At 38.8% G+C, this 100,404-nt stretch carries 93 protein-coding genes, 1 tRNA gene and 2 pseudogenes; 43 read left to right on the top strand and 53 right to left on the bottom strand.

Features of this window, described 5'->3' with window-relative positions:
• Positions 1 to 232 (top strand): annotated as a pseudogene (locus tag FBD94_RS26180) (hypothetical protein); the annotation flags it as partial.
• A 136-nt stretch (positions 233 to 368) separates the two neighbouring features.
• Here FBD94_RS26180 and FBD94_RS24660 read toward each other — a convergent pair.
• The gene (locus tag FBD94_RS24660; protein WP_136882189.1) at positions 369 to 2,669 is read right to left on the bottom strand and encodes a TonB-dependent receptor; all 2,301 of its coding nucleotides are present in this window, start codon (positions 2,667 to 2,669) and stop codon (positions 369 to 371) included.
• Positions 2,670 to 3,428: 759 nt separating this feature from the next.
• Here FBD94_RS24660 and FBD94_RS24655 point away from each other — a divergent pair.
• Together FBD94_RS24655 and FBD94_RS24650 are read left to right on the top strand one after the other, a co-directional pair.
• Entirely contained in the window at positions 3,429 to 3,821 is a 393-nt protein-coding gene (locus tag FBD94_RS24655; RefSeq protein WP_131607950.1) for a response regulator transcription factor, read from the top strand.
• Between the two features lie 42 nt (positions 3,822 to 3,863).
• Positions 3,864 to 4,334, top strand: a complete 471-nt coding sequence (locus tag FBD94_RS24650; protein WP_136882188.1) for a nuclear transport factor 2 family protein — start codon at positions 3,864 to 3,866, stop codon at positions 4,332 to 4,334.
• Here the strand turns inward: FBD94_RS24650 and hisS are convergent.
• The 3 genes from hisS to pdhA form a co-directional block, all read right to left on the bottom strand.
• The gene (hisS, locus tag FBD94_RS24645) at positions 4,331 to 5,719 is read right to left on the bottom strand and encodes a histidine--tRNA ligase (protein ID WP_136882187.1); all 1,389 of its coding nucleotides are present in this window, start codon (positions 5,717 to 5,719) and stop codon (positions 4,331 to 4,333) included. The genes FBD94_RS24650 and hisS overlap by 4 nt on opposite strands.
• A gap of 86 nt (positions 5,720 to 5,805) precedes the next feature.
• Positions 5,806 to 7,446 (bottom strand): pyruvate dehydrogenase complex dihydrolipoamide acetyltransferase, encoded by a 1,641-nt coding sequence (locus tag FBD94_RS24640; RefSeq protein ID WP_131607947.1) that lies wholly within the window; start codon positions 7,444 to 7,446, stop codon positions 5,806 to 5,808.
• Positions 7,447 to 7,476: 30 nt separating this feature from the next.
• On the bottom strand, positions 7,477 to 8,472 hold the full coding sequence (gene pdhA / locus FBD94_RS24635; protein WP_131607946.1) for a pyruvate dehydrogenase (acetyl-transferring) E1 component subunit alpha: 996 nt from the start codon (positions 8,470 to 8,472) through the stop codon (positions 7,477 to 7,479).
• A gap of 396 nt (positions 8,473 to 8,868) precedes the next feature.
• Here pdhA and FBD94_RS24630 point away from each other — a divergent pair, with 396 nt between their 5' ends.
• Both FBD94_RS24630 and FBD94_RS24625 read left to right on the top strand, forming a co-directional pair.
• Positions 8,869 to 9,423: a C40 family peptidase gene (locus FBD94_RS24630; protein ID WP_131607945.1), complete on the top strand. Its 555-nt coding sequence runs from the start codon at positions 8,869 to 8,871 to the stop codon at positions 9,421 to 9,423.
• 13 nt (positions 9,424 to 9,436) lie between these two features.
• The gene (locus FBD94_RS24625; protein ID WP_136882186.1) at positions 9,437 to 10,537 is read left to right on the top strand and encodes a CapA family protein; all 1,101 of its coding nucleotides are present in this window, start codon (positions 9,437 to 9,439) and stop codon (positions 10,535 to 10,537) included.
• On the opposite strand, the gene FBD94_RS24620 is transcribed toward FBD94_RS24625, so the two are convergent.
• Complete coding sequence (locus tag FBD94_RS24620) at positions 10,534 to 10,719, bottom strand: hypothetical protein (protein ID WP_131607943.1); 186 nt, start codon at positions 10,717 to 10,719, stop codon at positions 10,534 to 10,536. The genes FBD94_RS24625 and FBD94_RS24620 overlap by 4 nt on opposite strands.
• Before the next feature lie 139 nt (positions 10,720 to 10,858).
• On the opposite strand from FBD94_RS24620, the gene FBD94_RS24615 reads away from it, so the two are divergent.
• Positions 10,859 to 11,788 carry an SPFH domain-containing protein gene (locus tag FBD94_RS24615; protein WP_136882185.1) on the top strand — a complete coding sequence of 310 codons (930 nt, stop codon included), beginning with the start codon at positions 10,859 to 10,861 and terminating at the stop codon, positions 11,786 to 11,788.
• Positions 11,789 to 11,858: 70 nt separating this feature from the next.
• Here the strand turns inward: FBD94_RS24615 and FBD94_RS24610 are convergent, their stop codons facing one another.
• From FBD94_RS24610 to fumC, 7 genes are all read right to left on the bottom strand, one after another.
• Positions 11,859 to 14,039, bottom strand: coding sequence for a carboxy terminal-processing peptidase (locus FBD94_RS24610; RefSeq protein WP_136882184.1), 2,181 nt, complete (start codon positions 14,037 to 14,039; stop codon positions 11,859 to 11,861).
• Between the two features lie 146 nt (positions 14,040 to 14,185).
• Positions 14,186 to 14,881, bottom strand: coding sequence for a tetratricopeptide repeat protein (locus FBD94_RS24605; RefSeq protein ID WP_136882183.1), 696 nt, complete (start codon positions 14,879 to 14,881; stop codon positions 14,186 to 14,188).
• Between the two features lie 60 nt (positions 14,882 to 14,941).
• Positions 14,942 to 15,511, bottom strand: a complete 570-nt coding sequence (locus FBD94_RS24600; RefSeq protein ID WP_136882182.1) for a DUF1543 domain-containing protein — start codon at positions 15,509 to 15,511, stop codon at positions 14,942 to 14,944.
• A gap of 12 nt (positions 15,512 to 15,523) precedes the next feature.
• A complete protein-coding gene (locus FBD94_RS24595; protein ID WP_131607939.1) occupies positions 15,524 to 15,961 on the bottom strand; it encodes a low molecular weight protein-tyrosine-phosphatase in 438 nt (145 codons plus the stop codon).
• A gap of 4 nt (positions 15,962 to 15,965) precedes the next feature.
• On the bottom strand, positions 15,966 to 16,778 hold the full coding sequence (locus tag FBD94_RS24590; RefSeq protein ID WP_136882181.1) for a S1/P1 nuclease: 813 nt from the start codon (positions 16,776 to 16,778) through the stop codon (positions 15,966 to 15,968).
• 37 nt (positions 16,779 to 16,815) lie between these two features.
• Positions 16,816 to 17,316 carry a fumarate hydratase gene (locus FBD94_RS24585; protein WP_136882180.1) on the bottom strand — a complete coding sequence of 167 codons (501 nt, stop codon included), beginning with the start codon at positions 17,314 to 17,316 and terminating at the stop codon, positions 16,816 to 16,818.
• 15 nt (positions 17,317 to 17,331) lie between these two features.
• The gene (gene fumC, locus FBD94_RS24580; RefSeq protein ID WP_131607936.1) at positions 17,332 to 18,729 is read right to left on the bottom strand and encodes a class II fumarate hydratase; all 1,398 of its coding nucleotides are present in this window, start codon (positions 18,727 to 18,729) and stop codon (positions 17,332 to 17,334) included.
• Positions 18,730 to 18,891: 162 nt separating this feature from the next.
• Between fumC and FBD94_RS24575 the strand changes: the two genes are divergently transcribed.
• Positions 18,892 to 20,127 (top strand): serine hydrolase domain-containing protein, encoded by a 1,236-nt coding sequence (locus tag FBD94_RS24575; protein WP_136882179.1) that lies wholly within the window; start codon positions 18,892 to 18,894, stop codon positions 20,125 to 20,127.
• On the opposite strand, the gene recG is transcribed toward FBD94_RS24575, so the two are convergent.
• The 6 genes from recG to meaB all read right to left on the bottom strand — a co-directional run bounded on the left by recG (position 20,128) and on the right by meaB (position 26,394).
• On the bottom strand, positions 20,128 to 22,233 hold the full coding sequence (recG, locus tag FBD94_RS24570) for an ATP-dependent DNA helicase RecG (RefSeq protein ID WP_136882178.1): 2,106 nt from the start codon (positions 22,231 to 22,233) through the stop codon (positions 20,128 to 20,130).
• A gap of 4 nt (positions 22,234 to 22,237) precedes the next feature.
• Entirely contained in the window at positions 22,238 to 23,149 is a 912-nt protein-coding gene (locus tag FBD94_RS24565; RefSeq protein WP_136882177.1) for an EamA family transporter, read from the bottom strand.
• A gap of 3 nt (positions 23,150 to 23,152) precedes the next feature.
• Positions 23,153 to 23,533 carry a RidA family protein gene (locus FBD94_RS24560; protein ID WP_131607932.1) on the bottom strand — a complete coding sequence of 127 codons (381 nt, stop codon included), beginning with the start codon at positions 23,531 to 23,533 and terminating at the stop codon, positions 23,153 to 23,155.
• Positions 23,534 to 23,576: 43 nt separating this feature from the next.
• A complete protein-coding gene (locus FBD94_RS26535) occupies positions 23,577 to 23,717 on the bottom strand; it encodes a DUF6728 family protein (RefSeq protein ID WP_317130115.1) in 141 nt (46 codons plus the stop codon).
• A 76-nt stretch (positions 23,718 to 23,793) separates the two neighbouring features.
• Positions 23,794 to 25,158 carry an OmpA family protein gene (locus FBD94_RS24555; protein ID WP_136882193.1) on the bottom strand — a complete coding sequence of 455 codons (1,365 nt, stop codon included), beginning with the start codon at positions 25,156 to 25,158 and terminating at the stop codon, positions 23,794 to 23,796.
• A gap of 345 nt (positions 25,159 to 25,503) precedes the next feature.
• Entirely contained in the window at positions 25,504 to 26,394 is an 891-nt protein-coding gene (meaB, locus tag FBD94_RS24550) for a methylmalonyl Co-A mutase-associated GTPase MeaB (protein WP_136882176.1), read from the bottom strand.
• 42 nt (positions 26,395 to 26,436) lie between these two features.
• Here meaB and FBD94_RS24545 point away from each other — a divergent pair, with 42 nt between their 5' ends.
• From FBD94_RS24545 to FBD94_RS24520, 6 genes are all read left to right on the top strand, one after another.
• Positions 26,437 to 27,093, top strand: a complete 657-nt coding sequence (locus FBD94_RS24545) for a glycosyltransferase family 32 protein (protein WP_136882175.1) — start codon at positions 26,437 to 26,439, stop codon at positions 27,091 to 27,093.
• Between the two features lie 62 nt (positions 27,094 to 27,155).
• Positions 27,156 to 28,034 carry a glycosyltransferase family protein gene (locus FBD94_RS24540; protein WP_136882174.1) on the top strand — a complete coding sequence of 293 codons (879 nt, stop codon included), beginning with the start codon at positions 27,156 to 27,158 and terminating at the stop codon, positions 28,032 to 28,034.
• Positions 28,035 to 28,069: 35 nt separating this feature from the next.
• The gene (locus FBD94_RS24535) at positions 28,070 to 29,095 is read left to right on the top strand and encodes a glycosyltransferase family 4 protein (protein WP_136882173.1); all 1,026 of its coding nucleotides are present in this window, start codon (positions 28,070 to 28,072) and stop codon (positions 29,093 to 29,095) included.
• A gap of 7 nt (positions 29,096 to 29,102) precedes the next feature.
• A complete protein-coding gene (locus tag FBD94_RS24530; RefSeq protein WP_136882172.1) occupies positions 29,103 to 29,897 on the top strand; it encodes a DUF5672 family protein in 795 nt (264 codons plus the stop codon).
• A gap of 95 nt (positions 29,898 to 29,992) precedes the next feature.
• A complete protein-coding gene (locus tag FBD94_RS24525; RefSeq protein ID WP_136882171.1) occupies positions 29,993 to 31,819 on the top strand; it encodes an ABC transporter ATP-binding protein in 1,827 nt (608 codons plus the stop codon).
• Between the two features lie 4 nt (positions 31,820 to 31,823).
• A complete protein-coding gene (locus tag FBD94_RS24520; RefSeq protein WP_136882170.1) occupies positions 31,824 to 32,750 on the top strand; it encodes a glycosyltransferase family 2 protein in 927 nt (308 codons plus the stop codon).
• A 48-nt stretch (positions 32,751 to 32,798) separates the two neighbouring features.
• Here FBD94_RS24520 and FBD94_RS24515 read toward each other — a convergent pair whose 3' ends face one another.
• Positions 32,799 to 33,905 (bottom strand): glycosyltransferase, encoded by a 1,107-nt coding sequence (locus FBD94_RS24515; RefSeq protein WP_136882169.1) that lies wholly within the window; start codon positions 33,903 to 33,905, stop codon positions 32,799 to 32,801.
• Between the two features lie 203 nt (positions 33,906 to 34,108).
• On the opposite strand from FBD94_RS24515, the gene FBD94_RS24510 reads away from it, so the two are divergent.
• From FBD94_RS24510 to FBD94_RS24490, 5 genes are read left to right on the top strand one after another with little or no spacing between them, the layout of a single operon-like run.
• The gene (locus FBD94_RS24510; RefSeq protein ID WP_136882168.1) at positions 34,109 to 34,969 is read left to right on the top strand and encodes an alpha-1,2-fucosyltransferase; all 861 of its coding nucleotides are present in this window, start codon (positions 34,109 to 34,111) and stop codon (positions 34,967 to 34,969) included.
• Positions 34,954 to 35,976 (top strand): glycosyltransferase family 2 protein, encoded by a 1,023-nt coding sequence (locus FBD94_RS24505; RefSeq protein WP_136882167.1) that lies wholly within the window; start codon positions 34,954 to 34,956, stop codon positions 35,974 to 35,976. Before FBD94_RS24510 ends, FBD94_RS24505 begins: the two co-directional genes overlap by 16 nt.
• A gap of 32 nt (positions 35,977 to 36,008) precedes the next feature.
• Positions 36,009 to 36,740 (top strand): DUF268 domain-containing protein, encoded by a 732-nt coding sequence (locus FBD94_RS24500; RefSeq protein ID WP_136882166.1) that lies wholly within the window; start codon positions 36,009 to 36,011, stop codon positions 36,738 to 36,740.
• Positions 36,741 to 36,746: 6 nt separating this feature from the next.
• The gene (locus FBD94_RS24495) at positions 36,747 to 37,646 is read left to right on the top strand and encodes an FkbM family methyltransferase (RefSeq protein WP_136882165.1); all 900 of its coding nucleotides are present in this window, start codon (positions 36,747 to 36,749) and stop codon (positions 37,644 to 37,646) included.
• A gap of 1 nt (position 37,647) precedes the next feature.
• The gene (locus FBD94_RS24490) at positions 37,648 to 38,526 is read left to right on the top strand and encodes a glycosyltransferase family 2 protein (protein WP_136882164.1); all 879 of its coding nucleotides are present in this window, start codon (positions 37,648 to 37,650) and stop codon (positions 38,524 to 38,526) included.
• Positions 38,527 to 39,225: 699 nt separating this feature from the next.
• On the opposite strand, the gene FBD94_RS24485 is transcribed toward FBD94_RS24490, so the two are convergent.
• From FBD94_RS24485 to FBD94_RS24460, 6 genes are all read right to left on the bottom strand, one after another.
• A complete protein-coding gene (locus tag FBD94_RS24485; protein ID WP_136882163.1) occupies positions 39,226 to 40,539 on the bottom strand; it encodes a hypothetical protein in 1,314 nt (437 codons plus the stop codon).
• Between the two features lie 5 nt (positions 40,540 to 40,544).
• Positions 40,545 to 40,844 carry a hypothetical protein gene (locus FBD94_RS24480; RefSeq protein WP_136882162.1) on the bottom strand — a complete coding sequence of 100 codons (300 nt, stop codon included), beginning with the start codon at positions 40,842 to 40,844 and terminating at the stop codon, positions 40,545 to 40,547.
• A 415-nt stretch (positions 40,845 to 41,259) separates the two neighbouring features.
• Entirely contained in the window at positions 41,260 to 44,292 is a 3,033-nt protein-coding gene (infB, locus tag FBD94_RS24475) for a translation initiation factor IF-2 (RefSeq protein ID WP_136882161.1), read from the bottom strand.
• Between the two features lie 116 nt (positions 44,293 to 44,408).
• Positions 44,409 to 45,644, bottom strand: a complete 1,236-nt coding sequence (nusA, locus tag FBD94_RS24470) for a transcription termination factor NusA (protein ID WP_090783111.1) — start codon at positions 45,642 to 45,644, stop codon at positions 44,409 to 44,411.
• 2 nt (positions 45,645 to 45,646) lie between these two features.
• Positions 45,647 to 46,111 carry a ribosome assembly cofactor RimP gene (gene rimP, locus FBD94_RS24465; protein WP_136882160.1) on the bottom strand — a complete coding sequence of 155 codons (465 nt, stop codon included), beginning with the start codon at positions 46,109 to 46,111 and terminating at the stop codon, positions 45,647 to 45,649.
• Between the two features lie 130 nt (positions 46,112 to 46,241).
• Positions 46,242 to 46,679 carry a hypothetical protein gene (locus tag FBD94_RS24460; protein ID WP_131607915.1) on the bottom strand — a complete coding sequence of 146 codons (438 nt, stop codon included), beginning with the start codon at positions 46,677 to 46,679 and terminating at the stop codon, positions 46,242 to 46,244.
• Between the two features lie 18 nt (positions 46,680 to 46,697).
• Between FBD94_RS24460 and FBD94_RS24455 the strand changes: the two genes are divergently transcribed.
• Entirely contained in the window at positions 46,698 to 47,039 is a 342-nt protein-coding gene (locus FBD94_RS24455) for a phage holin family protein (RefSeq protein ID WP_136882159.1), read from the top strand.
• Between the two features lie 77 nt (positions 47,040 to 47,116).
• On the opposite strand, the gene cphA is transcribed toward FBD94_RS24455, so the two are convergent.
• On the bottom strand, positions 47,117 to 49,732 hold the full coding sequence (gene cphA, locus FBD94_RS24450) for a cyanophycin synthetase (protein ID WP_136882158.1): 2,616 nt from the start codon (positions 49,730 to 49,732) through the stop codon (positions 47,117 to 47,119).
• Between the two features lie 273 nt (positions 49,733 to 50,005).
• Here cphA and FBD94_RS24445 point away from each other — a divergent pair, with 273 nt between their 5' ends.
• Both FBD94_RS24445 and FBD94_RS24440 read left to right on the top strand, forming a co-directional pair.
• Positions 50,006 to 50,881: a cyanophycinase gene (locus tag FBD94_RS24445; protein WP_136882157.1), complete on the top strand. Its 876-nt coding sequence runs from the start codon at positions 50,006 to 50,008 to the stop codon at positions 50,879 to 50,881.
• A 5-nt stretch (positions 50,882 to 50,886) separates the two neighbouring features.
• On the top strand, positions 50,887 to 51,729 hold the full coding sequence (locus tag FBD94_RS24440) for an isoaspartyl peptidase/L-asparaginase (RefSeq protein WP_131607910.1): 843 nt from the start codon (positions 50,887 to 50,889) through the stop codon (positions 51,727 to 51,729).
• 5 nt (positions 51,730 to 51,734) lie between these two features.
• Here the strand turns inward: FBD94_RS24440 and FBD94_RS24435 are convergent, their stop codons facing one another.
• Positions 51,735 to 51,974 (bottom strand): helix-turn-helix domain-containing protein, encoded by a 240-nt coding sequence (locus FBD94_RS24435; RefSeq protein WP_136882156.1) that lies wholly within the window; start codon positions 51,972 to 51,974, stop codon positions 51,735 to 51,737.
• Between the two features lie 18 nt (positions 51,975 to 51,992).
• On the opposite strand from FBD94_RS24435, the gene FBD94_RS24430 reads away from it, so the two are divergent.
• From FBD94_RS24430 to FBD94_RS26390, 3 genes are all read left to right on the top strand, one after another.
• A complete protein-coding gene (locus FBD94_RS24430; RefSeq protein WP_317131575.1) occupies positions 51,993 to 52,391 on the top strand; it encodes a HEPN domain-containing protein in 399 nt (132 codons plus the stop codon).
• Positions 52,392 to 52,432: 41 nt separating this feature from the next.
• Positions 52,433 to 52,723, top strand: a complete 291-nt coding sequence (locus tag FBD94_RS24425; RefSeq protein ID WP_136882154.1) for a hypothetical protein — start codon at positions 52,433 to 52,435, stop codon at positions 52,721 to 52,723.
• A gap of 193 nt (positions 52,724 to 52,916) precedes the next feature.
• A complete protein-coding gene (locus FBD94_RS26390; protein ID WP_235884645.1) occupies positions 52,917 to 54,122 on the top strand; it encodes a DUF1398 domain-containing protein in 1,206 nt (401 codons plus the stop codon).
• A 138-nt stretch (positions 54,123 to 54,260) separates the two neighbouring features.
• On the opposite strand, the gene FBD94_RS24415 is transcribed toward FBD94_RS26390, so the two are convergent.
• The 4 genes from FBD94_RS24415 to FBD94_RS24400 form a co-directional block, all read right to left on the bottom strand.
• Positions 54,261 to 56,585, bottom strand: coding sequence for a Tex family protein (locus tag FBD94_RS24415; protein ID WP_136882153.1), 2,325 nt, complete (start codon positions 56,583 to 56,585; stop codon positions 54,261 to 54,263).
• Between the two features lie 155 nt (positions 56,586 to 56,740).
• Positions 56,741 to 57,727: a pyruvate dehydrogenase complex E1 component subunit beta gene (locus FBD94_RS24410; RefSeq protein ID WP_136882152.1), complete on the bottom strand. Its 987-nt coding sequence runs from the start codon at positions 57,725 to 57,727 to the stop codon at positions 56,741 to 56,743.
• Positions 57,728 to 57,836: 109 nt separating this feature from the next.
• Positions 57,837 to 60,752, bottom strand: a complete 2,916-nt coding sequence (locus tag FBD94_RS24405) for a PD-(D/E)XK nuclease family protein (protein WP_235884644.1) — start codon at positions 60,750 to 60,752, stop codon at positions 57,837 to 57,839.
• A 1-nt stretch (position 60,753) separates the two neighbouring features.
• Positions 60,754 to 63,981 carry a UvrD-helicase domain-containing protein gene (locus tag FBD94_RS24400; RefSeq protein WP_136882151.1) on the bottom strand — a complete coding sequence of 1,076 codons (3,228 nt, stop codon included), beginning with the start codon at positions 63,979 to 63,981 and terminating at the stop codon, positions 60,754 to 60,756.
• A 127-nt stretch (positions 63,982 to 64,108) separates the two neighbouring features.
• On the opposite strand from FBD94_RS24400, the gene FBD94_RS24395 reads away from it, so the two are divergent.
• The gene (locus FBD94_RS24395; RefSeq protein WP_131607903.1) at positions 64,109 to 64,618 is read left to right on the top strand and encodes a thioredoxin family protein; all 510 of its coding nucleotides are present in this window, start codon (positions 64,109 to 64,111) and stop codon (positions 64,616 to 64,618) included.
• Positions 64,619 to 64,628: 10 nt separating this feature from the next.
• Here the strand turns inward: FBD94_RS24395 and FBD94_RS24390 are convergent, their stop codons facing one another.
• The 3 genes from FBD94_RS24390 to FBD94_RS24380 are packed head-to-tail and all read right to left on the bottom strand — an operon-like array spanning position 64,629 to position 67,776.
• Positions 64,629 to 65,402, bottom strand: coding sequence for a tRNA threonylcarbamoyladenosine dehydratase (locus FBD94_RS24390; RefSeq protein WP_136882150.1), 774 nt, complete (start codon positions 65,400 to 65,402; stop codon positions 64,629 to 64,631).
• A 1-nt stretch (position 65,403) separates the two neighbouring features.
• Positions 65,404 to 66,060 (bottom strand): TatD family hydrolase, encoded by a 657-nt coding sequence (locus FBD94_RS24385; protein WP_136882149.1) that lies wholly within the window; start codon positions 66,058 to 66,060, stop codon positions 65,404 to 65,406.
• A 9-nt stretch (positions 66,061 to 66,069) separates the two neighbouring features.
• Complete coding sequence (locus FBD94_RS24380; protein ID WP_136882148.1) at positions 66,070 to 67,776, bottom strand: glycoside hydrolase family 3 protein; 1,707 nt, start codon at positions 67,774 to 67,776, stop codon at positions 66,070 to 66,072.
• A gap of 295 nt (positions 67,777 to 68,071) precedes the next feature.
• On the opposite strand from FBD94_RS24380, the gene FBD94_RS24375 reads away from it, so the two are divergent.
• The 4 genes from FBD94_RS24375 (at position 68,072) to FBD94_RS24365 (ending at position 71,383) form a co-directional block, all read left to right on the top strand.
• On the top strand, positions 68,072 to 68,686 hold the full coding sequence (locus FBD94_RS24375; RefSeq protein WP_136882147.1) for a porin family protein: 615 nt from the start codon (positions 68,072 to 68,074) through the stop codon (positions 68,684 to 68,686).
• A 117-nt stretch (positions 68,687 to 68,803) separates the two neighbouring features.
• On the top strand, positions 68,804 to 68,980 hold the full coding sequence (locus FBD94_RS26065) for a hypothetical protein (RefSeq protein WP_169472402.1): 177 nt from the start codon (positions 68,804 to 68,806) through the stop codon (positions 68,978 to 68,980).
• 151 nt (positions 68,981 to 69,131) lie between these two features.
• Positions 69,132 to 70,622: a glycerol kinase GlpK gene (glpK, locus tag FBD94_RS24370; protein WP_136882146.1), complete on the top strand. Its 1,491-nt coding sequence runs from the start codon at positions 69,132 to 69,134 to the stop codon at positions 70,620 to 70,622.
• 29 nt (positions 70,623 to 70,651) lie between these two features.
• The gene (locus FBD94_RS24365) at positions 70,652 to 71,383 is read left to right on the top strand and encodes an MIP/aquaporin family protein (RefSeq protein ID WP_136882145.1); all 732 of its coding nucleotides are present in this window, start codon (positions 70,652 to 70,654) and stop codon (positions 71,381 to 71,383) included.
• Between the two features lie 7 nt (positions 71,384 to 71,390).
• On the opposite strand, the gene FBD94_RS24360 is transcribed toward FBD94_RS24365, so the two are convergent.
• Positions 71,391 to 72,086: a LytR/AlgR family response regulator transcription factor gene (locus FBD94_RS24360; protein ID WP_136882144.1), complete on the bottom strand. Its 696-nt coding sequence runs from the start codon at positions 72,084 to 72,086 to the stop codon at positions 71,391 to 71,393.
• Between the two features lie 182 nt (positions 72,087 to 72,268).
• On the opposite strand from FBD94_RS24360, the gene FBD94_RS24355 reads away from it, so the two are divergent.
• Positions 72,269 to 72,868 carry an insulinase family protein gene (locus FBD94_RS24355; protein WP_136882143.1) on the top strand — a complete coding sequence of 200 codons (600 nt, stop codon included), beginning with the start codon at positions 72,269 to 72,271 and terminating at the stop codon, positions 72,866 to 72,868.
• A 329-nt stretch (positions 72,869 to 73,197) separates the two neighbouring features.
• Here FBD94_RS24355 and FBD94_RS24350 read toward each other — a convergent pair.
• From FBD94_RS24350 to FBD94_RS24340, 3 genes are all read right to left on the bottom strand, one after another.
• Positions 73,198 to 73,285, bottom strand: a tRNA-Ser gene (locus FBD94_RS24350).
• Positions 73,286 to 73,332: 47 nt separating this feature from the next.
• Complete coding sequence (gene pyk, locus FBD94_RS24345) at positions 73,333 to 74,763, bottom strand: pyruvate kinase (protein WP_131607894.1); 1,431 nt, start codon at positions 74,761 to 74,763, stop codon at positions 73,333 to 73,335.
• Positions 74,764 to 74,904: 141 nt separating this feature from the next.
• A complete protein-coding gene (locus FBD94_RS24340; protein WP_131607893.1) occupies positions 74,905 to 75,324 on the bottom strand; it encodes an IPExxxVDY family protein in 420 nt (139 codons plus the stop codon).
• A gap of 157 nt (positions 75,325 to 75,481) precedes the next feature.
• Between FBD94_RS24340 and FBD94_RS24335 the strand changes: the two genes are divergently transcribed.
• The 3 genes from FBD94_RS24335 to rnc are packed head-to-tail and all read left to right on the top strand — an operon-like array spanning position 75,482 to position 77,738.
• Positions 75,482 to 75,718 (top strand): acyl carrier protein, encoded by a 237-nt coding sequence (locus FBD94_RS24335; RefSeq protein ID WP_008241990.1) that lies wholly within the window; start codon positions 75,482 to 75,484, stop codon positions 75,716 to 75,718.
• A 27-nt stretch (positions 75,719 to 75,745) separates the two neighbouring features.
• The gene (gene fabF / locus FBD94_RS24330) at positions 75,746 to 76,999 is read left to right on the top strand and encodes a beta-ketoacyl-ACP synthase II (RefSeq protein ID WP_136882142.1); all 1,254 of its coding nucleotides are present in this window, start codon (positions 75,746 to 75,748) and stop codon (positions 76,997 to 76,999) included.
• A 10-nt stretch (positions 77,000 to 77,009) separates the two neighbouring features.
• Positions 77,010 to 77,738: a ribonuclease III gene (gene rnc, locus FBD94_RS24325; protein WP_169472401.1), complete on the top strand. Its 729-nt coding sequence runs from the start codon at positions 77,010 to 77,012 to the stop codon at positions 77,736 to 77,738.
• On the opposite strand, the gene FBD94_RS24320 is transcribed toward rnc, so the two are convergent.
• Positions 77,735 to 78,454 (bottom strand): hypothetical protein, encoded by a 720-nt coding sequence (locus FBD94_RS24320; RefSeq protein ID WP_235884643.1) that lies wholly within the window; start codon positions 78,452 to 78,454, stop codon positions 77,735 to 77,737. The two genes, rnc and FBD94_RS24320, sit on opposite strands and share 4 nt — an antisense overlap.
• A gap of 113 nt (positions 78,455 to 78,567) precedes the next feature.
• Here FBD94_RS24320 and FBD94_RS24315 point away from each other — a divergent pair, with 113 nt between their 5' ends.
• From FBD94_RS24315 to nadD, 3 genes are read left to right on the top strand one after another with little or no spacing between them, the layout of a single operon-like run.
• Positions 78,568 to 79,431, top strand: a complete 864-nt coding sequence (locus FBD94_RS24315; protein WP_131608287.1) for a YicC/YloC family endoribonuclease — start codon at positions 78,568 to 78,570, stop codon at positions 79,429 to 79,431.
• Between the two features lie 6 nt (positions 79,432 to 79,437).
• Positions 79,438 to 80,007: a guanylate kinase gene (gene gmk / locus FBD94_RS24310; protein WP_136882140.1), complete on the top strand. Its 570-nt coding sequence runs from the start codon at positions 79,438 to 79,440 to the stop codon at positions 80,005 to 80,007.
• 17 nt (positions 80,008 to 80,024) lie between these two features.
• Positions 80,025 to 80,597 carry a nicotinate (nicotinamide) nucleotide adenylyltransferase gene (nadD, locus tag FBD94_RS24305; RefSeq protein ID WP_136882139.1) on the top strand — a complete coding sequence of 191 codons (573 nt, stop codon included), beginning with the start codon at positions 80,025 to 80,027 and terminating at the stop codon, positions 80,595 to 80,597.
• Here the strand turns inward: nadD and FBD94_RS24300 are convergent.
• Positions 80,594 to 81,301 (bottom strand): SAM-dependent methyltransferase, encoded by a 708-nt coding sequence (locus FBD94_RS24300; protein ID WP_136882138.1) that lies wholly within the window; start codon positions 81,299 to 81,301, stop codon positions 80,594 to 80,596. The two genes, nadD and FBD94_RS24300, sit on opposite strands and share 4 nt — an antisense overlap.
• A 301-nt stretch (positions 81,302 to 81,602) precedes the next feature.
• Between FBD94_RS24300 and FBD94_RS24295 the strand changes: the two genes are divergently transcribed.
• Entirely contained in the window at positions 81,603 to 82,982 is a 1,380-nt protein-coding gene (locus tag FBD94_RS24295; RefSeq protein ID WP_136882137.1) for a DUF6600 domain-containing protein, read from the top strand.
• 101 nt (positions 82,983 to 83,083) lie between these two features.
• On the opposite strand, the gene FBD94_RS24290 is transcribed toward FBD94_RS24295, so the two are convergent.
• Positions 83,084 to 83,467, bottom strand: a complete 384-nt coding sequence (locus FBD94_RS24290) for a winged helix-turn-helix transcriptional regulator (RefSeq protein ID WP_131607886.1) — start codon at positions 83,465 to 83,467, stop codon at positions 83,084 to 83,086.
• Positions 83,468 to 83,561: 94 nt separating this feature from the next.
• On the opposite strand from FBD94_RS24290, the gene FBD94_RS24285 reads away from it, so the two are divergent.
• The 4 genes from FBD94_RS24285 (at position 83,562) to FBD94_RS24270 (ending at position 87,648) form a co-directional block, all read left to right on the top strand.
• Positions 83,562 to 84,302 (top strand): SDR family NAD(P)-dependent oxidoreductase, encoded by a 741-nt coding sequence (locus tag FBD94_RS24285; RefSeq protein ID WP_136882136.1) that lies wholly within the window; start codon positions 83,562 to 83,564, stop codon positions 84,300 to 84,302.
• A 450-nt stretch (positions 84,303 to 84,752) separates the two neighbouring features.
• Positions 84,753 to 85,052: a hypothetical protein gene (locus FBD94_RS24280; protein WP_136882135.1), complete on the top strand. Its 300-nt coding sequence runs from the start codon at positions 84,753 to 84,755 to the stop codon at positions 85,050 to 85,052.
• Positions 85,053 to 85,402: 350 nt separating this feature from the next.
• The gene (locus FBD94_RS24275; protein WP_169472400.1) at positions 85,403 to 85,957 is read left to right on the top strand and encodes an ORF6N domain-containing protein; all 555 of its coding nucleotides are present in this window, start codon (positions 85,403 to 85,405) and stop codon (positions 85,955 to 85,957) included.
• A 110-nt stretch (positions 85,958 to 86,067) separates the two neighbouring features.
• On the top strand, positions 86,068 to 87,648 hold the full coding sequence (locus tag FBD94_RS24270; protein ID WP_136882134.1) for a peptide chain release factor 3: 1,581 nt from the start codon (positions 86,068 to 86,070) through the stop codon (positions 87,646 to 87,648).
• Between the two features lie 169 nt (positions 87,649 to 87,817).
• Here FBD94_RS24270 and argH read toward each other — a convergent pair whose 3' ends face one another.
• From argH to FBD94_RS24220, 11 genes are all read right to left on the bottom strand, one after another.
• A complete protein-coding gene (gene argH, locus FBD94_RS24265) occupies positions 87,818 to 89,149 on the bottom strand; it encodes an argininosuccinate lyase (protein ID WP_131607882.1) in 1,332 nt (443 codons plus the stop codon).
• 23 nt (positions 89,150 to 89,172) lie between these two features.
• Entirely contained in the window at positions 89,173 to 90,240 is a 1,068-nt protein-coding gene (locus FBD94_RS24260; RefSeq protein ID WP_136882190.1) for a M20 family metallo-hydrolase, read from the bottom strand.
• 5 nt (positions 90,241 to 90,245) lie between these two features.
• A complete protein-coding gene (proC, locus tag FBD94_RS24255; protein WP_136882133.1) occupies positions 90,246 to 91,064 on the bottom strand; it encodes a pyrroline-5-carboxylate reductase in 819 nt (272 codons plus the stop codon).
• Between the two features lie 2 nt (positions 91,065 to 91,066).
• Positions 91,067 to 91,855, bottom strand: coding sequence for an acetylglutamate kinase (gene argB, locus FBD94_RS24250; protein ID WP_136882132.1), 789 nt, complete (start codon positions 91,853 to 91,855; stop codon positions 91,067 to 91,069).
• A gap of 217 nt (positions 91,856 to 92,072) precedes the next feature.
• On the bottom strand, positions 92,073 to 93,038 hold the full coding sequence (locus FBD94_RS24245) for a Rossmann-fold NAD(P)-binding domain-containing protein (RefSeq protein ID WP_136882131.1): 966 nt from the start codon (positions 93,036 to 93,038) through the stop codon (positions 92,073 to 92,075).
• Complete coding sequence (locus tag FBD94_RS24240; RefSeq protein WP_136882130.1) at positions 93,035 to 94,168, bottom strand: aspartate aminotransferase family protein; 1,134 nt, start codon at positions 94,166 to 94,168, stop codon at positions 93,035 to 93,037. Before FBD94_RS24240 ends, FBD94_RS24245 begins: the two co-directional genes overlap by 4 nt.
• A gap of 92 nt (positions 94,169 to 94,260) precedes the next feature.
• Positions 94,261 to 95,229: an N-acetyl-gamma-glutamyl-phosphate reductase gene (argC, locus tag FBD94_RS24235; protein WP_136882129.1), complete on the bottom strand. Its 969-nt coding sequence runs from the start codon at positions 95,227 to 95,229 to the stop codon at positions 94,261 to 94,263.
• Positions 95,222 to 96,412 carry an argininosuccinate synthase gene (argG, locus tag FBD94_RS24230; RefSeq protein WP_131607876.1) on the bottom strand — a complete coding sequence of 397 codons (1,191 nt, stop codon included), beginning with the start codon at positions 96,410 to 96,412 and terminating at the stop codon, positions 95,222 to 95,224. Before argG ends, argC begins: the two co-directional genes overlap by 8 nt.
• Before the next feature lie 13 nt (positions 96,413 to 96,425).
• Positions 96,426 to 97,130, bottom strand: coding sequence for a GNAT family N-acetyltransferase (locus tag FBD94_RS24225; RefSeq protein ID WP_131607875.1), 705 nt, complete (start codon positions 97,128 to 97,130; stop codon positions 96,426 to 96,428).
• A gap of 90 nt (positions 97,131 to 97,220) precedes the next feature.
• Complete coding sequence (locus FBD94_RS26500) at positions 97,221 to 97,355, bottom strand: hypothetical protein (protein WP_262711001.1); 135 nt, start codon at positions 97,353 to 97,355, stop codon at positions 97,221 to 97,223.
• A gap of 167 nt (positions 97,356 to 97,522) precedes the next feature.
• A complete protein-coding gene (locus tag FBD94_RS24220; protein WP_136882128.1) occupies positions 97,523 to 98,725 on the bottom strand; it encodes an NAD(P)/FAD-dependent oxidoreductase in 1,203 nt (400 codons plus the stop codon).
• 285 nt (positions 98,726 to 99,010) lie between these two features.
• Between FBD94_RS24220 and FBD94_RS24215 the strand changes: the two genes are divergently transcribed.
• On the top strand, positions 99,011 to 99,316 hold the full coding sequence (locus FBD94_RS24215) for a YbaB/EbfC family nucleoid-associated protein (protein WP_131607873.1): 306 nt from the start codon (positions 99,011 to 99,013) through the stop codon (positions 99,314 to 99,316).
• Positions 99,317 to 99,346: 30 nt separating this feature from the next.
• Positions 99,347 to 100,024 carry a metal-dependent hydrolase gene (locus FBD94_RS24210; protein ID WP_136882127.1) on the top strand — a complete coding sequence of 226 codons (678 nt, stop codon included), beginning with the start codon at positions 99,347 to 99,349 and terminating at the stop codon, positions 100,022 to 100,024.
• Positions 100,025 to 100,172: 148 nt separating this feature from the next.
• Here FBD94_RS24210 and FBD94_RS26175 read toward each other — a convergent pair.
• Positions 100,173 to 100,404 (bottom strand): annotated as a pseudogene (locus FBD94_RS26175) (hypothetical protein); the annotation flags it as partial.

The raw sequence follows: 100,404 nt of genomic DNA, 5'->3' as shown, positions 1-100,404 counted from the left end.
TGCAATTAAGATACAGATATGGTGTGCGTTTATATCTGATTTACTGGTCAAACTGATTCAAGTGCAGCTTAAAAGAAAATGGTCTTTCTCGAACCTTAGTTCAATTATAAGACTACATCTGATGAGTTACATTAATCTTTTCACTTTTTTAAACGACCCAGATAAGTTACCTGTAGCACTTAAAACTAATCAGCTTAGCTTTGGGGGCTTTGAAATCAATTTTAAAATATAAAAGCGGCCTAATGATTTATTAAGCCGCTTTTTTTGTGTTTTATCATTTTCTCCGGACAACAGTGAAAAAAATTCAGGATGACGATGCGCATTACAATAGCGCTTAATGATACAGCCTTACAAAGAGTTACCTCCGACTATAAAAAGGGAACACTAATCCCGAATGTAACATTACGACCCGGGTTATAAATACCTACTGGCTTGTACCTACTTAGGTGATTGTAATATTCCTTATTTAAAAGGTTTTGTCCGGTTACCCAAACATTCAGTTTGCCTTTACCCGTATTGAAGCTTGTACCAAAACCCGCATCCAATAGTGTGTAACCATTAGTCTGTGTTTCAAAACTATCAAAACGAGCTTGTTTAAATGTGTTTGTAACACCTACTTTAAAGTAAGTATCGGCTAATCCTTTTACATTTGGTTCAAAGCGTATTTCATTGCTGATACTGGCCGCTGGAATGAATGGCAAAGCCTCATCATTAGCCCTATTCACACCTTTCGTATAAGAGAAGGAGTTTTCAAAATGCAGGGATTTCACGATGTGAAAATCAACAGAAGCCTCGCCACCAAATAAATCGGCATTGGTTTGCACATAACGATAAACTGGTAAAGTTTCTACGCTCCCATCCTCATTATCGAAAGGCATGGTCTCATTGTTAAAGTTTCCGGGATAAATGTAATTAAAGATCCTATTAGCATACGCATTTAAACCAAAGGTTACCTGTTCGGCTGTATACTCCAATCCAAGGTCGAACTGCAGACTGGTTTCCTGCTTCAAATTGCTGTTACCAATCTCGTACCTAAAGGTTCCTTCATGTCGACCATTAGCACCAAGCTCGGCAATGTTTGGTGCTCTGAAGCCCGAACCAGCATTGCCTTTAAGCACCAGATTTTTTGCAACTTCGAAAGCGAAGCCCAATGAACCAGACACATTAGAGAACTCGTTGTTAAAGCCATTAAAAATCTGTTCTCCATTAAAGCTCAAATCTTTACCATTCATCTTTTTGTAATCGTAACGAACACCTGCATTGATCGCCCCTTTTGTGAAATTTCGTTTCAAATAAACAAAAGCACCGATGTTGTTGCTGTTATAATCGGGGATCAGAAACTCCTCACCACTATTCACGTTATTTTGATACATGCCTTGCACACCAACTGCGGGTTGCCACTCGCCAAGATTAGGGAAGTTGTACTTTACATCATAGGTATATGATTTGAGGTTTAAGTTTAAACCTGGCTCCTGCGCACTTTCTTCAAACTCTTTTCTAATATTACTCTGGAAAGCAAATACGGTTTTCAATTGTCCCTTTCCCAGGATAAAATTACTGTTCAAAGCGGCTCTATAATGTGTCAGGTTTTGGAATGGCAAACCGACTGCTCTTTCCTTCGCTTCCGATTGGGGGATCACATCCGCGTCTTCATTTACAAAGTTACCATCTGCATTCGGCCCATTTTCGACAAGTCCGATATTGGTATGAAACCGGGAGAAGCTAAGATGAGAATAGCCCCAACTTTTATTTAAGCCCAACATTCCATTGAAATCTAGCTCATTAAACCCAGAATTTGGCACAGTGGTATTTTTATACCCAAAACCGTATGCATTTTTATAAGATGCACGTCCGCGATAAACAAAGCCATCATCGTTTCCTTGCAGCATTAATGAAGAGGCGCTTAGTCCGTTATTTGTACTATAGGTAGAACTAAACGCACCATTGTATACACCTGGTGCAGGCACTAGATCATCGATCACATTAATTACACCACCCAATGCATCCGAACCATACAATAAACTTGCTGGTCCTTTTAAAATCTCAATCCTTGCTGCTGAGAACTGATCAACCTGGATACCGTGCTCATCACCCCATTGCTGCGCTTCTTCTCTTGCACCATCAACCATTGTTAGAACTCTGTTGTAGCCAAGGCCTCTTATGATTGGTTTAGAGATAGCTCCACCGGTGCTTACCTGAGAAACACCCGGGATTTTAGCAATTGCATCAATCAGGTTTGTACCTCCAGATTGCGCAAGTTTTGTTTTGCCAACTGTAACCACTGATAAACTATTGGTTTTATTGTTAGAACTAAAGGGTGTGCCAGTGATGACCACCTCTGCACTCTCGATAACTGAGGCCGATAAAGGAATCACTAAGTTATGTTGGCTGCCCAGATCAACTAGTACAGAATATGTTTTGTAGCCCACAAAACGAACTTCTAGCAAAAACTTCCCTTTTGCGGGTACATTTTTCAGAATAAACTCCCCTTGTTCGTTAGTGCTTGTAATGGCTTTTAGATCTGTAATGTAAATGGTTGCGCCTGGAAGCGGAGACTTCGTATCAGCGTCGATAACCTTACCTCTAAACTGGGCAACTTCGGTAGCGAAACTCAATACCGGAAAAAATAGATATAGTGCTATAAATAGTAAAAGATGTACTCTTTTCATCAGAATAAATTGTTTAAACGACGGCACCGGCATACAAGCACATGCTGATCCATCAAAATAATAATTAAAGGAAAACAGGTGTACTACCTGTAAATTGGCAATTAGGCTACAGGAGGACCCCGAAGTGCCAGGTCAATTAATTCTGTATAAGACCCACTTATGGTGTGGTAGGATTTGGATATAGGTTTCCAAATCAGGTAAACCTGAAATTGATGTTTAGTGGTAATGTAATTTTTTTCGAAATGAGCTTCACAGATTAAACAATGTTCCGCTTTATTGGTAACATGCAATTTATGGGTACATGTTTTTTCATGAACAGAGCACTTAGGTTCATCGTGATGGTGATTGTGAAAGGCACCAAAGGGAGTGAGTGCTATGGCAAATACCCATAACAACAAAACCGATAATATCCGATGGATATGTAAATGTCTTTTCCCCAATTCGAGTCAAAACTAATAAATTCTGTATAATTATATCCAATGATTTATAATCATTGCCAATCTATGACGAGAATTGTACAAATAAAAAAAGAGGAACAATCGCCACAATTGCTCCCCTTTTTTAACCTAAAACTAAAAACTATATATAAGACTATAATAATAGCAAAAGGTTTCATCGAAATACATATTTTTTATTATTTGTAATTAGTTTACTTAGGTCGGGTCACCCATCCATAAATATTATTGTTTAAAAAAAACAAATAATATATAAACAAATCGTCGTACTTAATATCTTTGTAATTATAAATCGCCTCCGACTTTGAAAAAAAAAGCTGTAACATTTAAAAATATCCTTGTCATTGAGGATAATAACGCCATTCTTGATGTGATCACTTTAATTCTGCAAAGTGAATCCTATAAGGTAACCGGATTAAGTAAAAGTGCAGATATGATGATGCACATTGATCTGAATAAGCCGGATCTTCTTATTCTTGATATCATGCTTCCTGACGGAGATGGAAGAAATTTGTTAAAACAGCTAAGAACAAATCAACCAACAGAGAAGTTACCTGTCCTGATGATCTCTGCAAAATATACCGCACAGAACATACAGCACGGAGAATACAAGCCAAATGGTTTTTTACCAAAACCGTTTGACATTGACGAACTACTGGATAGAATTGAGGGTATTCTTGCCGGAAAGACATACTAGCCCTGTGGGCCAAATTCGTAGATTAAACTAAAAGATCTTACTATGAACGACAACGAACAACTTATCCAACATTTTTATACTAGCTTTCAACGAAAAGACATACAAGCGATGCAAGACTGTTATGCAGCTGATGCGACGTTTAGCGATCCCGCATTTACGAATTTAAATGCTGCAGAAGTCAGATCGATGTGGGCCATGCTATTGAAGAGTGGCAAGGATATGCGCATTGAGTTCAAAAACATTAAAGGTAATGAAGATGGTGCAACTGCCGAATGGGATGCCTGGTATACTTTTTCTGCGACAGGCAATAAGGTTCATAATTCCATAAAAGCTTCTTTCCTGATTGAAAATGGAAAAATAGTCAAACATACAGACCACTTCAACTTCTACCGATGGGCAAGACAGTCCCTTGGCTTGACCGGCATATTACTGGGATGGACCAGCTTCCTCAGAAATAAGGTCAGTACTACTGCAAAGAAAAAACTGAAAAGCTTTATGGTTGGAAAAGCTTAATTAGCTTTTAACAATTCAATGATGGCTTCGGCAGATAGCTTTTGTTGCTGTCCACTTTGCATCTCTTTTAATGTGAGCAAGCCTGTTTGCATTTCATCACTTCCGATCAATATCACATATGGGATCTGCTTATCATCTGCATAGCTCATTTGCTTTTTAAGCTTCGCTGAGGCAGGATATAACTCTGCAGCGATATTTTCCGCACGCAAACGCTGTAAGATCGGCAGCGCGTATCTTTCGGCGTCATGATCGAAATTACTAATCAATACCTTTGTGCCAACAGCAGCAGATTCAGGAAAAAGGTTTAGTTCCTGTAATACGTCATAAATCCTATCAGCCCCAAAAGAGACACCAACTCCAGTTAAACCCTTTAAACCAAACATACCGGTTAAGTCATCGTATCTTCCGCCACCGCCGATGCTGCCCATGGCTACCTCATTGGTTTTAACTTCAAAAATACAGCCTGTGTAATAGTTTAATCCACGCGCTAGCGTGATATCAAGCTCCACATTAGGTTTTAAAGAAGAATCGGCTTTCAGCATTTCTTTTACATAATCAAATACCGATTCTATTTCCTTTATCCCGGTTAGGCCAGTTTCGGAAGTTGCCAGTACAGATTTTAAGCTCTCCATTTTCTGCTCATTTGAGCCTTCCAATAAGATAACAGGTTTTAATTTCTCAATATCATCTTCAGTAAAACCGCGTTCTATCAGTTCTTTGGTTACTCCATCCAGACCAATTTTATCTAGCTTATCTATAGCCACGGTCATATCAATAATCAGTTCTGGTTTGCCAATTACTTCAGCAATACCCGATAATATTTTACGATTATTGATTTTTATAGTAAAGTCTTTTAATCCCAGATTGCTCAACGCTTCCTGGTAGATCAGAATAAACTCTGCCTCATTTAATAAACTATCTGAGCCTACCACATCCACATCACATTGATAAAACTCTCTGTAACGTCCCTTTTGCGGTCTATCAGCACGCCATACTGGCTGCACCTGGAAACGTTTAAAGGGCAATGAAATGTCATTCTGATGCATCACAACGTAACGCGCAAAGGGCACGGTTAAATCATACCTTAAAGCCTTTTCACTAATGGATGAAATCATCGCATTTGAATTGGCTTGCGCCAATAAATCAGGTTTTACTTTAGAAAGGTAATCTCCGCTGTTTAATATCTTAAATATCAGTTTATCCCCCTCATCACCATACTTACCTGTTAAAGTCGAAAGATTCTCCATTGAAGGGGTTTGTATTTCGGCATAACCGTATTTCTTAAATACCTTTTTAACAGTATCAAAAATAAAATTACGTTTCACCATTTCCTGAGGAGAAAAATCTCTGGTTCCTTTTGCTAAAGAGGGTTTGATATTCGACATGAGCGCAAAAGTACAAAACTAACGGGCATAAAAAAAGGTTGTCTGCTTTTACGCAGACAACCTTTTGTATTTTTATGATTTGAAAGTTAAACCAATAATCTAATTGGCTCTTCTAATAATCCTTTAAGTGTTTGCAAGAAAGCAGCACCTGTAGCCCCATCAACCACACGGTGATCACAGCCTAAGCTCAGCTTCATCACGTTACCCGGTACAACTGCTCCGTTTTTAACGACAGGAATTTGTTGTATCGCACCTACAGATAGGATTGCTCCATCAGGAGAATTGATGATTGATGTAAATTCATCAATACCAAACATACCCAGGTTAGAAACTGTAAAAGTAGATCCTTCCCAATCCGATGGTTGTAATTTTTTAGCTTTTGCTTTCTGTCCGTATTCTTTAACCTCTGCAGAGATATGAGATAGTGATTTACCATCAGCAAAACGAACTACAGGAACCAATAAGCCATCTTCTACAGCCATTGCTACACCAATGTTTGTATGCTCATTGAAACGGATTTTATCACCTCTCCATGAAGAGTTAACTGCAGGATGTTGTTTTAACGCAACAGCAACAGCTTTAATGATAATATCGTTGAATGAAACTTTAACTGGAGCAACTGAATTAATAGCCGTACGTGCAGTCATTGCATTGTCCATATCAATACTAATATTTAAGTAGAAATGTGGAGCAGTAAACAAGCTTTCTGCTAAACGTTTAGCGATAACCTTACGCATTTGCGATACAGGCTTCTCAGTATATCTTTCTTCACCTACATATTGAGGAATAACTGGCGCTGCTTTCTCTGCAGCCGGAGCTGATGAAGATTCTGCTTTTGCAGCCGCTGGAGCAGACTTAAAGTTTTCGATATCTTTCTTAATGATACGCCCACCATCTGCGCTACCTGCAACCTGTGCAAGATCAATTCCTTTATCTTTTGCGATTCTTTTTGCTAATGGAGATGCCTTTACGCGATCTGTACTAGTCGATGAAACCGGAGCTTCTTCTGTTGCAGCAGCTTTCTCTGCTACCGGAGCATCAGATGTTTTATCAGCAACAGGTTTTGCAGGAGCATCACCTTGACTAAGAATTCCACTGATGTCAGTTCCAGCAGGGCCAACAATAGCAATAATGCCATTTACTTTCGCTGCCTGACCTTTTTCAACACCGATATGCAATAAAGTTCCTGCAGCATACCCCATCACTTCCATAGTAGCCTTATCGGTTTCTACATCAGCAAGGATATCATCGTCTTTAACTTTATCACCAACTTTTTTATGCCATTCAGCAATTACGCCTTCAGTCATAGTATCGCTTAGCAAAGGCATTCTTACGACAGTAACACCCATTTTCTCCAAATCAGCTTCGCTTAAACCAGTCGCCGCAGCAGAAGTACTTTCTTCTTTCGCTGCTTCAGCAGGTTTAGTCTCTGCAGCTGGAGCAGCACTAACGGCGCTTTCAGCATCAAGGGCAGCTTTATAATCTTCGCCTTCTTTACCTATAACCGCAATAACAGCATCAACTGGAACAGCTTTACCTTCTTCTACACCTATGTATAAAATGGTACCATCCCAATATGATTCTAAATCCATGGTCGCCTTATCGGTTTCCACTTCGGCCATTACATCACCGCTTTTAACTTTATCGCCAACTTTTTTATGCCATTTAGCCATTACACCTTCAGTCATGGTGTCGCTCATTTTGGGCATTCTAACTATTTCAGCCATTCTATAATATCTATTGAAATGCGTTCTTAATTAATCTTTTACGTAAGGATAATCCTGTTGTACATAAACATCCTTAAATAACTCTGATGCATCAGGGAAAGGAGATTCTTCTGCAAATTTCACAGCATCATCCACAATCTGTTTTATCTTACCTTCAACTTCTTCAATCCAAGCCTGATCAGCATATTTCTCTTTCAAAACAACTTCTCTTACAGTCTCAATTGGATCTTTAGCTTTATATTCTTCTAATTCGTCTTTAGTACGATATTTAGCTGGATCAGACATCGAGTGTCCACGGTATCTGTATGTTCTCATTTCCAGGAAGGTTGGACCTTCACCGGCTCTTGCACGCTGAATAGCTTCATCCATTGCATTATGAACTGCAACAGGATCCATACCGTCAACCGGAGCACATGGCATATCAAAACCTAAACCTATTTTATAAATGTCAGTCATGTTTGTGGTACGCTCAACAGAAGTTCCCATTGCGTAAAAATTGTTCTCACAAACAAATACTACAGGAAGTTTCCAAAGCATAGCCATATTGAATGCTTCGTTTAAAGCACCTTGACGAACAGCACCATCACCCATGTAACAAATATTTACATTGTTCGTGCCTTTATATTTTTCAGCAAATGCAATACCTGCTCCCAATGGAATCTGTCCACCTACAATTCCGTGCCCACCATAGAAATGAAATTCTTTACTGAACATGTGCATTGAACCACCTTTTCCTTTTGAACAACCAGTAGCTTTACCATACATTTCTGCCATAATGCTATCTGCACTTACACCCAAAGCCAGCGCATGAGCATGATCACGGTAAGTAGTAATCATGGAATCTCCTTTCTGCATAGCAGAAATTGCTCCGGCTACTACCGCTTCCTGACCGATATATAAATGACAAAATCCACGGATTTTTTGTTGTCCGTAAAGTTGACCGGTTTTCTCTTCGAACTTGCGCATCAGCAACATCGACTCAAACCACTTCAGATAGGTATCTTTATTTATTTCTACTGCACTCATTTTTGGGGTGTTGATTTTTTTACGAGAGCAAATCTACTTTTTTATTGCAATAAATCGAAGCAATTGATGTAAAATGCCTATAATGGTTACATAAATTATGTTGGCCAGCAATCCTTCTAACAAGGTCAATATTAACACATATACCCAAGATAACAAATTAAAAGCAAACAGATCATTCAGAACGCAATCATAAGTTGCACTTAAAACCCGACTGGCAGAAACTTATATGGTGGAAAAAATTTAGACCCTTTCGTTAAAATGTTGATAACTTTCAATATAAAATTGCCCGAATTTGGATAACATTTGTAAAATGTATATGTTTGCCATCCAAACAATAAGCCCGTAGTGGTGTACGTTTAAGTGTAAGTGATTAATACCCAAACTTAACAGTATAACATGATAAAAAAGTTTTTGTTGTCCTCCCTAATTTGTTTATGCAGTCTTACGGCTATCAACGCACAAACGAAAACAAAAGAAACAAATAAATTAGCTGATCCAGACAATTTAGCTTCACAATATTTTTCACAGGTTATGGGTGTTGCAGTTGATGCAACTTCAAACGTAAAACTATACAAATTCATTTACGAATGGATTGGTACTCCTTACAGATTTGGAGGAAATACACAAAAAGGAATCGATTGCTCGGCTTTCACCAAAGCAATTTATGATAAAGTTTTCAACACTACCATCTTAAGAAACTCGCGTGATATTTTTAGCATGGTTGACCCATTACCTAAGGATGAACTGAAAGAAGGAGATCTGGTATTCTTCAAAATAAAAAGCCGCAGTATTACACATATCGGAATTTACCTTGGAGACAATCGCTTTGCTCATGCTTCTTCAAGTCGTGGTGTAGTAATTAGCAATTTAAACGAACCTTATTATTCAAGATATTTTTACAAAGGTGGCCGTATATTAGACGGCGTGAAGGAAGATCTTATTCAAGAATAGATCATCTTTAAAGATGAAGTTTTCTACCATAGGCTTTTTCTCCACCGCTATCCTACTTGCCGCCTCAAGCTGCCAAAGCAATACCGCTAGTGTTCCTAAACATTTACCTGCCCAGGACACCGTTAAGGTTGTAAAAAAAGACACGATATCCATCACCGCTGTTGGCGACATCATGATCGGCTCTGCTTATCCAAGTAAATCCAATCTGCCCCCTGATGATGGCGTAAATAGTTTTAAAGCCGTAGCCGATTATTTAAAAGGCGATATCATTTTTGGCAACTTAGAAGGCTGCTTCTTAAATAATGGAAAATCTACAAAATGTAAAGACACCATTGGCAATAGCTGTTTTGCGTTCAGAATGCCTGAGCGTTATGCAGGTATCATCAAAAATGCCGGTTTTAACTTACTCAGTGTAGCCAACAATCACGTAGGAGATTTTGGCTTAAAAGGGAGAACAAGAACAGCTGCCATTTTAGATTCCCTAAACATCAATTACGCAGGCCTGCTATCTCATCCTTTCAGTGTTTTTGAAAAAGATAGTGTTAAGTATGCTCTCTGTGCCTTTGCTCCAAATGAAAACACCGTATCGATAAATAAGGTTGATAGTGCGATACAACTGGTTAAGCGCTTAAAAGCTGAAGCTGACATTGTTATTGTTTCCTTTCATGGTGGCGCAGAAGGTGCTAAATTCGAACATGTAACCAAGAAAACGGAAATATTTTACAACGAGAACCGTGGCAATGTATACGCATTTGCTCATGCTGTAATTGATGCGGGTGCCGATGTGGTTTTAGGCCACGGCCCTCATGTTACAAGAGCGATGGAAGTATACAAGAATAAATTCATCGCTTATAGCCTGGGCAATTTTTGCACCTACGGTATGTTCAGTCTCAAAGGTCCGAATGGAATTGCTCCCTTACTACAACTCAAAATAAACAGCAAAGGAGATTTCCTATTTGCTGATATTATTTCTGTAAAACAGGACAAGATCAATCGTCTGACAGTAGATACTCAGGACGGGGCGTTCAAAAAGATTAAATCCCTAACTGATACGGACTTCCCCGGACACCGTTTAGATTTTTCTTCGGCAGGACGAATCCAACGGAGAAACTAGGACTCGTCCTTTGTATTTTTAACCAAGCCGATACCTGACACAAAAAATATCAATCCAATAATGCCAGCAACAATCAGTTCCCGGCTTTGTATGCTATGATTTACAAAGCCGTATCCGGCGTAAATAAGTCCTATTACACCTAATATAGTTAGTACAGTGCCAAAAATACGTTTAACATTCATAATGATTATGATTTAGTATAACTGTATTACAATATCCATGCCTCTATGGAAATTCAACAATGTGATTATTAAATCTTCAAATGAGACAAGAATTTTAGTACCTTGATATCATTATATTAGTAACCTATAAAACCCCATTATGTATACAACGTATATCATTCTTTTTGTGCTGATAGTCATTTTAATCAGTTCATTTGTTACCGTTAAACAAGGTACAATTGCTGTAGTTACAATTTTTGGAAAGTACAGACGGCTTTTAAGCCCAGGACTGAGTCTAAAAATCCCTTTAATAGAAACCATCCACTCCCGAATCTCGATACAGAACAGATCGGTAGAGTTATCTTTTCAGGCAGTTACACAGGATCAGGCAAATGTATATTTCAAAGCCATGCTTCTTTATTCAGTAATCAATCATGATGAAGAGACCATTAAAAATGTAGCTTTTAAGTTCGTAGATTCAACTAACTTAATGCAGGCATTGATTCGTACCATCGAAGGGTCGATCAGGGCTTACGTGGCCACACAAAAGCAAGCCAACGTACTTGCACAGCGTAATGAGATTGTAGACCATGTTAAGCATCAGATTGACCAGGTATTGGAGAGTTGGGGTTATCATTTGCAGGATTTGCAACTAAACGACATTACATTTGATGAAGAGATCATGCGCTCGATGAGTCGCGTTGTAGCCTCTAACAACTTAAAAGCAGCTGCAGAAAACGAAGGTCAGGCTTTATTAATTACTAAAACCAAAGGTGCAGAAGCCGATGGTAATGCAATTAAAATTGCTGCCGCTGCTGAGCGTGAGGCTGCACAGCTTCGTGGACAGGGAATTGCCTTATTTAGGGCTGAGGTTGCCCATGGTATGACTAAAGCGGCTCTGGAAATGGAAGAAGCTAACCTGGATATCTCGGTAATCCTTTTCACCATGTGGACAGAATCTATCAAACAGTTTGCAGAAAACAGCGAAGGCAATGTGATCTTCCTTGATGGTTCAACTGAAGGGATGAATCGTACCATGAAAGAAATGATGGCTATGCAAATTCAAAAAACTACAGAGAGCAAAAAATAAATACTTGCTTGTATAAAAAAGGGGTTTTATCACGTGATAAAACCCCTTTTTTATATCGTTAACTTAATCTTTATTTAAACTCTCCTGTAGTTTTAACAAATTGTTTTCCTTTAGGATTTGCCAGCTGCATAAAGTCCGCCATAATCTTTAAGCTCTCATTCTGAATAAAATCAAAATTATCTTCTTTCTTTATCTTGTCTCCTTTTTTAACAGGCGCCAAACCTCTTGATGCTCTTAAAGAGTTCAGCCTAGCCAAGTTTTTAGCTTCAAGACTGTCTCTTTCTACTTTCAATTTAGCTTCATTTAAAGGCACCGAAACTTCACTTTCGCGTTTTTTAGATTCAGCAATATCTTGTACCATAATTTTATAATCAGGCGATTTGTCCATGCGTTGTTCATGTAGCTTAACAAGCTCCGATTTAAATGGCGTCAGATCAGCCACCGGAGCAAAATCAGACTTTTTAACTTCATCCCAAGGCAAAGCTGAAGGCTCTGTATCCTCTCCTATTTTATCCATTGGATATAATGATGGGAATTGAATATCAGGCAATACACCTTTATGTTGTGTACTGCTACCCGTTACACGGTAAAACTTAGCCATTGTAAGGTTAATCTGTCCGAGCTTAACATCTTCTTTACCTGTTTTTATAATTGTTCCGTTTTTATTTACCAAAGCCGCTAGCTTCTGTAAAATAGACGGATTAACCAATTTATTCATATCGATTGAAGATTGCACGGTTCCTTTACCATAAGTTTGTGTCCCCATGATGATCCCTCTTCCATAATCCTGAATGGCACCGGCAAAGATCTCAGATGCAGAAGCACTCAATCTATCTACCATAACGCCCAGTGGGCCATCCCATACTACACCTGGATTGGTATCCTCACTTACTTCTACCTCGTTTTTAAGGTCCTTAACCTGTACAACAGGTCCCTTATTGATAAACAAACCGGTAAGATCAATGGCTTCAACCAAAGAACCGCCACCATTTGCTCTTAAATCCATTACAATTGCATCAACTTTATCTAGCCTTTTTAAGGTATCAATCAATAGCCTTACATCACGTGTTGTGCTTTTATAATTAGGATCACCGGCATTTGCCGCTTTAAAATCAGCATAAAAAGCAGGAACAGTAATGATTCCTATTTTGTATGGTTTGCCGTCCGATTGGATTGTCTGTACTTTCTTCTTAGCAGACTGATCTTCCATTACGATTTTCTCTCTCACCAATTCTATAATAACTGGTTTAGAAGACATCTCTTTTCCTACAGGGATGATTTTTAGACGAACCTTTGTACCCTTAGGCCCTTTTATTTTAGCAACTGAATTTTCAATTCTCCAGCCAATGATATCTTCGAATTCACCATCACCTTGCGCTACACCGATAATCCTGTCGCCAGCACTTAATAGCTTGCTTTTAAATGCAGGTCCGCCTGGAACCACTTCCGAAATCTTCAATATTTCGTTTTCCAGTTGTAATCTAGCCCCGATACCTTCAAAAGACCTAGCCATATCTTCATTAAACTGCTGTGCATTAGCCGGATTGAAATAGTTTGTATGCGGATCAATAGTTTCAGTAAATGCATCCATGATGGTTTGAAACACATCTTGATTATTTAGCTTTGAAGCTTGTGACTTCAATGCCCGATAACGCTTTGTAAGTGTTTCTTGATTCTTAGCCTCAGCAGTTCCGGCAATCTTTAAATTAACCAGTTCGTATTTAATCCTTTTTCTCCAGATATCATCCAACTCAGCTTTTGATTTTGCCCAAGGCATTTTTTCACGATCAAACACATAAGTTTCATTCGCATTAAAATTCTGTTTCGCTTTAATTTCAGTGAAGGCAAAATTGATAAACTCGTTATATCGTTTTAAATAAACATTGAATATATAAAACGGCGCATTCAAATCTCCGTTACGGAAATTGTCATCCAGTGAATTTCTAAATTTTTCAAACTCTTTAATATCCGATGCCTGGAAGTAATATTTATATGGATCCAGCTCCTTAATATATTTATCCAATACCAATGAAGAGATTGAATCGTTAACTTTTATCTTCTTGTAATTGTAATTTTCAATCAGCGCGACTATCTCCTTACAAACCAAAGCCTGCTTCTCATCGGGCATAATATTGCTCACTCCCTGAACCAATTGTTGAGGTTGCGGGGCAGCGTGACATGCAAGAACTGCGGCAGTAAAGGTTACCAGTAATATCTTTTTCAACATCTCTTTTACGATTTTAAAATCCATTTTTGTATTTAGTACTAATATGATACCAATTTTAGAAAAAAAAAGAAAAGAGACAGTATTATTACTGTCTCTTTTCTGTAAACATACTAAAAGTAGTCAAATTACTATAATGACAATGATACAAAAAAAACGATTTGTTTTATAATTTATTGTTTCAGCAATTGTTTCTTGGCCATAGCTTTAGCAGGGATTTGAGCCTTTGCTTCCCTAATTTGATTTTTAAATCTAGCCATATTTGAAGACTTAGCTAAAAGCTCGGCCCTGTTCAGGTCTTTCAGTGCAAGGGTATATTCTTTTTTCTTCGTTTTTACCTGTGCCATACCTAAAATTGAATCTATATATGCGTTGTTATCGCCAACCTGTTTAGCAAGTATCCCCTGTTGGGTATAGAACCATAAAGATTGAGTTAACTTATCTGCTGCCAGGTATATTTTACCTAACTGGCTATACGATTCCATCTGTCCCGTTTTACTGCCAATTTTAGCGTAATTTTTTAAAGCTACATTAAGCGTCACCTGTTCCGCTTCGGCATAATGCGCCATTAGATAATGAGCATTCGCCAATCTCAATAAGGCAGAACCATATTGGCTAAACTTTTTAGAGCTATTGTATTCAAATGCAGCTTTACCAAATAGGGTAATTGCATCATTTAAATCACCGTGCCGTTCTTTTTTCTCCGCATCAGCAAAATAGGTATCCCCGCTATTTTCTTCCAAATTTGACGTAACAATATTCACCGCCCCATTTACTTGTGGTGGTTGTTGTGACAAGAAAGGATTTGTTTGGGGCATAGCCTGATTAGCGCTAAAAAGACAAATCAATAGGAAACAGATTTTATTCATCGCATCAAAGATATGACAAATTTACATAAACAACTGTATACTAAACAAAAAGGGGAAAATTCAGACTTTGCTTAGTGGCAGATAACCAAGGTGTAATTCATCTTCAAAAAGGAGGGTTGTGGGCTCTATTTGTATATGAAACGTGCTTTTCATGTGTTCTGAAAGAACATCAGCTATTTCGAATGCATCATCAACATCCACTCCGTACCTATCATCAATATGGGAAACAGCACCTTCAAACCCTGTATGCTTATAAAAGGTGGTTTCTTTAGCTAATCTGCTGGCATCCGCCATCGTATCAGCAACCAGAAGCATTTTATAGTGGAGTTCATCAAATTCTCCTGGTTTATAGCCTCCAAGATTGATAAAAAATAATTTATTGACATTAGTCTCCACTACATCTCCTTTGGGTACCACTTTTAAACTATAGCTCCCCACAGCTGTTACTTCCCGCCAGGCATCAATATGGATTTTATCATTTGCTTCTGGCCAAAAACTCAGAATATCAGTCTTCAGATCACTTATGGAATTCCCTATGGCAAAAAAAATATCATGCTGTTCTGTATGTCTACCTTGCGGTTTACAGCCAAGTAAAATCATAAATAATTTTGGTACCAAGTTACCTTCCATTTCACAAAGTATTTACTTAAACTCTGCTATAAGTTGTTTACAACGCTCTTCTATTTCTAGAAAAACGGGCTCAAACAGTTTATCATCAAAATAAGGATCTGTTACTTCAAGCTCATCCGGCAAAAACAACTTCACTTTATTCCGATGTTCCGTAGTTGAAGCAAGCTTTAATACATCCTTCAAATTATTTTGATCCATAACCAGGATATGATCGAAATCATCAAACATATCCCGGTTAAAATGTTTAGCTCTTTGCTTAGAAATATCATAACCAAAATTGCTGGCGACAGCAATACTCCTCCTGTCAGCAGGCTGATTTACATGCCAATCACCAGTACCTGCAGAAGAGATTTCCCAACCCAATTGTTGCTCCTCTACCAGATGGCGCATAATCCCCTCCGCCAATGGCGAACGGCAAATATTACCCAGACAAACCATTAATATCTTCATTTACTTATTTATAAATGTCATTAAGAATACTTGCCAGGCAAATTCCACCTTTTAAAAGCTGCTCATTAAGCAAACCTACAAATTCGAAATTATACTTATAGCTCAATTTTTCTTCTGGTTTAATATTAGCATAAATCTTATTGCATGCCTGATAAGATCCATAAACATAATCCTTTAATGAATAAGTTTTCCAGGTACCCAATTGAGCAGCAGATGGATAATCAATGGCATTCGCATACTCCGTATAACTTAACTGCTGATAACCGATAAGCGCTTCATCCCAAACCCTGTGTAGATTAGATTTTTCGCCAAACCAGGTTACAAAAACCTTATTTCCACCCAAATCTTCTTTTCTAGCTGTATGCATTGGCTGATTTAAGTCGCCAACCAAATGGATAAGCATCCGCATAGCCAATAACTTCTGATCTGCGGTGCTCTGCTTGTTTTTTAAGGTGGCAGTCATTTCAAGAGCTTTATTGTATACATTCGCTCCCTTTTCAGTATCCAACACATCAAATACACCTTGCTTATCTAATCCTTCAGGCAAGTTTACAAAATGCCAGTTGTATAAATAGTCATAGGTAGGATCAGACTTTATAAAGTCACCCCAGTTACTTGCCATAGCAAGGCTTTCGTTACCTAAGATATCTTTTACTCCTTTTCTTGCTTTATTAGTCAGATGGTTTTCCGCAACTTGTGCAACTATCCTATGACCAAGCATCCCCCAAGCTCCTGCATTTAGCGGTAAGTACAGAATAACAGCTAAAATTAAAATGGCTTTGTACCCAGTAGTTATTAAACTCTTTTTCGTATTCATCGATGTATAATTATGCTTATCATAGCGATATCAGGTATTACAATTCTTTAGGCACGCAAACAATCCGTTCTTTTAAAACCAGATTACATTCCCTTTGATTACCTACACTTTCCAGATGCAGGCTGCTAGGTTCAGAAGATTTAATGTAAAAAGCTTTTTCATATCTTCCAATCTGGTAACAGCCCGACACCTTTTGTTTATAATTTGCCTTAGTGTAAGTTCCTGCTAAAAATAAGCTATCTCCCCTTACTGCATATACCCCTTTAGCGTATTCTTTCCACACCCCACCGTTAAAGCAGGAGTCCGAATAGTAGTTCACTTTGGAGTGTGTGGTCAGGTCAACATAAAACGAGTCACAGGTAAACTTAAACTTATGCTGTGTATAACTCAACAGTTTATCCGAATTTTTGATACTGTCTTGATTCCATATACCTTGCAAAAAAGCTTCTCCTTTTCCCTGAACATCAGGTAACCTTCTGCACGAGGCAGATACACACAAAATAAGCAACAGATAAAATGCCAATCTCAACATTCCCATACAAATATTAAGTGCTTATTTTAAACTACCAACCATATCCTCTGGACGAACCCACTCATCAAATTGTTCACCGGTTAATAGGCCTAATTCAATTGCAGCATCTCTTAAGGTTTTATTTTCTTTATGTGCTTTCTTTGCAATCTTTGCTGCATTCTCGTAACCAACATGAGGATTTAATGCCGTCACTAGCATTAAAGAGTTTTCCAAATGTTTTTTTATCTCTGGAAGATTTGGAAGAATTCCGGCAGCGCAATGGTCATTAAATGAAACGCAAGCATCTCCAATCAAACGTCCCGATTGTAAAACGTTGGCCGCAATTACAGGTTTAAACACATTCAGTTCAAAATGGCCTGTAGCCCCACCGATACTTACAGCAACATCATTTCCAATCACCTGAGCACAAACCATTGTTAATGCTTCTGGTTGTGTAGGGTTAACCTTACCTGGCATGATAGAAGATCCCGGTTCGTTATCAGGAATAATGATCTCCCCGATGCCAGAACGCGGGCCCGAGCTTAACATCCTTACATCATTTGCAACTTTCATTAATGAAACCGCCACACGCTTGTATGCACCAGAAAGCTCTACCATTGCATCATGCGCAGCTAAAGCTTCGAATTTATTAGGCGCAGTAACAAAAGGCAAGCCCGTTAAATCCGCTATCTTTTTAGCCACCAATACATCGTAACCTTTAGGCGTATTTAAACCTGTACCAACAGCTGTACCGCCTAAAGCTACCTCACTGATCATTACCAAAGCATTTTTAATAGCTCTAAGACCATTACTAACTTGTTGTGCATAGCCCGAAAACTCTTGTCCAAGAGTTAAAGGAGTAGCATCCATAAAGTGAGTACGTCCTGTTTTTACGATTGTAGCAAATTCTTCAGATTTAGCGACAAGGGTTTTATATAATTTTTCTAATCCCGGAACCGTAACTTCAACTGCTTGTTTATAAGCCGCAATGTGCATTGCAGTAGGGTAAGTATCATTTGATGACTGTGATTTATTTACGTCATCATTAGGATGCAAAACTTTTTTATCATCAGCCAGATCTCCACCATTCAAAACGTGCGCACGATAAGCGATAACCTCATTGGCATTCATGTTACTTTGCGTACCTGAACCCGTTTGCCAAATCACCAATGGGAATTGATCATCTAAGCTACCTGCAATCACCTCATCACAAGCTTTTGCAATCAAAGTTGCTTTATCTTGTGATAAAACACCCAGTTCTGTATTTGCTAATGCCGCTGCTTTTTTCAAATATCCAAAAGCATGAATGATCTCTTTAGGCATAGAAGCCTCCGGACCAATTTTGAAGTTATTTCTTGAACGTTCAGTTTGAGCACCCCAATATTTATCAGCAGGCACCTGCACTTCACCCATCGTATCGTGTTCGGTTCTAAAATTCATAGTATTCTTTTTTTTGTTGTCGCAAATTTAAAGTTTTTATGCCTCAATGAGTTGGATTTATGTAATTAATCAACGACAAAGTTTACAATGTTTAAAACTCTTTTACGTTTAAAGGGGTAAAAATCCTTATTTTTCGACTTTTTAACCTGTATTGCATTGTCCATGAAATTTCGTCAACTAACTATAGCCTTATCATTAGCCATATTATCATTATCATCCTGTTCAAGTCCGGCAGAAAAAGCCAAGAAGGCAGAAGCAGATAAAAAAGTAAGAATACCTGAAGACGATAAGGCCGATAGTTTATTATTGGTATACAATCCGGCAAAAGGCGATAAATGGATTGCCGATTTTGTACAAAACTTACATAAAAAATATAGCTTCAATGGAAACGTACTGGTAGCAAAGGGTGGAAAAATCATTTATGAAAAAGCTGTTGGCTGGGCGGATTACCTACATCGCGACAGCCTGAAAATAAACTCAGAATTCGAGCTAGCTTCTATTACCAAAACCTTTACCGGTGTTGCAATTATGCAACTGGTTGAAACAGGAAAGCTTAAACTTACAGACGATGTGAAAAAATTCTACCCAAACTTCCCTTATGACGGGATAACTGTAGAATTACTACTATCGCACCGTAGCGGAATGATGAATTACGTTTATTTCATTGACGATATCTGGCGTAAGGAAAAACGCGACATGAAAAAAGGAGTATCAAACCAGGAAGTAATGCAGGTAATTGCTGATAAAAAACCTAATCCATATACCAAACCTGACAGACTTTTCCATTACAACAACTCTAACTTTATGGTGCTGGGTGCAATTATCGAAAAGGTAACTGGGCAACGCTACTCCCAATATATGATGGAACATATATTTAAGCCAGCTGGGATGAAAAACACACATGTTTATTCTAAAGCAGAGTATGAGAAAATCCCTGTAGACGTTGTAGGTCATGATCGTAACAGCTGGCGATACTCTGTAGTGCAGAACTTTTTAGATGGTCCTGTTGGCGATAAAGGTATTTACAGTACTTTGCATGACTTAGTCTTATATGATAAATATCTAAAGAACGGTAGACTATTAACACAAAAAAGTCTGGATTCAGCGTACAAAGGCCGAAACAAAGCTATTAAAGGTCATTTTAATTATGGCTATGGCTGGCGCATGTTTGACGGAGAAAAAGATAGAAAAGTAGTGTACCACACAGGTTGGTGGCACGGGTTCAGACACATCTATGTACGCGATTTCCAAAAGGATATAGTCGTTATATTTCTAGGCAATTTAACCAATGGCAGTCTGATGCACCTCGATGAACTATATAAGCACCTTGGCGTACCAGTTATTCGTAAGGGAGCCTATTCTGGCGCAGGATCTTTACCCGGAAGCGATGAGGATTAATTAAGAAATCTTATCAAAGGCAATACCGCGACGCCTTTTAGCAAGATAGGTCTTCAGCAAACTATTTTCGGGCAATTCCAGATGAGGATCTACAGTCAGTAATTCTATAACTGTATTTCTGGCTTCCTGCAAAATGAGCTGATCCTTTGCCAAGTCCGCCAATTTCAGTTCCAACACACCACTTTGCTGAGTACCGGTAATATCACCGGGGCCACGGAGCTGCAGGTCTATTTCTGAAATTTCAAACCCGTTACTGGTTTTCACCATGGTTTCCAGACGTAATTTTCCGTCTGCACTTAATTTGTTTCCAGACATCAGAATACAGAAAGATTGCTCGGCACCACGCCCTACCCGACCACGTAATTGGTGTAATTGTGAAAGTCCAAAGCGCTCTGCATTTTCAATGATCATAACCGAAGCATTCGGAACATTAACCCCCACTTCGATTACAGTCGTAGCTACCATAATCTGACTTTTGCCATCAATAAACTGCTGCATTTCGTATTGTTTATCGGCATTGCTCATTTTACCATGCACAATACTAATCTGATAATCTGGCCTCGGAAACTGATAGCTCATCTGTTCTATCCCAGCCTCGAGATGCAAAAGATCCAACTTCTCACTTTCCTTAATCAATGGATAAACCACATAAACCTGTCGCCCCTTGGCAATCTCCTGTTTCATAAAACCAAACATCCGCAAACGCTGCCCTTCAAACAAATGTTTCGTTTCAATTGGTTTCCTGCCCACAGGCAATTCGTCGATCACAGACACATCCAAATCACCGTACAGCGTCATCGCGAGCGTCCTTGGTATCGGAGTAGCCGTCATCACCAATATATGTGGGGGTACAATATTTTTACGCCACAGCTTAGCGCGTTGCTCAACTCCAAAACGGTGTTGTTCATCAATCACTACCAGACCAAGGTTTTTAAATACAACCTTATCTTCGATCAAAGCGTGTGTTCCCACTAAAATATCGATCTCACCTGCTTCCAATGCCAAGTGTAGCTGCGTACGTTGCTTCTTGGTTGTGCTGCCAGTAAGTATGGAGACCTTAATCAGGCGATCCTTTAATAACGAACTGATAGATTCGTAGTGCTGACGAGCCAATATCTCTGTAGGCGCCATCATACAGGCCTGATAGCCGTTGTCATTAGCCAGTAGCATACTCATTAAAGCTACCGCCGTTTTACCGCTCCCAACATCTCCCTGCACCAAACGATTCATCTGAATGCCGCGCTGGGTATCCATTCTAATTTCTTTGATTACGCGTTTCTGTGCACCAGTAAGTTCGAAAGGAAGTATTTCATTATAAAATGTGTTTACACGTTCCCCGACTAACGGAAACAAGTGTCCTTTAAATTTCAGCTCTCTAAGTTGTTTATTGTGCAACAACTGCAATTGAATAAAGAATAGCTCTTCAAACTTCAATCTGCTCTCAGCCTTCTTTAATAAAGCAACGTCTTTAGGAAAGTGGATATTTAAAATAGATTCCTTCCTTGATATCATGTGATATTTTTCGAGAATATAAGGAGGTATAGTTTCCTTAACTTCAAAAAGATGTTGTTCCAGCAATAAGGTTTGCAGCTTTTGAAGACCCTTACTATCCAAAAAAAACTTCTTTAATTTCTCTGTCGAATTGTAAACTGGTTGTAGCCTAAGGTTACCAGTAATGGTGGCAGGCCTCGGATAACTTTCCAATTCAGGGTGTGAGATACTAAAACTCCCATTAAATACCGTAGGCTTACCAAATACAATATAAACCTTCCCTTTCATCACATGCTCATCTACCCATTTTAAACTTTGAAACCACACCAATTCAATGGAACCAGTTTCGTCAGTCAAACGGGCTACAATCCGCTTTTTATGCTTTTCGCCAATTTGTTCTTTACCTGTAATCCGTCCTAATATCTGCACATAAGGAAGCTCGGGGCTCAGTTCGTTAATTTTATAAAACCTTGTCCTGTCAATATACCTAAATGGAAAATAATTGAGCAATTGGTTGTAAGTAAAAATACCCAGCTCCTTTTGCAAAAGTTCTGCACGTTTAGGCCCCACGCCCTTCAGAAATTCGATAGTCGTATCTAAGGTAGATGCAAACAAAGCTTTAAATATTTTTTCCCTTAAATGTAAAGATATCTTTTATCATAGCCCAATTAAATACAACTACCGATAGTAGCAGTAATAAGTAAGCGAACAATTGATGTGCATCAACATGTTCATCAAAGTAGAAAATAGCTACCGTAAAGGCTATAATGGGATTTATATAAATAATAATCCCCAACGTTGACGACGGAATTCCTATTAATGCATATAAACTTAAAAACAAAGGAATTATGGTGAAAAAGACAGCAATTAGTGTAATATTTCCCCAAAACCATAAGTCTTGAGGAAAGCCTTCATGTTTCAATAAATAAAAAGGTAGCATTAGTATAACTGCAAAACCTATTTGGACAGCCAATACATTTAACTTATCCAAGTGTTGCATTTTGCGCTGTATAATGAGGTAAAATGCATACAATGAAGCAATGATTACCGACCATAGCACTTCTACAAATGAACCGGTGGCCAACAACAAAATACTCAATAAAGCTATACCAAGGGATATCAATTTCAGCCTGGATAATGATTCTTTTAAAATCAAGAACCCTCCAAAAGCGGTAATCAGCGGGCATACCATATAAGCAAAGGCGGCCGATTGCAAACTCACGTTATTTACGGCGTAGATATAAGTATACCAGTTAGATGTGAGCAGCAACGTAGAGCCAATTAACTGCAATAGAATATTGCGCCTCTCCCTGTTCGTAATAAACGAAAGATAAACGAGATCCTTTTTAAGCTCTTTTCTTCTGAATACAAGAATAGCAAGCCAAATAAAAATAAGGGAGGTAAAAATACGATAATACAAGATCTCTTCCGAAGGAAAAGCCTTCAGATTTCTTAATGGAATCGAGAAAAAACCCCAGATAGCAAAAGATAAAATCCCTGCAAAAAAGTACCGTAAATTAGATTTCGGCAAAATTTAAGCTTTATATGCAGTCATCGAAATTTCCACGTTTACGCCCTTTGGCAATCCTTTTACAGCAACCGTTTCACGAGCAGGAAAGTTCTTGTCAAAATAAGAACCATACACTTCATTCACTTCAGCAAATAAGCCCATGTCTGACAAAAAAATGGTCGTCTTTACCACATCTTCAAATTCATAAGAAGCTTCAAGTAAAACAGCTTTAATGTTTCTCATTACCTGGTGTGTTTCTTCCTTTATTGAAGATTGAGTTAGGTCACCCGTTTCAGGATTTATAGCTACCTGACCTGACAAAAATAAAAAGCCATTAGCAATTACTGCCTGACTATATGGTCCAATTGGAGCCGGAGCATCAGTGGTGTTTATTACCGTATTCATATCAGTATTCAATTAATATTAAGAGTTATGATGTTGTTTAAATTCAGCTTAAAAAAAGCCAATCAATTAATTTCCATAAAACACCTCCAACAAACATCACAATAGCAATAGCATTGATGATGTGCATGATTTTTATATTGGTATTTGTTGGCCTGTTCGAATCCTTTTTTCTGAATAAATACATACTTACACAAAGGTATAAATAAAAAAAAGAGGGCTTCAAAATTGAAGCCCTCTTTTTCGTATTTAATTAGAAATAATTAGTTTCTAGCTGATTCAACACGACGGTTTTGGATACGACCTTCTTCAGTATCGTTTGAAGCGATTGGATTAGCTTCACCATGACCTTTAGTTACAACTTGACTAGCGTTAACACCAGAGTTAACTAAGTAAGTTTTAACAGAGTTAGCTCTGTCTTTAGATAATTTCACATTGTATGCAGCAGTACCTTCGCTTGAAGCGTAACCGTTTACAGTTACTTTACCACCGTTTTCACGCAATACTGAAGATAATTTATCTAAAGTAGGGTAAGACTCAGTTTTTAAAACTGAAGAGTTGAATTCAAATTGGATAGTTTCAAAACCAGTTAAGTTACCAGTGTTTGGAGCTACAACTGTCTCTACTTTAGGTAGAGGACATCCTGAACCATCAACAGCTGTTCCTGCAGGAGTACCTGGGCATTTGTCAAATTGATCAGAAACACCATCACCATCGCTATCTTTTTTCAAACCTTCAATAGATTGTTCAACCGCAGATACACGAGTTTTTAAAGCTTCAACTTCGTTACGTAAAGATGGATCTTTCAACTCATCATACATTAAAGCTAATGGATTAACCCATTCTAAAGCAGGTTTAGATTTAGAACCTAAAGAGAATTCTAATCCAGCATATCCGTAAGAGAATTTATCCTTGTTTGAAGCGCCATTTGCATAAACTCCATCCAAGTTATCTCCGTCTAAGAAGTGCATAGTATAACCTAAGTTAAATGCTACGCGCTCAGAAACTTTAAATTTAACACCTACACCTACTGGGATATATGCTTCTTTAACATAAGTTTTAGCATCATCATGTCTATCAGTTGTAGAACCCATTGCTTGGTCCTTCCAGTCAACAACAGCACCACTTCCTAGAGTTACTTTAGGAGCATAAGCGATTAAACCGTAACCAGCAGATACGTAAAAGTTTACAGAGTTCTCACGACGCAAGAAATCTACTGTAGCTACGTTTACAACACCTCTGATGTCAGCTGAGTAGCCAATTTCAGTTTCAAAATCTTTAGTACCATTTTGGATACCGCTAGGAAGAATATCTTTGTTAGTTCCAGAGATCTTTCCGCGGAAAATGTTACCTTCTATGCCAAAAGCATGACCTAATTGTTTTTTCAATGAAATGCCGTAACCTAAGTTAACTTCAGCATTTTTGAAATCGTTAGTACCACCGATAGCAACAAATGGAGATAAAACACCACCGTTAACACCAATAGACCACGTTCTGTACTGGCCTCTACCACCAAATACCTTGGCAGAAGAAGAAGTCGTAGCATCCTGAGCGCTAGCAAGAGTTGTTACTCCAACTATCGCTACGAAAGAGGCTGCTAGACCCTTTTTTAAAGTAGAATAATTCATAATTTTCTTTTTTAAGGTTAAACAAATTTTAATTGTATAATTTTTTTGTGTAGCAAAATTAAACAAATTTTTAAATTCTCAAAACACTTACACAAACTCCGTTCCAAACTTCTAAATTATTAATAAATAACAGTATTTAGGGCTATTAACACCGCATAAACACTTTAAATCACTAAAAGTTTTTGATTCTGCATAAAAAAGAACAGCCATGCCATTAAATGGTGTTCAAAATACACTTCAAGCCAGGTTTAACTTTTAAACACAACACCAAAAAACCGCATAATTACGGCCTAAAGCCACAATACAGGAAAGTCCTGTTTTTAAGACAGGTCAACCATCAATCTGTCAAACCCAGTTATCAGTAAAACGATAAATGTTAAAATCCGCGCTTTTCATAGCCTCAATAAGCTCCGTAAGCAATTTCTGTCTATCAATACCTACCATACGATGATATTGGATAATTTTAAAGGCCTTTTCCGCCAGCAGAAAAGGTTTACGTTCGTTATCAATTAAAGCAGGCTGAAGCAACCATTCACACAGCTCAGCTATCCCCTCCTGCTTATCAGCGACAGTTTTAAACACAGGAATGTACTCGTGTTGCTGATGAACCAATTTTTTAAGATTATTTGCAAATGTATCCGCTCCCTCCCTGTCCGCCTTATTCACTACAAAGCCTTGGGCAATCTCCATCAAGCCAGATTTTATATTTTGAATTTCATCACCCGATTCTGGAACAAGGACAACCACTGTTTTATCGGCAAGCCCCGCAATTTCAACCTCTGACTGACCAACTCCAACGGTCTCCACAAGGATCATATCAAATCCTGCCGCCTTTATTACATCTACAATTTCAATCGTTTTTGCTGATATTCCGCCCAATGCCCCACGGGTTGCCAATGATCTGATGTATACATTAGGGTTATTAAACTGCTGGGACATTCTGATCCTATCGCCTAACAAAGATCCAAAATTAAATGGCGAAGTAGGATCTACGGCAAGAATGGCAATTTTTTTACCCTCCTTTACAATCTGCGCTGTAATTGCATTTACCAAGGTACTTTTACCTGCTCCCGGAGGCCCCGTTATTCCTATTACAGGAATTTTCGAGTTAACCTTCAATGTCCTTAACAATTCAGTAGCCGGAGGGATATCATTTTCTACAAAGGTGATTGCCCGCGCCAAGGCATTAAAATTTCCTTGTTCAATTCCTTTTAAAAGTGGGTCGTTGGCATCCATTAATAAAGTATCTTTGCTACAAAGAAATAGAATTTATTAGGAATGTCAATACCGAAGATCATCTATCAAACATTTAAATCAGATAACCTGCCATTCATTACACGCTGGCACATTTCACGATTCAAAAACAAAAACCGGGATTACAGCTATGAATTCTATGACGATAAAAGAATTGAATCTTTTTTGAAGGAAGCTTACGATGATGAAACTTTAAAACTTTATCAGCAACTTAACATTGGTGCGGCAAAGGCGGACTTCTTCAGGTATGCGATATTGTTTAAAAAAGGAGGCATCTACCTGGATATAGACAGTTCTATTAAAGGAAGTCTGAATGAATTCATCCAGCCAGATGACGTCGCCATTATTTCTGAAGAACGTAATCCTAGTTTATATGTACAGTGGGCATTGGTCTTTCAAGCCAATCATCCCTTTCTGCAAAAAACCATGGAAATGATGTTAGACAACATCAGGAATAACAAATATCCACACGATGTACATAAAATGACAGGACCAACAGTTTATTCAGAAGCGATAAAGCAATGTTTAAAGGAAAGCCCTAACATCCCCTACCGTAAACTTGGAATAGATTATAATAGTCATTTAAAGTTTAAATATCCACTAAGCAAACTGATATATCAAAAAGACGCTCATTGGAAAAAACAGCAATTAACACAGCCAGTACTTAAGTTAAACAAATAGCGCAAAGTAAATTCTGCTTTAATAAAACTTACATTTGCAAAAAACACCTTTTAATACCACCAATGAAAGTAGCAGGCTTCACTTTTATTAAAAGTGCCATAACAAACGATTATCCAATTATTGAGGCCATTACCTCTATCCTTCCTATATGTGATGAATTTGTAGTTGCGGTTGGAAAATCAGAAGACAGAACTTTAGAATTGATAGAAAGCATATCTTCACCAAAGATTAAAATTATTGAGACTGAGTGGGATCCGGAGCTTAGGGCAGGTGGGCAAGTATTTGCTGAAGAAACAAACAAAGCTTTTGAAGCCATATCAACCGATGCCGACTGGGCTTTTTATATTCAGGGAGATGAATGTGTTCATGAGCAATACCTGCCTTACATCAAACAGGAAATGGAAAGTGCTTTAAATGACCAAAAAATAGAGGGCTTACTCTTTAAATATCATCATTTCTACGGATCATATGATTTCATCGCGCAATCAAGAAAATGGTATCGACGAGAAATTAGAATTGTCAAAAGAGCACTGAATGTAAAGTCTTATAAAGATGCTCAAGGATTTCGAATTGACGACAGAAAGATTAGGGTAAAGCTTATAGATGCTTATATTAATCATTATGGCTGGGTAAAACCACCAAATAGGTTGATTGAAAAAGGACTAAATTTCAGGTCATTTTACGATAACGACGCCGTAAAATCAGAGGTACCTCAGAATGCCGAGTTTGATTATGGAAATGCAGGCCAGTTAATTCGTTTTACAGGCAGCCATCCTGCGGTGATAAAAAATCGCATCGAAAGATTAAAATGGGATTTTGACCTGAGCAAAATAAAGGTAAAAAGCACCCATTCATTAAGACAACAAGTGCTTCAGCGTATCTTTGAACTTACAGGAACTAGAATTGGAGAGTACAAGAATTACAAATTGATTAAAAAATAATAGAGAGAGTGGATATCATTTTAGATTGTGAACGAATGAAATATCCCTATACAGGGTTATTTGAATATTGTCATCAGCTTGGGCTTGCCTTACTTGAAACAAAAAGCCAAGGAGATAATTTGGGAATCTATCTTCAACGTAAGGATCAACACTATTTTCCAGCCGACCTTCGTTTTTTAGATCAAAAAAGTCTGCATAAATTCATTTTTCCAAAGTTTGATGTTAAAATTGATATCTGGCATTGCACCCATCAAACTTCTTGGTACATGCCTCCTTCCAATCGCAAGGTTAAACGCGTACTGACCATTCATGATCTTAACTTCCTTTATGAAGAAAAATCTGAAGCAAAGAGAATCAGTTATTTAAAAAAACACCAGAAGAACATCGACCTTGCAGATCATATTGTTGCAATTTCTGAGTTTACCAAAAATGATGTAATCAAACATCTCAAGGTAGACAAACCAATCACGGTCATATATAATGGTTGTAATGTAGCAAAGTTCCCTGAATATGATCGACCGACTTATCAGCCTTCCAGACCTTTTCTATTTACACTAGGAACTGTTAACGCAAAGAAAAACTTCCATAGTCTTCCTTGCTTAGTTAAAAACAGAGATTTGGATTTAATTATTGCAGGAAAAATCGATGAAGGTTATGTAGCCCAAATCATGGAGGAAGCAGTAAAACACCAGGTGCAGGATCAGGTAAAAATTCTGGGACCTGTAAGTAACGAGGATAAATATTGGTACTATAAAAATTGTCAGGCTTTCGTTTTTCCATCTCTAGCCGAAGGATTTGGAATTCCAGTAATAGAAGCTATGAATTTTGGAAAACCAGTATTTCTTTCAAAAGCCACATCTCTTCCAGAAATAGGAGGTAAACTTGCTTACTATTTTGATGATTTTAACTATACGAATATGAATGCGACATTCGATTTAGGAATAAACCATTATGCCACATCTCATCCTGAGGAAGCAATAATCGCACATGCAAATCAATTTAACTGGATGACCAGTGCGCTTAAATATTGGGAAGTATATCATAGTCTATTATTAAGCTAGTCCACAGATGAGCGATAAAAAATGTGTTGTCGTTATCCCAGCCTACCGGAAACTTCAGTCGATAGAACTCCGTTTTTTGGAAAATGGGTTAACGAAAACTGAAGGGTTTGAACAAGTCATTGCCGCTCCGTTGGGGCTGACTATAGATGAATCATTTGGAAGTCTTCGGGCCCTACGCGTAGAACGTTTTTCAAAGCATTATTTTGAAAGTATAAAGGGGTATAACCAGCTGATGCTTTCCTTTGATTTTTATAACCGGTTTTCCGATTTTGAATACTTACTAATTCATCAATCAGATGTTTATCTATTTAAAGATGAACTAAGCTATTGGTGTAGTCAATCATATGATTATATCGGAGCCCCATGGTACAGGCCTGCAAAGTTGAATAAAGGCCCCTTGTATTCTTGGTTATTTCGCAATTTATGGCAGCCACTATTAGTAAAAAAAAGAAAGAATGGCTGGTTATATAATAAAGTAGGAAATGGAGGATTATCACTACGTAGAATTCCATCAGCACTAAGGATTTTAAATCACTGTAGCTGTGATTTGTTAGATGCTTATCGACATGCTAAATCCACAAGTTATAATGAGGATATATTTTGGTCTATTGAGGCGCCAAAAATAGATCCGACATTTACCATCCCTACTTGGAAAAAAGCCTTAAAATTTGCGATTGAATTTGAACCCCAAACCGCGGTAAAGGAACTGGGAGACACGCTGCCTTTTGGCTGCCACGCGCCAATGTTAATCGATGGTGATTTTTGGAAAAAATACATACCTGAAATCACCATTACCCCATAATATTATGGTCAAAAAACCTCTCTTTTACAATGAGATAGCCTGAGTGACTTATATAAATATTGAAAATTCGTAACTTCGCAATTCAAAATCCTCTAATGAAAACCTATTTTAGATTACTTTCATTTGCAAAACCAATAGAAAAATTTGCAATACCATATATCATTACCACCTTACTTGCTGTGCTCTTCGGTGTATTAAACCTCACCTTGTTAGCTCCATTATTTGGAGTAATGATGTCGGATGACAAACCAGCTCCAGTTCCAACTGATGCTCCGGTTTCGAACTTTAACGTCATGGCCAAATTTCAGGAATTTACAAATAATTCTCTTGCCACTTATGGGCCAGAAAAAACATTAACTTATATCTGCGTCATTATTATCACCTCCGTCTTGCTTTCCAATATCTTCAAATACTTTTCCCAAAGAACTATGGAAGATTTAAGAGTGCATACCTTATTAAATCTTCGGAAAACGGTATTTAACAATGTGATGAATCTTCATGTAGGATACTTTAACAATGAACGAAAAGGAGACATCATTTCAAAAGTTTCTTCAGATGTTCAAGTTGTACAATTTACAGTTACGAACACGCTACAGGTAGTATTTAAAGAGCCTGTAACCCTCATTTTTTATGTCATTGCCTTATTAATGATATCCGTAAAACTAACTCTGTTTTCTTTAATGGTAATCCCCGTATCAGCCTTCATCATTAGTAAGATTGTAAAAAGATTAAAACAGCAAGCAAAAGAATCGCATGAATCTTTCGCTAAGATGATCGGATTTTTGGACGAAGCACTTGGTGGGGTAAAAATCATTAAGGCATTTAACGCAACACAAAGGATAAAAGATAAATTCCATAACGAGAATGTTTTTTATTCTAATCTAAATAGAAAAATGGTAAGAAGGCAACAGTTAGGCTCCCCTGTATCCGAATTTCTTGGTGTTTTAATGGTTGCATTTATTGTTTGGTATGGCGGATCACTTACGATGAGCAAGCAGCCGAATGCACTTTCCGTAGGGCAATTTATCTCCTATATTGCAATATTTTCACAAGTAATGCGCCCTGCAAAAGCTTTAACTGATGCTTTTAGCGGAATCCATTCCGGCATTGCTGCTGGAGAGCGGGTATTAGAACTCATTGACACCAAACCGGAGATGATAAATAAACCAGATGCGAAAGCTATAAATGGCTTTAATCAGGCTTTAACTTTTGAAAACGTATCATTTAGTTACGGTTCAAAAGAAGTATTAAAAAACATCAATTTAACTGTTCAAAAAGGCAAAACTATAGCCTTGGTAGGCCCTTCTGGAGGAGGAAAAAGTACATTGATGGACCTTATCCCTCGCTTTCATGATCCAAAATCCGGCGCCATTAAAATTGATGGCCGCGACTACAAGGACTTAACAATTGAAAGCATCCGTGCTCAAATGGGCACAGTAAATCAGGAATCATTGTTATTTAATGATACCATTTTCAACAACATTGCTTTTGCAAAACCGGAAGCCACAGAAGAAGAAGTTATTGCTGCAGCAAAAATTGCCAATGCTCACGAGTTTATATTAAATACTGAGCAGGGTTATCAAACTTTTGTAGGCGACAGAGGGAATCGATTATCCGGTGGCCAGAAACAACGGATCTGTATTGCCCGAGCAGTTTTGGCCAATCCGCCAATAATGCTATTAGACGAGGCAACTTCAGCACTCGACACGGAGTCAGAAAAACTAGTACAAGAAGCACTAAATAACCTAATGAAGAACAGAACATCCATTGTGATTGCCCACCGTCTAAGCACCATACAACATGCCGATCAAATTGCAGTGATTGATAAGGGACAAGTTGTCGAAATGGGAAGTCATTCCGAACTGATAGCTCATAACGGGCTTTACAAACGATTAATCGATATGCAGACTTTTACAGATTAAACTCATGTCCCACCCTCTTATATCTATCGCTTTATGTACATACAACGGCGAAAACTACCTTATCGAACAACTAGATAGTTTAGTATTTCAGGATTATCCCAACTTAGAGCTTATTGTAGTCGACGACTGCTCTTCAGACAATACACTAGAGATCCTGAGGCCGTACGCAACCAAATACCCTTTCATCCACATTTATCAAAATGAAAACAATCTAGGGTATGTTAAAAACTTTGAGAAAGCTATTTCGTTATGCAACGGAGAATATATTGCATTAGCTGATCAGGATGATCTATGGAATCTTAATAAAATTAGGACATTATATCAAAATATAGGGAATCATATCCTCGTATATCACGATTCTGCCTTTGTAAACGAACGTGGAGAATCGATGGGCAAAAAAATGTCCGATATCATTAACCTATATAAGGGACATGATTTTAGGCCTTTTCTATTTAGAAATTGCGTATCAGGACATGCGATGTTATTTAGAAGGGCACTAATTCCACACATTCTGCCTTTCAATAAATCTTATTTCCATGATCACTGGATTGCCTTTGTGGCTACAAATCATGGTGGTATTGGTCTAATAACAAAATGTCTGGTCAATTATAGACAACATGATAATGCATCAACTGACATCTTAAATTCACGGATCAAAAAGAAAGAGAAGGAGCCTTTTAGCGAAGATAAAAAACTATTCAAATGGTTAGAATATTGCAAAAAGAATTCAAATGCTAAAAACTACAATTTTATAGATCAGCTTCATCAATTAATGCTTCAGCAATCAACTTCGAACCGTTACAATTATAAATTTACGTTCTTTCTAATAAAAAACATGAGTAGTCTTTTTTTCATAAGTAAAAGGAACTTCTGGAGCAAAATAAACCTAATAAGAAAAAACAGCAGAGCAAAACAAACAATAGGCTTTTAACTACTTAAGTTAAATATTACTTCCTGGGATCCATATGCTCCGTACCTTTTAAATGCTCTCCAGGATTTCCTCCCAACGCCCCACTTGCTTTGAAGCATCATACTCAGTCGCTTTTTCTTTTATTCTATTCGTGTCAAAATTTTCACCGTAATTCTGAACAGTACTCATTGCTTTAACCAAATCGTCAAAACTCCAGGAATCTACAACAATCCCCATTTTTTCTTCTACAAACTCCTTTATCCCCCCTGAATTAAAGCCTACAATTGGCTTACCCAATACTGCAGCCTCTAACATCACCAGTGGAAAAGAATCCTCCCTGGACAATAAAAGGAATGCATTTGAACAGTTCAAATAATTATAATAATCATCTTTTTGCTCCCCTGTAAACAGAACTTTCCCCGCAAACCTTTCCGCTATTGTTTTCTTTACATAGTAATAGAGCCCGGTATTTTCTTCGCCCCCTATCCATAGTATTTTAACATTTGCAGGCAATCGTTCCAATAAAGGAATCAGAAAATCTATCCCTTTCGTGAATGTTGTCTTACCTGACACGGCCCAGATATAATCGTTTTCCTCAAAACCAAGCTCTTTCCTTAGTAATTCCGCATTCTTTGAGATACGGATTTTAGCCTGATCAACAAAGCCATAAAACAAATGAACACTGGTCTTCCCCATCCCAACTATTTTATCACACACAGCCTTAGAGCAACCTATAATCAATTGAGAATAATTGAGGAGACTTTCCATCTCTTTGTATGCGATGAATCCGTATGCAAGAGGTAATTCATGAACATGAGTAACTACCTTAACCCCCAAATCAGAGGCAATTTGATATACCTCAGGATTCACAATCGTATTCACGTACCAATAGTCAGCCTTTATTGTTTTTTGAATTCTTGACAGCTGAAATCTCAAAGGATCAATCTTCAACCACTTTAAAAACACTCTCAATATCTTATTGAATTTGTTATTCCCTATTTTATAGGGGACAAAACTCTTAATATGTGAAGGCAGCGTTTCAATCAGTTTACCATTCTTTTTTGAAAATAAATAAGCCTTAAACTTATCCTGATTAAGATGAGACAGGGAATACCACAACAGCATTTCTGACCCCGTATATCCAAAGGTAGGAGTGATAAATAAGATTCGTTTCATCAATAGTAATTTGCTTTTTGATTTTTCAAAGATGCACAAAAAAACCACTTAGACCTCTCAATATGCCTATCTTAGCTTTGGATAGCCAGAAAATCTTATTTATTTTTACTTTTGTTACAAACGAGGTTGAATTTTACGGCATATTAAGGATGCGCTTTTTAAAAAATCCTTTTAATTAAATAATCAACACAAGATCATTCAAATTGAAAATAGTTAAATTCTTGGGCGGCTTAGGAAATCAAATGTTCCAATACGCTTTTTACCGGGCATTAAGTAAAAGGCATAAAACCGTGAAAGCTGACCTTAGCGGCTATTCAAATTATCCGCTACACAACGGCTTCGAACTTGAAAAAATCTTTAACCTGGATCTTAAAAAAGCTTCTCCGTTTATAATTAAATTGTACGACCCTACGGTAAGAACCTGGTATATTAGAAAATTAAGAAAAATCTTACTGCTTGAGAAAGCTTATAAAGCTGAAAAAGACCCTTTCCTCTTTGATGAAGAAAAACTTAAAGACAAAGGACCAAAGCTATACTGGGGCTATTGGCAAAATCAAAAGTATTTTATAGATATTGAACAAGAATTAAGGGCCAATTTCCAGTTTAAAAACGAAGTCTCGAAAACAAATGAAAATTTCCTTCAGCAAATCCTTCGGTCAAATAGCATTTCAGTACATATCAGAAGGGGCGATTATGTAGGCCACGAATCTCTGGGCGGACTTTGTGATTTAGCATACTATCGGGAAGCAATAACCATTATGAGGGCCAAAATTAAAACACCTTCCTTCTTCATTTTTTCAGATGACATGGAATGGTGCAGAAAAAATCTTCCGTTGCCCGAAAACACAACCTTAATAGAGGGGAATAACGGGCTCAACAGTTATATAGACATGCAGCTAATGAGCAATTGTAAACACAATATTATTGCCAACAGCAGCTTTAGCTGGTGGGCTGCCTGGCTAAACCAAAATCCAGATAAAATCGTTATAGCTCCAAAAAAATGGATTAATGACGACAATTACAACGATTCAGACATTATACCCAAGACATGGTTAAAAATATAGCAGGAGATCCACCTATTAGTGTTGTCATGCCTGTTTACAATGCTAGTCAATTTTTAAATCAAGCAATTGATAGCATACTAACTCAAACTTATACAGATTTTGAATTTATCATTATCAATGACGGTAGTACAGATAATACCGATACGATAATCAATTCTTATACAGACAACCGCATAAAGTATTTTATCAATCCTGTTAATCTGGGCATAGTTGAAACACTGAATAAAGGCATTGATCTGGCCCGGGGAAAGTACTTGGCTAGGATGGATGCTGACGATATTGCTCTGCCTGAGCGTTTTGAGAAGCAATATCATCTAATGGAGCATAATCCTCAAATCGCCGTTTGCGGATCACATGCATTCAACATTAACGATTCAGGCATTAAAACAGGAAATAACGCTTTCCCCATTGCGGATAAAGAAATTAAAGCACAACTGCTTTTTCATAACACGTTTATACATCCAACTACTTTTTTTAAGACGGAGGTGATCAAAAAATACAAATATCAGGGGGATTATCACTATGCTGAAGACTATTATCTTCTAGCTCAAATAGCAACGGAACATGAACTAGCAAATCTTGACGAAGAATTACTGTTATATCGAGTTCATGAGCTAAATACAACCTCTACCAAATCAAAAGAAATGAAAGAAGCACATATAAAAGTGATTGATTACCAAATTTCAATTCTTTTAAACAAAAAAGCTGACCCATTATTTATAACTCAGCTATATACCTTACCTGCTCATGATTTTACAACATACAGCCTACCTATTTACGAGAATATTCTAAATACTTTACTTAACGCAAACAAGCTAAATCCTGTATACGACAATCGTGTATTTCATGAGGTGTTACATCTCTACTGGTACAAAGTGTTATATGAAATTGGTAGCAGAAATGCATTTTTTAATTTCTTGAGCAGCCCTCTACTAAGCTGGCATGCACTAACGTTTAAGCAGTTTCGCCGTATGTTCAAAACCAGCGTAAAATCATTATTTAATTAATTATCGACTAAAAATTGCGATCTTTATCTATTATGTTAAATTTTTTAAAAAAATTACTGCCAAAAAAGTCCTCATTATTTCAAAGTCAGTACCTCCAATTGAATAATCTTGAAAAGCAAACAAAAAAACGTTTCCTATTGGATGAGGCACATTTGTATCCATGCCTAAACGATAACACCGCAGAAACAGGATTTGACAGACATTACATCTATCATCCTGCTTGGGCAGCACGAATTATTAAACAGAACAATCCAGCAAAGCATATCGATATTTCATCTATACTAAATTTCAGCAGTATGCTTTCCGCTTTTTTACCGGTAGATTTTTACGATTACAGACCTGCAAAACTGGAACTATCTAACCTAAAATCTTTACAAGGCGATCTTATGAATCTTCCATTTCCATCAGATTCTGTTGAGTCTATTTCCTGCATGCATACCATTGAACATGTTGGCCTTGGAAGATATGGAGATCCGATGGATTATGATGGCGATATAAAAGCTATAAACGAATTAAAAAGAGTGCTTGCGCCCAGTGGCTCTCTATTGTTTGTGGTTCCACTAGGAGCAACTGACACCATACACTTCAATGCTCATCGTGTATACAGCAAACAGCAAGTATTGGATCTTTTTTCGGATATGAAACTTGAGGAATTTGCATTTATCCCTGAAGATGAAAATGATGGGGGTTTAGTTATCGATCCTTCAAAACAATTGCTGGACAAGTCAAATTATGGATGTGGGTGTTTCTGGTTTACTAAATAAGATATTATGTTAAAGTTAATAAAATCAATTTTCAAAAATAAACAACAACCTCTTAAAGACCACAATCCTGAAAGTGATTACAATCGTAATTTACTAAGGATCAAAATTACTAAGCACCTTCAGGAATTAGAACACGACAAAACAATTACGGAAGAGCAAAAAGAGGTTTTAACCTACCTTTCTAACAACCCATTACAAATCTTCCCTTACCACTTTAATTCCAAATACAATGAAGAAGATGTGGAAGTACTTACAGATGCTGAAACTGGATTATCATATGTATTCTTAGATGGCAAAAAATTATTCTTTAAAAGAGGGCTAACGAAACAAGCTATTCAACACATGCATAACTTTTTGTTAAAGGAACAGGATCCCGCCTCCCCGCATAGATATTTAACTCATGAGTTTAACATTGAGCAGAATGATGTAATTGTTGACGTTGGATCTGCCGAAGGAAATTTCGCCTTACAAAATATTGATAAGGCTAAAAAAGTATATCTTTTTGAAACGAATCCTGATTGGATTGAAGCTCTGGAAGCAACATTTAAACCATGGTTAGATAAAATAGAGATTATAAACAAATTTGTTTCCGATAAAGATGATGTGCATAACATCACTTTAGATACCTTTTGCAAAGAAATGGGTAAGATTGATTTCTTAAAAATTGATGTTGATGGTGCCGAACAGCAACTATTAGATGGAAGCAAAAACACCCTAGCCTCTCAAGTTGCAAAACTAGCGATCTGCACTTACCATTTAAAAGATGATGAAATCACCTTTGATCAGATTTTAAAAGATAATGCATTTAAAACATCTTATTCTGATGGCTATATGATCTTTATATATGACGATTTACAACCTCCGTATATTAGGCGTGGACTTATAAGGGCAATAAAAACAGCGTAAGATGTGTAAAGTTTCCGTTTGTATCCCAACCTATCAAAGCAAAGAACAGCTATTAAGAAATTCACTTGTTGCTTTACAAAATCAAATAGGAATTGAAGATTATGAAATTATAATCTCTGATGACTCCGCAAACGATCATGTTAAAAACATCGTAGACGATTATGATTTTAAAGGTAAATTAATCTATACAAAGAATAAGAACTCTTTAGGCCCGCAAAAAAACTGGAATCACTTACTTGAGCTCTCCAAGGGAGAATATGTGAAATTTATATTTCATGATGATTGGTTAAGTAAAGAAACTAGTTTATCCGAATTTTGCAAATTACTAGATGACCACCCTGACGCTGATTTTGCTTTTACACCAAGTTTGGACCATTTTAATGATGGTCGTTTAAAGTTAAATGCTCCTGATGAAGAATTTATGAAACGCTTTACTAGCAATCCGATGGAACTATTTTTAGAGAATCGAGTTGGATGTCCAAGTGCCGTAATAGTTAGGAGAAGAAGTATTATTCCGTTTGCTACCAATTTAAAATGGCTTGTTGATGTAGAATGGTATATGCGTATATTAAAACGAAACCCCAGAATAATTTATTCTGATACAAGTTTAATAAACATCGGCATTAATGATCAGCAGGTAACCAACGAATGTATAAATGACGAAGAAATACAACTACGAGAGCATTTTTATATCTACAAGGAGCACTTACAAGACAATCCAGACAGAAACAGATATTTGAACTTGTTAGTGGCCCTAATAAAACGTTTTCATATTAATTCTTTCGCAATACTTAGAAAGTATACCGGATTTTCCTTCTTTACTAAATACAAAATAACACATACAATCATTTCCAATAAAATTAAAGAAAGGAATAGATGAAAATTGTAAGATTTTTAGGTGGGTTAAGAACCAAATATTCCATACGCTTTTTTAATTTATTAATGATTTCTTCACATTTACCAACGACAATAAAAAAAACTATCATTAAGCAATTAGAAAACTACTTAAACAACGCTTTTTCGCCTTTCTAAAGCCTTAATTCTAATTACCCAACAACTTATTCACCTTATCCTTAAAAAGGTATTCTATGCACTCTTTAGTCTTAGACTAAGAGGCACAATAGAAAAAGAAGTTTCATACAATTTCTTTTAGACATAGTAGCAATACTCGACATATAACTACTTATTCAACAATTGACAAGGTTACTTCTATCTCGGAGGGATAAAGTCGCGGATCTGAAACCACGCACTTCCTAAAGCTCCTCAAACATCAATCACATTTAACTTATTCCCATTTTTGCGCCGTACAACAGGGAAGAAATAATGGCATAAAGACACTCTTTTTAATCAAATAACACACAATCCCACTCATATACAGCCTCGCCATTCTTGATTTTTAATATTGAAGAAGGCCGACAATTAATTTTCAGCAAAATAGCTGAATAGGCCACATAAAAAAAACGCATTGAAGTTGACCTCCAATGCGCTTTATAAATATAGTTTGTTTACTTACAACTTCCTTTTACTTCAACTTGCTCGTAAGCTTCAATAACATTGCCTACTTCAATGTTATTGAAGCTTATTGGGCACAATAAAAAGCTATACCTTCATTTCTATACCCGCCATTTCCTATTGTAGGTTGGTTATCTGGAGTAAAATAATGATCTTGTCCATAGATTCCATTATAAACGTAAACCGGAATCCGATTTGGTCCTGGTGTCAAATAGGCATAGAACACAATACCTTCATTTTTAAAAGCACCACCACCTATTGTCGGTTTATTATCAGGGGTAAAATAGTGATCTGAACCTGCTTGATTATAATAAACATAGATTGGTACTACCCCAGGTCCAGGTTTAGAAAACGCATAAAATGCTATTCCTTCATTTACAAAGCTTCCGTTTCCAATTGCAGGCCTATTTTCAGAAGTAAAATAATGATCTGTAGCAGGGCCATCATGATAAACATAAATAGGAACTGGATTTGGAATTGGATTTGGATCTGGATTTGAATGCTGAAGAATATAAAATTTCACACCTCCAAAACTGTAGTTAGGAAAAATGTCTGAAGAGGTTGAATATCGATGAAAGCTTCCCAATGATGATGAATAATTTTCATAAACAGGATAAGCATTGGTTACCTCATTTCCATAAACATAACAAGCAATTTCACCATAGTTATAACCAGAAGTCGTCGTTAATGTAGTAGTATAATAATAATTCCCGTTTGAGGGATGAGTATACCTATGTAAAGGGACAGTCCCCGCTTCAGCAGATGTAAAAACATATCCAAAAACACCAGTATATGTGAATCCTGGATAGCTTGAGTAGTATACAGTTGTCAACCGCCTTTTATTGCCAGATACATATTCGTATAAAGGGACCGAACCAACTGCGGGTGGTGTAAATGCAGGTGGGATGCCGACTACCCCACCTACTTCCGGATTAGGATCTGGATTAGGGTTAGGGTTAGCTTTATAAATCTCATAACCTGTAATAGTATTAGTTGTAGCCCCTTGGTTGTCTCCATGCCATACTTGTATTTGAAGATATACTTTTCCAGTAGTTTTATTAGCCGGTAATGAAGCTGAGATTGACTGTTGAAAAATACCATTTGCCGCCCAATTCCCCTCATACCACCACAAGGGAGTACTCAAATCTAATGAAGTATTACCCTCTATGTAAACAACAGTTATCTTAACTGTATTATATTCGACACCAGTTTTCATAAGTGTAACATCAGCAGTAAATGGAGTTGTTGCTCCTGTAACTGGAACTAGCTTACCAGAATTCAGGTATTGACTCTGTATAGCAAATTGACTTATAGTTACGGCTGCATTACTTTTAAATATGAATAAGCACACGATTCCAATTAGTAATATAATCTTCTTCATAATTTCTAGTTTGTTTCGTACTTAGCTTTATACTCATTAGAGATATCATATAAATTCTCTATCTCATCCTTAGTCATTTTATTTTTTCCAAATGAGAATTCGTCATTTGTCGCATCAAATAAAACTTCATTTAAAGGGATATCCCAAGCGATTGATACAAACTTTTTCATTTTTTGAAATTTGATCTTTTCAGCATCAAGTGCCCCGGAAGGATCTGCAGTTGGAATCGTTCCTTTTTCACAGCTTATCAAAGCTACCGATGCTAAAAGGGCAATTAGCACTACTGGTTTTAAAAATTTTAACATAATTAGATATAATTAATTGCCTACTCTTTTTAAGATTTTCGGCTTCCTCTGAAATTTTACCACGCACAGAATTAACATGCCACATAAGTGGATAATTAGTTCATTTCAAGAAAGAATACTTCAAGTTTTTGCGAATAGAATGCCATAGATGACACTCCTTAAAGAAAAGAATTGAGAGCATAATTATTTGATTTTGCGTTTTTCTAAAACTATTAATAATATTATTACTAACGCACGGGTTTACGCCAATAGCGGTTTACATTACGTCAATGAACCACCCCATTACGTCAATAAAACTTCACTATCGATTACTAAAATGATACAATAAATTTCTGGGTCATGGCAAAAAAACAGGGAAATAAAAAAGCGCATTGAAGTTACCCTCCAATGCGCTTTTTTAATATAGTTTGTTTAATTACAACTTCCTTTTTACTTCAACTTGTTCGTAAGCTTCTACAATATCGCCTACCTCAATGTTATTGAAGTTCTGGATGTTCAATCCACACTCGTAACCTCTTGATACTTCTTTCACGTCATCTTTATAACGTTTCAATGAAGCCAGTTCACCAGTGTAAACTACCACACCATCTCTAACGATACGGATCTTGCTGTTACGAGTAATCGTACCATCCAATACCATACAGCCGGCAATTGTACCAACCTTAGTGATTTTAAAGGTATCTCTGATCTCAACGTTAGCAGTGATCTTCTCTTCGAACTCAGGAGCCAACATACCTTCCATCGCAGCTTTGATCTCGTTGATCGCATCATAGATGATAGAGTATAAACGGATATCTATCTGTTCAGCCTCGGCCAGTTTACGTGCACCTGTTGAAGGACGTACCTGGAAACCGATGATGATCGCATCAGAAGCAGAAGCTAACAATACATCAGACTCTGAAATCTGACCTACCGCTTTACCAATGATATTGATTTGAATCTCTGGAGTAGACAGTTTCAATAATGAATCTGATAACGCCTCGATAGAACCATCCACATCACCTTTAACGATCAAGTTAAGCTCTTTAAAGTTACCGATAGCCAAACGACGACCGATCTCATCCAATGTAATGTGTTTCTGAGTACGAAGCCCTTGCTCACGCATCAATTGTAAACGTTTGTTTGCAATCTCTCTAGCTTCAACTTCACTTTCCAGTGCATTGAATTTATCACCTGCAGTAGGTGCACCCTGCATACCCAATACCTGTACCGGTACCGATGGGCCTGCTTTATCTACTTTTTGACCGCGTTCGTTAAATAACGCTTTAACTTTTCCACTGTAGCTACCTGCAAGGATAGGATCACCTACCTTTAAAGTACCTGCTTGTACCAGAACTGTAGTCACAATACCACGTCCTTTATCAAGCGTAGCCTCAATTACACTACCTGTAGCACGTTTATTAGGGTTAGCTTTAAGATCCAGCATTTCTGCTTCTAATAATACCTTCTCTAATAACAGATCTACATTTTGTCCGCTCTTACCAGAAATCTCCTGTGACTGGAAAGTACCTCCCCAATCCTCAACCAAGATATTCATGGCTGATAGTTGTTCACGGATCTTTTCAGTATTTGCACCTGGTTTATCAATTTTTGTGAAGGCAAATACCAATGGTACGCCTGCAGCCTGTGCATGGTTAATCGCCTCTTTTGTTTGAGGCATCACCGCATCATCCGCTGCAACAACAATAATTGCAATATCTGCAACCTTCGCACCACGAGCACGCATCGCCGTAAAGGCCTCGTGACCAGGTGTATCCAGGAATGTTACTTGTTTACCTGTTGGTGTAGTTACCATATAAGCTCCAATGTGCTGGGTAATACCACCGGCCTCACCTGCTACCACATTTGCTTTACGGATATAATCCAACAATGATGTCTTACCATGATCCACGTGTCCCATAATGGTAACAACTGGTGCTCTTGGCAATAAATCTTCTTCAGTATCTTCTTCTTCAATAATGATGTCACTTTCATCATCCGGTTTAACGAATTGTATTTCGTAACCAAACTCATCAGCAACAATAGTCAAAGTCTCAGCATCCAAACGTTGGTTGATCGATACAAACATACCTAGACTCATACAAGTCGCGATAATTTTTGTAACCGGCTCATCCATCATCGTAGCCAATTCATTTGCCGTTACAAACTCGGTAACCCTAAGTACACGTGATTGTGATTCCAGCTCCATTGCTGCCTCATCAGCAGACAACGCAACATCATCACGTTTCTGACGACGAAGTTTTGCACGTTGAGCAAATTTACCAGATTTACCAGCTCCACTTAAACGAGCAAGTGTTGCTTTAATCTGATCTTGTATTTCTTTTTCCGTAGGTTCTTCTTTAGGTCCGCCAGAAGGTGATCCTGGTTTGCTGTTCCTAAAATTAGGCCTGTTGGCTGTATTGTTAGTATTGTTTCTAAAGTCTGGTCTGTTAGCAAAAGTTGGAGCAGGTTTAGGAGTACCTGGCTGTCCGCCTTGTACTTGTTGACCGCCTTGGTTTTGACCACCACCTTGCTGTTGTCCTTGACCAGGTTGGCCAGGATGTCCACCAGGAGTTTTCTTGCGTTTACGTTTTCTTTTCGCATCAGCACTTTCTCCCGAAGAAGCTACTGGCTGTGATTTACGATCAGGCGTTACCGGCAAGGTAATCTTTCCAATGATATTAGGGCCAGAAAGCTTTACTGACCGTGCTTTAATCACTTCAGTTTCTTCAGGCTTTTCAACTTTTGGTGGTTCAGGAGTTACTTTTGGTGCAACTACTGGCTCAGGAGCTTTAACCACTGGTGCCTCAACAACCGGTTTTGGTTGCTCTTCAGCTTTAGGTGTTTCCACAGGCTTAACAGGTTCAGGTTTTATTTCCGCAACAGGCTGTTCAACCGGCTTCTCTACTTCCTTAACCGGCTCAGGTGCTTTTTCAACAGGAGCAACCGGCGCTACTGGTACCACAGGTGTTTCAACCTTAGGTTCCGGTGCTGGAGCTTCCTCTTTCTTAACAGGGCGTGTTTTAGCATTTAAATCATCAAGATTGATCTTTCCTACTATTTTCACACCAGGTAAAGAACCTTCTTCAGCTTTCTCTTCTACTTTCTCAGCAGCAGGAGCTTCTTCCTTAGGCTTCTCAGCCGGAGGAGTATAAGCATTCAGGTTTTTAATTAAAATCCCTTCGTTTTCAAATTCAACATTTTTCTTAGGTGCCTCAGCAACTTTATCGGTTACTTCAGGCTCATCACGACGAATTTTACCAATAACAATTTGATTGGCTTCTTCTTTTACGATCTTATCGCCCTGAAACTCTTTCAACAATGCATTGTACATGTCGCGGGAGAGCTTAGTAGTGGGTTTATTCTCAACAGAAAAGCCTTTCTTTTCTAAAAACTCAACGGCCGTAGCTATACCTACGTTAAGTTCCTTAACTGCTTTAAATAAAATTATTGGTTTGTCGTCTGACATTGATATCCTATTTTTTCTTTAATTCTTATACAAAAGTAACGTTTATTCTTGTTTATTTCATGTGTAGGCAATTAGTTTTTAATTACTACATTATTTTGTAAACACCATAGCCAACGTTATTCAAACTCTGATTTTAAAATACTCATGACTTCTTTGATGGTCTCTTCTTCTAAATCGGTACGTTTAACCAACTCATCAACAGACAAAGCCAATACACTCTTAGCTGTATCACAACCAACAGATTTCAACTCATCAATGATCCAGCTATCGATTTCGTCCGAGAACTCTTCGATATCCACATCCTCATCTTCTTCACCTGCTTCGCGGTACACATCGATTTCGTAACCAGTTAACTTACCAGCTAGTTTAATGTTATGTCCACCACGTCCAATTGCCAACGAAACTTGATCTGGCTTCAAATAAACTGAAGCATGTTTAGTTTCATCATCTAATTTAATAGAGGTGATTTTTGCTGGGCTCAATGCCCTTGTAATATATAATGAGATATTGTTTGTAAAGTTAATCACATCAATATTCTCGTTTTTAAGCTCTCTAACGATACCGTGGATACGTGAACCTTTCATACCAACACAAGCTCCTACCGGATCAATTCTGTCATCGTATGATTCTACAGCAACCTTAGCACGCTCTCCTGGTTCACGAACGATTTTCTTAATGGTAATCAAACCATCAAAAATTTCAGGAACCTCGATTTCGAACAAACGTTGTAAAAACTCAGGCGCAATTCTCGAAATAATGATCTTTGGCGTAGCATTTACCATATCCACTTTCAAAATCACCGCACGAACAGAATCTCCTTTTTTGAAGTAATCCGCTGGGATTTGCTCCGTTTTAGGCATCATCAACTCATTACCTTCATCATCAAGCACCAAAGTTTCTTTTTTCCAAACCTGGTAAACTTCACCGGTAACGATCTCACCAACTCTGTCTTTATATTTCTTAAAGATTTCGTCTTTCTCTAATTCCAAGACTTTAGAAACTAGTGTCTGACGGGCGGCTAAAATCGCTCTACGACCAAAACTCTCCAATGTGATCTGCTCAATGTAGTCGTCGCCAACTTCCATGTCCGGATCCAATTGTTTTACCTCCGCCAATTCAATTTCTAAATCATCATCCTCAGAAAAGCCATCTTCCATCACTTTTCTGGTGCGCCAGATTTCCAAATCTCCGTTGTCCGGGTTAACAATTACATCGCAATTCTCATCCGTACCATATTTTTTACGCAACATACTGCGAAATACCTCTTCCAGCACACTAATCACTGTAGGACGGTCGATGTTCTTGAAGTCTTTAAACTCTTGAAATGAATCGATTAAATTAATATTGCTCATTTTTATTTAAATGAAATTAAAACCTTTGTTTCTGTTATATCATTAAAGTCTATGTTGGTTTCTACCAACTGAACCTTTTTACCTTTTTCTTTAACCTTTGCTTCTATGGTTATGCTGTTTTCATCAGCACTTAACAACTTCCCTTCTTTCACCTCGCCACCTGTCAGCTTTACACTTAGCTCGCGTCCAATATTTTTAACATATTGTCTTTTAAGCCTTAAAGGTTCACCCACTCCTGGCGAAGATACTTCCAGATTATATGCCTTTTCAATTGTATTTTCCTCTTCCAAATGAAAACCTACATGCCTGCTAATGGCCGCGCAATCCTGAATACTAATCCCCTCATCGCCATCAACATGTATAATAAGCTTATGATTTGGCAGCATCTTAACCTCAACTAAAAACAACTCCGGCCTATCCGAAATCTTCTCTTCAACTAATTCTGTTACTCTTTTTTCTACCTGCATAACCAATTTGCCAATAATAGAAAAGAGGGGACTTCTGCCCCCTCTTACCTCTATTACAGCGCAAATGTATGAAATATTTTTATAAATTAAAAATGCTATAACACAATGAGTTCTAATATTTAAATTGTTCCTACCTGGTTAGTAATTGTTGATGCGCTCTTACCCCAGGTTTCAACTCGTTTTTCAGCAATTCTTTTACACTCCCAAACCTAGCGTTCAAATGAGTTAAGACCAGATAGTCTCTTCCTTTTACAAAAGGCGTTTTAGGGATAAAAACAAGATTGCTATCTGTAGCTACAACTTTACCCTCAATCGGAAGCTCAGTTAACGTCGAGTCCTGATCGGATGGCGTTTGCAAAACAGAGACCAAACCATTAAGCGTCGAATCTGCTCCAGAGGATTCATTTTGTAGCTGCAACAAGCCCGAGCGATCGATATTATCAAATACAATAGCCGAACTATCCGCAGAAAAGCCTATTAAAAGTGGCTTGTTATTTGCTGATGAACAGGCGAACAAAAAAATAACAAACAAAAAACCACCAAACGATCTAACAAAACATTTAACCATACCGCTAAATTAAACATTATGAGATTTATTGTAGAAATATTATTGACCGGACTTGCAGTATTTATAGGCGCCCGTTATTTGGTGCCAGGCGTCACAGTAGACGGCTTCGGAACAGCCGTTATTGCAGCTCTTTTAATTGCACTAGCCAACGCTACTATTGGATTTATTTTACGGGTACTCACCTTTCCCGTTAATTTTTTAACGCTTGGATTGATTTCTTTTATCATTTCGGTGTTAATGATCTTATTGGTTTCCAATGTGATGTCGGGATTTCACGCTTCAGGATTTTGGGCAGCGGCGTTTTTAGCCATTGTAGTTGCAATTATCAAGGCCATATTCGGATCCCTTAGTAAGGATTAAAATGTAAAACGGGGTATTCAGCCTGGACTAAATACCCCATTTTATATTTTGATTAAAACTATATTAAAAATCCAACACTAAACGCCCAATTCCTTATCAAGATATTCAGACACTTTATCGACTGCATCACCGATCGTACCACTTAAAATTGTGATAAATGAACCCGATTTTGTAGTCGCAATCAGGTATTTTAAACAATCATCACCACTGTTGTTAATCATAACTTCCATATCAGGCTTCACATCAGCAATTCCTTCCAGCAATAAATCGATCAAATCCTGAGGAACACGCCCACGAAGGTATTTTTCCTGACAGATGATAATTTTATCGAACATCTGAGCGGAAATACGTCCAGTTTCTCTAATATCCTCATCTCTTCTATCTCCAGTAGCAGAAATCACACCAATATGCTCAGTAGCTTCAATAGACTTCAGATAAGTTTTAATACCATTATAACCATTGGCATTGTGTGCAAAATCAACCAGAACCTTAAACTCTTTAAAGTTGAAGATATTCATCCGTCCTGGTGTTTGAGCCGCCGAAGGAATAAACGTTTCTAGTGACATCCTGATATCCTCAATCTTATATCCCCATAAAAAAGTAGTCAACGTTGCAGCCAATACATTTTGGATCATAAAATCTACACTACCACCAAAGGTTAAAGGAATATGGGTTACTTTTTCTACTCTGATCTTCCAATCGCCCTTTTTAATCGTGATATAACCATTCTCATAAACAGCCGCTATACCTCCTTTTTTACTGTGCTCTACAATAACCGGATTATTTTCGTCCATGCTAAAATAAGCCACATTACAATCGGCATTGCCGGCAATTTTAATACAGTATTTGTTATCCGCATTTAATACCGCCCAGCCACTTCTTTTAACCGAACCAATAATTACTGCTTTTACTTTAGTCAGATCATCCAGTGTATGAATATCCGAAATCCCAAGGTGATCTTCCTGTATATTGGTTACCACGCCAATATCGCAATGGTTAAAACCCAAACCGGCCCTTAAAATACCCCCACGAGCAGTCTCCAATACAGCGAATTCTACCGTAGGATCCCTTAATATAAACTCAGCACTAACGGGTCCCGTTGTATCTCCCTTCATAAGCATCGTATTCTGCACGTAAATACCATCAGAGGTGGTAAAACCTACTCTAGTACCATTGCTTTTCAAAATATGCGCAATAAGTCGAGTTGTTGTTGTTTTTCCATTGGTACCAGTAACCGCAACAATAGGAATCCTTGCCGATTTACCTGGCGGATAAAGCATATCAATTACCGGAGCAGCAACATTCCTTGGCAAGCCTTCACTTGGGGCCAGGTGCATCCTGAAACCAGGTGCCGCATTAACCTCCAATACAACCCCGCCATTTTCAGGTAAAGGCTGCGTAAGGTTCTCGGCCATAATATCAATCCCGCAAATATCCAACCCAATAACCCTGGAAATACGTTCACAAATAAATACATTCTGAGGATGCACCAAATCCGTCACATCTATAGATGTACCACCTGTGCTTAAATTAGCTGTAGATTTAAGATATACAATTTCACCCTTCGGCGGAACAGTCTCTAAAGTGTAACCCTTTTTACCCAACAAATCTAAGGTATCTCGATCTATGCCAATCTCTGTCAGAACATTCTCATGCCCATATCCCCTTCTAGGGTCTTCATTTTCTTTATCAATCAGTTCTTGTATTGTCCCTTGTCCATTACCTGTTACATGAGCAGGAACACGCAAGGCCGCAGCAACCATTTTATGGTCAATAACCAAAACCCTGAAATCATACCCAGTTATGAAACGTTCTATAATGATTTTACGGGAATAAGTTTTAGCATATTCAAAAGCAGCAGCAGCAGCTTCATCAGTTAGCACATTGATAGAAGCGCCCTTGCCATGATTTCCATCCAGTGGCTTAAATACCAATGGATAGCCAACCTTTTTTATGGCATCTGGCAAATCTGCTACATCAGAAATGGTCACGCCCTTAGCTACAGGAATAGCCGAGTCTTGTAAAATCCTTTTGGTTTCATCTTTATTACAGGCAATATCAACAGCGATACTATTGGTCCTTTCTGTCATAGTTGCCCTAAAGCGAACCTGATTTTTACCATAGCCCAATTGCACAAGAGAACCTTTATTTAACCTTATCCAAGGAATATCCCTCGAAATAGCCTCATCTATAATTGAGCCCGTGCTGGGACCAAAACGTTCTATCTCTCTCAATTCGCGCATCCGCTGAATATCAGCCTCCAGGTCATACTCCTGATCATTGATCAAGGCTTCTGCAATTCTAACAGCAGATTCAGCAGCAAATACACCTGCTTTTTCTTCGATATAGCTAAACACAACATTGTAGATACCTTCTGTTTTAGTCTGCCTGGTTCTTCCGAAACCCGTATCCATTCCAGCCAGCGTTTGGATTTCAAGCGCAATGTGTTCAATCACATGCCCCATCCAGGTGCCTTCTTCAATACGAGCTAAAAAACCACCAGGCGCACCCTTTGAGCAGCGATGGGTATATAAACTAGGTAGCAACTTTGCTATCCGTTCCCCAAAACCTTCAATCACATTTGTCGGCCTCTGCTCCATCTCTTCCAGATCCAAACGCATCTGGATTAACTTCTTCCTTCTAATTGACCATATATTCGGTCCACGGAGCACCTGTATGCCTAAAATATTCATATCGAAATTATTGTTTTATGTGTTGATTGTGAACGCATTATAGGAATCTTTTACAGTTATCATGATACGGTCAAATGGAGACATTAAAGTTGGGTATATTTTTCTAATAAATTACTACACCAATATGGATTGTTTACATCTATTTTTCGCAAGGAAATAAACTGGAAAACCGTCCAAAAAATCATAAATAAATCCCATTATTATTAATAAAAATGGCAGATTTTACACTATTGCATATATATTTGGAATTATTGATAATATATTACAGAAAAAATGACTCCAAAAGGGAAATTAATAATAATAGGGGGTGCAATAAATACAGGAAGTTTTACAGAAACTATGTTTGGATTGCCCCAGAATATGAACTTTTTTGAAAGGGGCATTTTAAAAAGAATCACAACAGAATCATCAAAGAATACGGAATCGCGCTTTGAGATCATCACGACTGCATCTTTAATACCCGAAAAAGTAGGCGAAGAGTACATTAAGGCATTTGCCCAACTTGAGGTTCATAATGTTGGGGTACTAAATATTGCCAACAGAGAGCAGGCCAATGCAGCAGAAAATTGCGCTCGTGTAAAGGCCGCAGATGTGATCATCTTTACTGGAGGCGATCAACTCCGCCTATCCTCCATCTTTGGAGGCACTTCAATTCACCAAATCCTGCTCGACAAATATCAGGATGAAGCGATTGTGATTGCAGGTACATCTGCCGGAGCGGCTGCCAGTTCAAAAAACATGATCTATCAAGGAAGCAGCAAGGACGCCTTGTTAAAAGGAGAAGTAAAAATTACTGGCGGATTGGGCTTTATCGACGGCGTAATTGTAGATACTCATTTTGTCCAAAGAGGAAGAATCGGCAGACTTTTATATGCTACGGCCAGCAATCCAGGAATCCTGGGCATAGGCTTAGGTGAAGATACAGGCTTATACATCTCAAATGGCAATACCATGGAAGCCATTGGCTCAGGTATGGTAATTTTGGTAGATGGGAGAAATATCACCGATACTAACCTTACAGATGTAGAGATGGGACAACCGGTATCCATCAGTAATATGACGGTTCATACCATGTCCGACGGCGACGTATACGACCTTAGCTTACACCAACTCACTATCCACCATCCAAAATCAGTTTCAATAGACTAACAGCAATGAAAATTATTATTCATGGTGGCTTTTTCAGTGAGTCGGCAACCAACCAGGAAACGAAAAAAGCAAAACAAGACGCCCTTTCGGATATTACCCAACAATCCTACAACTACCTAAAAACACATACTGCCTTAGAAACCGTTGTTTTTGGCACGAAATTATTGGAAGACAATGACCTATTTAATGCCGGTCTGGGTTCACAAATACAAAGTGATGGCAAGGTACGGCTAAGTGCCTCCCTTATGGATGGAATAACCCAAAAGTTTAGCGGAGTCATCAATATAGAAAACGTACAACACCCAATAAAGATCTCGGAAAGTCTACTGGCTTACGATGATCGCGTATTAAGCGGAGATGGCGCGCTCACATTTGCCCGCAATAACGGTTTCGAGTTCTACAATCCCATTACTCCGCAACGCCAACAAGAATACGAAGCAAAAAAAAACGAATCCTTACGCAAAGGAACAGTAGGCTGTGTTGCTTTAGATCAATACGGCAACCTTGCCGCAGCAACCTCTACAGGAGGTAAAGGCTTTGAGATCCCATGCCGCGTTAGCGACTCCGCTACTGTAGCCGGCAACTTTGCCAACCAACACGCAGCCATTTCCTGCACAGGAGTTGGCGAAGACATTGTAAGCGCCGGCCTTGCCACTAAGATTGTCACCCGCGTAACCGACGGCTTTACCCTTAAAGCTGCCTGTGATAAATCATTTCAGGAATTAGCTACCATTGATGGCTTTGCCGGTGTTATTGGCATTAGCGCAACCGGAGAGGTATACCATACAGATTCTCACCCATACATGGTCTGGGCAGCGTTTGATGAAACACTAAAAGTCTTCGGATAAAACATTTACCTTTGTAAAGGCTGATCCGGAAAGAAATCTTTGATAGAGCAATTAAGAATACCAGCGATCTTGTTTAAGTGGTTTAGATTATATTTATCAGGCGTTTTACTGCTTTCAACGTTACCAACAAATTTTGAACTTAGCCCGATTTCTATCGAGAGGTTAACTTGACTTATGCCCGCCTTAAGTCTTAGCTCTCTCACTTTATCAATCACAAATTGTTCTATTTTAGAAATTTCACTCATTTAATAGCTAAGTAAGACATTATTGAACAGCATAATGTATGCGTATTTATGCTGCATCAGGCTGTAGAACAAACCTGTACTGCACTGATCAGGGTGCATCTGGCCTATCGAGCAGAGATGCGTAATTTACGCCGTCTTTTACACCTCTGCTCCTGCTTTTCAAATGCCCCCATAGAAATGTTCTTATCCGGTAGCCCTGATGACGAAAGACTTTTTGAAGTATTGCTTAAAAGTTATTCGAGAGCGAGATACAAAGATACTTTTAACATTTCCGAAGATGACTCCTGGTTTTTATACAATAAGATTATTGCGTTTGTAGCACTTGCTAAGGTAATGTGTGAAGAGAAGATAGCACAGTTAACACAACAAGCCATGTTATATAACGAATTTGCCAATCCAGCCAGAGCCGCCAATTAGCAACCAATTTTACTATTCAATCCTGATTTAAAAATAAGATTATGGAAAACATCATGAAAAAACTGGATTACCAGCCCGCAAATTTATCAGACTATGAATTAGAAAACCCTCTAAGCACAATGGTCGACTTTTTGGATAACAATGATCTCCATCATATCAGGGAAAAAGTTTGGCAACTCTATAAGGGATGGGTGAATAACTCAGTCGGATTTACCGAGGGAGATGAAAATGCCGATATGCTATACTTTTACACCCAACTCATTGAATTTATAAATGCGGCGTTTATATATACGGAAAAGAGGAAACTGGAAATTCAGCCATCTAAGGGATGAAAATAAATAAGCGATCGGTCTGCCTAGTATAATACTCCAACTATAGTCCAAGTATAGTCCAACTATAATCCAACTTTTTCAATTAAAACATGGAATTTAGTTACTGTTTAATCTTTTTTAACTTGAAATTTTGTAGTACGCTAACCAAACCTTATCTTAGATCAGTTGTTTAGTTATAAAAAACATATAGATCATGGCAAAATTTGACGGAAAATTCCTGACAGGTGTAATAGGGCCTGCTGTTTTTAAGAAGTATCGCAATATGCAATTGGTTACAGGTAAATCCAGGTTGACAAAGGAGAAGCAAACTAAAAACACACACAAAGCAGCAACTCAATTTGGGATCGCCAGTACGCTGGCAGAACAATTCCGGAGCGTTACAACGGAGATCATCACAGATTTTTATGATGGAACAATGGTTTATCGCTTTAGAACGGATGTACAAAAGGCCTTGAAACAAGCATTCGACGCTCAATCTGAAACTTATCATTTTACAGCCAACAGTTTTGATCGGCTCAATGGTTTTGAATTTAATGCGGATTCACCGGTAATGGATAATTTCTTTGTGCAACCTGAGCAGCGCATCGAGGGAAATATCCTGACCATCAAATTGCCGGAAATGGTTGTTTCAAAGGATATGAAATTTCCAACAAAAGCGACTTCCTGCTTGCTAAACATCGCTGTGGGGATGTTTGACCTTACTTATGGAAATAGAACGATGTGTCCGATTCAGTCGATTGAAATTCCAAACGGTTCAAGAGATAACGTTATTCCTGCGCAGGAACTTAGTTTTGAAATAGAACCAGGCTGTTTATGCATTTCTATGTTTTCATTTCAGTTTATACAAAAGACATTTTCTGGTAACCTGATCATCAATAGTAAAACCTTCAATCCTGTTGCTGTATTCAGAGCAGTAATAGCGGATGGAATAGTAGATAACGAACAGACAGAAAAATGGGATGAGATGTCAGTTGTGAGGGATTCTAAACATTTTAATAAACCTAAAATAGAACTTAAAGCGATTGAGCAGGAACAGGAGAAAGTGAAAACCGCAGCAGATTTCCCCCAGTACATTCAAGCGATCAAAGAGTTAGGCGTAGCAGAATTTGTGACCTACGTATCCAATAGCCATACCCTGTATTCTGGGCATAATGGCCATCAGCTAAGCTCCAAGGCACAATATGAACCTTTAGTCGTCGCTGCTAAAAGTCATAAGAAAAAGTTTACCAAATATTTGAAAATGCATCAGGCAGGGCAAACGGATTACTTCAGCTTTTGCAGGCATTGTGCAGAAACAGGGATCGATAGATGGATAGTGAATTTATCATTGATGACCTGCACTTATTATGATCAGAAAGATCAGCTCATCCTGACAGAACCGATCCCTAATTCCGAATGAAATTGATTTTAACATACGAAAGGCAGAAGTCAAACCCCTGCCTTTGTGTTGTGAATAAAAAAATTACCTTCTCAGAAGGGGCCTCAGCGTTCTTGGAGCTTCTTCAGCGACAAGTAATGCAGCCTCTGAAGAGAATGGTTATTTTTTAAACATATTTTTCAACGCCTCTAATTTCAATTGCAAATCCCCTTCAGGCAATGCTTTCTCTTTTTGCCCAGACTTTTGCTGAGGCTTAGCCACCGCTTTTTTATGCTGATCCGGCTTCGCAAAAGACCTGGCACCAGAACCCTTAGCCCTATCTCCGCTCCCTTTATGATCCTGCTTAGGTTTTGCTCCTACCTCTTTTTTCATAGATAAAGAGATACGCTTTCTCGCGACATCCACCTCCACAACAGTAACCTCAACCTTTTGGTGTACTTTAACAACCTCATTCGCATTGGCTACAAACTTGTCAGCAATTTGACTGGTATGCACCAAACCATCCTGATGTACACCTATATCTACAAACGCCCCGAAATTGGTAATATTAGTTACAATACCCGGCAACTTCATTCCTACTTTCAGATCAGCGATTTCATTTACGCCATCAGTGAAGCTAAACACCTCAAACTGCTCACGTGGATCTCTTCCCGGTTTAGCCAATTCAGCAAGGATATCATTTAAAGTAGGCAAGCCAATTTCTTCGCTCACATACTGCTGAGGTTTAATCTGCTTTTGCAAGTCAGTATCTTTAACCAACTGATTTACGCTACAATTTAAGTCTCTCGCCATTTTATGCACCAAAGCATAACGCTCAGGATGCACACCACTCGCATCTAAAACAGCCTCCGCATCCCTAATTCTTAAGAAACCAGCTGCCTGCTCGAATGCTTTATCACCTAAACGTGGCACTTTCCTTAAGCTTTCGCGATTTTTAAACGCACCATGTTCATTGCGATAATTGACAATGTTTTGTGCCAACTGAGGACCTAAACCAGACACATAAGCCAACACCTGCTTAGAGGCCGTATTCAACTCAACACCTACCGCATTTACGCAGCTCATTACCGTATCATCAAGCGAAGCCTGCAATTTACTCTGATCCACATCATGCTGATACTGACCTACACCTATCGATTTAGGATCAATCTTCACCAATTCAGCCAATGGATCCATCAACCTGCGACCAATAGAAACTGCACCTCTTACCGTAATATCTTGTGTAGGAAACTCTTCACGCGCCACATCCGATGCAGAATAAATAGAGGCTCCGTTTTCACTCACCATCACCACTACAATACCTGGAATATTTAATCCGCGAACAAAAACCTCAGTTTCCCTTCCGGCGGTACCATTACCAATTGCAACAGCCTCAATATTATATTTGGCACAAAGCGAGGTAAGCGTCTCTGTTGCCTTTTTAACATTCCCCTGCCCTGTGTGCGGGTAAATGGTGGTATTTTCTAATAATTTGCCTTGCTTATCCAGACACACCACCTTACATCCGGTACGGAAACCAGGATCAATAGCCAGCACATCCTTCTGTCCCATTGGAGCAGCAAGTAATAACTGACGCGCATTCTCAGCAAATACACGAATAGCCTCTTCATCGGCCTTTTCTTTAGAAAGACTTCTGATTTCCGTCTCCATTGCAGGGCCAAGCAAGCGCTTATAACTATCCTGAACAGCCAATTTAACCTCTGCAGCACAGGCATTGTTACTTTTAACAAACTGACGTTCGAGGATATCAATGGCACCTTCTTCAGCCGGAGTTGCATCCAGCTTCAAAATCCCTTCATTTTCTCCACGACGAATAGCCAGAACCCGGTGAGATGGCGCTGTTTTAAGCGACTCTTCCCAGTTAAAATAATCTTTATATTTAATTCCTTCTTCTTCTTTCCCTTTGATCACAACAGACTTAAAAGCGGCCTTTTGCTGGTAATAATTACGCATAGCGGTTCTCGCCTCAACGTTTTCATTCACCAACTCGGCAATAATATCCCTTGCCCCTGCCAGTGCATCAGCCAAAGAGGTTACACCTAGCTCATCGTTTAAGAACTTCCCTGCCTCTGTTTCCGGCGCTACCTTACCTTGTTCCAATAGAAATAACGCCAAAGGCTCTAATCCTTTTTTCCTCGCCTCAGAAGCCCTTGTTTTGCGCTTAGGTTTATATGGCAAGTAAATATCCTCGATGGTAGCGATATTTGTTGCAGCATTAATCTGCGCTTCCAATTCAGGACTAAGTTTATCTAGTGCTGCAAGCGCCTTTAAAATAGCCTCTCTGCGCTTATCCAATTCCCTCAATTGTTGAAACCTGTCGCGAATACCTGCTACCTGTACCTCGTCCAAGCTTCCTGTCGCCTCTTTCCGATAACGTGAAATAAAAGGAACTGTTGCTCCCCCATCCAGTAATTCAATAGTAGCGATAACTTGTTTTTCCGTTACTGCCAATTCAGCAGCAATGATTTTAGAATGATTGCTCATTTATATTTTGTTTGATCTCCCAACGTACAATTGCCGCCAAAAATAAACCTAACAATTGACATCCTAAAATAAATTATGGTTAACAAAAAAAATCCTGCCGGTATTACCGACAGGATTCTATATCATCATGCGCTCAGAAAAGCGGCAATAATTTTTTATTTATTCACGTACATTACTTCTTTAACTGCTTTTACCACTTTTTCTGCGTTAGGTAAGCTCGCCGCAATAAGGGTCGGAGCATAAGGCAATGGTACATCTGCACAAGTAATGCGCAAGATTGGAGCATCTAAATAATCGAAAGCATTCTTTTGAACGTTAAATGCAATCTCAGAAGAAATTGAAGCCAATGGCCATGCTTCTTCTACAACCACTAAACGGTTGGTTTTCTTAACAGATTCAATGATTGTAGCATAATCAATAGGACGTACAGTACGTAAATCGATCACTTCAACACTAATTCCTTCTTTAGTTAATTCCTCAACCGCAGGGTTTACCACGCGAGTAAGCATTTTACCAAAAGTAACGATGGTTACATCAGTACCTTCTTTTACCACATTGGCTTTACCAATTGGCAGGTAATATTCTTCTTCAGGAACTTCACCTTTATCACCGTACATTACTTCCGATTCCATAAAAATAACTGGATCTGGATCAAGAATAGCTTGTTTAAGCAATCCTTTAGCTTCGTAAGGAGTAGAAGGAACTACAACTTTTAAACCTGGACAGTTTGCATACCAGTTCTCAAAATTCTGGGAGTGCTGTGCACCTAACTGACCTGCATTACCTGTTGGGCCACGGAATACGATTGGAACAGGAAACTGACCGCCACTCATAGACAACATTTTAGCTGCACCATTAATGATCTGATCTATAGCAACCAAAGAGAAGTTAAAGGTCATAAATTCAACAATCGGAGTTAATCCGTTCATTGCAGCACCTATAGCAATACCGGCAAAGCCTAACTCAGCAATCGGTGTATCAATTACACGTTTCTCGCCAAACTCATCAAGCATACCCTGACTAACCTTATAAGCGCCATTGTACTGCGCAACTTCCTCGCCCATAAGGAAAACGTTTTCATTTTTACGCATTTCTTCGCTTAAGGCTTCACGCAAAGCTTCTCTAAATTGAATCTCTCTCATTGTATATTCAAATATTAACTGGCACAAATATAAGTATTGTAATGCAATTATAAAGTAGTGTTTTAATTACCCTTTAGAAGCCTCAAATCGGCTAAAATAATTTGGCATTTTACATTCCACACAGAGTTAAATATGGAGAAAATGCAAAACCGGCTTCATTCTCTGTTGGCACAAAGGGCTGACTTTCATCAAACAACTCGGCAAGTTTACCTTCTAAGAAACCAATAAACTCCTCTTTTATGCTTTCCAGCTTTACTCCATTTAGCTTTAGCTTCTCTTTGCCTTCTATAAAAAATGTACCTTCCTTGCGCATGTTGCGGATACTATACAAGTTAGGCTCAACCTGTTCAAGCGCATTTGCCCGCTCAAAAACATAGGTATAAAATAACGTCTGGATTAATGCCTTGTTTTGTTTGTTACTGTTGGTATCAAAAACATCAGCTAAATTACTGTACCGCAAAATATCGCTACCCGTTTTATAGTCTACAATACGCGTAATCCCATTTTTACGATCTATACGATCGATGATTCCATGCAAAATGATCGTCTGCTCTACCCCATTAACCTTAAATTTAAAATCGACCTTATCCTTTTTCTCTAAGGCCAAAACCTCAAAAGGAGCTTCATTCTCGTCATAATCTAAAATCAGGTTGGCATATTCCTCAACAATAGCCAGCACAACCTTCTGCATTCCATTATGACTTACCTGATGGTTTTCATTTTCAAACATCACCTGCGCAAAGGCTTTTACAGCCAACTGTGGGACTTTTTTACGATATTCCGCTATCCGCTGCTTGGTTATGACCTTATCCTCGACCATCAAATCACCGTAAAAGGTCTCCAACACAAAGTGCAACATCGAACCAATATAATTAGCTTCCAGATTTTCCGAAATCTCTTTTGGCTCCTCTATCCTGGCCACGTATTTATAAAAGAACTGGAGCGGGCAATTCACATAAGACGTTAAGGCCGATGCCGACAATTGTGTTTCACCCGTTAGGTATTTATTGAGTACAGCCATCACCTTTTCATCTTTATGGATGATAACTGGCCTTTTTTGTTCTGTAGAGATACTTTGCTTATGCTCCAAATAGTTAAAAGTATAACCACTTTCGTATTCGAGTTGCCTCAAAAAACGTGTTGGCTCCCCGGTATTGGTATCATCTGCCTGCGCATTATAAACCAGGCTCACCTTACTGGAGCGCTGCAGCAAACGATAAAACATATAAGCTGAAATGGCATCCTGATTTTCAAGAACAGGTAAACCATAGGCTCTGCGGATACTATCCGGAATAAAACTTGGCGAGACACTAGTCTGAGGCAGCAACCCCTCATTAACCCCTAAAATATAGACCTGATCAAAATCAAGGCTTCGACTTTCCAGCAATCCCATCACCTGAATACCTTGAAGTGGTTCTCCCGTTAAAGGAACAGCGATTCCCTGCACCGCTTTTTGAATAAGCGACAAAATAAATGATAGCTCCTTTGGACTATTTAAGCCGGGTAAATAAGTATTTAAAGCATCGTGCAGTCGGTTAAGCTCTTTAATGGTCGCCACAAACAAATCGGCCTCTGTTTGGCGCAAGGTTTTATGGGCCAACTGCTGTTCAAGGATATGCTTAAAAATGGCCTGCAACGTATTAGTTGCTTCGGCACTATTTTCAACTTTGGTAAAAAACATTGCCAACAATCCCTTTTGAGCTTTTAACCTCGACAAAGGCACTTCGGCCAATTGTTCTGCCAGCAATTTTTGCTGAATCTTGCTACGTATCAGCTCAGTAATTCCCGTAAGCGGATGAGACAAGAAGGCTTCAACCTCCCTGTGATACACTGTATCTTTTTCTCCCTGGATCAATTGCGCTTGTACACTTAACCACAAATCCGCCAGACCAAAAATGGACGAAGCTACCAATGGGTACCCCATCGTCACATTTATATTTATAGGATGCTTTTCAGCACCATCATGATAATGCGTAGGGATAGTTTGCAATACAGGTAAAAGCAGACTTTCATCTGCAAGGATAAGCGCAATCTTACCGGCATTGTCTTCCGCTTTTAATAGCGGATAATCGGCCTGAAGCGCAGTACTCAGTATTTTTGCCTGTGCAACCTGCCCTTGGGTTTTATAAACATTTACAGTTTTAGGATTGGCTTTGATCAGGCTTTTACTTGCTCCTAAAGCATTCAGCAAACCATTTACCTCAAAGTTCTTTCTTAAAAACAGCCCTGCCTCCTGCAACGTATCCTTCATATAATACGTATCCGTATCGAAGTAGAACAATGTTTTTGCCTGATCCTGCCAGCGCTTAAACACCACAGCCTCGGCCCTACTTAAGGCATTAAAACCTACAAATGCCAATTTTGGATAAGTGGCTGTAAAGTTTGGCAGCCCTGCTTTCCCTTCAGCCAACTGTCGGTAAATATGCCCCATAGTGGTTAGGCCCTTCTCTTTCAAGGCCTCGTGATAACCATGATACAAATCCGGCATTCGCCCCCACATCTTGATAAACTGCTCTTGCTGTTTTTTATGCTTTCCCTCGGAATAAGAACTCCAGAAGCCCTTTAAAAATTCCTGTTGCTCCTCACTTAAATAATCAAACTGATAATCTACCTCCGCAAAATCTTCCAGCTGCTCAAATAACTTCCCAGCATTCACTAGGTCATTGTCGATTTGAGAAAAATCACTCAAAATAATCCGGGCAATGGGATAAAACTTAGCTGGATCTATCTTGGCTTCGCCATTTTGCAATACCAGCTCATTGTATTTCTGATATAAAGTAAAAAACTGCGTAAAGGCGTCTGCCACCTTTAATTCGGAAGACAAAGCAAAAAACTCCTGAATAGTAAAGAAAGAAGGACTCCAAAAAGGCTTATTGATGATTTTTGCCAAATGATCCTGTAAGTAGGCCACCGGACGCTTGTTGTTAAAAATAATGGCAGCGTGTTGCAGGTTGTCGCCCAGCTGCGTTACCAAATCCTCGGCCACTTCTCTTAAAAATGGTTTTATATTCAATTCCTTACTCATCTTAAACCAGTTTTAATTGTCCACTTAGCGCATAAAACAAATAGGTTTTTACGTTCGTATAGCCCATAGCCATCAATAAGGCTTTATAATGGCTAACCTGTTCAATATGTTTGTCGCTTTCTTGCTGTGTAAATTTATAATCAACTATTGTGACCTCATTGCCATTCACCAACACCTTATCAGGTCGGTAACTTTTGCCTTTCGTATCTATAATACTGCGCTCGTTTAAGCTCTGCTCACTCTTGCCCAATATCTCTTGTAAACCTTCATGCTGTAAAACGGCAACAGCCTGAGCCTTTAAAAACGGCAATTCTTCTTCCTTAAAAATACCTTCCAATAACAAGGTCTGCAAAACAGAATCCACCGCTGCTACATCGCTCGCTCCAGCCAATACCTCATGAAGGATCGTTCCTGTCCTACCAGCACTTTCACCCGTTAACAAATCTATTTCTCTTCGCTTTAAATTGGCATCAAACACTTGACTCAATCGATCAGAAACTGGGTAATAATCCATTTCTATCTGTTGTATAGCCGTGTCTTTTTCAGGTCGATCGAGCACCGCCCCATCTATCACATAATTACCTTCCTCCGATAGCTGATCGGAAAAAACCTTACTTAGCAAATCACCTATATTGGTAATTGTATCGGTCTTTTTACCCATGGTACTGATGTACAAATATTCTTTGGAGCGGGTTGTAGCCACATAAAGCATATTTAAAGCATCCATATTGTTATAAAGCAATTCCTCAAAGTAAGGCTTAGCTACACTGGAACGACCAAGCTCCTTATTGTATTTTAAAGGAATACTGTGCAAATGATGATAAGGGGTGTCAGATGCCGGAACCCAGAAAATGCCATTAGGTTTACCATTAATATCCCAATTGCAAAATGGCAACATTACAGCCCTAAATGCCAAACCTTTAGATTTATGAATAGTGATTACCTGTACAGCATCAGCATTATCTGGCGAAGGCAAGGTTTTCCTGGCCCCCTCTTCGTCCCAAAAAGCTAAAAATGCGGCAATGCCTTTCTCTCCATGCAAAGCAAAACGACCCGTTAAATCGCGTAAAGCAAACAGATAGGGTAAGTTGGCGACATGCTTACTTTCACCCAAACCATAAGCGGCTATAATTTTTTCTAATAGCGCCGGCAAAGGTTGCTGCATCCAGGTTTGCCAGTCCGCACACAAATCGGCAGGCAACAGATCCGCAAGCTGCGTCAGATTTTTAAACTTAAGCGAGAAATAATGATGAGGTTCAACCGGCTTATCCTGTAGATTGGCATACAGACTAATACAGTTTGCTTTATATAATGCCGTATTTTCCGACAATCCGCCCATTACCTGCAAAGTGTTGATGATTAGTTTTACTGCACTATTGTTATTCAGCAATAAAGCTTCTCCCGAAATCACATCAATGCCCTGTTCCATTAGTGCTTCTACCGCAGCCACAGCTTCCGAGTTAGAACGAACCAACACACAAATATCCTTCAGTTTATAATTTTTATCCTTAATAAGGATATCCAGCTCTGCCATCATTTTAGCTAGCGCCAAATCCCTAAAAGTAGTCTTAGTTAATGTATTGCCTTCCGCGTCTTCCTTTAAAACATTAAAGTTAATCGTTCCGCCATCCAGTGTAAATGGCGTAGTTTTCTGTTTGGCTTCAGCATAAACATCGGTTACAATATGATCAAAACCTTGCTCTTGCCACCAATTTAAAACCTCGGCGACATCCTGTTCGGCAATGGTCCCATTCAAATTGACCTGCATCAATTCTGGCAGCTGCTTAAATAAGTAGTTATTAAACTCAATGATATTTAATGTACTCCGGTAGTTCTCTTCCAAACTGTCTTCCAGTACATTTTCTGCTTTAATATCCAGCTTTGCCTGCTGATGAAGAATGTTCCAATCGCCGTTTCGCCAACGATAAATTGACTGCTTGGTATCGCCTACAATTAGGTGATCGATCAGTTTGCCGCTAGGCGAGGCGATAGAGTTGCTGAGCAATGATTTAAAGCTACCCCACTGATTGGCCGAAGTATCCTGAAACTCATCAAATAGAAAATTACGATATCGATTCCCCATCTTTTCCCAAATGAAAGATGGATTATCATCAGCATCATCGGTTATCCCTTTTAATAGGGTCTGTGCATCACTGATTAACAGATTTGGACTTTCGTCTCTATAATCTTTCAATAAAACAGCCATTTCCTGCATCAAGCGCAGATAATATAAATTCTTATTGAATGCCTGAGCCAGTAAATATCCCGCTAATCCATCCTGATAAATATTTACCAGTTTTGACAAAACAGGGTTCAACTCCGAATAAGCACCACTTTCCTCTCCCTTTTGAAACCACTCCTCAGGCTGATCGACTATCTTTAGCAGGCTAGATATTTTACTTAAATCCCCTGCAGCTATTTTTGGCAGGTTGTTTAATGGTGATCGCGACTTGCCTTTTAAGCTGGATACCTCTATACCTTCCACCTCAAAAATCTGTTGTGCTTGCTCTGCCAGTTCCTTAATGGTGCTTTCAAAGGTCTCCATTCCAAGCCGGGTAACCTTATTGTAATCCTTAAAAAGGGCATCCAAGTCAGCCGATTCTCCCAGCTCCTTAATTGCATTTTCAAAGGGTTGATACCGTTCTTTGAAAATCTCATTAGCCAAATCAATTAGCTCCCTACGATAATTCCAGCTCAAATTATTGTTGATCCGATCCAAGGCCAGATCAATGATCCACTGCAATAAAACAGGATTTTTATCCAAAGCTTTATCCAATCGCTCGGCCAATTCATTCTTTACCTTATCATAATTCATCTCCAGGCCATAACCTGCATCCAAACCTAGTTCAAAGGCAAAACCCCGAATCACTTTCTGCACAAAACCATCTATGGTACTCACAGAGAACCGGCCGTAGTCATGTAAAATCTTGCGGTATATTTTATCAGATTTCTGTTTTAAACTTGCCGCATCCATATCGGGATGTGCTTTTAATACGATTTCTCTGTAGTCGTTGATCTTTTTTGACGGATCTCCCTCAGCAAAACCTTTCAACACCTCCATAATCCGACTTTTCATCTCTTCTGTAGCTTTATTTGTAAAAGTTACAGCCAGAATTTCGCGATACTTGGTTTCACCCGATAACAAAAGGGTTAAATAATGCGCTGTTAAACTGAATGTTTTACCGGATCCGGCAGATGCTTGTAATATTTTTAAAGGCTGTTGAGGCATTAGGTAAAGCTATCAATATTTTATAACATCGGCAGACAAAATAATAGTTTAGCGGCATATGCTTCATGATAATTACATTACCATACTTGAAAGATAAATACTTAAAATTGTATATAAATTTAAAAAGATGAAACAACTAGCTTTAGTTTTACTGGCGTTTATAGCCATATCCAGCACAGCATTAGCACAGGATAAAGCACCTGTTAAAAAAGAACCTATAACGATTTACAACCCTAAAGCCAATGCAAAGGCCGACATTGATGCCGCCGTAGCAAAAGCAAAAAAGGAAGGTAAACACGTATTTATCCAGGTTGGTGGCAATTGGTGCAGCTGGTGTATTGCTTTTCATAAGCTGGTTGACGCTACGCCTGAATTGAAAGATTATTTAAACAGTAACTACGAAACTGTACTGGTAAACTATAGCCCAGAGAATAAAAACCCTGCTGTAATGGCTAGCTTAGGTTATCCCGGCCGCTTTGGTTTCCCTGTATTTGTAATTCTTGATGGAAACGGTAAAGTAATTCACATCCAAAACTCTGCCTATCTGGAAGAAGGAAAGGGGCACAGTGTAAAAAAAGTAATGGAATTTTTAAAGGGATGGACAGTTGCCGCCCTTAAACCCGAAAATAATAAATAGAAGCTGTAGATCAGCGTTTCTTTTTTACTGCAATCCTTGGTGGTCTTTCGGCCATAGTGATGGCTTGTCCTAACAGGTCCCTGATCACCACGGAAGCGCAGACACCGCCAAAGGCGGCCGGAATGTACGACATAGTCCCATAGGCAGATTTCTTAAAATTACTGCCATCGGTCATCACCAAAGAATCTTTTATCACCGCTTCCGTAGAAAAGACTGCTTTGATTTGACTATAGTTTCCAAATAGCTTTAATCTTTTTCGTATATCTGATGCAAAAACGCATTGATAGGTATCCGGGAGCCAGGTTACCCTGAGCAAAGTAGGATCCATTTTGCCCCCAGCCCCCATCGAACTCACGATGGGTACATTCTTCTCTAATGCTTTAGACAATAGGACAATTTTAGGGCTAAGGCTATCTATACAATCCATCACATAATCAAAATGATCCTCCATTAGCGCACTACATTTTTCAGGGGTTAAAAAGTCCTGTATAACATGTAATTTAAGATCCGGATTAATGGCCAATAAGCGCTCTTTCATAATATCGGCTTTATGCTGACCATGGTTGGTAGCCAAAGCTGGCAGCTGCCGGTTTCTATTACTCGGATCAACAACATCTCCGTCTACAATTGTCATCTCCCCAACACCAGATCGACATATAAACTCTGCAGCAAAAGAACCCACACCTCCTAATCCTACCACCAGTACATGTTTTTGTTGCAAAAGATCTATTCCCTCATTTCCAATCAGTAGAGCAGAGCGTGACAACCAGTTTAAATCAGACATATTAAATAAGCATTATTTTTTTCCAGTTGGCAAAAATAAGCGCTTTCATCTCCTCTAGAGTAGTATTTTTCAAATTTGCAGCAGCTTGATAAATTTCCTGTATGCTACAGTCAGCAGCATCTGTTTCCAAAAAGAACATATCTGTGTGTTTAACCAAATCCGCAGCTCCCGAATCGGCATGTAGTATCGCCTTACCAAAAGAAAGGTAAAACCCTTTGTCCAACAATTTCTGCCCCAATTCTTCATCCTTGTTAAACCCATGGACAATAAGCGGCACACTGACTTTCATTTCCTTTTGTAAAGACATCAATTCGTCAAAACACCTTACACAATGAAGAATAACAGGCTTATGAATCTCATTGGCCAACTTGAGCTGTTTCCTCAAAATAATCAGCTGATTTTCCAGGCTTTCTCCCTTCAATCTGTCTAAACCACACTCACCAATCAGTTTAACCCGGGTTTCTTTTGCCGTCTCAGCAAGTTTTAAATAATCTTCATCCAGATGCTCCATTGTCGCAAACCAAGGATGTAATCCTAATGAAAGTTCCTGGTCTTCTGGCAATGCGACGCGCATACCTCTGGTTAAGGAAAGACTAAGTATACGCCTAACTCCGTCTTCCCTCCCTTCCTGATGTGTATGTATGTCTAAAAATTGCACAATAGTATTTTAAAGTCCGTCTCCATAGTTAAAGAAGCTATTTACAGTAACTGGTAGCTTTCCTGTAGCGATTATTTGATTTTTGATCACCCCAGCCGCTGCCTTTTGCATAAAGTCCTCTTTCTGATAAGCAATAATCAAGCCTTTACTTTGCTCTAGCCCTGGTAATGCGGCTAAGTTATATGGATTGGCAAATAAAGCGAAAACTGCATTACTTAGCGCCATATCTTTTACAAACATATTTAGATCAGCACTCAATAGCATTCCGTTGCCCGGACGTGTACGGGTATCATGAATACCAATAATAATTTGATCAAATGCCTTAAGGTCTCTTAACACCTTTGCAATTGCATTGGCATTCGCATTTTTATCCAAAGTATAGAAAATAGCGTTTTTATAGTAAGCACCAAGTTCGCGTTGAAAAGTTGTAACCTCGGGAGTGCCGATGCTGATAATTACGGTACGCTGCTCTGCTTTAAGTTGTTGAATGTTATTTTTTCCTCTTAGCATAGTCATAGACGCTTCTGCCAGTTGCTGCAGCAATGCCAAACTTTCCGGACGATTTACTTCGGCCACTACATTCTGCTCATCAATGCTCTTCTTAACGTTTAAACCTGCCCAATATTTAGCTGCAAGGATCTTTTTAACGCTTTCATCAATCTGTGCCATGCTAATCCTGTCTGCTCTAATCGCTTTACGCACCAATTTTATAGCTCTTGCACTGTTCTCAGACAACTCTATAATGTCATTACCAGCAATAATACCCATCACATCAGCTTCGCCGTTTTTAAAATTCTTAACCACCCCATTCATACCCATTGCATCAGAAATAACAATGCCTTTAAAACCTAGTTCATCCTTTAAAAGTCCGGTAACTATCGGTTTTGACAAAGTAGATGGCATATTAGGTGTATTGTCCAATGCCGGAATATTCATATGTGCAATCATTACACCAGCAGCTCCGTCCTTAATTAACTCTTTAAAAGGATAAAGCTCCAAACTGTCTAAACGCGTCTTTGTAAATGTTAATTGCGGCAAATCGTAATGCGAATCCACATCTGTATCACCATGACCAGGAAAATGTTTGATACTAACTAGCAATCCCCCATCCTGCATCCCTTTCATATAAGCTGCCGCCTTAGTGGCTACATTATATTTGTTCTCCCCAAAGGAACGGAAGTTGATCACCGGGTTTTTAGGATTATTGTTCACATCCACATCAGGAGCAAGATTCATGTGCATTCCAATACGTTTATAATCCTTCGCTACTTCAATTCCCATTTTATAAAGCAGATCCTTATTTTGAACCGCACCCAGTGCCATTTGATATGGATAAGAGATGGTGCTATCCAAACGCATTCCTAATCCCCATTCGCCATCAGAGGTAATTAACAATGGAACTCTGGCCAAGGACTGGTATTGATTGGTTAAAATAGCTTGTCTAGCGGGACCGCCCTGAAAGAATACTAAGCCACCAATGCGCTCCTTCTTGATCACCTTCCCTATTGAATCCTCATAAGCCTTACCAAAATTGGTATGTGCCCTTACAAAGAATATTTGCGCAATTTTTTGACGTTTACTTAACCGTTTAAAAACAGAGTCTACCCATTTATTAGGTTCAGCTAGTGTTTGTAAGTAGGATTTCTTTTGTGCCTGTGCACTAAATAGGGTTGTTAACAGGAGTAAACTAACTATAAAAAAATGCTTGACATTCATTTGTATAACAATTGGTTAAACTTCAAAGTTAAGCAAAAGTTCCATTTTAATGGATTTGAGCAATCATGTATAAAGAGAATACCCCAGGAATTTTGAAGCCCACCATACATTGTATCAAATTTGATACAATGTGAAAGTCAATAACTCTATGCTCATCATTGATGATCGAGTTGAATTAAATCGGCTAATTAACAGCTATACATACCGTTTAGGGCCATTTATAAGAAAAAAATATTCTACCCATATAAAGTTGGCACATTTCTTTCAACTACTGGTGTATTAAAAACACATAATTATGAAAAAGTTAATCATTTTGGCTCTAGGCCTATTTGCAGCAGGTGCTGCCAATGCACAAGCCCCAATTAGATTGGGAGTAAAAGCAGGTTTAAACCTTCCAAACATTATCAAAGATGATGGTAACAACGATTTTAAAACAAAAGTAAATCCTGGTTTTAATGCAGGTGTAACTTTAGATATCAACCTGATTAAAGGTTTAGCATTTACACCAGAGTTACTTTATTCGACTAAAGGATACAAAGCTGAGACTACATTTGGGGACTTTACACAAACAACCAGTTTTATCGATATTCCAATTTTAGCCAGCATTAATCTTGGTGGAAGTGGCTTAAACCTTGTAGTAGGTCCACAAGTATCCTTCTTACTTTCAACAAAGAATAAATTTGAGACTGGTATAGGGACTGCAGAGCAGGAGATCATTGAAGACAAATCTGATCGATTTAAAAAGAGTCTTGTCGGCGGACTTATTGGTTTTAGATATGACATCAACAATAAGATCGATATCCATGGTCGTTACGCTTTAGATTTCCAGAAAAATAACGAAGATGGCTCAAATGAAACTCCTGAGTTTAAAAACCAGGTCTTCTCTTTAGGTTTCGGCGTGAAATTCTAATTTTACGCTCATAAAAAAGGCGCCTTTATCATCACTCATGGTAAAGGCGCCTTTTTTACAAAACATATCATTGCCTATTCTGTTATAAGTGTAATATTCATATTATCATTCATTACTATGAAAAATCAACCCACACAAAAGCACAGTGGAAGTGATCAAGGTAAAACAACATCCGATCGAATGTTCCACAGTACAAAACAAGACAAGAAACAACAAGGTATTTCAAATGGAGGTGGTCAGCGATCCGACCAAACCTCTAACAGAGATAACCAACGCAAACGCGAAGGTCATTAAGATTTTATTTGAAGGAGGATAACTATTCCCTGTTAATCCAGAAAAGCATTCTATACGGGATGCTTTTTTTATAATTTCAATTTGCGTCTTTTACTTTCGATAATGATTGTTTATACTTACGTTTTATTACACATCATTGCAATTATAAATTATGAGCAAATTTATTTTATCCTTTGATCAGGGAACTACAAGTTCAAGGGCGATTGTATTTAATAAGGAAGGAAGCATTGTCTCCATCGCACAAAAGGAGTTTGAACAAATCTATCCTCAACCGGGATGGGTAGAACATAACGCCAATGAAATCTGGACCAGCCAAATTTCTGTAGCAACAGAAGCGATAGTAAAAGCAGGCATTACACCGACCAATATTGCCGCAATAGGCATTACCAATCAGCGTGAAACCACTGTATTATGGGATAGAAAAACCGGAGAACCTTTGTACAATGCCATTGTATGGCAAGACAGACGCACATCTGGTTATTGCGATGAGCTTAAAGCCAAGGGAATGGCTAAAAATATACAAGAAAAAACAGGCCTTATTTTAGATGCTTATTTTTCTGCCACCAAAATCAAATGGATTCTTGACAATGTACCAGGCGCTAGAGAAAAAGCTGCAGCTGGAGACATCGCGTTTGGAACCATCGACTCCTGGTTGATATGGAACCTAACCGACGGAAGAGTACACGTAACTGATGTCAGTAATGCATCAAGAACAATGATATACAACATTCACACCCTGGATTGGGATCAGGAATTACTGGATCTTTTTGATATCCCAAGAAATATCCTTCCAACGGTTAAATCATCTAGCGAGGTTTACGGAGAAACCACCGGCAATGTACTTGCTGCAAAAATTCCTATTGCGGGAATTGCTGGCGATCAGCAAGCAGCCTTATTCGGGCAAATGTGCACGCAGGTAGGAATGGTGAAAAACACCTACGGAACGGGTTGTTTTATGCTAATGAATATTGGTGATAAACCCATCGTTTCACAAAACAATCTGGTAACTACTATCGCCTGGAAAATAAACGGAAAAGTACAGTATGCCTTAGAAGGCAGTATTTTTATTGGTGGTGCAGTTGTACAATGGCTACGGGATGGTTTAGGAATCATCAAGTCATCTGCCGAAGTAGAAGAACTGGCGCTTAAAGTTCCAGACACTGGAGGAGTATACCTCGTACCTGCGTTTGCCGGACTTGGAGCCCCGCATTGGGATCAGGATGCACGTGGGACTATAACCGGCATTACTCGGGGCACAACAGCCTCACACCTGGCAAGGGCGGCGGTAGAAAGTATAGCTTTTCAAACAATGGAAGTACTTAAAGCGATGGAGGCCGACTCGGGGCACAGCATTAAAGAATTAAGGGTAGACGGTGGTGCCACGGCAAATGATATGTTAATGCAGTTCCAGGCCGACTTACTTGACACAACTGTAATCCGACCAAAAGTAACCGAAGTAACCGCATTAGGTGCCGCTTATCTAGCGGGATTAGCTGTTGGATATTGGGATAGTATGGACGACATTAGCGGACAATGGAAAATTGACAAAAATTTCAATGCTGGAAAAACGGATCACATTCCTGAACGAATTAAAGGCTGGAACAAAGCTGTAAAAGCTGCAAAAGCTGCCGCCGAAAACTAAGATATTTAAACACAATAAACTTAATCTATATGTCTCCATTTGCAGCCGAAATTATTGGCACTATGTTTATGATTTTATTGGGCAACGGAGTTGTTGCCAACGTGGTTTTGAAAGGAACCAAAGGGAATAATGCCGGATGGATGGTGATCACTACCGCCTGGGCCCTCGCGGTATTTGTAGGCGTGGTTATCGCCGCCCCATACAGTGGCGCCCACCTAAACCCTGCCGTAACCATCGGTCTGGCTGTAGCCGGAAAATTTAGCTGGGCTGATGCCCCGACCTATATCGCAGCACAGTTTATCGGTGCCATGCTGGGCTCCTTCCTGGTTTGGTTGCTGTTTAAGGACTTCTATGCGGGTACAGAAGATAAGGGAGCAAAGCACGCCACTTTCTGCACGGCGCCCGCAATCCCTAATACGGTTTCCAACCTGATCAGTGAGATCATCGGAGCTTTTGTCCTGATCTTTGTTATATTCCACTTCACAGGTGCAGAAATGGGTGCAGATAAGAATCCAATTGGATTAGGCTCCATTGGTGCATTACCAGTAACCTTTTTGGTTTGGGTAATCGGTTTGTCTCTTGGTGGTACTACTGGGTACGCCATAAATCCTGCAAGGGATCTAGGGCCAAGGATTATGCACGCTATATTGCCCGTAGCAGGAAAAGGGGGCAACAATTGGGGATATTCTTGGATCCCTGTTATTGGACCTATTGTAGGCGCTACATTGGCTGCTGTGTTTTATTTATGGATAAAAATATAGCCAATCATTAAAGGAACAACATTCGATTATACAATACAGCTCTGTAAGCATCAGACACCGGTACGATATTTTGGTTAATGACAAGCATTCCACCCTCTACCGTATCAATCTTACTTACATTGACAACAAATGAGCGATGAACCCTCAAAAAGGTATTTTTAGATAGCTTTTCTGCTACCGATTTTAATGAAGAGTGGATAGAATAAGTATGGCCAGGGACGTTGATTTTAACATAATCGCCCCTGGCCTCCATATATAAAATGTCGCTTATTTTTAATCGACGGACCACATTAGATTCCCGTATAAATACAAATTCGTCTGTTTGATCTGGCAAGGCCAGACTTTTTACCACCATTATCTTTCGGGCTTTTTCTACGGCCATCAAAAACCTGGCAGCTCTAACTGGTTTTATCAAAAAATCTACCACATTGAGATCAAAGGCTTCCGCAGCATAATCCGTTGTAGAAGTAGTAATAATAACCATAGGCCGCTTTTCACCCAGGCATTTAACCAACTCTATGCCATTCATATCTGGCATTTCTATATCTAGAAACAAAATATCAATCTCATTTAGCTGGATTTTCTCATAAGCTTCAATCGCACTAAAGCACTCTCCCACCACAGAGAGTGTGGAGTCCAAGCTGATTAGTTTTTTAATAATAGTTAACGCTATAATATTGTCATCAACAATTAAGCAGTTCATTTAGTATGGGGAATGATTGCGCTAAAAATAGGTATAATACGCAGAACGTCACATCAATGAACAAAATGAACACGATGAAAATGCATTTCATCGGGCCCATCTGCCTTTCTGCCTATTCTTCATTTCAAGGGCCAAATACCTAACGTAACTTTAACTCATCATTTTAACAAATACTACCCGCGATGCTAACTACTAAAAAATTATTTATTGCAACAATTGCATTATTTGCCACCCAATTCGTTCAGGCACAATCCTCAACAATGAATAACCCCGTAAGCTTTAAATTAAGCAATGGCATGACGGTTATTGTTGCAGAGAACACCGGAACAGATAAAATTTACTCGAGCTTTACTGTTGACAACGAAACGGTGGATGAAAATAATGCTGCAGCCCAAAACATATTAAACCTGATGTTAAACGAAACTGCAAGCGAAGCTGAAACAGGAATAAGTTTCGATAACAAAGGTGGCAATCTGGCATCATTAGCTACAGATTTTAACAAAGCACTATCCATAATGTCTGGGTCTATAAAAACGCCTGCCTTAAATCAATCTTCTCTTGATAAAGCAAAGCAAACTATAATTGAGCATTTGAAAGCTCAGGATCGTTATTATCCAGTATCCGTAAATGAAGCATCCTTAGCGCAATTAACACTAAAAGATGTACAAGCCTTTTACGAAAAAAGCATTACTCCATCAAAAGCCTTTCTTACCATTGCAGGTAACATTGACCCTACTACCGCAAGAGCATTCGCTAAAAAAGAATTCGACAGCTGGAAATAAGATCGTAGCGACCAAAGTACCGTCATTCCGTTAATTGTATTGTTTATCTTTAGATTCGCTGTAAGAGAGCCTCAAACCAAGCCCTAGATCCTTTTTAATTATGCATCCCCCATCCGCTCGGATATCCCAACTACTTTTTGTTGATCACATAGTTGACCAAAAAATTATTGTCATTAACCGCATCACGGCTGCTCACAGAAAAGGTAAGAATGGAGAACTTCTTTAGGAGCCTCTATACCTTGTGCACTCAATGACACAGCATTTAGCAAACCCGATAGCAAGCCTTAAAACAACAAAAGCCCAACAATGTTGGGCTTTTAATCATTCAGCGGAGAGTGAGAGATTCGAACTCTCGATACCCTTGTGAGGTATACACACTTTCCAGGCGTGCTCCTTCGACCGCTCGGACAACTCTCCGTTTTGCGGATTGCAAAAGTAGAAAAATTTTTGAATGCTAAGGAATATTACTCAATAACAGAAACCTTAATCATATTCGTTTTGCCTTTAGCTTCCATTGGAATCGCTGCAGTATTGATGATAACATCTCCAGCTTTAATCAATTTATTCGCTTTAAGCAAGTCATTTACATCCTGAATAGTTTCATCAGTACTTTCAAATTTATCATAATAAAAGCCTTGAACACCCCATAATAAACTTAGGCTATTTAGTAAACTTCTGTTACTTGTAAAGATGTAAGTAAGTGCTTTTGGTCGGTGACTAGAGATCTGAAACGCTGTATAGCCGCTCAATGTCATCGAAACGATACCAGCAGCATTTGTTTGTTTAGCCAGGAAACAAGCTGTATCACAAACCGCATCACTTAAAAAGCTATCAGCTTTATGCTTCAAGAATTTTTCAGGGTGGAAAGGATAGTTATTATGTTCAATATTTTGGATGATTTTCTGCATAGTTTCAATTACGATCAATGGAAACTCACCTACAGAGGTCTCACCGCTTAGCATTACTGCATCAGCACCATCTAATACAGAGTTAGCCACATCATTCACCTCAGCACGTGTTGGCCTTGGTGTAGTGATCATACTTTCTAGCATTTGCGTTGCCACAATTACCGGTTTAGAAGCTGCGCGACATTTTTGCACAATCATTTTTTGCAACAAAGGCACTTCTTCCATTGGCATTTCAACACCTAGATCACCACGGGCAACCATAATACCGTCAGAAACTGCAATAATCTCATCAATGTTTGCAATTGCTTCAGGTTTTTCAATCTTAGCAATTACGCGAGCTGTTTTACCTCGTTGTTTGATGATATCTTTTAATTCTATAATATCCTCAGCGTTACGTACAAAAGAAAGACCGATCCATTCTACATCGTTTTCGAGAACAAACTCTAAATTATTACGATCTTCTGCTGTAAGAGAAGGAATAGAAACCTTAGTATTTGGTAAGTTCACCCCCTTTCTTGAAGTCAAGATTCCACCGTGAACAATTTCACATAAAACCTCATCAACAAGATTAGTTTCAATAACTCTCATCTGCAATTTACCGTCATCTAGTAAGATAATCTCACCAGCTTTAACGTCCTTCGGAAAGCTTTCATAAGTGATATAAATGCGTTCTTCATTACCGATACATTCTTTAGTGGTGATAACGGTTGTAGCACCGTTAACCAATTGAATACCACCATCCTTAACCATACCAATCCTAATCTTAGGACCCTGTAAATCAGCAAGTATACCGACGTTATAATTATGTTTTTTATTGAGTGCACGAATGGTGTCCAAAACTTCCTGGTGATCCGCTTGTGAACCATGAGAAAAGTTCAAGCGGCATACATCCAGTCCCGCATTAAACATACTATATAAAACTTCTGGTTTAGCTGAGGCTGGGCCTAATGTAGCTACGATTTTTGTTCTTGAATGAAATGGTTTCATTGAGTTATTTAAATTTATTACAGACCAACAAAACGAGCGTTTATCAACACAGAAAACCGATGCCAGTCTGATTTATTAAAGTTATCTGTTTGGTTATGTAAAATCAAATATAGTGTATTTTGTACACCTTCAACATAAAATTTACATTATCAAATTTTCTTTCGACTTCAACTTAGCTGGATCAATCTGTGCAGCAACCTGAATATCAGGAAGTTTATTAATTCCAGATATAATGTAATTCAAATCTTCCTTATCAATATACTGATGAATAATCATAAAAAAATCAACTTTCTTCATCTCAGGAATTAAAAATCCTTCTGCATTTCGGTTGTTCACGATGTAATATTCGATCTCTCCTTGCTCCACAAAGTAGTAATATTTGGAAAAAGATAAGGGCTCTTCGTCAATATTAAAGTAAACTTCATGGTCGTCAATTTTCTCAAATCCAAAATTTAAGCTTGTATTTATTTTATGACAAAGTACATAATCCTTTAAAGATGCGGTAATGGCAATTAATACGAAATCGAGGTCTAACGATAGTTTTAAGTAAGTTTTGTTCAAAACAGAATATTTTACTGGAATACGAAATTATAAAACTAATTTTACATTGATGTTCAAAATAAAAACATTAAAATTGGGAGAGAAATAAAAACATTTGAAATGTGTAATAATTTATTTTTCTTTGCACTGAATTATTTAACCATTAAATTATAACATTATGTCTGATATTGCTTCAAGAGTTAAGGCTATTATCGTTGAAAAATTAGGTGTGGATGAAAACGAAGTTACACCAGAAGCTTCTTTCACTAACGACTTAGGTGCGGATTCTCTAGATACAGTAGAACTTATTATGGAGTTTGAAAAAGAATTCAACGTAGCAATTCCTGATGATCAGGCTGAGACTATTGGTACAGTTGGTCAAGCAATTGCTTACTTAGAGAAAAACGTTAAGTAAAATACGGTTTCCGTATAATCCGTATAAATGGAATTAAAAAGAGTAGTAGTTACAGGGTTAGGTGCGCTCACTCCAATTGGTAATACCGTTCCAGAGTTCTGGGATGGTTTGCTTAATGGGGTGAGTGGTGCCGGCCCTATTACCAGTTTTGATACTTCAAAGTTCAAGACAAAATTTGCATGCGAGCTTAAAAACTTCAATCCTGAGAACTTCATGGATAAGAAGGAAGCTCGTAAATTAGATCCATTTGTCCAATACGCGATAGTCTCTACAGATGAGGCTGTTAAAGATGGTAATTTCGATTTTTCACAGCTCGACACCAATCGTATTGGTGTAATTTGGGGATCTGGTATTGGCGGATTTAAAACATTTCAAGAGGAAATGAGGAACTTCTTTTTAGGTGATGGTACGCCACGCATAAATCCGTTCTTTATTCCAAAAGTGATTATCGACATTGTTCCCGGCCATATTTCTATAAAATATGGGTTAAGAGGACCAAATTTCGCTACCGTTTCTGCTTGTGCCTCAGCTACAAACGCCATGATTGATGCTTACAACTATATTCGTTTGAATATGTGTGACGTTGTGATTAGCGGTGGTTCTGAAGCCATCATTAATGAAGCCGGTATCGGTGGATTTAATGCAATGCACGCCCTTTCTACAAGAAATGATGATCCATCAACAGCTTCAAGACCTTTTGACTTAGACCGCGATGGCTTTGTTGCCGGTGAAGGTGCTGGAACCATTATTCTGGAAGAGTTGGAACATGCTAAAAAACGTGGTGCTAAGATCTATGCTGAGTTAGTTGGCGGCGGAATGAGCGCAGATGCAAACCATATTACAGCCCCACATCCGCAAGGATTAGGCGCAAGAATGGTAATGACAAATGCCTTAAATGATGCTGGATTAACGACTGCAGACATCGATTACATTAACGTTCACGGAACTTCTACTCCGTTAGGTGATATCTCTGAAAGCAGGGCTATTGTAGATTTATTTGGAGAAGATGCTTATAAACTAAACATCAGTTCAACAAAATCAATGACAGGACATTTATTGGGTGCCGCAGGTGCAGTTGAAGCTATTGCTACAATTCTTGCAGTACAAAACGATATTGTTCCGCCAACAATAAACCACTTTACTGATGATCCTGAGTGTGATTCAAAATTAAATTTCACGTTTAACAAGGCGCAAAAACGCACCATTCGTGCTGCTCAGAGCAATACATTTGGTTTTGGTGGTCATAACGCGTCTGTGATTTTCAAAAAATACGAAGAATAAGAAATAATTAATGCCATTATTTGATCTCTATAAGCTTTATCTTTCACCTGATAAGGTCTTTATAAGAAAGTTGAAAAACATATTAGGCTTTGTGCCTGGAAATGCTGTTTTGTATAAAATGGCATTCAGGCACAGGTCTGTGGCAAAAGTTTTAAAAAATGGAACCCGAAGCAGCAACGAACGGCTTGAATTTTTAGGCGATGCCATTCTGGGCTCTGTAATAGCCGAATTACTCTTTAAAAGCTACCCTTACAAAGAAGAAGGATTTCTAACCGAAATGCGTTCTAAAATTGTAAATCGTGCCAATTTAAATCAACTTGCCCGTAAAATGGGATTCGATCAGCTGATTGTATTTGATCAAAAAGCCGTTAACGTTCAAACCAAGCATCATTCTATGCTTGGAGATGCCTTTGAAGCCCTTATTGGTGCCGTCTATTTAGATAAAGGCTATAATTACACTAAAGATTTCCTGCTTAAAAGGATTGTTAAACCCTATATTGACATCCATACCCTTGAGCTTACAGAAACCAATTTCAAGAGTAAACTGATTGAATGGTGCCAGCGCCATGGAAAAGATATTACCTTTGATCTAATCCCGAATCTAGAAGGCGAAAGCCCTAAATTATTCAGCATTCAGGCGGTTATTGAAGGCGAGAGTTATGGTATTGGAAGGGACTACAACAAGAAAAATGCGGAAAAATTAGCTGCAGAAAAAACCTGCGAAGCCTTATCTATCTAATTCTTAATAGGTTTTCCTAGCGTATCTGTATACTTTTTATACGAATCTCTGATGTATTTGATAGCATCATACTCCGCCCAATTTTTTGCTTTTTCGTACTCCGGTCTATAATCTAGCATAAATTTCTCCAGATCAGCCCCTTTCAGGTCAGTATTGTTTTGTATCAAATACTCATTAAAGAACCCATCAATGCGGCTCTGCTGCATTTCTGTTTCATAATAACGTCCAAATCGTCTTGCATTCTTAGGTGTTCTCCCAAAAAGCTCATAAACCGCAGTTAAAGGCATAAACAAAAAAGATAGGAACGGTGGTTTTCCCTGATAAAAAGAGCCTTTATTTCTATAATCCCTTTTCAAATCCTGGAGTTCTTGTTTTTTAGTTTGTCCGCTAATGTTCACCTCTCTAAGCATCTTTCCGCGCTCTAAATAAATCGCAAGATCCTTATTATTGGCCACAACAACCTCAGCATCAGAAAAGTCTCTTTTAATTACCAAAAGCGTATCTCCTATAGATGCTCTGATCTGGAACAAGCCAAAGTCACTACTTACTACCCTAAAGCCACTCCGTTTATTGATAACCTCCGATGCAGCGATGCGATTTGAAGTCCCTTTTTCAAATATAACCCCTCCCAATAAAAAATCTTGCGCCATAACAGCAGGGATGGAGATCAGAAAAAATGTCCAAAACAATAAAATATTTAAAGAATTAAACTTCATTATTGGTTATTTATAGCTGTAAAAATAGCCATTGTTTAGTAATTACCTTAGTTAAAAAAAGTTAAATGGGCAGAGAAAGCCAATAAATTATATCTTTGCACATGATAAAATCAATGACAGGATACGGCCTGGCCTCTGCAGATCATCAGAATGTAAAATTCGTTGTAGAGATAAAATCCTTAAATAGTAAGTTTTTGGAGCTCAATTTAAAGCTTCCTAAAGCCTTTTCTGATAAGGAATTGCTATTGCGCAATGTTTGTAGTAAAGATATTGAACGCGGAAAAGTAAGTGTTTCCATAAATATTGAACGTGGCGAAGAAGCTTTAAAAGGCGCGACCATCAATGCTGCTTTACTAAGCAAATATTACAAGCAACTAGAAGAAATCAACATCAACTTAGGTGCAAATTCAAGCAATCTTTTACAAGCAGTGCTTAATTTCCCTGATGTAATTAGTTATGTTGATGACGAGGTAAGTGAAAATGACTGGATGATCCTGAACAATACTTTTACTAAAGCTTTGGCTAGTTTCAACCTATTTAGAGAAACCGAAGGTGCTGTTTTAAAAGCTGATTTGGAGCTAAGAGTTAAAAATATCCTTGCCTTTTTTAGCCAGATCGAAGTATTAGAGCCACTTAGAATCCCACTAATCAAAGCTCGTTTAAACCAGTTTTTAGAAGAAAACGTGGGCAAGATCAACGTAGATCAAAACCGTTTAGAGCAGGAATTGATTTATTATATCGACAAATTAGACATTACCGAAGAGAAAATCCGCTTAAGAAGTCACTGTGATTATTTCACCGACACTTTAAAAAGCAAAGATGCCAATGGTAAAAAGCTAGGCTTCATCTCTCAAGAGATTGGCCGTGAGATAAATACCATGGGTGCTAAAGCCAATGATGCCCAGATTCAACAATTGGTTGTTGGAATGAAAGAGGAACTGGAAAAGATTAAAGAACAATTATTAAACGTTTTGTAAGTACCAATGAAACAAGGTAAATTAATTATATTTTCTGCCCCCTCGGGAGCAGGCAAAACCACTATCGTTAAACATTTGCTTACGAAGTTTCCATCTTTAAGTTTCTCCATTTCTGCCACTACACGTGAGTCACGTGGCGATGAAAAAAACGAAAAAGATTATTATTTCATTTCTAAAGAAGATTTTCTACATAAAATAGCGCACCAGGAGTTTGTTGAGTTTGAAGAAGTTTACAAAGGTACTTTTTACGGCACTTTAAGATCAGAAATTCAACGCATCTGGGACAATGACCAGCATGTTATATTTGACATTGATGTTGAAGGCGGTTTGCGCTTAAAACGTAAATATGAAGAGGATGCCCTGGCTATTTTTGTCCAGCCCCCCTCATTAGAGATCTTAAAAGAACGTTTAACAGGTAGAGGTACTGATAGTGCCGAAAAACTTCAAGAGCGCTTTGTAAAGGCCGAAAAAGAGTTGGATTACGCTGATAAATTTGACGTGGTCCTTAAAAACTTCGATTTAGAAACAGCCTGTCTTGAAGCCGAAAAATTAGTAGGAGATTTTATAAAAAAATAACCCGTTAATATAGATTGATGAAAACCGGACTCTTCTTTGGCTCCTTTAACCCCATCCATATTGGTCATTTAATTATAGCCAATTACATGGCCGGTTTTTCCGGACTTAAAGAAGTGTGGCTGGTCGTTTCTCCGCACAACCCATTAAAAAACAGAAACAGCCTTTCGAATATGTACGATAGGCTGGAAATGGCAAAGTTGGCGACAGAAACATCTGATAAGATTAAAGTCAGCGATATTGAATTTAGTCTACCTCAGCCCTCCTATACCATTGATACACTGGCGTATTTACAAGAAAAATACCCCGGAAAAGAGTTTGCACTAATTATGGGCGCAGATAATCTGGCCTCTTTTAAAAAGTGGAAAAACTACGAGATTATTTTAAAAAACTACGAGATTTATGTCTATCCCAGACCCGGGGTAGACCTGTCGGAATGGGCCAACCACCCCTCAATTAAGATCACAGATACCCCTCAAATGGATATTTCGTCAACATTTATCCGCAAAGGAATTGCAGCTGGTAAAAATGTACAGTACTTTGTCCCAGACAAAGTACTTTCATTTATCGACAGCAAAAACATGTACCGCTAGGCGTATATCAAAAATATAGTCGGTTTTTTATGGAGATCAATCCGCTCTTGCTTCCACTGACCAACCGACATCGTTTTTACAAACTCATCTTCACTAGTTAAGTTACAGGCCACACAAAGCTGTGTTTGTGCGGTAGTATTTTTAAGAATATCTTCGAAAAGGTGGTTATTACGGAATGGCGTTTCAATAAAAATCTGTGTCTGCTTTTTCGCTTTCGCCAATTGCTCCAATTCTTTAATGCGCTTTCCTCTTTCCACTTTATCAATTGGCAGATAACCATTAAAGGTAAAGCTCTGTCCATTAAATCCTGAGGCCATTAAAGCCAACAAAATAGAACTAGGGCCTACCAAAGGCACTACCTTTATCCCACGTTTGTGTGCTTCCAAAATTACATCAGCACCTGGATCAGCAATTCCTGGACAACCCGCCTCACTCATCAAGCCAACATCTTTTCCCGTCATCAGTTCCTTAAAATAAGGCACCATAGAGTCATTACGCTTATGTTTTCCATAATCATGGACGGTCAAATCGCTTTGCGGAATTGTTATTCCCGCTTCTTTTAAGAACTTCCGGGCAGTCTTCTCATTTTCAACAATATAAACACTTAAAGAGTTGATGGTATCTCCAAGAAATGCAGTAAAAGATTTTTGAGCTGCATTTTCTGCCAGAGGAACAGGGATAAGAAATAATGTACCTTTTGTCATTCGTAATATGATTTTGTATGCAAAAGAAGAGAATTATTTGCGGTAAAGCGCATATTTCCTCATTTAAATAGTGTGGTCTATAAGTAATCTTAGCTTTTAAACCCACCGTCATCATCAGAAAAACGGTAAATTGTATATAGTAGTTTTAAATTAAAATAGGCCCAACCACAAGATAAACAAATTTAATTAGGGCACTTAGAAACACCACAATGTAATATTTTAGTAGATACATTAAACTATTCGTTGTTTTTGGAACTCAAATTGATACGTTAAAAGCGTTAGGTAAATTAAACACACAAAAATGAAAAACATGATCAAATTACCGGCTATAGTACTTGGGCTACTGCTCATGCTAACCGGGACAACACAAAAGGTTATGGCACAGGGAGACGATGTGTCGTTACAATCTTTTTATGATGAACTGTCTCCCTACGGAACCTGGATTCAGGATCCTCAATATGGTTACGTTTGGAGACCAGACGTAGGCCAGCAAGGCGATTTTAGACCTTATTACACAAACGGTCGTTGGGTAATGACTGAATATGGGAATACTTGGGTATCAAATTATGACTGGGGATGGGCTCCATTCCACTATGGAAGATGGGTTTACAACAGCTACAATGAGTGGGTTTGGATTCCTGATACCACATGGGGTCCGGCATGGGTAAGTTGGAGAAGTGGAGATGGATATTATGGATGGGCACCAATGGGCCCGGGCATGAACATCAACATCAGCTTTAACATTCCTTCTTTATGGTGGGTATTTATTCCGCAAAGGAATATCTATTACGACAGTTTCCCAAGGTATTATTCGCGCAGAAATACGGTTTACATAAACAACACTGTTATCATTAATAACACTTATGTACGTAACAGCAGAACTTATTATTCTGGCCCAAGGGCTGATGATATCAGACGTGCCACAAGACAGGATGTAAGGGTTTACAATGTAAATAACACTGGCAGACCGAGCAGAACCAACATCAGTGGAAACAGTGTAAATATTTATACACCAAGACCTAGCAGAGGCAATTCGAATGTAAGTGCAAGGCCGAGAGAAGCGATTAGACAAGAAGGAGCTACTACAATAAGAGGCGATAGAAACACTGCAGGCAATGGATCAGTAACAGGTCGTCCTTCGAGAGGTGAAAACCCAGGAAATACCAATAGGCCAAATGTTACACGTCCGGAGGGAAATACAAGACCTACAGAAGGTAATAACTCGAGACCGAGTAGGAATGAGAATCCTCAAAATCCTGGATCTCGTCCTCAAAGGCCAGAGGGGGTAACACCAAGTAGGGAAAACCCAGGACAACGGCCACAACAAGTTAATCCTTCGCAGCCGCAAGTAGAGCGTCCAACACGTCAGGAAAGACCTACGCAACAGCCGCAAACACAGCCGCAGCAAAGGCCAGAATCACCTCGTCCGGAAAGAATGGAGAGGCCTCAACGCCAAGAAAGCAGACCGACTCCACAACCTCAGCAGCAACAAGAAAGACCTGAGGCTCCTCGTCCGCAAAGACAGGAACAACCTCAACGTCAGGAAAGCAGACCTGCACCGCAACAGCAACAACAAAGGCCAGAGCGTGTACAGCAGCAACAGCCGCAAAGAAGTAGTGAAGGCAGAAGCAGCGAAAGCAGAGGTGGTGGTGAAAGACCATCGCGTGGTGGCAGAAACTAGCCGAACAAATCATTTAGTATAATTGGGTGCCCAAAAACCAGGGCACCCTTTTTTATTTGCTTTAATGTTGATCCGTGCGATAAGAAAAACTCATCAAACAACTAAAAGTCCGACACTACAATATCGGCATCCGGATTAACCTTGCTACGATGCAGATTGCCCCAATCGGACATGGCTTTCAGCATCGGTCTCATACTTAGCCCGAGCGGCGTGAGTTCGTATTCTACCCTAGGCGGAACCACAGGATATACCGTGCGCTTAACCACCTGATCTGCTTCCAGTTCTCGCAATTGCGAAACCAACATCCTTTCAGAAATTAGTTCTATCGAATTTTTCAAATCACTGTAGCGCATCGTATGGTGCATCAACCTGCAAAGTATTGCAGGTTTCCATCTACCCCCTAATACAGATAATGAATAGGCCATACCGCAACTGTCGTTAATCTGTTTTTCATTGATAGTGTTCGTAGATGATTCCTTTCTCATTTCTTACCTTTTTGTTAGTACCTGACAATTCAGTGTATACTAACAAAAATAAGTATTAGTATCTACTTTTGAATAGAAATCAATAACAAATAGTATGAAACGATTAGAAAACAAGATCGCATTTATTACCGGCGGTGGCCGTGGAATGGGAGCAGCTATTAGCAAAAGACTGGCAGAAGAGGGGGCAACTGTAGTATTAACCTATTCTAAATCCAGGGAAAAAGCAGAAGCAGTAGCCGCAGAAATTAAGGCGAATGGCGGGCAGGCCTCTGCTCTGGAAGCCGACAGTATCGACCCGAAAGCCTTAACAACTGCCATTCAAAAAACCATTGCAGAACTTGGCCCTATTGACATTCTGGTGAGCAATGCCGGAATCTATATTGGTAAGGAATTTGAATCACATACACTCGAAGATTATGAAGAGATCATGGCAGTAAACGTTCGGGCGGTATATGTAGCAGCCCTCGCTGCAGCACCCCATATGCCCAACAATGGCAGGATCATCACCATTGGCAGCAATATGGCTGATAACGCAATCAGTCCTCAAACCACTTTATATACCATGAGTAAAGCCGCGCTTAAAGGTTTTACGAGAGGGCTAGCCAGAGATCTGGGCGCTAAGGGCATAACTGTAAACCTTGTACAGCCAGGCCCAATTAATACCGACATGAATCCTTCAGATAGCGACCTGGCCGATTTTCTGAGAAGCCGAATGGCGCTTTCAGACTATGGAACAGGCGAAGATATTGCAGGCCTGGTTGCCTATCTGGCCAGCGAAGAAGGAAGGTTCATTACAGGGACTGCCATTACAATTGATGGTGGCTTAAATGCCTGATCATTACATCTCTGTATATCAGCAACTTAATACTATTAGTTAATTTTATAGAAATAATGTTTATTTAAAATATTCTATTTATCTTTAAAAAACGTAACACCCTATAAATTAAGAATAACTAAAACCCCGGCCAATGAAATAAAGAAACAGCGCAACATATCATTTACTTCTTAAATGAGGTATTAATTAGAGTCTCATACTTCTAAATCTGACAACTGAACATCCGAGACAATAGATTAATCCCCGTAACAAATATTGTTGTACTTTTGAAGTGCACTATAGCGTTACGGGCTCTATTGTAATTCGTAGGGTGGAGGCGGTCAGATGCCCGAAGTGTTGCGGTTTTACATAGGGTCTGCTATAGTGCATTTCGTTTCATTTAAAACGAAAGCCAACACAAGCATCTCCTAAATTCCCAGAGACTCATTTTTTTAACTTTAAAATGAGCATATGAATCACCAACAGTATCTTCACAAAAGACCATCGGGCACCAAAGCCCAGCAACAAGAAGTTGCCAATGAAGTCTTAAAATCTTTTTTTTCTGTTTATTCACTAGACGATAGTCTTGAATACCTTCGCCAAATGATGACACAAAGTTATTATACCAAAAAAGAATTTTTGAATAATGTAGAACGAGCTAATTTGATCGCTTTCTATGAATATCTCCACCCCATGATTATGGCCACCAGTATCCTCTATGAGGATAAATACCCCCTACATCAACCTAAACCAGAAACTAGTCACGCTTAAGGAGTAGTCCTCACATAGTCCACACATTCCACACCCTTTCTTCACAAAAAGGTACCTTTTTGTGGGTTTGGTGTGAAGGATGTGTGAACCAGGTGTGAAGAAACCTTAAACTTGTGAAGAATTTAAAATCTTGCTATTCCAAATTGGAATAGCAAGATTGGTAAGAAAATATTTAGCGTTTCCCCGATTACTTCATGTTTCGTTTAACTGATGAAGAATTTAAAATCTTGCTATTCCAAATTGGAATAGCAAGATTGGTAAGAAAATATTTCCCATACCAGCTTAATTAATTTTAACATATAGTAATTATTATACAATAACTATAGATCTTAGCCAAAAGTAAGCATGTTATGGAAGAAGAAAACCCTATTGGAACGAAGTTTCTTATCATCCCAGATGAAATTATAATGAAGCAGATCTATCTCATTCGTGGCCATAAGGTTATGCTGGATGAAGACCTCGCTGAGTTATATCAGGTAACTACAAGCAATTTAAATAAAGCGATTGCAAGAAATATTAAGCGTTTTCCCGATGATTTCATGTTTCGTTTAACTAATGAAGAATTTAAAAACTTGGACTTCCAAAATGGAATAGCAAAATGGGGTGGAAGACGGCAGCCGCCGAATGTATTTACAGAGCAGGGTGTGGCAATGCTATCAGGAGTATTGTCGAGTGATAGAGCCATAACGGTAAATATTCAGATCATGCGGATTTTTACCCGTATTCGTCAAATGTTGGCAGATAACACCGATTTGCGTTTAGAAATTGAGAAGATTAAAACGAAGCTTGATAATCAAGATAAAAATATGGAGATCGTATTCAGATACCTAGATGAACTGCTGGAAAAACAAGAAAAGCCTAATCCTCCAAGAAAAAGAATTGGTTTTAAGCCAGATAGTTTTTAATAAAGATGTATTTTAATGCGGTTGCCATAGCATAGCTTTTACGTAGACGCTGATTTTTATATATTATAATTATCTTTGCAGCCGCATTGAACGCACAGGCTTAATTCTTTATGATTCACCCAGAAATAGAAAAACGAAAAACATTTGCCATTATCAGTCACCCCGATGCCGGTAAAACAACCTTAACAGAGAAATTCCTGCTTTTTGGCGGTGCCATTAATACGGCTGGAGCGGTAAAACGCAACAAGGCCAACCAAAGCAATACTTCCGATTTTATGGAGATAGAGAAACAGCGTGGTATCTCTGTAGCTACTTCTGTAATGGGTTTTGAATATAATGGCAAGCGTATCAACATTTTAGATACACCTGGTCACAAGGATTTTGCGGAAGATACTTACCGTACCTTATCAGCAGTAGATAGCGTAATCCTCGTTGTGGATTGTGTGAAGGGGGTTGAGGAACAAACAGAAAAACTAATGTCTGTTTGTAGAATGCGTAACACTCCGGTAATCATTTTTATCAATAAAATGGACCGCGAAGGTAAAGATGCTTTCGATTTACTAGACGAGGTTGAAAATAAATTAAACATCAGCCTTTGTCCTTTATCATGGCCAATTGGTCAGGGACACACTTTTAAAGGTGTATATAGCATATACAACAAACACTTAAACCTGTTTGAACCTGACAAGTCAAAAATCAGCGCACCAGTAATTGAAGTGAATGACTTAAACGACGAAAACCTTAATAATTTCTTAAAGCCGAAAGAACTTGAAGGCTTAAAAGGCGATTTAGAACTTGTACATGGCGTTTATGGCGACTTAGACAAAAGCATGTACATTGAAGGTTTGTTGGCCCCTGTATTTTTTGGTAGTGCCATCAATAACTTTGGTATCAAAGAATTGCTGGATACATTTATCAATATCGCCCCTAGTCCGAAGGGACGTGAGGCTGAACAGCGTGAGGTGGCCGCAGAAGAAAAGAACTTTTCGGGCTTTGTATTTAAAATCCACGCCAACCTTGATCCAAAACACAGAGATAGAATTGCTTTCTTAAGAGTTTGTTCGGGCAAGTTTGAGCGTAATAAATTTTATTACCACACCCGTCAGGATAAGAAACTGAAATTCTCTAACCCAATGGATTTCATGGCCAATGAGAAAAGCATCGTTGAAGAAGCATGGCCAGGTGATGTAGTTGGTCTTTATGACAGCGGAAACTTTAAAATAGGCGACACGCTTACTGAAGGAGAGAAACTTCAATTTAAGGGCATTCCTAGCTTCTCTCCCGAGATATTTAAGGAGTTGGAGAATAGAGACCCATTAAAAACAAAACAGCTGGAGAAAGGCATACAACAGCTTACAGAAGAAGGCGTAGCACAGCTATTTGTGATGCAGCCCGGAAATCGTAAGGTAGTTGGGGCTGTAGGTGAACTTCAGTTTGAAGTAATTGCCTTCCGTTTGGAGCATGAATATGGTGCTAAGGCAGCTTTTAGGATGCTTAGCTACACGCGCTCTAACTGGGTAACGTCAAAGGACAAGACTAAACTTGCTGAATTCCTAAAAAGGAAACAAGCGCATATCGGTGAAGATAAAGACGGTAACCCGGTTTATCTGGCCGACAATGAGTTCATGATCAATATGACGATGCGGGATTATCCGGATATCGAATTCCACAAAACATCAGAGTTTAAATAACAAAATAATTTAATCATAAAATAAGCCTGCAATCTTACGATTTGCAGGCTTATTTTTTTTAGTACTATCGTCATCCTGAATTTATTTCAGGACCTCGCGCTGGCAAAGTATTTCCCTTGAGGGGTCCTGAGATAAACTCAGGACGAGCGCATTATAGACGACCGTACTATTACGCCAGTAATTTCTCGATAGCCTGATGTGTTTTTTCAAATTTAAATTGCGATAACACTTCCGTCATCATGCCTTCAATCTCTCCATTGCAAAGGTTTCCAATACTTCCTTCATGCGTATGGTTTACGGCTTTACCCGGAGCAAAAGTGCCATTATCAATAGATTCGCCAACGATTTTATAAGCTTCCCTAAAAGGAGTACCATTCAACGCCAGTTCATTCACCACCTCTACGCTAAATAAATAAGCATATTTCTTGTCATCCAGAATATGATCTTTCACGGTAATGTTTTGAAGCATGAAAGTGGTCATTTCCAAGCATTCGTTCAAAGAAGTAATTGCAGGGAAAAGATTCTCTTTTAACAGCTGCAAATCGCGGTGATACCCAGAAGGCAAATTGGTGATCATTAAAGCAATCTCATTTGGCAAAGCCTGAATCTTATTGCAACGTGAGCGGATCAACTCAAATACATCAGGATTCTTTTTGTGCGGCATAATGCTCGATCCTGTAGTCAATTCGTCTGGGAAGCTGATAAACCCGAAATTCTGATTGATGAACAGACAAACATCCATTGCCATTTTTGCTAATGATGCAGCAACAGAAGACATCGCCTGCGCCAAAATTCTTTCCGTCTTGCCCCTACCCATTTGCGCGTAAACCACATTGTAATTTAAGCGCTCAAAGCCTAGCAGAGCAGTCGTCATAGTTCTGTTTAAAGGAAAAGAAGAGCCATAACCCGCAGCAGAGCCCAAAGGGTTTTTGTTACAGATTTTCCAGGCGGCCAACATCAATTCCATATCATCTACCAAGCTTTCGGCATAAGCGCCAAACCATAGCCCAAACGATGAAGGCATAGCAATTTGCAAGTGCGTATATCCTGGCAACAGTTTATCTTTATGCGTATTACTCAACGAAATCAATTGTCCGAACAACACATTGGTATTGCCCACCATCTCTTCAATACAGCTTCTAAAATAAAGTTTCAGATCAACCAAAACCTGATCATTACGCGAACGTCCGCTATGTATTTTTTTACCGGCCTCCCCAATTCTTTGAGTTAGCAACCATTCTACCTGAGAGTGTACATCTTCAACAGTATCCTCGATAACAAACTTTCCAGCAGCTATTTCAGCATAAATATTTTTAAGTTCCTTTTGGATCTCTACAAGTTCATCTGCGGTAAGCAAGCCTATGCTTTCCAGCATTTCTACGTGTGCAAGCGAGCCTAAAACATCAAAAGCCGCCATTTGCAAATCCAGTTCCCTGTCTTTACCCACCGTAAAAGTTTCAATATCCTTATTTACATCAATATTTTTTTGCCAGATCTTCATGTATCAATTTTTAAAATTTTAATCTATTTGCCCCCTACTACTGGTTTCAGCATTGCAATATAAAGCTCAATACCTTCTTCAATTTCGTTGACATGCACATATTCATCAGCCATGTGCGAGCGTGCAGAATCCCCAGGCCCTACTTTTAAAGAAGGAATGCTTAACAATGCCTGATCAGAGGTAGTAGGCGAACCATAGGTAGTACGGCCTAAAGCCAATCCAGATTGCACTATTGGGTGTTCTTTATCAATAGATGAAGGTTTTAATCTTGTAGAACGAGGCTGCACATCGCAATCCACATTTGTACGAATGATCTTTAACACCTCCTCATTGGTATAAGCATCCGTTACCCGAACATCAACCGTAAAATTACAGGTTGCAGGGACAACATTGTGCTGAGAACCAGCATTGATAATCGTAACCGACATTTTTAAAGGACCAAACATCTCAGACACCTTAGAAAAACGATAGCTACGAAACCATTCGATATCCTTTAAAGCTTTATAAATGGCGTTATCCCCCTCTTCACGTGCAGCATGACCTGCTTTTCCATGTGTTGTACAATCCAACACCAACAATCCCCTTTCGGCAATTGCCAGGTTCATTAACGTCGGCTCACCTACAATGGCAAACTCCAATTCGCCTAAATCAGGCAATACACACTCTAAGCCGTTGCTACCAGATATTTCTTCCTCAGCGGTAGTGGCCAGACAAATGTTATAATTTAATCCTTCCTGATCATAGTAGTAAAGAAAGGTCGCTATAAGCGATACGAGGCATCCTCCCGCATCATTACTCCCTAAGCCATACAATTTACCATCTTCAACCGCAGCGTCGTAAGGATTGCGCGTATAACCTGTATTTGGCTTTACTGTATCATGGTGCGAATTTAAAAGCAATGTCGGCTTAGCCGAATCAAAATGCTTGTTATAAGCCCATATATTATTTAGTTTGCGATTGGTTTTTATACCTCTCTGCTGCAAAAAAAACTCAATTGCATCTGCTGTTTTATCTTCTTCCCTGCTAAAGGATTGGATGCTGATCAATTGTTTCAGCAACTCTAAACTATCTTTTTGCAGTCCCGCTATCATCATATCTATTCTTTTGTATATAAAGCACCTGCTTTAATTGCTGAAAGTTTAATTCCCTTTATTAATGATGAACTGAAGCCATTGTGCTCCATCTCGTTTAATCCCGCTATGGTACAGCCCTTAGGAGAAGTCACTTTATCAATTTCCTGCTCAGGGTGTGACTGCATCAATAATAACAGGTCGGCAGCACCTTTAGCTGTTTGCACAGCCATTTTTAAAGCTTCATCGGCATGGAAACCGATCTCTACTCCGCCTTGCGATGCTGCTCTGATCGCTCTTAAGAAGAATGCGATACCACAAGCACATAAGGCCGTAGCCGAAGTCATGAGGTCTTCGTTAATTTTAACCACAGAACCTACAGTTTCGAACATCCTGATCACCTCTGCTACATTTTCGGCAGTTGCATTATCAGTAGCCACACAGGTCATAGACTGTCCAATGGCGATCGCCGTATTTGGCATTGCCCTGATCACCTGTACGTTTTCACCTAATTTACTCCTGATATCTATACAGCTTACACCGGAAGCAACAGAAATAAACACTTGCTTTTTGTCATCAACAACAGCTTCTATTTGAGCTAACAAGTTGTTCAATTGTTGCGGCAATACCGCCAAAACAACAATATCGGCATTTGCAACTACGGCTGCGTTGTCATCACTAACTACAAAACCTTGCTCGGCCAAAGCGCTTAAACCCGAGATATTTCTTCTGGTTAAACTGATCTGTCCGGGTTCGGCATAGTTAGATTTAACTAAACCTTTGGCTAAAGAGATACCAATGTTTCCGCTTCCTAAAATAGCAATGCTGCCTTTAAACTTGTTCATAATTATTTTATTAATCTGGTTCCGAAATTATTTTCATTAATCTGTGGCAGTTCATCAGCCTTACCAATGTACACAGCTGATACTCCACTTTTTATTGCTTCAAAAGCATTGTGCAATTTAGGGATCATTCCGCCCGAAACCACACCTTCACTTTTTAAAGTGTCAAACTGCTCCATCTTTATCTCTGTCACCAATGAACTATCGTCGTCTATATCACGCATTACTCCTCGCTTTTCAAAGCAATAGATTAACGAAGTTTCATATAAATCTGACATAGCCACCGCCACTGCCGAAGCAATAGTGTCGGCATTTGTATTTAAAAGCTGTGTTTCCCCATCGTGGGTGATGGCACAAAGTACAGGTACCAATCCCGCATCTAACAGGCTAGAAAGTGTTTTAGTGGAGACAGATGAAGCATCCAAATCACCTACAAAACCATAATCTATATCCTTTACAGGGCGCTTTACCGCTTTAATGATATTGCCATCTGCACCGGTAAGCCCTATTGCGTTACAACCTTTTGCCTGTAGCTGGGCCACCATGTTTTTATTGATTAAGCCGGCATATACCATAGTTACCACACGAAGTGTTTCTATATCGGTAATGCGTCTGCCTTCCACCATTTTAGCTTCTACGCCAAGCGAAACGCCTAACTCTGTAGCAATTTTTCCACCACCATGAATTAAAATCTTGTCGCCCGGAAGGGCTGTAAAGTCCAGTAAAAACCGATGTAGTTTCTCTGAATCGTCAATTACATTACCCCCGATTTTAATTACACTTAGTTTCTTCATTTTTTTATTTATGCATTTATGTGTATCATCCTCAACTCTTCGTTAGCCCCACAAGCCGTCATTCTGAATTTTTCAGTAGTATTCATTGATTCTAGTCTTCAAGAATGCTACGCAGTTTATTTCAGGATCTCGCACCTGCAAGGCCGCTTTTCTATTCCGAGATCCTGAAATAAATTCAGGATGACGACCGCGTTATCGACCGCTCTTTAACACCGCCTTAAATTAGTTTTTCAAGCATTTGCTTTAACACCGCCTGCGCCGCCCATAAGCGGTTTCCCGCTTCATGGATCACCAATGAATTCGGTCCATCCAATATTTCTGAGGAAAGCTCTAAATCGCGGCGAACAGGCAAGCAATGCATCACCCTCGCGTCGTTAGTCGGTTTTAACTTATCATTAGTTAGCATCCAGCCTTCTGTAAAAGGTAATACTTTACCATATTCCTCATAGCTAGACCAGTTTTTAACGTAAATGTAATCTGCACCGGCCAAAGCCTCATCCAAATCATTGGTAATATGAGCTCCTTGCGTAAAATCTACATTTAACTCATAACCTCTAGGTTGAGCAATCGTAAAATCAAGCATTCCCTCTTGCTGCGCTTTGCACATCCACTCCGCAAAGGAGTTAGGAACTGCCTGCGGCAATGCTTTTATGTGTGGTGCCCAGGCTAAAACAACCTTAGGTTTAGCAGTACCTTTCCAAGTTTCCTTTATTGTTACCAGATCTGCCAAACTTTGCAGAGGATGGCGGGTAGCACTTTCTAAGCTAACCACAGGAACCTTGCAGTATTTTATAAATTTATTGAAGAAATCTTCATTATAATCCTCGTCACGATTCAACAGTTTAGGAAAAGAACGCAAACCAAGCACATCACAATACTGCCCCATTACAGCTGCAGCTTCCCGAATATGCTCTACGGTAGTTCCGTCCATCACGATACCATCTTGTGTTTCTAGCGCCCAACCTTCTTTATCCATGTTCATCACCATCACATTCATCCCCAAATTAAGGGCTGCCTTTTGAGTGCTTAAACGGGTACGTAAGCTTGGGTTTAAAAAAACAAGACCAAGGGTTTTGTTTTTACCCAAATGCTGGTGCGCATACGGGCTTTCTTTAAGTGCCAATGCATCTTTAACCAATTGGCCGATGTCTTGCACATCATTTACTGAGGTGAATTGGTTCATCCTTTTAAAGCGGTTTTAAAATCATTCAAAAATTGATCTGCCAGATCCTTAGTTAAATTTAAAGCAGGCAATAGTCTGATGACATTAGGCTTTGCCTCTCCAGTAAAGATTTTATATTTAAATAGTAAGTCTTTTTTTAGGTTTGGAAGGCTTTCTGGAAGTTCTATTCCGATCATTAAGCCACGCCCACGCACTTCTTTTATCCCCTCTATTTGCTTTAATTCATTGATCAGATAAGTACCAACCTCTTCCGCATTTTTTAACAGGTTATCCTGTTCAATGATTTCCAAAACTGCCAATGCAGCTGCACAAGCCAAATGGTTACCACCAAAAGTGGTACCCAACATACCATGCCAAGGCTTAAATTTAGGCGCAATAGAAATCCCTCCTATCGGGAAACCATTACCCATTCCTTTTGCCATGGTATAAATATCGGCATCAACACCCGCATAATCATGCGAGTAGAATTTACCAGTTCTGCCATAACCGCACTGCACACTATCCGCAATATAAACGGCATCATACTGATCACAAAGTGAACGGATTTTTTGTAAAAAGCTTACAGAAGCTTCTTTAATACCACCAACACCTTGTATTCCTTCAATAATTACGGCTGTAATTTCATTACCATGCTCCGCAAATGCATTTGCTAAAGCAGCTTCATCATTGTGTGGCAAGAAAATAATGTTATCAGTTTCGTTTACAGGAGCGATAATTTTAGGATTGTCTGTTGTAGAAACCGCCAAAGAGGTTCTGCCATGGAAGGCCCCCTTAAAGGCAATTACCTTTTTTCTTCCATTGTAAAAAGAGGCCAGCTTTAATGCGTTTTCATTGGCTTCAGCTCCTGAGTTACATAGGAACAACTGGAAATCTGTCTTCCCTGAGACTTTGCCAAGTTTTTCAGCTAGCTCTACTTGTAAGGGAATAAGCACAGAATTGGAGTAAAAGCCTACTTTATTGAGTTGATCTGTTAAGCGTTTTACATAATGCGGATGGGTATGACCAATAGAAATTACAGCATGACCGCCATATAAGTCTAAATATTCCTGACCATTTGCATCCCATACTTTGCTGCCAGATGCTTTTACTATTTCTATATTATTTAATGGGTATACGTCGAATAAGTTCATTTTTATTTAATTTTTAAAGATTAAGGATTCCGTCCATTATGCTGAAAATCAGCACAAAGACGGCACATAAAAGAGCGTTGAGAACGTTCTAGCTAAAATGCTACTGCCTTTAGCCGGAGTCCTTCGGTCTCTTCCAATCCAAAAATTAAATTCATATTCTGCACCGCTTGTCCGCTTGCTCCCTTTAATAGGTTATCTATAATGCTTACAATAAACAACTTGGTACCATGTTTTTCTACATGTACAATTGCTTTATTGGTATTTACCACCTGTTTTAAGTCGATATTCTTTTTGCTCACATGCGTAAACGGATGTTTAGCATAATAATCGCGATAAATACGCTGTGCTTCTTCCGTTGTTAAATCGCTTTCCAAATACATCGCCGCTAAGATACCCCTTGCAAAATCGCCACGTTGTGGAATAAAGTTCAGCACCTGCTCAAACTTTCTATTGAGCTGTTTAAGGCTCTCACCAATCTCATTTAAATGCTGGTGTTCGAAAGCTTTATAAACCGATAGGTTGTTGTTGCGCCAGCTAAAGTGTGATGTTGCCGCCAAGCCCTGTCCCGCACCTGTTGATCCAGTTGTTGCATTGATGTGTATTTCGTTTGTCAACAATCCTTTTGCCGCCAGCGGAAGTAGACCCAACTGAATGCAGGTTGCAAAACAACCCGGATTAGCAATAAAATTACTTGTTTTTATTGCCTCTCTGTTCAACTCTGGCAAACCATAAGCCCAACGGGTACCTGCATTAACCTTTAGTCTGAAATCCTGACTTAAATCGATGATCTTAATCGCTTTATTAATGTCGTTGTTTTCCAAAAATAGCTTTGAATCCCCGTGTCCAAGACATAGAAACAACACATCGATATCAGATGTAAGTGAAGGAGAAAAACGCAAATCTGTATCGCCAAGCAAGTCGGTATGAACATCAGAAACCAGGTTTCCGGCATTGCTCTTACTGTGTACAAATTTAATTTCTACAGAAGGGTGATTGATCAGAATGCGAACTAATTCACCTCCTGTATATCCTGCACCGCCAACTACACCTGCTTTAATCATGTCCGTTTACTTTATGCCAGATCATTACCTGGTTGCCAAAAATCTTAGAAAACCCTTTTACATCCTCGCCACTCCATGCGTTGTTCATTTCGCCATAACTACCAAACTTATTGCTCATCAAGTCATGCTCAGACTCGATGCCTATAATATTGAAGCGATAAGGCAACAACTCTACAAATACCGTTCCGCTAACCACCTTCTGAGTATCAGTTAAGAAAGCTTCGATGTTGCGCATAATTGGATCATGAAATTGACCTTCGTGTAACCAGTTGCCATAAAAAGTAGACAATTGTTCTTTCCACGAAAGCTGCCATTTAGTTAAAGTATGTTTTTCAAGCGTATGGTGCGCTTTGATGATCACAATTGGAGCCGCAGCTTCAAAACCCACACGTCCTTTTATACCGATAATGGTATCTCCAACGTGAATATCTCTGCCAATACCATAAGGCTGTGCAATAGCTTGTAATTTTTGAATAGCTTGAACTGGAGCTAAAGTCTCGCCATCAATCGCCACTAACTCTCCTTTTTCAAAAGTTAAGTTGAGTTTACGTGGAGTTGTTTCCGAAACCTGTGTAGGCCATGCCTCTTCAGGTAAAGTCTCATTAGAAGTTAAAGTTTCTTTTCCTCCAACAGAAGTTCCCCATAGTCCTTTATTGATCGAGTATCTCGCTTTTTCAGCGCTATATTCAACACCATGTGCATTCAGGTATTCTATTTCCGCTTCGCGGGATAATTTTAAATCTCTAATTGGTGTAATGATCTCTACGTTAGGAATGATGATATTAAAAATCATATCAAAACGTACCTGATCGTTACCTGCGCCTGTACTACCGTGAGCCACATAATCAGCCCCAATCTTTTTTACGTAATTGGCAATTGCTGTTGCCTGACTTACACGCTCTGCACTAACGGAAAGAGGATAGGTAGCATTTTTCAATACATTACCATAAACCAGGTATTTAATACAGCCGTTATAATAATTTGTAGTTTCATCAACCACAGCATGAGAAACCACACCAAGAGCGTAAGCGCGCTTTTCAATTTCCTGTAATTCCTCATCAGAAAACCCACCTGTATTTACAATTACAGAATGAACCTCAAGTCCACGGTCCTGAGCAAGGTAAATGCAACAAAATGAGGTATCTAAACCTCCGCTAAAAGCTAAAACAACTTTCTTCTTCATCTTAATATAACAGCTATTTAAATAAAACACTAAACATTAGAAACAGGGATTTCGGACCCTTCTTATTTGGAGACTTAGTCTTAAGCACTAATCTTTGCTTAATACGCATAAAACGTTCGTACAACTTTGGCTTTTTATGCAGCTCTTCAGCAAACTTCTTTGCTACTTCATGCTTCTGCTCTACTGGATCGTACAACATCGCAGTACACATACAGTTTTTGCGCTCCTTCATTTTTAATATTTCGAAGTTAACACAACTTTGGCAACCTTTCCAAAATTCCTCATCCTGAGTAAGTTCAGAATAAGTAACGGGTTCGTAGCCAAGATCAGAATTGATCTTCATTACGGCAAGGCCCGTGGTTAAACCAAATATCTTGGCCTTTGGATACTTCTGTCGAGAAAGTTCGAATATTTTTTCCTTAATGGCGTGCGCTAAACCTGCCTTACGGTATTTAGGACTAACAATAAGTCCAGAATTGGCCACAAACTGCCCGTGAGTCCATGTTTCTATGTAACAGAATCCTGCCCATGAGCCATCTTTATGAAATGCAATAACGGATTTACCGTCAACCATTTTCCCTGCTACGTACTCCGGAGAGCGCTTAGCAATACCTGTACCTCGTGCTTTAGCCGATTCAGCCATCTCTTCACAGATTTCTTCTGCAAAGACACGATGTTCAGGAAGTGCAACCTGCACTATAAAATCGTTTATATTCATTAATATGATAACGAAAAAATATAAATATTTTGATTAATTGTTTTTTGAGAGGCAATCCTCTTCGTAAATGACCTGATATAAGGGATTTACTCAGATCCGCGGCGTATAGGTTTGCCGGTTCGTAGTCACAAAAAACACGGGTTGTAAACGTTCAATAAACAGACTTCTTGAAGCAATATTCTTTGCTTCAACAATAGAAAGTTTATGCGTTGCGTGTTTGATCATTTTCTGCGTATAATAATTATTTGAATGAGTTGAGGCGCAAAGGTTTAAATAAATATCGAATTGTGCAATACGTTTTTAATTTTTTTACATTTTTCAGTGATTTCCAAGGCATTAAAGCCCTTCAAAAAAGGTATTTCACCATTTAATAATAAAAACGTGTATTTAACTTAACGTCCGAATCTGAAATAATGTGATAAAAGATTAGGCATTCCGTCCATCATACCGATAATCATCTCTGCTCCTGTTACCGAAAAAGTAATGCCATTCCCGCCAAAGCCCAAAAGAAAATAACTATCCGGAAATTTCGGATGCTGACCAATATAGGGCAAGCCATCTTTTGTTTCACCGAAAGTACCGCACCAGCAAAAATCTTCAATAAATGTCACCTCTGGAAGATATTTTTTCAGGGTTTTGACCAACCGATCCTTCTTTTTACAAAGTAATAAATCCCGTCTTCGCGCATTTTTAAAGTCAACATCTTCACCACCCACAAGTAACCGACCATCTGCAGTGGTACGCATGTACAAGTAAGGTTTATCCGTATTCCAGAATAAGGTTTTATTACACCAGGGAGTATGCTTATTCTCTTTTTCACTAATTATTGCATAAGTGCTTTTTAAAGTCACAATTTTATCTGGCAGCATCCCCTGAGTTTCATATCCAGTACAATAGATGATTTTTTTGGCGCGAATTTCTGCGCCGGTATGCACTAGTACTTTAACACCATCCTTCTCATATTTTACCTTTTTCAGCTCCGTTTTATCAAATACTCTTAAACCCTTTTCTGAATTATAATGCAGTAGATCATGGGTCAGGCAAAAAGCATCCACACTTCCGCCATCTTCCGACAAAATCCCTCCTTCGGCTAACAATCCGTATGCTGTAAATAATTGTTCCTTATCCAACCATTTCACCTCAAAACCAGCAGCTAAACGAGCCTCAAACTCGGATTTCAACCATTTTACATCTTTACTATTGCCCGCAAAATAAACGGATTCCTTTTTTTCAAACCCACATGCTGATTTGATCTCATTTACCAGAGTATGCAGGCTATCTATCGCATCCCGACAAGACAAATAACTGGCAATAGCGCCTTGATCGCCTATCAACTCCTTTAATTGATACAAAGGAATATCTATTTCATATTGGAGCATCGATGTGGTTGCCGAAGTACTGCCATTGGCAATCTCTCTTTTATCGATTAAAACTGTTTTATATCCCTTTTTGACAGCAGCATGAGCCATTAATGCTCCTGTTATACCTCCGCCAACAATTAACACCTCCGTATCTATATCTTCCCGCAAAGAAGGATATGAATATTTTATTCCATTTTTTACCAGCCAAAAAGGTTCATTCGAACGTACATCCATAATTTTAATTGATACTTTTATAACACCAGAATCCTCAATCTGTTTGATTTACCCGATACACAACGGCTCATATTTAATCTGTTTGCATATACTTACCCTAAGCAGTAAACAACGCGACATTTACGACCTTCCGGTCACAAACCCATTCACTAAATACAATGATCTTTTTAAACTATTTGTCGATTTTAACAGCAAACTGATGAAACAAAGCTTCTTTTTTCATTTTAATCGGTATAGTTTAAACCAATTTCCTTTAATTTCGTTGTTATAAAAAACAACCTGATTATGTTCGATAAATTGATGGCGGCACAACAAAAGGCCGATGAAATAAAAAAACGCCTGGATACAATTTCTGTTTTTGGCGAAGTTGAAGGGGGTGCTATACGTATTACCGCTACTGCAAATAAAGCGATTACGAGTGTAGAGATTAACGATGATTTTTACAAACAGGCCGATAAAGAAGAGTTAGAAGAACTGCTACTTACAGCCATAAACAAAGCGCTGGCACAAGCTGATCAGGTGAGTGCCACGGAAATGCAAGCTGCAACAAAAGATATGTTTGGCGGAATGGGTGGTATGTTTGGACAATAATACGCAGTTTTATTAAATAGAAAAATAGAGATGAAGTATACTTATTATGGACAATCTTGCTTTCTGCTTGAAGCTGATGGCAAAAAGTTTCTTTTTGATCCTTTTATTACCCACAACCCGCTAGCTAAGCACATTGATATCAAAGGCATTGAGGCCGACTATATCCTTGTTAGCCACGGACACGCAGATCATGTTGCCGATCTAGTAGAAATTGCAAATCAAACAAAAGCTCAGGTAATCGCATTGGTTGAGGTGGCCGACTGGATCAGAAAACAAGGTGTACAAAATGTAACCGACGTGAATTTTGGCAAAGCTAAATTTGACTTCGGGATGCTACGTACCGTTTGGGCTACACACTCAAGTAGTAATCCGGATGGCAGTTATGGTGGTAACCCCGCCGGTTTTGTATTAGAGCTGGATGGAAAAGCAATATATTATGCCGGGGATACGGCACTAACGGTAGAGATGAAAATCCTGGCAGACTTGTATCATTTAGACTATGCCATTCTTCCTATTGGGGGCCATTATACGATGGATGCCGATGATGCCGTAGTGGCTACGAAATACATTGACTGCGATAGAGTAATTGGTGTGCACTATAACACTTTTCCGCCAATTCAGATTGATACTGAAGCCGCAATAGCCAAGTTTAAAAGAGAAAACAAGTCGCTGTTTTTACCGGGAATCGGTGAAACGATTGAGCTTTAATTGCAAAATATTCTATTCAAAAATAGCCTGATCATCAATTATGATCAGGCTATTTTTTATGCGGTCGTCATCCTGAACTTATTTCACTGTTGTCCGGAGAAAATGATAAAACACAAAAAAAGCGGCTTAATAAATCATTAGGCCGCTTTTATATTTTAAAATTGATTTCAAAGCCCCCAAAGCTAAGCTGATTAGTTTTAAGTGCTACAGGTAACTTATCTGGGTCGTTTAAAAAAGTGAAAAGATTAATGTAACTCATCAGATGTAGTCTTATAATTGAACTAAGGTTCGAGAAAGACCATTTTCTTTTAAGCTGCACTTGAATCAGTTTGACCAGTAAATCAGATATAAACGCACACCATATCTGTATCTTAATTGCA

This window comes from Pedobacter hiemivivus (assembly GCF_005144565.1).
In the GTDB taxonomy this organism is placed as follows: Bacteria; Bacteroidota; Bacteroidia; order Sphingobacteriales; family Sphingobacteriaceae; genus Pedobacter; species Pedobacter hiemivivus.
Note: the sequence above shows the minus strand (reverse complement) of the source record. Positions and strands in the feature narration are given on the sequence as shown.

Coding starts and splice junctions, on each gene's coding strand:
- FBD94_RS24615 (WP_136882185.1), top strand. CDS start 10,859: ATGTATACAACGTATATCATTCTTTTTGTGCTGATAGTCATTTTAATC.
- FBD94_RS24435 (WP_136882156.1), bottom strand. CDS start 51,974: ATGAGTGAAATTTCTAAAATAGAACAATTTGTGATTGATAAAGTGAGA.
- FBD94_RS24525 (WP_136882171.1), top strand. CDS start 29,993: ATGAAAACCTATTTTAGATTACTTTCATTTGCAAAACCAATAGAAAAA.
- FBD94_RS24380 (WP_136882148.1), bottom strand. CDS start 67,776: ATGAATGTCAAGCATTTTTTTATAGTTAGTTTACTCCTGTTAACAACC.
- FBD94_RS24375 (WP_136882147.1), top strand. CDS start 68,072: ATGAAAAAGTTAATCATTTTGGCTCTAGGCCTATTTGCAGCAGGTGCT.
- cphA (WP_136882158.1), bottom strand. CDS start 49,732: ATGAATATTTTAGGCATACAGGTGCTCCGTGGACCGAATATATGGTCA.
- fabF (WP_136882142.1), top strand. CDS start 75,746: ATGGAATTAAAAAGAGTAGTAGTTACAGGGTTAGGTGCGCTCACTCCA.
- FBD94_RS24215 (WP_131607873.1), top strand. CDS start 99,011: ATGTTCGATAAATTGATGGCGGCACAACAAAAGGCCGATGAAATAAAA.
- FBD94_RS24445 (WP_136882157.1), top strand. CDS start 50,006: ATGACTCCAAAAGGGAAATTAATAATAATAGGGGGTGCAATAAATACA.
- FBD94_RS24415 (WP_136882153.1), bottom strand. CDS start 56,585: ATGAGCAATCATTCTAAAATCATTGCTGCTGAATTGGCAGTAACGGAA.
- proC (WP_136882133.1), bottom strand. CDS start 91,064: ATGAACAAGTTTAAAGGCAGCATTGCTATTTTAGGAAGCGGAAACATT.
- FBD94_RS24575 (WP_136882179.1), top strand. CDS start 18,892: ATGAAATTTCGTCAACTAACTATAGCCTTATCATTAGCCATATTATCA.
- FBD94_RS24545 (WP_136882175.1), top strand. CDS start 26,437: ATGTCAATACCGAAGATCATCTATCAAACATTTAAATCAGATAACCTG.
- FBD94_RS24590 (WP_136882181.1), bottom strand. CDS start 16,778: ATGAATACGAAAAAGAGTTTAATAACTACTGGGTACAAAGCCATTTTA.
- FBD94_RS24275 (WP_169472400.1), top strand. CDS start 85,403: ATGGAAGAAGAAAACCCTATTGGAACGAAGTTTCTTATCATCCCAGAT.
- FBD94_RS24540 (WP_136882174.1), top strand. CDS start 27,156: ATGAAAGTAGCAGGCTTCACTTTTATTAAAAGTGCCATAACAAACGAT.
- FBD94_RS24660 (WP_136882189.1), bottom strand. CDS start 2,669: ATGAAAAGAGTACATCTTTTACTATTTATAGCACTATATCTATTTTTT.
- FBD94_RS24490 (WP_136882164.1), top strand. CDS start 37,648: ATGTGTAAAGTTTCCGTTTGTATCCCAACCTATCAAAGCAAAGAACAG.
- FBD94_RS24585 (WP_136882180.1), bottom strand. CDS start 17,316: ATGGGAATGTTGAGATTGGCATTTTATCTGTTGCTTATTTTGTGTGTA.
- FBD94_RS24505 (WP_136882167.1), top strand. CDS start 34,954: ATGGTTAAAAATATAGCAGGAGATCCACCTATTAGTGTTGTCATGCCT.
- rimP (WP_136882160.1), bottom strand. CDS start 46,111: ATGCAGGTAGAAAAAAGAGTAACAGAATTAGTTGAAGAGAAGATTTCG.
- FBD94_RS24600 (WP_136882182.1), bottom strand. CDS start 15,511: ATGGAAGGTAACTTGGTACCAAAATTATTTATGATTTTACTTGGCTGT.
- FBD94_RS24280 (WP_136882135.1), top strand. CDS start 84,753: ATGAATCACCAACAGTATCTTCACAAAAGACCATCGGGCACCAAAGCC.
- FBD94_RS24405 (WP_235884644.1), bottom strand. CDS start 60,752: ATGAGTAAGGAATTGAATATAAAACCATTTTTAAGAGAAGTGGCCGAG.
- FBD94_RS24300 (WP_136882138.1), bottom strand. CDS start 81,301: ATGACAAAAGGTACATTATTTCTTATCCCTGTTCCTCTGGCAGAAAAT.
- FBD94_RS26500 (WP_262711001.1), bottom strand. CDS start 97,355: ATGATCAAACACGCAACGCATAAACTTTCTATTGTTGAAGCAAAGAAT.
- argH (WP_131607882.1), bottom strand. CDS start 89,149: ATGAAGATCTGGCAAAAAAATATTGATGTAAATAAGGATATTGAAACT.
- FBD94_RS24260 (WP_136882190.1), bottom strand. CDS start 90,240: ATGATAGCGGGACTGCAAAAAGATAGTTTAGAGTTGCTGAAACAATTG.
- FBD94_RS24485 (WP_136882163.1), bottom strand. CDS start 40,539: ATGAAGAAGATTATATTACTAATTGGAATCGTGTGCTTATTCATATTT.
- FBD94_RS24320 (WP_235884643.1), bottom strand. CDS start 78,454: ATGAAGTTTAATTCTTTAAATATTTTATTGTTTTGGACATTTTTTCTG.
- FBD94_RS24240 (WP_136882130.1), bottom strand. CDS start 94,168: ATGAACTTATTCGACGTATACCCATTAAATAATATAGAAATAGTAAAA.
- gmk (WP_136882140.1), top strand. CDS start 79,438: ATGAAACAAGGTAAATTAATTATATTTTCTGCCCCCTCGGGAGCAGGC.
- rnc (WP_169472401.1), top strand. CDS start 77,010: ATGCCATTATTTGATCTCTATAAGCTTTATCTTTCACCTGATAAGGTC.
- FBD94_RS24625 (WP_136882186.1), top strand. CDS start 9,437: ATGAAGTTTTCTACCATAGGCTTTTTCTCCACCGCTATCCTACTTGCC.
- FBD94_RS24360 (WP_136882144.1), bottom strand. CDS start 72,086: ATGAACTGCTTAATTGTTGATGACAATATTATAGCGTTAACTATTATT.
- FBD94_RS24610 (WP_136882184.1), bottom strand. CDS start 14,039: ATGGATTTTAAAATCGTAAAAGAGATGTTGAAAAAGATATTACTGGTA.
- FBD94_RS24520 (WP_136882170.1), top strand. CDS start 31,824: ATGTCCCACCCTCTTATATCTATCGCTTTATGTACATACAACGGCGAA.
- FBD94_RS26065 (WP_169472402.1), top strand. CDS start 68,804: ATGAAAAATCAACCCACACAAAAGCACAGTGGAAGTGATCAAGGTAAA.
- FBD94_RS26535 (WP_317130115.1), bottom strand. CDS start 23,717: ATGTATTTATTCAGAAAAAAGGATTCGAACAGGCCAACAAATACCAAT.
- FBD94_RS24365 (WP_136882145.1), top strand. CDS start 70,652: ATGTCTCCATTTGCAGCCGAAATTATTGGCACTATGTTTATGATTTTA.
- FBD94_RS24640 (WP_131607947.1), bottom strand. CDS start 7,446: ATGGCTGAAATAGTTAGAATGCCCAAAATGAGCGACACCATGACTGAA.
- FBD94_RS24400 (WP_136882151.1), bottom strand. CDS start 63,981: ATGCCTCAACAGCCTTTAAAAATATTACAAGCATCTGCCGGATCCGGT.
- hisS (WP_136882187.1), bottom strand. CDS start 5,719: ATGTCGAATATCAAACCCTCTTTAGCAAAAGGAACCAGAGATTTTTCT.
- FBD94_RS24225 (WP_131607875.1), bottom strand. CDS start 97,130: ATGAATATAAACGATTTTATAGTGCAGGTTGCACTTCCTGAACATCGT.
- FBD94_RS24530 (WP_136882172.1), top strand. CDS start 29,103: ATGAGCGATAAAAAATGTGTTGTCGTTATCCCAGCCTACCGGAAACTT.
- FBD94_RS24650 (WP_136882188.1), top strand. CDS start 3,864: ATGAACGACAACGAACAACTTATCCAACATTTTTATACTAGCTTTCAA.
- FBD94_RS24270 (WP_136882134.1), top strand. CDS start 86,068: ATGATTCACCCAGAAATAGAAAAACGAAAAACATTTGCCATTATCAGT.
- FBD94_RS24440 (WP_131607910.1), top strand. CDS start 50,887: ATGAAAATTATTATTCATGGTGGCTTTTTCAGTGAGTCGGCAACCAAC.
- FBD94_RS24595 (WP_131607939.1), bottom strand. CDS start 15,961: ATGAAGATATTAATGGTTTGTCTGGGTAATATTTGCCGTTCGCCATTG.
- FBD94_RS24535 (WP_136882173.1), top strand. CDS start 28,070: ATGAAATATCCCTATACAGGGTTATTTGAATATTGTCATCAGCTTGGG.
- argC (WP_136882129.1), bottom strand. CDS start 95,229: ATGATTAAAGCAGGTGTAGTTGGCGGTGCAGGATATACAGGAGGTGAA.
- FBD94_RS24245 (WP_136882131.1), bottom strand. CDS start 93,038: ATGAACCAATTCACCTCAGTAAATGATGTGCAAGACATCGGCCAATTG.
- FBD94_RS26390 (WP_235884645.1), top strand. CDS start 52,917: ATGGCAAAATTTGACGGAAAATTCCTGACAGGTGTAATAGGGCCTGCT.
- FBD94_RS24285 (WP_136882136.1), top strand. CDS start 83,562: ATGAAACGATTAGAAAACAAGATCGCATTTATTACCGGCGGTGGCCGT.
- FBD94_RS24480 (WP_136882162.1), bottom strand. CDS start 40,844: ATGTTAAAATTTTTAAAACCAGTAGTGCTAATTGCCCTTTTAGCATCG.
- meaB (WP_136882176.1), bottom strand. CDS start 26,394: ATGGATGCCAACGACCCACTTTTAAAAGGAATTGAACAAGGAAATTTT.
- FBD94_RS24605 (WP_136882183.1), bottom strand. CDS start 14,881: ATGAATAAAATCTGTTTCCTATTGATTTGTCTTTTTAGCGCTAATCAG.
- nusA (WP_090783111.1), bottom strand. CDS start 45,644: ATGAGCAATATTAATTTAATCGATTCATTTCAAGAGTTTAAAGACTTC.
- FBD94_RS24460 (WP_131607915.1), bottom strand. CDS start 46,679: ATGGTTAAATGTTTTGTTAGATCGTTTGGTGGTTTTTTGTTTGTTATT.
- FBD94_RS24515 (WP_136882169.1), bottom strand. CDS start 33,905: ATGAAACGAATCTTATTTATCACTCCTACCTTTGGATATACGGGGTCA.
- FBD94_RS24500 (WP_136882166.1), top strand. CDS start 36,009: ATGTTAAATTTTTTAAAAAAATTACTGCCAAAAAAGTCCTCATTATTT.
- FBD94_RS24425 (WP_136882154.1), top strand. CDS start 52,433: ATGGAAAACATCATGAAAAAACTGGATTACCAGCCCGCAAATTTATCA.
- FBD94_RS24495 (WP_136882165.1), top strand. CDS start 36,747: ATGTTAAAGTTAATAAAATCAATTTTCAAAAATAAACAACAACCTCTT.
- pyk (WP_131607894.1), bottom strand. CDS start 74,763: ATGAAACCATTTCATTCAAGAACAAAAATCGTAGCTACATTAGGCCCA.
- argG (WP_131607876.1), bottom strand. CDS start 96,412: ATGAAGAAGAAAGTTGTTTTAGCTTTTAGCGGAGGTTTAGATACCTCA.
- FBD94_RS24560 (WP_131607932.1), bottom strand. CDS start 23,533: ATGAATACGGTAATAAACACCACTGATGCTCCGGCTCCAATTGGACCA.
- nadD (WP_136882139.1), top strand. CDS start 80,025: ATGAAAACCGGACTCTTCTTTGGCTCCTTTAACCCCATCCATATTGGT.
- FBD94_RS24555 (WP_136882193.1), bottom strand. CDS start 25,158: ATGAATTATTCTACTTTAAAAAAGGGTCTAGCAGCCTCTTTCGTAGCG.
- FBD94_RS24455 (WP_136882159.1), top strand. CDS start 46,698: ATGAGATTTATTGTAGAAATATTATTGACCGGACTTGCAGTATTTATA.
- FBD94_RS24410 (WP_136882152.1), bottom strand. CDS start 57,727: ATGAGAGAGATTCAATTTAGAGAAGCTTTGCGTGAAGCCTTAAGCGAA.
- fumC (WP_131607936.1), bottom strand. CDS start 18,729: ATGAATTTTAGAACCGAACACGATACGATGGGTGAAGTGCAGGTGCCT.
- FBD94_RS24355 (WP_136882143.1), top strand. CDS start 72,269: ATGCTAACTACTAAAAAATTATTTATTGCAACAATTGCATTATTTGCC.
- glpK (WP_136882146.1), top strand. CDS start 69,132: ATGAGCAAATTTATTTTATCCTTTGATCAGGGAACTACAAGTTCAAGG.
- FBD94_RS24290 (WP_131607886.1), bottom strand. CDS start 83,467: ATGAGAAAGGAATCATCTACGAACACTATCAATGAAAAACAGATTAAC.
- pdhA (WP_131607946.1), bottom strand. CDS start 8,472: ATGAGTGCAGTAGAAATAAATAAAGATACCTATCTGAAGTGGTTTGAG.
- argB (WP_136882132.1), bottom strand. CDS start 91,855: ATGAAGAAACTAAGTGTAATTAAAATCGGGGGTAATGTAATTGACGAT.
- FBD94_RS24390 (WP_136882150.1), bottom strand. CDS start 65,402: ATGTCTGATTTAAACTGGTTGTCACGCTCTGCTCTACTGATTGGAAAT.
- FBD94_RS24620 (WP_131607943.1), bottom strand. CDS start 10,719: ATGAATGTTAAACGTATTTTTGGCACTGTACTAACTATATTAGGTGTA.
- FBD94_RS24335 (WP_008241990.1), top strand. CDS start 75,482: ATGTCTGATATTGCTTCAAGAGTTAAGGCTATTATCGTTGAAAAATTA.
- FBD94_RS24210 (WP_136882127.1), top strand. CDS start 99,347: ATGAAGTATACTTATTATGGACAATCTTGCTTTCTGCTTGAAGCTGAT.
- FBD94_RS24295 (WP_136882137.1), top strand. CDS start 81,603: ATGAAAAACATGATCAAATTACCGGCTATAGTACTTGGGCTACTGCTC.
- FBD94_RS24220 (WP_136882128.1), bottom strand. CDS start 98,725: ATGGATGTACGTTCGAATGAACCTTTTTGGCTGGTAAAAAATGGAATA.
- infB (WP_136882161.1), bottom strand. CDS start 44,292: ATGTCAGACGACAAACCAATAATTTTATTTAAAGCAGTTAAGGAACTT.
- FBD94_RS24630 (WP_131607945.1), top strand. CDS start 8,869: ATGATAAAAAAGTTTTTGTTGTCCTCCCTAATTTGTTTATGCAGTCTT.
- FBD94_RS24395 (WP_131607903.1), top strand. CDS start 64,109: ATGAAACAACTAGCTTTAGTTTTACTGGCGTTTATAGCCATATCCAGC.
- FBD94_RS24315 (WP_131608287.1), top strand. CDS start 78,568: ATGACAGGATACGGCCTGGCCTCTGCAGATCATCAGAATGTAAAATTC.